The sequence below is a fragment of the Streptomyces tubbatahanensis genome (assembly GCF_022699385.1).
GTDB lineage: Bacteria > Actinomycetota > Actinomycetes > Streptomycetales > Streptomycetaceae > Streptomyces > Streptomyces diacarni.
Window position 1 is genome coordinate 6,453,447 of sequence record NZ_CP093846.1, and the last position, 115,343, is coordinate 6,568,789.

The 115,343-nt window shown below is 71.5% G+C and carries 96 protein-coding genes (2 of these 96 cut by a window edge); 54 read left to right on the forward strand and 42 right to left on the reverse strand.

Annotated elements, in window-relative coordinates; genetic code table 11:
• From MMF93_RS27665 to MMF93_RS27700, 8 genes are all read left to right on the forward strand, one after another.
• On the forward strand, positions 1-130 hold the 3' end of the coding sequence (locus tag MMF93_RS27665) for an amino acid adenylation domain-containing protein (protein ID WP_242755708.1). The gene continues 1,469 nt to the left of window position 1, outside the view; 130 of the gene's 1,599 nt are visible here — the last part of the coding sequence; its start codon lies off the left edge, out of view; its stop codon occupies positions 128-130.
• A gap of 15 nt (positions 131-145) precedes the next feature.
• On the forward strand, positions 146-6,946 hold the full coding sequence (locus MMF93_RS27670; protein WP_242755709.1) for a type I polyketide synthase: 6,801 nt from the start codon (positions 146-148) through the stop codon (positions 6,944-6,946).
• Between the two features lie 2 nt (positions 6,947-6,948).
• Complete coding sequence (locus MMF93_RS27675; RefSeq protein ID WP_242755711.1) at positions 6,949-8,022, forward strand: NAD-dependent epimerase/dehydratase family protein; 1,074 nt, start codon at positions 6,949-6,951, stop codon at positions 8,020-8,022.
• On the forward strand, positions 8,009-8,854 hold the full coding sequence (locus MMF93_RS27680) for a thioesterase II family protein (RefSeq protein WP_242755713.1): 846 nt from the start codon (positions 8,009-8,011) through the stop codon (positions 8,852-8,854). The genes MMF93_RS27675 and MMF93_RS27680 overlap by 14 nt, the downstream gene beginning before the upstream one ends.
• Positions 8,842-9,930, forward strand: coding sequence for an SAM-dependent methyltransferase (locus MMF93_RS27685; protein ID WP_242755715.1), 1,089 nt, complete (start codon positions 8,842-8,844; stop codon positions 9,928-9,930). The genes MMF93_RS27680 and MMF93_RS27685 overlap by 13 nt, the downstream gene beginning before the upstream one ends.
• Before the next feature lie 19 nt (positions 9,931-9,949).
• Positions 9,950-12,658, forward strand: coding sequence for an undecylprodigiosin ligase RedH (redH, locus tag MMF93_RS27690; RefSeq protein ID WP_242755717.1), 2,709 nt, complete (start codon positions 9,950-9,952; stop codon positions 12,656-12,658).
• Between the two features lie 93 nt (positions 12,659-12,751).
• Positions 12,752-14,104, forward strand: a complete 1,353-nt coding sequence (locus MMF93_RS27695; protein ID WP_242755719.1) for an aromatic ring-hydroxylating oxygenase subunit alpha — start codon at positions 12,752-12,754, stop codon at positions 14,102-14,104.
• A 148-nt stretch (positions 14,105-14,252) separates the two neighbouring features.
• Positions 14,253-15,212 carry a lysophospholipid acyltransferase family protein gene (locus tag MMF93_RS27700; RefSeq protein ID WP_242755721.1) on the forward strand — a complete coding sequence of 320 codons (960 nt, stop codon included), beginning with the start codon at positions 14,253-14,255 and terminating at the stop codon, positions 15,210-15,212.
• A 26-nt stretch (positions 15,213-15,238) separates the two neighbouring features.
• On the opposite strand, the gene MMF93_RS27705 is transcribed toward MMF93_RS27700, so the two are convergent.
• Positions 15,239-15,892, reverse strand: a complete 654-nt coding sequence (locus MMF93_RS27705) for a TetR/AcrR family transcriptional regulator (RefSeq protein WP_242755723.1) — start codon at positions 15,890-15,892, stop codon at positions 15,239-15,241.
• A gap of 133 nt (positions 15,893-16,025) precedes the next feature.
• Here MMF93_RS27705 and MMF93_RS27710 point away from each other — a divergent pair, with 133 nt between their 5' ends.
• Positions 16,026-16,490 (forward strand): hotdog family protein, encoded by a 465-nt coding sequence (locus MMF93_RS27710; RefSeq protein ID WP_242755725.1) that lies wholly within the window; start codon positions 16,026-16,028, stop codon positions 16,488-16,490.
• A 79-nt stretch (positions 16,491-16,569) separates the two neighbouring features.
• Here the strand turns inward: MMF93_RS27710 and MMF93_RS27715 are convergent, their stop codons facing one another.
• Genes MMF93_RS27715 through MMF93_RS27725 form a run of 3 tightly spaced genes read right to left on the reverse strand, consistent with a single transcriptional unit; the run spans position 16,570 to position 19,646 of the window.
• Entirely contained in the window at positions 16,570-17,052 is a 483-nt protein-coding gene (locus MMF93_RS27715; RefSeq protein WP_242755727.1) for a nitroreductase family deazaflavin-dependent oxidoreductase, read from the reverse strand.
• Between the two features lie 12 nt (positions 17,053-17,064).
• The gene (locus MMF93_RS27720) at positions 17,065-18,693 is read right to left on the reverse strand and encodes an ABC transporter permease (RefSeq protein WP_242755729.1); all 1,629 of its coding nucleotides are present in this window, start codon (positions 18,691-18,693) and stop codon (positions 17,065-17,067) included.
• Positions 18,690-19,646: an ABC transporter ATP-binding protein gene (locus MMF93_RS27725; protein ID WP_242755731.1), complete on the reverse strand. Its 957-nt coding sequence runs from the start codon at positions 19,644-19,646 to the stop codon at positions 18,690-18,692. The genes MMF93_RS27720 and MMF93_RS27725 overlap by 4 nt, the downstream gene beginning before the upstream one ends.
• Before the next feature lie 84 nt (positions 19,647-19,730).
• Between MMF93_RS27725 and MMF93_RS27730 the strand changes: the two genes are divergently transcribed.
• From MMF93_RS27730 to MMF93_RS27745, 4 genes are all read left to right on the forward strand, one after another.
• On the forward strand, positions 19,731-20,441 hold the full coding sequence (locus tag MMF93_RS27730; RefSeq protein ID WP_242755733.1) for a TetR family transcriptional regulator: 711 nt from the start codon (positions 19,731-19,733) through the stop codon (positions 20,439-20,441).
• Between the two features lie 420 nt (positions 20,442-20,861).
• A complete protein-coding gene (locus tag MMF93_RS27735) occupies positions 20,862-21,467 on the forward strand; it encodes a class I SAM-dependent methyltransferase (RefSeq protein ID WP_242755735.1) in 606 nt (201 codons plus the stop codon).
• A 141-nt stretch (positions 21,468-21,608) separates the two neighbouring features.
• Positions 21,609-23,126, forward strand: coding sequence for an MFS transporter (locus MMF93_RS27740; protein WP_242755737.1), 1,518 nt, complete (start codon positions 21,609-21,611; stop codon positions 23,124-23,126).
• Positions 23,127-23,445: 319 nt separating this feature from the next.
• Entirely contained in the window at positions 23,446-23,928 is a 483-nt protein-coding gene (locus MMF93_RS27745) for a DedA family protein (RefSeq protein WP_242755739.1), read from the forward strand.
• Positions 23,929-24,167: 239 nt separating this feature from the next.
• Here the strand turns inward: MMF93_RS27745 and aztD are convergent, their stop codons facing one another.
• The 4 genes from aztD to aztB all read right to left on the reverse strand — a co-directional run bounded on the left by aztD (position 24,168) and on the right by aztB (position 28,554).
• Positions 24,168-25,358 (reverse strand): zinc metallochaperone AztD, encoded by a 1,191-nt coding sequence (gene aztD, locus MMF93_RS27750; RefSeq protein ID WP_242755741.1) that lies wholly within the window; start codon positions 25,356-25,358, stop codon positions 24,168-24,170.
• 138 nt (positions 25,359-25,496) lie between these two features.
• Positions 25,497-26,447, reverse strand: coding sequence for a zinc ABC transporter substrate-binding protein AztC (gene aztC / locus MMF93_RS27755; RefSeq protein WP_423835539.1), 951 nt, complete (start codon positions 26,445-26,447; stop codon positions 25,497-25,499).
• Positions 26,444-27,679 (reverse strand): hypothetical protein, encoded by a 1,236-nt coding sequence (locus MMF93_RS27760; RefSeq protein WP_242755743.1) that lies wholly within the window; start codon positions 27,677-27,679, stop codon positions 26,444-26,446. The genes aztC and MMF93_RS27760 overlap by 4 nt, the downstream gene beginning before the upstream one ends.
• Before the next feature lie 20 nt (positions 27,680-27,699).
• Positions 27,700-28,554, reverse strand: a complete 855-nt coding sequence (aztB, locus tag MMF93_RS27765; RefSeq protein WP_242755744.1) for a zinc ABC transporter permease AztB — start codon at positions 28,552-28,554, stop codon at positions 27,700-27,702.
• Positions 28,555-28,614: 60 nt separating this feature from the next.
• On the opposite strand from aztB, the gene aztA reads away from it, so the two are divergent.
• The 7 genes from aztA to MMF93_RS27800 all read left to right on the forward strand — a co-directional run bounded on the left by aztA (position 28,615) and on the right by MMF93_RS27800 (position 36,373).
• The gene (aztA, locus tag MMF93_RS27770) at positions 28,615-29,310 is read left to right on the forward strand and encodes a zinc ABC transporter ATP-binding protein AztA (protein WP_242755745.1); all 696 of its coding nucleotides are present in this window, start codon (positions 28,615-28,617) and stop codon (positions 29,308-29,310) included.
• 235 nt (positions 29,311-29,545) lie between these two features.
• Positions 29,546-30,469: an alpha/beta fold hydrolase gene (locus tag MMF93_RS27775; protein ID WP_242755746.1), complete on the forward strand. Its 924-nt coding sequence runs from the start codon at positions 29,546-29,548 to the stop codon at positions 30,467-30,469.
• Between the two features lie 248 nt (positions 30,470-30,717).
• Positions 30,718-31,653, forward strand: coding sequence for a CPBP family intramembrane glutamic endopeptidase (locus tag MMF93_RS27780; RefSeq protein WP_242755747.1), 936 nt, complete (start codon positions 30,718-30,720; stop codon positions 31,651-31,653).
• Positions 31,650-32,828 (forward strand): sensor histidine kinase, encoded by a 1,179-nt coding sequence (locus MMF93_RS27785; RefSeq protein ID WP_242755748.1) that lies wholly within the window; start codon positions 31,650-31,652, stop codon positions 32,826-32,828. The genes MMF93_RS27780 and MMF93_RS27785 overlap by 4 nt, the downstream gene beginning before the upstream one ends.
• Positions 32,825-33,484, forward strand: coding sequence for a response regulator (locus MMF93_RS27790; RefSeq protein ID WP_242755750.1), 660 nt, complete (start codon positions 32,825-32,827; stop codon positions 33,482-33,484). The genes MMF93_RS27785 and MMF93_RS27790 overlap by 4 nt, the downstream gene beginning before the upstream one ends.
• A gap of 186 nt (positions 33,485-33,670) precedes the next feature.
• Positions 33,671-34,081: a PGPGW domain-containing protein gene (locus MMF93_RS27795; RefSeq protein ID WP_242755751.1), complete on the forward strand. Its 411-nt coding sequence runs from the start codon at positions 33,671-33,673 to the stop codon at positions 34,079-34,081.
• A gap of 231 nt (positions 34,082-34,312) precedes the next feature.
• Positions 34,313-36,373 (forward strand): phosphocholine-specific phospholipase C, encoded by a 2,061-nt coding sequence (locus MMF93_RS27800; protein WP_242755752.1) that lies wholly within the window; start codon positions 34,313-34,315, stop codon positions 36,371-36,373.
• On the opposite strand, the gene MMF93_RS27805 is transcribed toward MMF93_RS27800, so the two are convergent.
• The 8 genes from MMF93_RS27805 to MMF93_RS27840 all read right to left on the reverse strand — a co-directional run bounded on the left by MMF93_RS27805 (position 36,363) and on the right by MMF93_RS27840 (position 47,167).
• Positions 36,363-38,045, reverse strand: a complete 1,683-nt coding sequence (locus MMF93_RS27805; RefSeq protein WP_242755753.1) for a class I adenylate-forming enzyme family protein — start codon at positions 38,043-38,045, stop codon at positions 36,363-36,365. The genes MMF93_RS27800 and MMF93_RS27805 overlap by 11 nt on opposite strands.
• Positions 38,042-39,799, reverse strand: a complete 1,758-nt coding sequence (locus MMF93_RS27810) for a CoA transferase (RefSeq protein WP_242755754.1) — start codon at positions 39,797-39,799, stop codon at positions 38,042-38,044. The genes MMF93_RS27805 and MMF93_RS27810 overlap by 4 nt, the downstream gene beginning before the upstream one ends.
• Entirely contained in the window at positions 39,796-40,620 is an 825-nt protein-coding gene (locus MMF93_RS27815) for a class I SAM-dependent methyltransferase (protein ID WP_242755755.1), read from the reverse strand. The genes MMF93_RS27810 and MMF93_RS27815 overlap by 4 nt, the downstream gene beginning before the upstream one ends.
• A 73-nt stretch (positions 40,621-40,693) precedes the next feature.
• Entirely contained in the window at positions 40,694-42,256 is a 1,563-nt protein-coding gene (locus tag MMF93_RS27820) for an AMP-binding protein (RefSeq protein ID WP_423835637.1), read from the reverse strand.
• Between the two features lie 11 nt (positions 42,257-42,267).
• Entirely contained in the window at positions 42,268-43,704 is a 1,437-nt protein-coding gene (locus MMF93_RS27825; RefSeq protein WP_242755758.1) for a protoporphyrinogen/coproporphyrinogen oxidase, read from the reverse strand.
• The gene (locus MMF93_RS27830; protein ID WP_242755759.1) at positions 43,701-44,681 is read right to left on the reverse strand and encodes a UbiA family prenyltransferase; all 981 of its coding nucleotides are present in this window, start codon (positions 44,679-44,681) and stop codon (positions 43,701-43,703) included. The genes MMF93_RS27825 and MMF93_RS27830 overlap by 4 nt, the downstream gene beginning before the upstream one ends.
• Positions 44,682-44,768: 87 nt before the next feature.
• Positions 44,769-45,863, reverse strand: a complete 1,095-nt coding sequence (locus MMF93_RS27835) for a DegT/DnrJ/EryC1/StrS family aminotransferase (protein ID WP_242757814.1) — start codon at positions 45,861-45,863, stop codon at positions 44,769-44,771.
• 86 nt (positions 45,864-45,949) lie between these two features.
• Positions 45,950-47,167, reverse strand: coding sequence for a DegT/DnrJ/EryC1/StrS family aminotransferase (locus MMF93_RS27840; RefSeq protein ID WP_242755760.1), 1,218 nt, complete (start codon positions 47,165-47,167; stop codon positions 45,950-45,952).
• A gap of 223 nt (positions 47,168-47,390) precedes the next feature.
• Here MMF93_RS27840 and MMF93_RS27845 point away from each other — a divergent pair, with 223 nt between their 5' ends.
• From MMF93_RS27845 to MMF93_RS27870, 6 genes are read left to right on the forward strand one after another with little or no spacing between them, the layout of a single operon-like run.
• Positions 47,391-48,464: a Gfo/Idh/MocA family oxidoreductase gene (locus tag MMF93_RS27845; RefSeq protein ID WP_242755761.1), complete on the forward strand. Its 1,074-nt coding sequence runs from the start codon at positions 47,391-47,393 to the stop codon at positions 48,462-48,464.
• Positions 48,454-49,353: a sugar phosphate isomerase/epimerase family protein gene (locus MMF93_RS27850; RefSeq protein WP_242755762.1), complete on the forward strand. Its 900-nt coding sequence runs from the start codon at positions 48,454-48,456 to the stop codon at positions 49,351-49,353. The genes MMF93_RS27845 and MMF93_RS27850 overlap by 11 nt, the downstream gene beginning before the upstream one ends.
• On the forward strand, positions 49,350-50,744 hold the full coding sequence (locus MMF93_RS27855; RefSeq protein ID WP_242755763.1) for a M20/M25/M40 family metallo-hydrolase: 1,395 nt from the start codon (positions 49,350-49,352) through the stop codon (positions 50,742-50,744). The genes MMF93_RS27850 and MMF93_RS27855 overlap by 4 nt, the downstream gene beginning before the upstream one ends.
• Before the next feature lie 30 nt (positions 50,745-50,774).
• Positions 50,775-51,995, forward strand: a complete 1,221-nt coding sequence (locus MMF93_RS27860) for an Ldh family oxidoreductase (protein WP_242755764.1) — start codon at positions 50,775-50,777, stop codon at positions 51,993-51,995.
• Positions 51,995-52,933, forward strand: coding sequence for a Gfo/Idh/MocA family protein (locus MMF93_RS27865; RefSeq protein WP_242755766.1), 939 nt, complete (start codon positions 51,995-51,997; stop codon positions 52,931-52,933). Before MMF93_RS27860 ends, MMF93_RS27865 begins: the two co-directional genes overlap by 1 nt.
• Positions 52,934-52,980: 47 nt before the next feature.
• Complete coding sequence (locus tag MMF93_RS27870; protein ID WP_423835638.1) at positions 52,981-53,418, forward strand: DUF6917 domain-containing protein; 438 nt, start codon at positions 52,981-52,983, stop codon at positions 53,416-53,418.
• Positions 53,419-53,524: 106 nt separating this feature from the next.
• Here the strand turns inward: MMF93_RS27870 and MMF93_RS27875 are convergent, their stop codons facing one another.
• The 3 genes from MMF93_RS27875 to MMF93_RS27885 all read right to left on the reverse strand — a co-directional run bounded on the left by MMF93_RS27875 (position 53,525) and on the right by MMF93_RS27885 (position 55,738).
• Complete coding sequence (locus tag MMF93_RS27875) at positions 53,525-54,058, reverse strand: EF-hand domain-containing protein (RefSeq protein ID WP_114022979.1); 534 nt, start codon at positions 54,056-54,058, stop codon at positions 53,525-53,527.
• Positions 54,059-54,210: 152 nt separating this feature from the next.
• The gene (locus MMF93_RS27880; RefSeq protein WP_242755770.1) at positions 54,211-55,470 is read right to left on the reverse strand and encodes a nucleotide sugar dehydrogenase; all 1,260 of its coding nucleotides are present in this window, start codon (positions 55,468-55,470) and stop codon (positions 54,211-54,213) included.
• Positions 55,471-55,531: 61 nt separating this feature from the next.
• On the reverse strand, positions 55,532-55,738 hold the full coding sequence (locus MMF93_RS27885) for a hypothetical protein (RefSeq protein ID WP_242755772.1): 207 nt from the start codon (positions 55,736-55,738) through the stop codon (positions 55,532-55,534).
• 352 nt (positions 55,739-56,090) lie between these two features.
• On the opposite strand from MMF93_RS27885, the gene MMF93_RS27890 reads away from it, so the two are divergent.
• On the forward strand, positions 56,091-57,002 hold the full coding sequence (locus MMF93_RS27890; RefSeq protein ID WP_242755774.1) for a coiled-coil domain-containing protein: 912 nt from the start codon (positions 56,091-56,093) through the stop codon (positions 57,000-57,002).
• A gap of 123 nt (positions 57,003-57,125) precedes the next feature.
• Here the strand turns inward: MMF93_RS27890 and MMF93_RS27895 are convergent, their stop codons facing one another.
• The 4 genes from MMF93_RS27895 to MMF93_RS27910 all read right to left on the reverse strand — a co-directional run bounded on the left by MMF93_RS27895 (position 57,126) and on the right by MMF93_RS27910 (position 62,119).
• A complete protein-coding gene (locus MMF93_RS27895; RefSeq protein WP_242755776.1) occupies positions 57,126-57,296 on the reverse strand; it encodes a hypothetical protein in 171 nt (56 codons plus the stop codon).
• Positions 57,297-57,491: 195 nt separating this feature from the next.
• Entirely contained in the window at positions 57,492-60,152 is a 2,661-nt protein-coding gene (gene alaS, locus MMF93_RS27900; protein WP_242755778.1) for an alanine--tRNA ligase, read from the reverse strand.
• A gap of 74 nt (positions 60,153-60,226) precedes the next feature.
• Positions 60,227-61,291, reverse strand: a complete 1,065-nt coding sequence (gene tsaD / locus MMF93_RS27905; protein WP_242755780.1) for a tRNA (adenosine(37)-N6)-threonylcarbamoyltransferase complex transferase subunit TsaD — start codon at positions 61,289-61,291, stop codon at positions 60,227-60,229.
• Positions 61,292-61,450: 159 nt separating this feature from the next.
• A complete protein-coding gene (locus MMF93_RS27910) occupies positions 61,451-62,119 on the reverse strand; it encodes an MBL fold metallo-hydrolase (protein ID WP_242755782.1) in 669 nt (222 codons plus the stop codon).
• Between the two features lie 447 nt (positions 62,120-62,566).
• On the opposite strand from MMF93_RS27910, the gene MMF93_RS27915 reads away from it, so the two are divergent.
• Positions 62,567-63,325 (forward strand): hypothetical protein, encoded by a 759-nt coding sequence (locus MMF93_RS27915; RefSeq protein WP_242755784.1) that lies wholly within the window; start codon positions 62,567-62,569, stop codon positions 63,323-63,325.
• A gap of 265 nt (positions 63,326-63,590) precedes the next feature.
• Here the strand turns inward: MMF93_RS27915 and MMF93_RS27920 are convergent, their stop codons facing one another.
• Positions 63,591-64,592, reverse strand: coding sequence for a substrate-binding domain-containing protein (locus MMF93_RS27920; protein WP_242755786.1), 1,002 nt, complete (start codon positions 64,590-64,592; stop codon positions 63,591-63,593).
• A 119-nt stretch (positions 64,593-64,711) separates the two neighbouring features.
• Between MMF93_RS27920 and MMF93_RS27925 the strand changes: the two genes are divergently transcribed.
• Positions 64,712-65,353 (forward strand): TetR/AcrR family transcriptional regulator, encoded by a 642-nt coding sequence (locus MMF93_RS27925; RefSeq protein WP_242755787.1) that lies wholly within the window; start codon positions 64,712-64,714, stop codon positions 65,351-65,353.
• Between the two features lie 911 nt (positions 65,354-66,264).
• Here the strand turns inward: MMF93_RS27925 and MMF93_RS27935 are convergent.
• Positions 66,265-68,892: a polysaccharide lyase family 8 super-sandwich domain-containing protein gene (locus MMF93_RS27935; RefSeq protein WP_242755788.1), complete on the reverse strand. Its 2,628-nt coding sequence runs from the start codon at positions 68,890-68,892 to the stop codon at positions 66,265-66,267.
• Between the two features lie 122 nt (positions 68,893-69,014).
• Between MMF93_RS27935 and MMF93_RS27940 the strand changes: the two genes are divergently transcribed.
• The 4 genes from MMF93_RS27940 to MMF93_RS27955 all read left to right on the forward strand — a co-directional run bounded on the left by MMF93_RS27940 (position 69,015) and on the right by MMF93_RS27955 (position 72,327).
• Complete coding sequence (locus MMF93_RS27940; protein ID WP_242755789.1) at positions 69,015-69,665, forward strand: metallophosphoesterase family protein; 651 nt, start codon at positions 69,015-69,017, stop codon at positions 69,663-69,665.
• A gap of 139 nt (positions 69,666-69,804) precedes the next feature.
• Complete coding sequence (locus MMF93_RS27945; RefSeq protein WP_242755790.1) at positions 69,805-71,085, forward strand: cytochrome P450; 1,281 nt, start codon at positions 69,805-69,807, stop codon at positions 71,083-71,085.
• Positions 71,086-71,273: 188 nt separating this feature from the next.
• The gene (locus MMF93_RS27950; RefSeq protein ID WP_242755791.1) at positions 71,274-71,684 is read left to right on the forward strand and encodes a (R)-mandelonitrile lyase; all 411 of its coding nucleotides are present in this window, start codon (positions 71,274-71,276) and stop codon (positions 71,682-71,684) included.
• A 28-nt stretch (positions 71,685-71,712) separates the two neighbouring features.
• Positions 71,713-72,327 carry a DUF4865 family protein gene (locus MMF93_RS27955; RefSeq protein WP_242755792.1) on the forward strand — a complete coding sequence of 205 codons (615 nt, stop codon included), beginning with the start codon at positions 71,713-71,715 and terminating at the stop codon, positions 72,325-72,327.
• A 197-nt stretch (positions 72,328-72,524) separates the two neighbouring features.
• On the opposite strand, the gene MMF93_RS27960 is transcribed toward MMF93_RS27955, so the two are convergent.
• The 5 genes from MMF93_RS27960 to MMF93_RS27980 all read right to left on the reverse strand — a co-directional run bounded on the left by MMF93_RS27960 (position 72,525) and on the right by MMF93_RS27980 (position 74,544).
• Positions 72,525-72,794, reverse strand: a complete 270-nt coding sequence (locus MMF93_RS27960) for a hypothetical protein (protein ID WP_242755794.1) — start codon at positions 72,792-72,794, stop codon at positions 72,525-72,527.
• A gap of 245 nt (positions 72,795-73,039) precedes the next feature.
• Positions 73,040-73,252 carry a DUF397 domain-containing protein gene (locus MMF93_RS27965; protein ID WP_242755796.1) on the reverse strand — a complete coding sequence of 71 codons (213 nt, stop codon included), beginning with the start codon at positions 73,250-73,252 and terminating at the stop codon, positions 73,040-73,042.
• A 24-nt stretch (positions 73,253-73,276) separates the two neighbouring features.
• A complete protein-coding gene (locus MMF93_RS27970; protein ID WP_242755798.1) occupies positions 73,277-73,489 on the reverse strand; it encodes a DUF397 domain-containing protein in 213 nt (70 codons plus the stop codon).
• Between the two features lie 24 nt (positions 73,490-73,513).
• Positions 73,514-73,717, reverse strand: coding sequence for a DUF397 domain-containing protein (locus MMF93_RS27975; protein ID WP_242755800.1), 204 nt, complete (start codon positions 73,715-73,717; stop codon positions 73,514-73,516).
• Positions 73,714-74,544, reverse strand: coding sequence for a helix-turn-helix domain-containing protein (locus tag MMF93_RS27980; RefSeq protein ID WP_242755802.1), 831 nt, complete (start codon positions 74,542-74,544; stop codon positions 73,714-73,716). Before MMF93_RS27980 ends, MMF93_RS27975 begins: the two co-directional genes overlap by 4 nt.
• A 116-nt stretch (positions 74,545-74,660) precedes the next feature.
• Here MMF93_RS27980 and MMF93_RS27985 point away from each other — a divergent pair, with 116 nt between their 5' ends.
• A complete protein-coding gene (locus tag MMF93_RS27985; RefSeq protein WP_242755803.1) occupies positions 74,661-74,885 on the forward strand; it encodes a hypothetical protein in 225 nt (74 codons plus the stop codon).
• A 31-nt stretch (positions 74,886-74,916) separates the two neighbouring features.
• Here the strand turns inward: MMF93_RS27985 and MMF93_RS27990 are convergent, their stop codons facing one another.
• Positions 74,917-75,276: a hypothetical protein gene (locus tag MMF93_RS27990; RefSeq protein ID WP_242755805.1), complete on the reverse strand. Its 360-nt coding sequence runs from the start codon at positions 75,274-75,276 to the stop codon at positions 74,917-74,919.
• Positions 75,277-75,467: 191 nt separating this feature from the next.
• A complete protein-coding gene (locus MMF93_RS27995; RefSeq protein ID WP_242755807.1) occupies positions 75,468-77,273 on the reverse strand; it encodes a thiamine pyrophosphate-requiring protein in 1,806 nt (601 codons plus the stop codon).
• Between the two features lie 382 nt (positions 77,274-77,655).
• Between MMF93_RS27995 and MMF93_RS28000 the strand changes: the two genes are divergently transcribed.
• Positions 77,656-78,849, forward strand: coding sequence for an enolase C-terminal domain-like protein (locus tag MMF93_RS28000; RefSeq protein WP_423835639.1), 1,194 nt, complete (start codon positions 77,656-77,658; stop codon positions 78,847-78,849).
• A 90-nt stretch (positions 78,850-78,939) separates the two neighbouring features.
• The gene (locus MMF93_RS28005) at positions 78,940-82,092 is read left to right on the forward strand and encodes an FAD-binding and (Fe-S)-binding domain-containing protein (RefSeq protein WP_242755809.1); all 3,153 of its coding nucleotides are present in this window, start codon (positions 78,940-78,942) and stop codon (positions 82,090-82,092) included.
• Positions 82,093-82,258: 166 nt separating this feature from the next.
• On the opposite strand, the gene MMF93_RS28010 is transcribed toward MMF93_RS28005, so the two are convergent.
• The gene (locus tag MMF93_RS28010; RefSeq protein ID WP_242755810.1) at positions 82,259-82,675 is read right to left on the reverse strand and encodes a CBS domain-containing protein; all 417 of its coding nucleotides are present in this window, start codon (positions 82,673-82,675) and stop codon (positions 82,259-82,261) included.
• A gap of 157 nt (positions 82,676-82,832) precedes the next feature.
• Between MMF93_RS28010 and MMF93_RS28015 the strand changes: the two genes are divergently transcribed.
• The 3 genes from MMF93_RS28015 (at position 82,833) to MMF93_RS28025 (ending at position 87,245) form a co-directional block, all read left to right on the forward strand.
• Complete coding sequence (locus tag MMF93_RS28015; protein WP_242755811.1) at positions 82,833-83,792, forward strand: Rieske (2Fe-2S) protein; 960 nt, start codon at positions 82,833-82,835, stop codon at positions 83,790-83,792.
• Positions 83,793-83,923: 131 nt separating this feature from the next.
• The gene (locus MMF93_RS28020; protein ID WP_242755812.1) at positions 83,924-86,173 is read left to right on the forward strand and encodes a catalase; all 2,250 of its coding nucleotides are present in this window, start codon (positions 83,924-83,926) and stop codon (positions 86,171-86,173) included.
• A gap of 154 nt (positions 86,174-86,327) precedes the next feature.
• Positions 86,328-87,245, forward strand: a complete 918-nt coding sequence (locus MMF93_RS28025; protein WP_242755814.1) for an SDR family oxidoreductase — start codon at positions 86,328-86,330, stop codon at positions 87,243-87,245.
• A gap of 37 nt (positions 87,246-87,282) precedes the next feature.
• On the opposite strand, the gene MMF93_RS28030 is transcribed toward MMF93_RS28025, so the two are convergent.
• Complete coding sequence (locus MMF93_RS28030; RefSeq protein WP_242755816.1) at positions 87,283-87,531, reverse strand: CDGSH iron-sulfur domain-containing protein; 249 nt, start codon at positions 87,529-87,531, stop codon at positions 87,283-87,285.
• Positions 87,532-87,550: 19 nt separating this feature from the next.
• Positions 87,551-88,228: a HemK2/MTQ2 family protein methyltransferase gene (locus tag MMF93_RS28035; RefSeq protein ID WP_242755818.1), complete on the reverse strand. Its 678-nt coding sequence runs from the start codon at positions 88,226-88,228 to the stop codon at positions 87,551-87,553.
• A gap of 177 nt (positions 88,229-88,405) precedes the next feature.
• On the opposite strand from MMF93_RS28035, the gene MMF93_RS28040 reads away from it, so the two are divergent.
• The 10 genes from MMF93_RS28040 (at position 88,406) to MMF93_RS28085 (ending at position 97,075) form a co-directional block, all read left to right on the forward strand.
• Positions 88,406-90,070: a hypothetical protein gene (locus MMF93_RS28040; RefSeq protein ID WP_423835640.1), complete on the forward strand. Its 1,665-nt coding sequence runs from the start codon at positions 88,406-88,408 to the stop codon at positions 90,068-90,070.
• A complete protein-coding gene (locus tag MMF93_RS28045; RefSeq protein WP_242755822.1) occupies positions 90,042-90,644 on the forward strand; it encodes a hemerythrin domain-containing protein in 603 nt (200 codons plus the stop codon). Before MMF93_RS28040 ends, MMF93_RS28045 begins: the two co-directional genes overlap by 29 nt.
• Positions 90,641-91,732: an NADH-quinone oxidoreductase subunit B family protein gene (locus tag MMF93_RS28050; protein WP_242755824.1), complete on the forward strand. Its 1,092-nt coding sequence runs from the start codon at positions 90,641-90,643 to the stop codon at positions 91,730-91,732. Before MMF93_RS28045 ends, MMF93_RS28050 begins: the two co-directional genes overlap by 4 nt.
• Positions 91,733-91,808: 76 nt before the next feature.
• Positions 91,809-93,620 carry a nickel-dependent hydrogenase large subunit gene (locus tag MMF93_RS28055; RefSeq protein WP_242755826.1) on the forward strand — a complete coding sequence of 604 codons (1,812 nt, stop codon included), beginning with the start codon at positions 91,809-91,811 and terminating at the stop codon, positions 93,618-93,620.
• Entirely contained in the window at positions 93,613-94,176 is a 564-nt protein-coding gene (locus MMF93_RS28060) for a NifU family protein (RefSeq protein ID WP_242755828.1), read from the forward strand. The genes MMF93_RS28055 and MMF93_RS28060 overlap by 8 nt, the downstream gene beginning before the upstream one ends.
• Positions 94,173-94,844, forward strand: a complete 672-nt coding sequence (locus tag MMF93_RS28065) for a DUF5947 family protein (protein WP_242755830.1) — start codon at positions 94,173-94,175, stop codon at positions 94,842-94,844. Before MMF93_RS28060 ends, MMF93_RS28065 begins: the two co-directional genes overlap by 4 nt.
• 30 nt (positions 94,845-94,874) lie before the next feature.
• The gene (locus tag MMF93_RS28070) at positions 94,875-95,081 is read left to right on the forward strand and encodes a hypothetical protein (protein WP_114023014.1); all 207 of its coding nucleotides are present in this window, start codon (positions 94,875-94,877) and stop codon (positions 95,079-95,081) included.
• An 11-nt stretch (positions 95,082-95,092) separates the two neighbouring features.
• Complete coding sequence (locus MMF93_RS28075; protein WP_242755832.1) at positions 95,093-95,317, forward strand: hypothetical protein; 225 nt, start codon at positions 95,093-95,095, stop codon at positions 95,315-95,317.
• Positions 95,318-95,548: 231 nt separating this feature from the next.
• A complete protein-coding gene (locus tag MMF93_RS28080) occupies positions 95,549-96,640 on the forward strand; it encodes a hypothetical protein (protein ID WP_242755834.1) in 1,092 nt (363 codons plus the stop codon).
• Between the two features lie 48 nt (positions 96,641-96,688).
• On the forward strand, positions 96,689-97,075 hold the full coding sequence (locus MMF93_RS28085; protein WP_242755836.1) for a hypothetical protein: 387 nt from the start codon (positions 96,689-96,691) through the stop codon (positions 97,073-97,075).
• On the opposite strand, the gene MMF93_RS28090 is transcribed toward MMF93_RS28085, so the two are convergent.
• The 5 genes from MMF93_RS28090 to MMF93_RS28110 all read right to left on the reverse strand — a co-directional run bounded on the left by MMF93_RS28090 (position 97,047) and on the right by MMF93_RS28110 (position 101,348).
• A complete protein-coding gene (locus tag MMF93_RS28090; RefSeq protein WP_242755838.1) occupies positions 97,047-97,466 on the reverse strand; it encodes a hypothetical protein in 420 nt (139 codons plus the stop codon). The genes MMF93_RS28085 and MMF93_RS28090 overlap by 29 nt on opposite strands.
• Positions 97,466-98,956, reverse strand: a complete 1,491-nt coding sequence (locus tag MMF93_RS28095; protein WP_242755840.1) for a molybdopterin-dependent oxidoreductase — start codon at positions 98,954-98,956, stop codon at positions 97,466-97,468. The genes MMF93_RS28090 and MMF93_RS28095 overlap by 1 nt, the downstream gene beginning before the upstream one ends.
• 69 nt (positions 98,957-99,025) lie before the next feature.
• On the reverse strand, positions 99,026-99,553 hold the full coding sequence (locus tag MMF93_RS28100) for a hypothetical protein (protein ID WP_242755842.1): 528 nt from the start codon (positions 99,551-99,553) through the stop codon (positions 99,026-99,028).
• A 131-nt stretch (positions 99,554-99,684) separates the two neighbouring features.
• On the reverse strand, positions 99,685-100,707 hold the full coding sequence (locus tag MMF93_RS28105; RefSeq protein ID WP_242755844.1) for a YihY/virulence factor BrkB family protein: 1,023 nt from the start codon (positions 100,705-100,707) through the stop codon (positions 99,685-99,687).
• A 203-nt stretch (positions 100,708-100,910) separates the two neighbouring features.
• Positions 100,911-101,348: an SPW repeat protein gene (locus MMF93_RS28110; RefSeq protein WP_114023020.1), complete on the reverse strand. Its 438-nt coding sequence runs from the start codon at positions 101,346-101,348 to the stop codon at positions 100,911-100,913.
• Between the two features lie 339 nt (positions 101,349-101,687).
• Between MMF93_RS28110 and MMF93_RS28115 the strand changes: the two genes are divergently transcribed.
• The 4 genes from MMF93_RS28115 to MMF93_RS28130 all read left to right on the forward strand — a co-directional run bounded on the left by MMF93_RS28115 (position 101,688) and on the right by MMF93_RS28130 (position 110,997).
• Complete coding sequence (locus MMF93_RS28115) at positions 101,688-104,309, forward strand: outer membrane protein assembly factor BamB family protein (protein ID WP_242755846.1); 2,622 nt, start codon at positions 101,688-101,690, stop codon at positions 104,307-104,309.
• 36 nt (positions 104,310-104,345) lie between these two features.
• Entirely contained in the window at positions 104,346-106,625 is a 2,280-nt protein-coding gene (locus MMF93_RS28120; RefSeq protein WP_242755847.1) for an outer membrane protein assembly factor BamB family protein, read from the forward strand.
• A 5-nt stretch (positions 106,626-106,630) separates the two neighbouring features.
• The gene (locus MMF93_RS28125) at positions 106,631-108,772 is read left to right on the forward strand and encodes a protein kinase domain-containing protein (protein ID WP_242755849.1); all 2,142 of its coding nucleotides are present in this window, start codon (positions 106,631-106,633) and stop codon (positions 108,770-108,772) included.
• Positions 108,773-108,930: 158 nt separating this feature from the next.
• Complete coding sequence (locus MMF93_RS28130; RefSeq protein WP_242755850.1) at positions 108,931-110,997, forward strand: protein kinase domain-containing protein; 2,067 nt, start codon at positions 108,931-108,933, stop codon at positions 110,995-110,997.
• A gap of 62 nt (positions 110,998-111,059) precedes the next feature.
• On the opposite strand, the gene MMF93_RS28135 is transcribed toward MMF93_RS28130, so the two are convergent.
• Positions 111,060-111,878 (reverse strand): SAM-dependent methyltransferase, encoded by an 819-nt coding sequence (locus tag MMF93_RS28135; protein WP_242755852.1) that lies wholly within the window; start codon positions 111,876-111,878, stop codon positions 111,060-111,062.
• A 200-nt stretch (positions 111,879-112,078) separates the two neighbouring features.
• Here MMF93_RS28135 and MMF93_RS28140 point away from each other — a divergent pair, with 200 nt between their 5' ends.
• A complete protein-coding gene (locus tag MMF93_RS28140) occupies positions 112,079-112,345 on the forward strand; it encodes a WXG100 family type VII secretion target (RefSeq protein ID WP_114017810.1) in 267 nt (88 codons plus the stop codon).
• 453 nt (positions 112,346-112,798) lie between these two features.
• On the opposite strand, the gene MMF93_RS28145 is transcribed toward MMF93_RS28140, so the two are convergent.
• Positions 112,799-115,343, reverse strand: the 3' portion of a protein-coding gene (locus MMF93_RS28145) for an FtsK/SpoIIIE domain-containing protein (RefSeq protein WP_242755853.1). 1,853 nt of this gene lie beyond the right edge of the window; the window shows 2,545 of its 4,398 coding nt (coding positions 1,854-4,398); its start codon lies beyond the right edge, outside the window; its stop codon occupies positions 112,799-112,801.

Below are 115,343 nucleotides of genomic sequence, written 5' to 3' on the forward strand. Positions count from 1 at the left end.
CATGCTGCCTCACACGGCGACGTGTCTGGACCAGTTGCCCCGCAACGCAAACGGCAAAGCTGACTACCGCCGGCTGGCGAACGGAACGGCACGTCCCATCGCGGCGCCGACCGGCGCGGCTCGACAGTGACGGAGACGAACGGCAGTGACTCCAGAACCGATCGAGACGCATTGGCAGGGAGCGGAGCCGGCCACTGTCGCCGGTCTGCTGCGCCGGCGTCTCGAACTGACGCCACACGCGGTCGCCTACCGGTTTCTCACCGACACCGGTGGTGGGAGCGAGTCCTGGGACTACGCCGGACTGGACCGCCGTGCGCGTGCGGTCGCGGCGTATCTCCAGCGGGAGCGCTTGGAAGGCAGCCCGGTGCTGCTGCTCCACCCACCGGGGCTCGACTACGTCGCCTCGTTCTTCGGATGCCTGTACGCGGGTGCCGTGGCCGTGCCCGCATACCCGCCGCAGAGTGCCGGGTCGGGGCAGACCATGCAGCGGCTGGCCGGCATCGCGCGTGACTCGGGCGCCACTCACGCCCTCACCACCCGCGCGGTCAGGGACGCCGCGCACGGTACCCCGGAGAAGGCGGCAGGGCTGGGGCTGGACCGGCTGTGCTGGGTGACCGAGGACGAGTTGCGCGAGTCCGATGGAGACCAGTGGGTCGAACCGTCCACCACCAGCGAGTCGCTGGCCTTCCTGCAGTACACATCCGGCTCGACCGCCACGCCCAAAGGCGTCATGGTCAGCAACGGGAACCTCGTCCGCAACCTGCGCTCCTCCCACCTGCGACTGGAGTTGGATTCCGGAGCGGGCATGGTCTCCTGGCTGCCGCCATACCATGACATGGGACTCATCGGGGGCCTGCTCACCCCGATGTACGGGGGGTTCAGCTCGCACCTGATGGCCCCCATGACCTTCGTGCAGCGGCCTCTTCTGTGGCTGGAGACCCTCTCCGAAACCCGCGCGTCGATGAGCGTGGCGCCCAACTTCGGATTCGAGCAGTGCCTTCGACGGATCACCGAACAACAGCGTGACGCCCTGGACCTGAGCGACTGGCGGCTGGCACTGAACGGAGCGGAACCGGTCCGCGCCGAGACGCTGGAGCGTTTCGCCGACTACTTCGGCCCCGCCGGATTCGACCGCCGAGCCCTTCTGCCCTGCTACGGGCTCGCGGAAGCAACCCTGATGGCGACGGGGATCGGGCCGGGGGAGCCACCCACCGACCGGTCCGTCGACGCCCGGGCGTTGGCGAGGGGCGCGGTGCGGGACGCCGAACCGGGGTGTGAACACGTCACCCGCGTCGTCGGTTGCGGCCCGGCTGTCCCCGACGCCCGGGTCGCCGTCGTCGACTCCGCAGGGAAGCACGCCGGCGCCGAGCGAATCGGCGAAGTCTGGCTCGCCGGGCCCAGCGTGGCCCTCGGCTACTGGAACCGTCCCGAGCTGACAGCCGAGACGTTCGGGGCAAAGCTGGCGGACGAGCCGGGAAGGAGCTGGCTGCGCACCGGTGACCTGGGCTTCCAGCGGGACGGCCAGCTCTACCTCGTCGGCCGCATCAAGGACGTGGTCATCGTCCAGGGGCGCAACGTGTACCCGCACGACGTCGAACTCACCGTGGAGCAGACGAGCGAAGCCCTGCGCGCCGACTGTGGTGCCGCCTTCGGACTGCCCACCCCCGGCGGTGAACAGCTCGCCCTGGTCTACGAGGTCGGCAGGGGCACCGAGGACCTCACCTCGGTCCTGGCGCGGCTGCGCACCGCGCTTGCCGAGGAGCACGAGATCACCCCGCACACCCTCGCGCTGGTGCGGCACTCGTCGGTGTCCAAGACCACCAGCGGCAAGGTACAGCGCCAGGCGACGCGGCAGAACTTCCTGGACCTGCGGATGCCGGTGGTGGCCGCGAGCGTCGTCCGCGACACCGGCACACCCGCGCCCACCGGGGAAGGCGGCGTGACGTCGCCGAGCTGGGACCTGCCCGGGCTGTCCGTCACGGCCCGCCGCTCCCGGGTGACCGAAATCATTGAGGAAGCGGTCGAGGAAGCCGCGGGCTCAACGACGGAGGAAGGGCGGGGGCCCCGCACTCTCGCCTCCCTCGGCTTCGACTACCCACGCCTCCTGGAGCTGGTGGCGGTCCTCGAGCAGCGCCTCGGTGTCCGGATCGCCGTCGGCGAGCTCCTGGTCGCCCCCGAGGTGGACTCGTTGGTCGAGCTGTGCTTGGACGAGTTGCGCGGTGCCCGGCACCGGCCCGCACCCGGCGGCCCTGCCCGGCAGGCCTCGCCGCCGGGTCCGGGTGCCGGCCACGAGAAGAACGGAGAGGAACTCGAAGCCTGGCTGCATGAGCGGGTGGCCCACCGCCTCGGCCTCCCGGCCTCGGTGGTCGACCCCACCCGGACACTCTCCTCGCTCGGTCTCGACTCCAAGCAGGCGGTGGCCGTCGCGGCGGAGCTCGGTGAGCGGCTCGGCCGCAGACTGCCGACCGGCACCGTTTTCGACCACCCCACCATCAGGGACCTGGCCGCGCACTTCGGTGCCGAACATCCCCCGCACGCGGTCGCCGTTCCCCACGCCGGCGGGCCGACCGACCCGGACGAGCCCATCGCGATCGTCGGCATCGGGTGTCGCTTTCCCGGCGCCCCGGACCTGGACAGCTACTGGCGACTGCTGCTCGACGGCCGGGACGCGGTCGGTGAGATGCCGCACGGGCGGTGGAACGCGCGGGAGGCGGGCACCACGGACCAGGGGGGCTTCCTCGACGCGGTGGACGAGTTCGATGCCCGGTTCTTCGGCATCTCGGCCCGCGAAGCGCTCCGCATGGACCCCCAACAGCGCATGCTGTTGGAGGTCGCCTGGCAGACGTTCGAGGACGCGGGCATCGCGCCCGACCGGCTGGCTGGCAGCGACACCGCCGTCGTCGTCGGGGTGAGCAGCCAGGACTACGGGCAGCTGCAACTCGGCTCTCCCCGGGAGACGGACGTCTACGCCGCGACGGGCAACGCCCCCGCGATGGCGGCGAACCGGCTCTCCTATTTCTTCGACCTGCGCGGCCCCAGCTTCGTCGTGGACACCGCCTGTTCGGCCTCCCTCGCGTCAGTGCACATGGCCTGTCAGAGCCTGTGGCGGGGGGAGAGCCGGATCGCTCTGGCCGGGGGAGCCAATCTGCTGCTCGCTCCCGGCCTGTCGGCCGCACTCCTCGACGGGGAGATGCTCTCGCCCGGCGGGCGCTGCCGTACCTTCGACGACGCGGCGGACGGCTATGTGCGCGGTGAGGGAGTCGGTCTGCTCTGCCTCAAGCCGCTCTCGGACGCGCTGGCCGACGGCGACCGCGTCCATGCGACTGTCCTCGGTTCTGCCCTGGCACACGGCGGCCGCGGCAACGGCCTCACCGCGCCTCGCAGTGCGGCCCAGCGCGACGTCATTCTCGGAGCACTCGCCCAGGCCGGGGTGGAGGCCGACCGGATCGACTACGTCGAGGCGCACGGCACCGGCACCCCGCTGGGTGACCCTGTCGAGTGGGAAGCACTCGCCGAGGTCTACGGCGGAGCCGAGCGCGAAGAGCCGTGTCTCGTCGGCTCGGTCAAGACCAATATCGGACATCTGGAGGCGGCCGCCGGTGTCGCCGGACTGATCAAGGCGGCGCTGATCGTCGGCCACCGCGAGGTCCCGCCGTTGCTGCACCTGGACAAGCCGAACCGGCTGCTGGACTGGGAGGGCTCGGGGCTGTCCGTGCCCACGGAGCGCCGGTCCCTGCCGCCGGGCGAGACCGCCCGGGCCGGCGTGAGCTCGTTCGGCTTCGGTGGCACCAACGTGCATCTGATCGTCGAGGAGCCGCCCGCTGCCCCGTCCGGGGCAGCGGAGGAGGAGAAGCCGGTGACCGTTTCCCGTCCCGCACACACGCTGTGCCTGTCCGGGCACACCCCCTCGGCTCTCGCCACCCTCGCACACCGGTACCGCACCCACGTGGCGGCGCGTCCGGACGAGTCCCTCGCGGGCCTGTGCCGTACGGCGAACACCGGGCGCACGCACCTTGCGTACCGCGCCGCCGTGACCTTCGGCACGAGCGCCGAACTCGACGCGGGTCTTACGGCGCTGGCGCACGGGGAGGCTTCGACGGCGGTGGCCAGGGGCGGCCCAGGGGACCAGGTGCCCACGGTGGCGTTCCTCTTCAGCGGCCAGGGCACCCAGCATCCGGGCATGGGGCGCGAACTGTACGAGTGCCACGGAGCCTTCGCGGACGCGCTGGACCATGCCGACGGAATCGCGCGACCACTGCTCGGCCTCTCGCTGCGCGACCTCCTCTTCGACGAGGAGGGGGGAGAGCGGCTCCGGCGCACCGAATACTGCCAGCCCGCCCTGGTGGCGTTCTCCGTGGCGCTCGCCCGCGTCTGGGCAGCCGCTGGGGTGCAGCCCACCGCGGTGCTGGGCCACAGCGTCGGCGCCATCGGCGCGGCCTGTGTGTCCGGCGTACTGTCTTTCGAGGACGCGCTCACCCTCGCAGTCGAGCGCGGCAGACTCATGGGGGCGCAGCCCGGCCACGGGCGCATGATCGCATGCCAGGGCGAGAGCGAGGCTGTCCTCACCGTGGCCGCGGACTTCCCTTCGGTCTCGGTCGCGGCTGTCAACGCCGACCGGTATCTCGTCCTTTCCGGCCCCACCGACGACATCGGGGCTGTTCGCGACCGGCTCGCGGAGCAGCAGACCGACGTGCGTGCGCTGGACGTCTCGCACGCCTTCCACTCCCGGCTGATGGACGGAGCCGCGGCACCGCTGCGGGAGGCGCTCACAGGTTTCACTTTCGGCCGGCCGACCATTCCCTGGGTGTCGGACGCCACCGGCGAACTCGTCGACCGGGTGGACGCCGACTACTGGGCCCGGCACATGGTGGGCACCGTCCGTTTCGCCGATGCCTTCACCACGCTGCGCGGTCTGGGGTGCGACGCGTTCGTCGAGGTGGGGCCGCATCCTGCGCTGCTCTCCTCCGGCAGGTCCCTGATGCAGGACCGGGCGACGGCTGCGGAACAACTCCTGTGGCTGCCGTCCGCGCGCCGGGCCACAGGAGAGTGGGCGACACTCCTCGGATCGCTCGGCCGGCTGCACTGCGCGGGCCGCGACGTCGACTGGCGAGGGCTCGAACCGGAAGACACACAGCCGCGGGTATCCGCCCCGCACACCGTCTTCGAGCGTGACTCGTACTGGTTCACGCCGTCGGACGAGGGGTCGGCAGCCGGCGGCGGCCTGGACGGCCCGGAGCGCCCCGGCCGCGACGGGGCGGGACGGCCTGAGGCAAGGGAGTACCCCCACGGCCCCGGCCGGACGCCTTCCCCGCCGGTCGTCTCGTCCGTGCCGTCGCCCCAAGGCGCCGCCGCACCTCGTACGACGCTCGACGGGGCGCCCGCTGACGAGACGCGGCCGGCGCAGGGTCCCACCTCGGGTGTCGCCGAAGCCGTACTCGACAGTGTTGCCCGGGTCTGCGGATTTCCCGCCACGCAGATACCCCTGCATGCCAGGCTCGTCCTGGATCTGGGTCTCGACTCCCTGATGCGCACCGATCTGCAGCGCAGGATCTCCGCGTGTTTCCCGCTCGAGGCGGAGCGACTGCGGCACAGCCTGCCGGAGGAACCCACGGTGCGGGACGTGATCGACCTGCTTTTGTCGGCGGGCGCTGGACAAGGCGGCGCGGCAGAGCACCCGGCGAGTCCGTCCGCGGTCCCCACAGGCGGTGCCGCGGGCCCGAGCGACCGTCCGCCGTACCCGGCCGTGCCGCCGCAGCTTCCGGTGCGGCAGGAGCACGCCATCGAGGAGTGGCAGGAATACGCGGAGCTCCAGAGCCGACTTCGGCAGACCGTCGCGCACGGTGACAATCCCTACGGGCGCACGCACGAGGGGTTCAACTCCGGCATCGTCACCGTCGACGGCCGCGAAGCGGTGAACTTCGCCGCTTTCAACTACCTCGCCCTCTCGCACCATCCTCGGGTGCGCCAGGCGGCCAAGGAGGCCATCGACACCTACGGGACGTCCAGCTCGGCGACACCGCTGCTGTTCGGCGAGACCCCCTTGCACCACGAGCTCGACGCCGAGATCGCCTCGTTCCTGGGCACCGACGACGCCATCGTCTTCGCCGGAGGACATGCCACCAACGTGGCCACGGTCGGCCATCTGTTCGGGCCGGAGGATCTGATCGTCCACGACGAGTGGAGCCACGACAGCACGGTGCGGGGGTGCATCCTCTCCGGGGCACAGCGCAGGCCGTTCCCGCACAACGACTGGGAAGCCCTGGACCGCATCCTCGCAGCGAGCCGCAGCCGGTACCGCCGTGCACTGGTCGTCATCGAGGGTGCCTACAGCCAGGACGGGGACATCCCCGAGCTCCCTCGCTTCATCGAGGTCAAACAGCGGCACCACGCGATGCTGATGATCGACGAGGCGCACTCCCTCGGCGTGCTCGGCGCCACCGGCCGCGGTGTCGGCGAGCACTTCGGCGTCCGCCGGACCGACGTCGAGCTGTGGATGGGCACTCTCAGCAAGGCCATCGGGAGTCTCGGCGGCTACATCGCAGCGCGCCGTCCGCTGATCGAGTACCTCAAGTACACGGCTCCGCTCCATATCTTCAGCACCGGGATCGCGCCGGCCAACACGGCGGCCGCTCTGGAGGCGTTGCGGGTCATCCGCGACGAGCCCGAGCGCGTGGCGCGGGTGCGGCAGCTCGCCGAGTACTTCCGGACCGGAGCCCGGGATCGCGGTCTGGACATCGGAGTCTCGCGGGCGTCCGCGGTGATCCCGGTCATCGTGGGCGACTGGAACAAGACGATGGCGCTCTCCAACTCGCTCCTGGAGCAAGGCGTCAACGTCATGCCCATCGGCTATCCCGCGGTGGCCGCGGACGCGTGCCGTCTCCGCTTCTTCATCAACGCCGACCACAGCGAAGCCGACCTCGAACGTTCCCTCGACCTTCTGGTGTGATCATGGGTACCCACAACACTGACCTCTCCGCGGCCGAAACGGCGCACGCCCCCTCCGAAGCAGCGGCCGACGTGCTGGTCACCGGTGCCAGCGGCTTCATCGGCGGCCACCTCACCCGACGCCTGGTCGCACGCGGCCACCGCGTGCGGGTCCTGGTGCGATCCGGCAGCGACCCATCGGGCTTCGCCGACGTCGCCGAGGAGATCGAGACCGAGATCGGCGACCTGGAGGACCGAGACAGCCTCTGCCGCGCCGCCAAAGGGGTCACCACGGTCTACAACTGCGCGGGAGTCTCCGCCGACTGGGGGCCCTGGGAGGACTTCCACCGCGTCAACGTCGAAGGCGCGAAGCGGGTCGTCGAGGCCGCTCACCAGGCGGGCACGGTATCCCGGGTTCTGCACGTGAGCACCACCGACGTGTACGGATATCCGAAGCAGCCGTGCGACGAGTCGGCCGGAGGCAAGGACATCGGCCTGCCGTACAACCGCAGCAAGCTCATGGGCGAACGGGCTGTGCGCAAGGCGGCGGGTGAGACCGGGATGCGGGTGACCATCGTGCGTCCGGTGTCCGTCTACGGGCCACGCAGCAAGGATTTCGTCATCGAGATCGGCAATCTGCTGCTGCAGAAGCAGATGCTCTACATCCGCGGCGGGAACGTTCCCGCCGGCCTGCTCTACGTCGACAACGCGGTCGACGCCATGATCGCCGCGGCCACCTCGGGCGAGACGGTCGGCAAGGTCTACAACCTCCGCGACCCGGAGCGGACGACGTGGCGCCAGTACGTGGAGGCGCTGGCAGTGGGACTGGGCGTCAAGCCTCCGTGGCTCAACCTGCCGGCCCCCGTGGCCACGGGGGCCGCCCTCCTCTCCGAGAAGCTCTACGGCGCGCTGCGGATCACCTCCCGGCCTGTCCTGACCCGTCACACGGTCCACCTGTTCGAGCGCGACCAGTCCTATGGCATCCAGCAGGCGCAGCGGGACTTCGGGTTCGAGAGCCCGGTCGGCTTCACCGAGGGCATGCGCCGCACTCTGGCATGGCTCGACTCCACCGAGGGACGCGAACATGTCGCCCGTTGAGGCCGGTTCCCGAACGGCGGCCTGGTTCCCCGGCCCCGCCCCCCACGACGGTCCCGCACCGGCACGGCTGGTGTGCATCCCGTACGCGGGCGGCACGGCCTCGCTCTTCCGGGAGTGGCAGCGGCGCCTGGGGCCGGAGGTCGAGGTCGTCTCCGTGCAGTTGCCGGGACGCGGCCTGCGCCTGCGTGAGCAGCCCTACACGGCGTCGGCCGCGCTGGTGTCGGACCTGGCCTCCGCGCTCGTGGAAGCCGGCATCTGCCGGGACTACGCGCTGTTCGGCCACAGTATGGGTGCCCTCCTCGCCTACGAGGTGGCGTGCGAGTTGCGGGAGCGGGGCGAACAGGAGCCGTTCCACCTCTACGTCTCCGGTAGCCGGGCGCCCCACCTGTACGGAACGCGTGCGGACCACCTGCTGTCCGACGGGGAACTGCGTGCCCTCGTGAGCGATCTGGGCGGTCTCGAGCGGGACCGAGCCGTCGACGCGGCGTACTTCGAACGCAGACTGCCCGTCCTGCGAGCGGACCTGCGGGTGTGCGAGACGTACCGGTGGCGGCCCCGCCGCCCGCTGCGGTGTCCGATGACCGCCTTCTCCGCCTCCCGGGACGTCCTCGCCTCCGCTGCCCAGACGGAGGCATGGCGCGACTACACCTCGGGCTCCTTCCTGCGCCGCCACTTCCAAGGCGACCACTTCTTCCTGAACGACGGGCCCACCCGGGAACGGCTGCTGCGGAGCCTGTCCGACGAGCTCGCCGGAGCCGCCGCCGACCTGCCCGCTCGGGCCGCCGGATTCCAGTCCGCCCCTGCGCGAAGGGAAGCACCATGGATCTCCTGAACCTCGCCACAGCTGCTCGCAACCGTGTCCAGGAGCCGGTCACCGGGCTCGTGCAGATACTGAAAGTCCTGGCCAATCCGCGGTTGCCGGTGCTCCTCGCCCTGTCCAAGGGCCTCATCGAGCCCACCTACCGGCTGGCGTTCCTGGCCTCCGCGTCCAACACCGGCGTGCTGCGCTGTCTCGCGTCACGGCCGTGCGATCTGGAGACGCTGGCCGAAAGGCTCGCCGTGGGCCCCGACGAGAAACACCGGCTGCGTGCCTGGCTCGACATGGGAGTCAAGCTCGGTGACCTCGACACGGGCGAGGGCTGTTACCAGCTCTCGAGCCTCCCCGCGAAGTTCCTCGCCCAGCCGCAGAACGACGCTGTGGCCGCGGCGCTGGAGGAGGTGATCCGCTTCCACGTGCCGGCTCTGCTGCACGGGCCGCAGATGCTGCGTGAAGGCCGGCGCTTCTCGCTGGACGACCAGGACGGCGCGGTCATCGCCCGGTCGACCCGGGTGGTGGAGTCCTTCGTCGAGGCGGCCGTGGACCAGAACCTGGAGCGATCGCTTCCCGTGCGGCTGCTGGAGGTCGGTTGTGGCAGTGGGACGTACGTCCGCCACGCCGCCCGGCTCAATCCCAGGCTCACGGCGCTCGCCATCGACATGCAAAAGAGCGTCGCCGATCAGGCGGCCGCCAACATGAGCGCATGGGGGCTGGCAGACCAGGTCGAGACCCGGCAGGGGGATCTGCGCGAACTGCGTATGGAACCGCAGTTCGACCTGGTCACGATGCACAACAACATCTACTACTTCCCGCCGGACGAGCGTGTCGAAACGCTGCGCCGGGCCCGTCGGCTGCTCGCACCGGGCGGCAAGCTCCTGCTGACCACGTCCTGTCAGGGCGGCAACGCCGGCTTGGAAGCGCTCAACCTCTGGTTCCACTTCTCCGACTTCGGGGGTCCGCTCCCGCGGGAGGACGAACTCACGGCGCAGTTCGAGGAAGCCGGATTCACCGATGTCGCGGTGACCCAGGTCATTCCGGGTGAGCAGTTCCGCGCCTGCACGGGCACCAACGCGCAGCTTGCGCTGAACTGAGCAGTCAGGAGACCTCAGGATGACAACACAGGCGAAGACCGACGCACCGGTGTCCGGCCCGTACGCGGAACATGTCGTGGTACTCGGCGAGGGGCCCCGGCCCGATCCCGCCGTCCTCGGCGGGAAGGCCGCCAGGCTCGGCGAGATGCTGGCCGACGGCTTGCCGGTGCCTCCCGCCCTCTGCCTCTCCACGGGGCTGTACACCGCGTTCCTCGAAGAGAGCGGTCTGGCCGATGAGCTGCACGCGCTCGATGGCCGCTCGGCGCGGGAGCGCGTACTGGCCACCGAGATCCCCTCTCCGGTCGCCGAGGCGATCCTCGCCGGTTATGAGCGGTTGGGGCGTTGCCGGGTGGCCGTCCGTTCCTCGGCGCCTCGAGAGGACTCCGCGGAGCAGTCGTTCGCGGGACAGCACGACACGGTGCTGGACGTGGCCGACGACGCCGCACTGCTGGACGCGGTCCGCACCTGCTGGGCGTCGCTGTGGTCCGAACGGGCGACGGCCTACCGTGCGGTCGACGGCGGGCCCGGGGCCATCGCGGTGGTCGTGCAGGAGATGGTCCACTCCGACGTCAGTGGTGTCGCTTTCACCGTGGACCCGGTCAGCGCCCGCCCGCACCGGATCGTCGTCGAGGCATGTCAGGGGCTGGGGGAGGGACTGGTGTCCGGCCGGGTCTCCAGCGACTTCTTCGTGGTGGATGACCGAACCCTGGAGGTGGTCGAGGAGCGCGTCCGCCACAAGGTGACCAAGTGCGCCCCGCTCGGGTCGGGGAAGATCGGGATGACCAGGGTCGAGGCGGCGGCCCGCAATGTCCCGTGCCTGAACGCGGAACAGCTGGCCGAACTCTGCGAGCACGCCCTGTTCCTGCGCCGCAGGTACGGCTCCGAACAGGACATCGAGTGGGGCATGCGCGACGGGACGCTCTGGTTCTTCCAGACCCGGCCGATCACCACCGGTCCCGAGGCGGGCAACGCAGCCGCGCACACCGGCCCCGTAACCCCCTATGTGACCCCGCAGAAAGAGAAGATCGAGCAGGACACCCTCTGGTCCCGGATGGACATCGGGGAGATCTTCGTCGGGCTGATGACCCCACTGGGGGAGAGTTTCGCACGCTACTACCAGCAGCATGTCCACCTGGACTGCACCTCGGCGCTCGGGGCGCGTGTCACCGGAGATCCGGACCTGCCCATGGGCTACGTGCAGGGACATGTGTACCTCAACATCTCCTACAGCGCTTACGTGATGGCCCAGTGCCTGCCCACCCGTGACCAGTGGCGATTCACCAGCAGGTTCGTGAGTGAGGAGGTGGATCTCACCGGTTACGAGAACCCCTTCGGCGCATTCCCCGGAGGGATCGCGGACGCGCTGTCGATCGCCTTCTGGCTGCGGACCACCGCCAACGAGGCCACCGACATGAAGGCCCGAGCCGAGCGGATGTCTTCCTCGCGCGCCTACGAGTTCGACCGCGACCGGGCTGTGGACCTGACCCGGATGAGCCGCCGCGAACTCGATGCAGAACTGCGGCGCCGCCTGGCGTACTTCCACGACATGCATGTGGGATACATGCCGTACTACATTCACGCCTTCGGGTTCTACGCGGTCTTGGCCGAGCTGTGCAAGCAGTGGCTCGGCAACGAGGGCGACAACCTGCAGAACCGCGTGAAGACCGATATGTCGAATCTGCGGACCGTGGAGTCGGCGAAAGAGATCTGGAGGGTGGCCCAGGCGGCCAAGGACCGCCCGCGGGTGCTGCGGATCATCGACGAAACACCCTTGGAGAGCGTGGCGGCGACGCTGCGTGCCGATGAGGAGGGGGCGCTGTTCTGGAAGGAGTGGATGGACCCCTTCCTCCGTGACCACGGCACTCGTGGGCCGCAGGAAATGGAGATCACTCACGCCCGGTGGATCGACGATCCGTCATATGTCTTCCAGATGATCAGGCGTTATGCCGCCGACGGCTACTCCAGCGAGGACATCCTCCGACGCAGCGGCAGCCACCAGGACACCACCTCACACACGGCGCTGGAGCGGCTGTCGCTGCCCAAGCGGAAAGCCGTGGAGACGGCGATCGCGATGTACCGGACCTACAGCGAACTGCGTGAGATCGCCCGGATGTCGATGATCACCTCGATCTGGCTGGTACGAAACGTGGTCTACGAGGTGGGCAGGCGGCTGCTGGAGGCGGGCGTGCTGCACTCCACGAGCGAGGTGGCCTATCTCGACTTCGAGGACATCCGGGGATACCTGGCCGGCACTGCTTCGGAGGCCGAAGCTTTCGACCGGTCCGGCATCGAGCGGGCCCGCCGGCTGCACGAATATCACAAGCGGCTGCCGGAGCCCCCGCTCACCTTCGTGGGCACGTGCGATCCCACCGCCGCCGTTCGGCCTGTCCCCGACGGAGAACGCCTCGAAGGACTCGGCTCCAGTCCCGGGCGGGTGGTGGGCCGGGCACGCGTCATCGAGGAACTCGTCTGGCAAGCTGACGAATTTCAGGCCGGGGAGATCCTGATCACCCGTTACACCGACGCGACGTGGACTCCGCTGTTCGCCATCGCGGGAGGTGTCGTCACCGACATCGGGTCGATGCTCTCGCACAGTTCGATCGTCTCGCGGGAATTCAACGTGCCTTCGGTCGTGAACACCAAACACGCGACCCAGGTCATCCGCACCGGTGACCTGATCGTGGTCGACGGGGACGCCGGCACGGTCGAGGTCGTCGAGAACCCCTGACCAAAAGGCGGTGGCTCCGCCGCGAGCGGGCCCGGTGCCGAGGTCAGGACGCCCACCGGTCCTCGGTGGGAAATCGTAGGAGAGAGGGACTGCATGATTCCCGATCTGTGGTATCCCGTAGCGATATCCGGGGATGTCACTGACAAAAAGCCGAAGGGCATCCGCCGGCTCGGTGAGGAGATCGTCCTCTGGCGCGACATCGACGGGAAAGTGGTGTGTCAGGGAGCCCGGTGTCCGCACAAGGGGGCCTGGCTCGGCGACGGCCGCATGAAGGGCAACGCGATCGAGTGCCCGTATCACGGCTTCCTGTTCAATCCCGAGGGCAAGTGCACGCTGACCCCGGCGATGGGCAGGGACGCCCGCATACCGGGCTCGCTGAAGGTGCCGGTCTATCCGGTCCGCGAGAAGCACGGTCTCATCTGGGTGTGGTGGGGCGATGACCGTCCGGAGAGCGAGCTGCCGGAGATCATCGCTCCCCGGGAGATCAAAGAGAACGACCGGGTCTACGACACGATCTCCTGGAACAAGCCGGTGCACTACACCCGGTACATCGAAAGCGTCCAGGAGTTCTACCACGTGACCTACGTGCACCGGGATCACTGGTTGAACTGGCTGGACTTCATGTTCCTCTACGGGACGAAGAAGAAGTTCGGGCTGGACGGCAAGGAGAACTACCTCAAGGCCACCATGATCCACAACCACCACGTGGAGACGGACGACGACGGAATGACCTTCCGGTATTCGTTCGACCACGGAGAGGAGGACAACCCCGAGCGGAGCATCCACTACGTCATCACCTTCTCTTTCCCGTGCATGGTGCACGTGGAGACCGAGGCCTTCGCGACGACGTCGTGGTTCTCGCCGATCGACGAGGAGAACACCGAACACATCTTCCGTGTCTACGAGTTCCCCCAGCTCAAGCCGATCCTGCGGCACGAGAAGCTGCGGCGGGCGATGTCCACGCTCCAGTGCTACCTGGAGAAGTTCGTCCAGGACCCGCAGGACTTCAAGATCATGGCTCGGCAGGAGCCCCGGATCAGCGGTGGCGGCGTGAACAAGTTCATTCCGGTGGACGAGATGAACGCCAAGTTCATCAAGACCCGCGCCAGGCTGCTCCGGGAGGCCAGGGAGCGCCGTGAGGGGACCCCTGCCGCCGCGGACGTGTCCGACGGCATGGTCGGTGAGCTGGACATGGCGACCGACGAGACACGGACCGGGCAGCCGTCCACCGCGGCCGAGACCAAGGGCCGTACCTCTGCGCGCGCGAACGGCCGGACGCGCAACGGCGCGTCCAGCGGCAGGAACGGCAGTTCCCCGCGAACCGGAGGCGCCCCTGGGAACGGCCACGTCGCCGGTAACGGAAACGGCAGCAACAACGGGCAGGCAGCACCGGAGTCAGAGGAGGTGAGGAACTGGTCCGAGGACCGCGCGGCAGCGCGGTCCTGAGCAGGTAGTTCTGGACGGAGGCGGCGCGGTGCGGCCCTGTTCGACACGGGGCCGCACCCCTGCGGCGCGGCGGCAGCGCCGTCGTGTCGTGGGCCGTCGCCCAGTACGACAGTTCGCAGCGTCAGCAAACACCCAATGAGGAGAGCGCATGGCACCGGATGAGGAGCTGCCCGCGCCGTCGAGCAGCCGGAGCGGCGGCCCCCGGAGCGACCGCGAGAGCAACGGGGAGTACACCTCCGGTGCCGGCGATCGAAGTTCTCTGATGGCGGACGTGCTGAAGGAACTCGTGGCCGGCGGCATGGAACTCTACGGCCGGCTGACGTCGGACGAGGGTGCCGTGGACGACTTCGGCTTCGATCCGGCCCTGGTCGACGAGGCGCTCATGCCGGCCCTGCGCCCGCTGTACGAGAAGTATTTCCGAGTCGAGGTCTCGGGGCTGGAGCACATACCGGCCGACGGGGCCGCCCTGGTGGTGGCGAACCACAGCGGGACGCTCCCTCTGGACGCGCTCATGCTTCAGATGGCCATCCGTGAGCACCACGGCGCGCACCGGAATCTGCGGCTGCTCGCGGCTGATCTTGCCTTTTCCTACCCCCTCCTGCGGGACGTCACACGAAAGCTCGGCCATGTCCGTGCCTGCCCACAGAACGCACAACGGCTACTCGAGGCGGAAGAACTCGTGGGGGTCATGCCGGAGGGATATCGGGGACTGGGCAAGCCCTTCGAGGAGCGCTACCGGCTTCAGCGCTTCGGACGCGGAGGCTTCGCCGCCGCCGCGTTGCGCGCGCGGGCTCCGATGATCCCGTGCTCGATCGTGGGGGCAGAGGAGATCTACCCCATGATCGGCGAGTCCCGCACTCTGGCCCGAATGCTGCGGCTTCCCTATTTTCCCATCACGCCGACCTTCCCCCTGCTCGGCGTGCTGGGACTTGTTCCGATGCCGACGAAATGGACCATCCGCTTGCACCCGCCTGTGCACACGGACACGTTTCCGGAGAATTCGGCGCAGGATGTGCGGCTCGTGGAGAAACTCGCAGGAGAGGTGAAGGACACGGTGCAGCACGCCCTCAACGAGACCGTCGGGCGCCGGAGTTCGCTCTTCTCCTGAGGGCGCTTCCGCTGGGCAGGCAGAGGTCACCTGCTTGACGGGGACGGTGGGTCGGTCCGCGGCGCAGCAGTGGACCGACCCACCCCTTCCCGTGATCCGGTCCGCTCTTGCGTACGGGGCTTCGTCATGCGAAGAAGCACTTCTTCAAGCTTCATCTCCCGCACCACGGGGTCGATCAAGCGATACAGCAACAGACTGTTCATCGTGGCACCGAGGATCGCCGACGTACTCGCCGCGTTCGGCAGGCGGTCGTCCCCTTCCAGCCCGTACATGATGGCAGCGTGCCGCCGGTGCAGGATCTCGGTGAGTCCGGCGCGCAGTCTCGGCACCCGCGTCGCGGCCCGCAAGGCCTCGGTCATCAGCACTGCCGTGCACGCGCCGGCGCCATCCGGAGCGAGCTTTGTGTCCGAGGCGGACGAGCGTCCGGCCGCGGCCGCGTCCAGAAGCCTCTTCTCCGCGAGCGCTTCGCTGTGGCTTGCCAGCCTGCCCAGCGTGGCCTCGACCAGCAGATCGGTGAGCGTGGAGAAGTGATAGTGCACCGATCCCGCTTTCACCCCCGCGCGCTCGGCCACTTTCCGGGTGCTCACTCGGCCCCAACCCTCTTCGACGATGAGTTCCACTGCGGCGTCCCGCAGCAGCGTCCGGGTCCTTATGCCGCGGTCGGCGGAAGCAGCAGCCATACGTCGAATTCTATCGAGACACCCTCCCTTCCACTGACGTTCTGCTGAAATTCCGCTGACCGGGCATTGAGGGGCTGTTGGGCAGCAGTGGCGGGCTCTTGTCCGGTCACGCTGCGGTGCACAGAATCGGAGCATGCGCATATTTTCCGAGCTGGACGAATTGGTGTCAGCAAAAGGGGAGCATCTCGGTCACAGCGACTGGCTGGAACTCACCCCCCGCCGAGTGTGCGATTTCGCGGCGGCATCAAGTGGCGACCCGGCCCGTCGTGCGGCGGTCGAGGAGGGCACCGGCGCCTGGGGCGGTTGTGCTGCGGGCCAGGGGATCGGCGGCCCCCTGCTGCTGGGTCTGCTGCCCGCGATGATGCGGGAGATCTTCACGGTTGAACGGTGTAAGAGCGCGCTGAACTTCGGACTGGAACGGGCCCGCTTCGGCCCCCCGGTTCCGATCGGCTCCCGGGTCCGGGGAGAAGGCGAACTCTCGGGGGCCTACGGAGTACCCGGTGGTTGGTTGGTCTCGGTCCGGATGACGGTGGAGATCGAGGGTGGGCGCCTGCACCCGGCCTGCGAGGCGGACACCGTCTCCCTCTTTCTCGTCTGAGTGCCCGGCTGCCCCGTGGGGAGAGGAGGCGAGGAGTGCGGCCCGCCCGTCGGGGGCCGGGCGGGCCGCACGGTTCGGGTTACCTGACCGGTACCAGCCTCAGCACCGGTACGCGCTCGGCCACCGCGTAGAAGTCGGTCATCGAGCCGTCGACCGCATAGCCGTAGAGCCTGGGCAGCAGATGTTTCGCCGCCCGCCGGTTCCGCCAGTAGTAATCCGCCATGATCTCCGTGGCTTCCTCGGAAGGCAGCGGTTCCGCTCGTACCTGCCTCGTCCGACCACCGATGTGGACGGTCGCGTGCGGGCGGTGCAGCAGATTGCGGTACCAGTCGGCTTTCGGCCCCCACCCGGAGGCGATCAGGTAGCTCCTGCCTCCCCCTTCGTGCCGGATCACTTCCACGACGGTGCGGCGCTGCTTGCCTGTCACCCGGCCGACATGATTGATCATGAGCATGCGACCCCCCAGCAGCCCGCCGAGACCGATCCTGTACAGGTGGACCGGCAGCTTGAGCACCATAAGGGTCATGCCCGTGGGGCGGTTCACCTCTTTGACGATTTCCATCGGCCTCTCCTCTCAGCCACCGAGCGCGAGGCTGCGTCGGCGGAAGCCGGCCACGCCCACCGCGGCGAGTGCCGTGGCCAGCACCGACATGACCAGTACCGGAGCGGCGGTGAGTGACTCGGCCGGAAGGTCGGGCAGGTGAGTGAAGGGCGAGACATCGATGAGCGCGTCCGGCAGGTCCAGCAGGGTCCCGAACTGGCCGATCACCAGGCAGACTGCGAACGCTGCCCAGGTCACGGCAGCCGCGCCCCGCGGCAGCATGCCGAACACCGCCAACGCGAAGCCGGCCAGGACGGCGGTCGGGGCGAGCTGCGCGAGCGTCGTCTCGAGCAGGTCACCCAAGGCGCCTGTCAGGTCGTCCGAGACGGCGCCGTACGCCAGCCCGGCACTCAGCCCAAGCGCGGCCAGGACCAGTGCCGTACCCAGCAGGGCGATGACAGCGTGCGCCAGCACCCAGTGCGTCCGGCTCACGGCCGTGGCGAGAACGGCCTCGGTCGGTCCGTTCTCCTCGTCGGAGCGCAGCCGGATCAGCGCCTGGACGGTGAAACCGGCCACCACCACCGAGAGCAGCCCCATCATCCCGGCGAAGTACGCGTCCACCAGGTCACCCCCGCCCCCCAGGTCCCGGACGAACTGTGCGCTCTCCTCGCTGCTGAAGAGGTCTTCGACCTGGTCGCCGATGCCGCCGAAGACCGCACCGAACACGGCGATGCCCACGATCCAGCCGAGCAGCAGGCCGCGCTGCAGGCGCCAGACCAGCCCGAGTGGCTTGAGAAGCGAGGAACGGGCCCGGGCCGCGCCGCGCCGTGCGGGAAGCATCCCGGTGCCGACATCCCGGTGGACGCTCAGCTGTACCGCGACCAGCACGCTGACGGCGAAGCAGAGCAGCAGCAGGGCCACAGGCCACAGCCGGCTCTCTCCGTAGGGACGCAGCTGCTGACCCCAGCCGAGGGGGGAGATCCAACTCGGCCAGGCGGGGTTGACCGTCACATCGTCCGATGCCGTGTCTCCGAAGGCGTCACCTGCCGCTCGCAGCAAGAAGGTGGCGGCCAGGACGAGCCCGCCCAGTCCGGTCGCGGCGCGGGCACTCTCGGTCAACTGGGCGCCGATCGAGGTGAGTCCCGCGAAGGCCATGCCGACGGTGCCGAGCGCCACCCCGACCAGCACGGACCCTCCTGCCGGCATACCCATGCCGAGCAGGGCGAGGGTGCTGAGCACGATGAGCGCGGCGTTTGCCAGCGCCGCGAGCAGCAGGGCGGCGGTCAGACCTGCGTGTCTCCCCACAGACGCGGATCCCACCAGCTCGGCCCGCCCGAGTTCTTCGTTCTGACGTGTGTGCCGCACCACCAGCAGAATGTTCATCAGGGCGACGAGCACACAGGTGAAGACCAGGCCCTCCGAGACGGTCAACGCCCCGGAGGAGCTGCCGGGGGCCGGGCCGGTGAAGGCGCGGGTGACCACGTTGTCCGCGCGGACCTGGGCGTTCTCCAGCCGTGCGGCGTCGGAGTCGTAAAGGTCGGAGATGCTGTTGCCGATGGAGGCGAACAGCGCGGCGAGGCCCACCACCCACAGCGGCAGTCGGAGACGGTCACGCCGCAGCGCCAGCCGGGTCAGTACGCCGGTACCCGCGAGCGCGCTCATCGGGCACCGACCACCGTCTCGGCGGGCTCCGTGACCGACTGGTCGCCGTAGTGCCGCAAGAACAGTTCTTCGAGTGTCGGTGGGGCGCTCGTCAGTGAACGGACTCCGAGCGAGGCCAGATGGCGGTGGATCTCAGCGAGTCGGGCGGTGTCCGCCTCGAACTCCGCCTGGTGGCCCTCCACGACGAGCTTGTGCACCCCGGACAGCGACTGGAGGTCCGCAGGAGGGGTCTCGGTTTCGACTTTGAGTGAGGTCCGGGTGAGGTGGCGCAGCTCGGAAAGGGTGCCCGACTCGACCGTCCGGCCCTCCCGGATGATGCTCACCCGGTCGCACAGCTTCTCGACCTCGGCCAGGATGTGGCTGGAGAGCAGGATGGTCTTGCCGGCTTGCCGGAGTTCCTGGACGCACTCCTGGAAGACGGCTTCCATCAGCGGGTCCAGTCCGGACGTCGGCTCATCCAGGATGTAGAGGTCCACATCGGAGGAGAACGCGGCCACCAGGGCGACCTTCTGCCGGTTTCCCTTGGAGTAGGTCCGCATCTTCTTGCTCGGGTCGAGGGAGAACTTCTCCAGGAGTTCCCGCCTGCGGGTGTCGTTCAGCCCGCCGCGCAGGGAGCCCAGCAGGTCGATCGCCTCTCCACCGGTCAGATTGGGCCACAGGTTCACGTCGCCGGGCACGTACGCCAGTCGCCGGTGCAGTTCGACCGCGTCGTTCCACGGGTCGCCGCCGAGCAGAGTGGCCTGGCCGGAGTCCTTGCGCAGCAGCCCCAGCAGAACCCTGATGGTGGTGGACTTGCCGGCGCCGTTGGGCCCGAGGAAGCCGTGGACCTCTCCGGAGCGGGCCGTCAACTGGAGACTGTCGAGCGCCGTCGTGTCTCCGAAGGTCTTCACCAGGTCGCGGATACTGATCGCGACACCAGGATCACCACCGGGCGACGGGACGTTGGTCAGCATTGCAAAGCTCCTTGCCGTTCTGCCTACCTCTGGTAAGTGGAGCGTAGCGTACAACTGACCAGAGGTAAGTAAGGGAATGGAAAAATGAACCAGCAGACGACCACGCGCGAGCGGATCCTGCGCGAGGCGGAACGACTGTTCGTCGAGCGCGGCTACCACGCGACCGCGCTGCAGGAGGTCGCCGACCGCGTGGGCATCACCAAGGCGGCGCTGTACTACCACTTCTCCTCGAAGGCGCAGATCCTCGGCGACCTGCTGGACCCGATGACGAACGAACTGGAACAGGTGCTGACCGACGCGCTGGACCAGCAGGGAAGCGGGGGGGTCGCAGCGGTGCGGGGCACCCTGGTGACGGGATGGCTCGACGTTTTCCTGCGCTATCGGAACACTCTGGTCACGCTGCTGAGGGAGCTGCCCGCCACACCTTCGGACTCTTTCAGCCGTCTGCTGCGGACGATGGAGTACGGCATCGAGGTGGGGGCCGGCGAGGGCGCGGGCATCTCCGAGCGCATTGCCGTCGCGCAGGCTGTCTCAGCTGTCACGGACCCGGTCGCGCTCATGCCGCAACTCTCCAACGAGGTGCTTAGGGACCACCTGCTCGCCGGAGTGTGGCGGCTGCTCCCGGAATCCGCGCCCGGCGCCCGACGGGCGCGCGGCGGGCGCCCCAGGACGGTGACCGAGGAGGCTGCGGGCTTGGCTCGCGAGCTGTACGCGTCCGGGGAGCACACGGTCGACTCCATCGCCGCACGGTTGGGTGTGTCCCGTGCCACGGTGTACCGGCATCTCAAAAAGTGAAGCCTCATTTATGAGACGGTTTTGAGTATGGGTGGCGACCCAGCACAGCTGCTGGTCCGAAGCGGAGCCCGGCATCGGGAAGCGGACAACTCTGCCGAGCCTCGGCAATGAGGTGGAGCGGCGCGCGTGGCAGACTCCGGGGACATGGGGAGGAGTTTCACGCTGCACGGGGGAATCGCGGCCGGGGCGAGTGCCGTGTTGCTGCTGCTCGCCGCGCTCACATGGCTGCCAGGGACCTTGCCGCCGGTGGGATCGAAGTGGCTGATGGTGGCGATCGTGGTGCTTCTCTTCCCCCTCTTCACAGCTGCCTTGGTGCGCGTCTTCGCGAGTGGGGCAGACCGGCACTCGATGTGGCTCGTCGGCGATGGCACCACTGCCCGACGACGAGGGGTCCGGCACGGTCGACCTATTGTTGGTCTCATGAGCCGTTGGAATGAGCTGACCGGGGAGACGTCCGGAAGTGAGTACGCCGCACGGTTCGCGGCGCTGAGCCGTAGCGGGAAGGACGTGCACGGTGAGGCGCGGTTCTGCGCGGCTCTGGTGCCTGCCGGGGCGCGGGTGCTGGACGCCGGGTGCGGTACCGGGCGGGTCATGATCCGGCTGACGGAGCTCGGGTACGACTGTGTCGGAGTGGACCGCGACGCGTCGATGCTGGCGATGGCGAGGAAGCAGGCGCCGAGCCTGCCCTGGTTCCAGCACGACTTGGCCGAGTTCCAGCCGGACCGGCTCGGCGTCGCGGCGGACTTCGACCTGGTGGTCGCCGCAGGCAACATCTTCCCGTTGCTCGCCGCCGGCACCGAGGCCACGGTGGTCGAGCGCCTGGCCACGGCACTGCGGCCGGGCGGCCTCCTGGTCGCCGGCTTCGGCTTGGACGCGGCGCACCTGCCTGTGCCGCCCAGCATCACGCTTCCCGAGTACGACGACTACTGCGCCGCGGCCGGTCTCGCCCTCGTCGACCGCTGCGCCACCTGGGACGCCGACCCGTACGAGGGTGGCGGCTACGCCGTCAGCGTCCACCGCCGGTGAGACCTGTACGGGGCGTGTGACCGGGCACGGCGGGCTCGGCTGAGCCGGGGGCCGGTCGGCGGGCGCCGCCCTTCGAGCGCCGGCCCGACAGGCCCCGGCGTGCGCGTGCGAGCTGGGGAAATTCGTGGTGTTCTGAGATGTATGTCCCATTCGCGGGTGCAGACGAGTGAAGACGAGGCACGCGGCGTCGCCGACCCGCACCGGTGGTGGGCGCTTCTCGTCATCGGGCTCGCGCAGCTCATGGTCGTGCTCGACGCGACGATCGTGAACGTCGCGCTGCCCTCCGCGCAGCGGGCGCTGGGCATGTCCGACAACAACCGCCAGTGGGTCATCACCGCCTACACGCTGGCCTTCGGCGGGCTCCTGCTGCTCGGCGGGCGCGTGGCGGACCTGGTGGGGCGCAAACGCACCTTCATCATCGGCCTGATCGGCTTCGCCGTCGCCTCCGGGGTCGGCGGCGCCGCGGGCAGCTCCGGGATGCTCTTCGCAGCCCGCGCCGCGCAGGGTGTTTTCGCCGCGCTGCTGGCACCGTCCGCGCTGTCCCTGCTCTCGACGACGTTCACCGACCCCAAGGAGCGGAGCAAGGCGTTCGGTGTGTACGGCGCCATCGCCGGTGCGGGCGCGGCCATCGGACTGCTGCTGGGCGGAGTGCTGACCGAGTACCTGGACTGGCGCTGGTGCCTGTACGTCAACGTGCTCTTCGCGGGGCTCACGCTCCTGGGCGCCCTCAGGCTCCTCCACGACCGGCCGGGGCACGAGGAGGCGCGCCTCGACATCCCCGGGGCCGTTCTGGGCTGCGGAGGTCTGATCGCCCTCGTCTACGGTGTGAGTGAGGCCGAACCGCGCGGATGGGACGACGCGGTCGTACTCGGATTGCTGTGCGGCAGCGCACTGCTGCTGGTGCTGTTCGTGCTGTGGCAGCGCCGCGCCCGCACTCCGCTGCTGCCGCTCCACATCGTCAAGAACCGCAACCGCGCGGGCAGCTTCCTCACGATGGGGCTCGCCACCCTCGGCATGTTCGGGGTGTTCCTCTTCCTGACCTACTACATGCAGGGCATCCTGGGGTACTCACCGCTGCGCACCGGGCTTGCCTACCTGCCGATCAGCGGAGCGATCATCCTCGGCTCCACGCAGGTCTCGGCGCGGCTGCTGCCCCACGTACCGCCGCGGCTGCTGATGGCGCCCGGCATGCTGCTGGCGGCGGCCGGCATGGCAGTGCTCACCCAGCTCGAGACCGACTCGTCGTACGTGAGCCACCTGCTGCCCGCGGAGCTGCTGTTCGGCTTCGGGCTCGGCTGCGCCTTCATGCCGGTCATCTCGACGGCGACCCAGGGTGTGGCCGCGCACGACTCGGGGGTCACCTCGGCCACCGTCAACACCGCGCAGCAGGTGGGCGGGTCGATCGGCACCGCACTGCTCAACACCGTGGCGACCAGCATCACCAACACCTACGTGCACGACCATCTGCGCGACCCGAAGATGCGCCGGGCGGTGGTCCGCGAAGGGGTGGTGCACGGTTTCACCGCCGCGACGTGGGTGGCGATGGCCGTGATGTTGCTCGGTGCGGTGCTGGCAGCGGTCCTCGTCACCGCAAAACCGATCAAGCCCGAGACGGCCGATGCCGGTGCGCCGGCGCCGGGGGCGGGAAGCGGCGGGTGACGGGCGAGAGGGTCACTGCCGGGAGGCCCAGAGCTGCTCAGCGCGGTGGGCCGAGGCAGGGAGCGTTCGGTTAGTCTGGCTGTGCCGGGCAGTCCTGGGCAGGACACCGAGCCTGGAGGTACCAGGCGCGACGGCACTCCGCGTCGGTATCGGTCACACCGGTACCGCCCCGGCGCGGACGTGGGAGCGGGGCCGTGCGGCAGAGCGGACATGGAGGCCGGACTCGTGACCCTCGCGGGGCCGCTGAGGCGGGAATCGCGGAACCGGGCGGCGGTGGCGCGGGAGGCAGACCACGGCCCGGTGTCGAGGGCGAGGCACCGTGGATGAGATCGCGCTCACGGCCGCCGGGCTCTACGCCATCGTGCTGTTGCGGGCAGGCGGGACGTTCGCCGTCGGATGGCTCGCCGCTGCCGGCGGCAGGCGCAGCAGGTTCGCCGAGCGTATGTCCTCGGCCAGGTTCCGTCGCGTCGAACGGGCGGTCCAGCGGTGGGGTGCGCCGGTGGTGGCCGTCTCCTTCCTGACCGTGGGGTTCCAGACCGCTGCCAACTTCTTCGCGGGAAGCATGCGCATGCCCTTGCCGCGCTACCTTCCCGCGCTGTTCCTCGGCGGAGCGGGCTGGGCGCTGCTGTACGCGACCGTGGGGCTCGGCGCGCTCGAAGTGCTGACACGCTTGTCCGCCCAGCGGACGGCGTTCGGTGTGGCCGCGGTCGCCGTCCTTCTTCTCGCGGTCTGCGGCGCGGTGGTGTTCCGCCGCAGGCGGGCCGCTGCGGCGCCCCGCGACACCCCGGCAGCGAAATCGTGACGAGGGGGTCTGCCGCCCTGCCGTGCTCCGGGCCGCTGCCCCCGCCCCCAGCCCGCGCATCCGTTCCTCCGCCGGCCCGCCAGCCCTCCAGCCCTTGCGGACCGGGGAGCGGGGGGCCGACGCCAGGGCGACCACGCGTCGTGCGCTGACCCCCGGCCCTCACCGTCGCGGGCCGGGGGAGCGCTGCCGCGCCGGGTGGGGGCGGGGAGCCGCTGGGAGACGGGGCAGGGAGCTGCCCGTCAGTGTGTCGCGGTTACTCCCGCGAGCTCGTTCGGCTTCTTGGGGAACGTGCCGGTCGCCTTCTTCTTCCCGGACTTGAGGTCCACCGCGTAGATCTTCTTGTTCTCGGGGTCCGTGACGAACGCCGTACCGCCGCGTACGAAGATCTCGGGGCGCGCCTGCTGCCAGTCCATGGGCTCGCTCCACTTTTGCAGAACCGGGATGGACCTGGTCACCTTGCCGGCCTCGGGGGCGATGACATGGATCTTCCCGTCCGTGCCCAGTACGAGAGCCTCGCCCTGCGGGCCGCGCGCCAGCGACTTGAAGGTGTAGCTGGTTTTCAGGTCCACGAGCTTCATCTTGCCCGTCGCGGTGTTGATCAGAGAGACCTTCTCGGGGCGTTCGAGTTCGGCTTCGGGGTCCTGCTTGTAGTCGCCGAGGACGACGTCGGAGTCCTCGTGCCCCTTCTGGTTGCCGATCCGTCCGTACTCGGTGGGGCTGTCGACCTTGGTGATCTTGTGGTCCTTGTAGACGAGGACGCCGTCCTCGCAGCCGACGACCACCGCCTCGTCCTTCGCGGTCGCCTCGCCGTGCACCTCGGGGCACTTCTCGTTCCGCGTGATCTCCTTGCCGTTCTTGTCGGCGACGACGATGCCTTTGCGCTCCTTCGCGGTGCCGAGGGTGGAGACGAACTCGCCGTTCTCCAGCTTGATCGCGACCCCGTGGTGGGGGTGGGGCGAGGTGTGGGTCTCGGTCTCGGGTTTCGTCTCGCCGAGGTCGGCCGGATCGAGCACGGTCGCTTTCCCCGTGCCGTCGGTGAACAGGACCGTGTGTCCGGCGTGCAGGACGACGTGACCGGGCTCCGCACCCTTGAACAGGGTGTCGGTCATCTTCTGGCGGCTCGCGTCGAGAACCCGGAACCCTCGGGAGGTCGACACCATGATGTGCTTGTCGTCCCCGGCCGGGTTCACCCGGTTGTAGCCCGGAAGCGGAACGTCCCCGGCTATCTTCAGGGTCTGGCCGTCCAGTACGTAGATCCCGCCGTCGTGGGTGGCGACGAGCGGCTGCCGGACGGTTGCGGCAGCGGGCTTCTCGGAGGTTTTCGCAGCAGCCTCGTCCGTATCCTCTGAGCCGCACGCGGTGACGACGGCTGAGAGGGCGAGGAGAGCGGAAACGGCTGCGGCTCTCTTCGTGCGGGACGTGGTGGTCATGGGTGATTTCCCTTCTTCGTGCCCGGCATCCGGTGTCGGGTCTTGTGGTGTCCCGGTGTCCGGTCTTGTGGTGTCCCGGTGTCGGGCGTCCGGTGTCCGGGGTCGCGGTAGGGGGCCGGTGCGGCGCCGGAGCGGTGGTCAGGACCGGGTGAGTCCGCTCTCGATGGCCTTGCTGTTGGCGCGCATCATCTGGAGGTAGGTGGCGGCGCCCTTGCCTTCTTCCGTCAGCGATTCGGAGAACAGCGGAACCACGGCGACGTCGATGTGGCTCTCCCGTTTGAGGACGCGCGCCAGGCGGTCGGGCTGCGAGGAGTCGACGAAGATCGCCTTGACGCCCGCCTTGTCGATCGTCGTGGCCAGGGACTTCATGTCAGCCGCACTGGGTGAGGCCAAGGTGGTGCCACTCGGAATCACCGCGCCCACGACCTGGAAACGGAACCGGTGGGCCAGGTATCCGAAGACGTGGTGGTTGGTCACCAGCTTGCGTCGTTCCTTCGGTATGGCGGCGAAGCGCTCCCTCATCTGTGCGCTCAGGCGCCGTACCTTCTCCCCGTAGGCGGTGGTCTGCGCGGCGATGGCCTTCTCGTCGACGCCGTCGACCTCCCCGGCCACCTTCTCGCCGATGAGCCGGACGGCTTTCCGCACCCTGTACGGGTCGGTCCAGAAGTGCGGGTCGCGCCGGCCCGCTGTCTCGTCGGACTTGTACGTGAGAGGACCGACCGCCTTGCCGACACCGAGCGTGGGCACACCCGAGTCCCGGGCGGCCGAGACGTGGCGCAGCACGTTCTCCTCCAGGCCCAGGCCGTTGTAGACGACCAGGTCCGCGCTCTCGATCTCGGCGGCCTCGGCTGCCGAGACGCCGAAGGAATGGGGGTCGGCGTTCGGCTTCATGAGCACTTTCACCTCGGCCTCGTCGCCGACGATCTGCCGGGTGATGTCGCCCAGGATGTTGGTGGTGACCACCACGGTGGGCCGTTCGTCCGCCCGCCCGGAGCAGCCCGTCACGCCGGCGAGCACGGCGCAGACCAGCAGAACGAGAAGCGGCACCGCACAGCGGCGGGACAGCGCGGGGTGGGCGCCGGCGCTCACCGTCCCGTCTCCACCATGACGGACGGTGCGACGTCCAGGGAGAAGGAGCGGGCCTTGCGGAGGTCGTCGTTGTAGTCGATCTCGTAGACCTTCTTCGCGGCCACGTCGTTGACGTAGGCGCGGTTCGAGTCGACCTCGATCACCGGCCGGCGAGCGTCGTCTTCCGCGCTCTTGGAGAGGAGCTTCCTGTCGGCGATCTGTTCGCCGCTGGATATGTCGTACGACGTGAGTGTGCCGGAGTCGTCCAGGGCCAGGAGCGGCGTTCCCTCACCGGCGCTGTTCACGGCTGTCACCGGACCGGTTTCGACCAGTTTCCACTCACGGTCGGGAACATCGAGCACCCATACGCCCTTCTCGCCCGCCTTGGCGGTCAGCGTGGAGCCGAGGGATCTGTGCCGGAAGGACGTGGGGCGTTCCGCGTCGGGAACGCTCCGGCCGAAGGGAATCTTCTCGCCGTGGGGCTCTCCCTTCTTCTCGGAGACGAACAGCGCACCGTCGGCACATCCGAAGACGGCCCCGGTGCGGGTCACCGCCGCACCGCGGAGGTCCGGGCATGTCTCGCGCAGCACGGTCTTCTTCTTGCCGTGCCGGTCACGTACCTCCACCACGGTTTCGCCGCCGGGCCCGGCGGCGGGAACGAGTGCTGTGTCCTCGAGGGGGACGACGGGGCCGGCGGCGGGCTTGCCGAGGGTCGCGGTCGCCTTGACGCGTCCCTTCTCCAGTTGTGCGTGGTCCAGCAGTTCGGTGCTGCCGCCGGCGAAGGTGACCGCCGTGAGTGAGGGGCTGCTGTGCACGTGTTCCGGCTTCTTTCCCCGCAGGGTGCCGATCTCGCGCGTCTTGGCGCGGTAGTAGTGCACGTGGTCGCCGTGGTCGACCATCCAGGCCCCGCTGTCGAAGATCTTCGTGCCGCTGCCGGAGGCGGCGTAGGCGAACCGGCCGTCGGTGAGCAGGCGGGCACCCTCGGGCATGCGGCCCAGCGGCTTGGTCTTCTCCTCGATGAGGTCGAGCATCTCGAGGGTGCCGCTCGTGCTGTCGCCGAGTACGAGACGGGACTGCTGTTCCGCGGCCTCCTGTGCTCCCGGGATGTAGCCGTGCGGTGCCGAGGAGGACGAGGGCTTACTGGCGCTCTTTCCGCCTGTCCCTTCGTCGCTGTCGGCACAGCCCAGGAGCAGGAGTCCCAGCGTCAGGGACGCCGCGGAAGCAGTCGCGGCCTTCTTGTGGTTCCAGGTCATGACCGGTGTTCGTGTTCCCTTCACGTTTCGAGTACGGGAAGAGGCCGCGCGTCCTTGGCCCGGCGGCGTCTCAGCCCCGCGGTGGATGCGGAGAGGAAGAAGAGCACAACCGCGACGGCGGCGATCGTCGCCCCTGCCGCGGTGCGCAGATGCCAGGACAGCAGCAGACCGACGAAGGTCGCCGCCATGCCGAACAGCGCGGCACCGCACATGACCACCGGCACCCGGCGCGCCCACGGCAACGCCGCCGCCGGCGGGGCGATCAGCAGCCCGAACACCAGCAGGGTGCCCACCACGTGGAAGGACGTGACGATGGCGAGAGTCACGAGCCCCAGCAGCGCCGCGTGGGCCAGGCGGGGACGCAGCCCGAGGGTGTGGGCCTTCCGCTCGTCGAAGACGAGGGCCAGGAAGGACCGGTAGCCCAGCGCGGAGATGAGCGTGGCCGCGCACAGCGCGACGGTGAGGTTCACCAAGTCCTGTTCGCGCACCGCCAGAACGTCTCCGAAGAGGAACCCGGTCAGGTCGACGGCGAAGGACTGGGATCGCGAGACGATGATCACGCCGAGCGACAGCATCCCCACGAAGAGCAAACCGATGCCCGTGTCCTGCGAGAGCCGACGCGAACGTCCCAGGGCCGTCACGCCGCAGGCCATCACACCGGCGCTGACGGCGGCGCCGACCAGCAGGCTGCCGCCGTGAAGCGAGGCGATGGCCACCCCCGGCAGCATGCCGTGCGACATCGCGTCGCCGAGAAAGGTCATGCCTCGCAGCACGACCCATGTGCCCGTGGTGGCGCAGATCAAGGAGACCAGGATGCCGCTCCACAGGGCCCGCTGGACAAAGGCCACTTCGTACGGGTCGGTCAACCACTCCATGGCTCGGCAGACTATATTGAAAACGATTTTCATCGCAACTTGAGTGAAGGGCATGCTTCCGTGACCACCTGCGAGGTCTCGCTCCGCACCGTCGCCGCCGGGTACGCCCGCCGGCCGGTCCTGCGCCAACTCACCGCATCGATACCGACGTCGGCGATCACAGCTGTCGTGGGACCGAACGGCTCGGGAAAGTCGACCCTGCTGAGCGTGCTGGCCGGCGTGCACCCGCCCACCGCCGGCACCATCGAGCGGCGCCGCTCGTCCCGCCCGTGCTTCGTCGTCCAGCGCAGCGCCGTATCCGACACGCTGCCGCTCACCGTCCGCGAGACGGTGTCGATGGGCCGCTGGGCCCACCGGGGCCCCTGGCGACGGCTCACCGCCGAGGACCGCGGTGTCGTCGACCACAGCATGGGCCGACTCGGCGTGCGCGAACTGGCCTCCCGGCAGCTCGGCGAGCTGTCGGGAGGCCAGCGGCAACGGGTCCTCGTAGCCCAGGGGCTGGCGCAGGAGGCAGACCTGATCCTGCTGGACGAGCCCACCACGGGCCTGGACGTGGCCGCCCGGGAGAGCATCGCGACCGTGATGCGCGACGTCGCGGCCGACGGGACGACGGTGGTCCACGCGACACATGACCTGGCCGCGGCCAAGGAGTCCGATCACTGCCTGCTGCTTGTGGATGGCAGGCTGATCGGGGAAGGGAAACCACGCGACGTACTCACCGACAGCGCACTGCGCGCGTTCTGGGGACCGCGCTGAATGCTTCGCCGCCGGCCCGCCGCTTCGGCACGCAGCGGTACGCGGCCGCACCTGCGCTGGAGAGCAGCCGGTCCTCGACGGGGGCGTCCCCCGTGCGAGCCACACGCAGGTGTCCACCGTGGGGGGACGATTCCGGGGGGCCGGATTCGTAGCGTTCGGGGGGCCGCGGCGTTCCGGTCGCGGACGGGCGCGTGGCCTCGGGGGCCCGCCCGCTTCGTATTTCGGGAGCGATCTTATGAGCCGCAAGGGCAGGGCTTCTGCCGTCATCGCACTGTGCTGCGCCGTGGGCGGCGTCGGGCTGGTCGGCTGCGAGGAGCCGTCGGAGGACGGCTCCTCGAAGGCGGCCTCGGGGCCGTCCGCTTCGCAGCGGCCGGCCGACGACGGCGTGCTCACCGCCAACGGAACCAGGAAGATCGAGGTCGGCGGCCGGTCGGTGAACGTGTCCTGCGCCGGTACCGTCGCGGACGGCAAGCCGGTCATCGTCCTCCTGCACGGTGGCGGCGACGGGCTGAAGAAGATGGCAGGGCTCCAGAAGAAGCTGAGCGGCAAGAACCGCGTCTGTTCCTACGACCGGCTCGGTGCGGGTGCCAGCGACAAGCCGGACGGGCCGCAGACGCTCGACAGCACCGGCGAGGTGCTGACCGGCGTGATCGAGCGGGTCTCGGGGGACGCGCAGGTCGTCCTCGGCGGGCACTCGCTGGGAGGGCTGATCGCCGCCCGGTACGCGGGCGACAACCGGGACAGGGTGGCGGGGCTGGTGCTGATGGACGCCACCTCACCGACGCAGAACGCGGATCTCGCCGAGGCGGTACCCGAGTCCGCCACAGGGCCGGGTGCCGAGTTGCGCGACCAGACGCTCGCGGTCATGGGCGGGAAGAACCCCGAACAACTCACGGTCCGCGACGGGAAGGTCCGCTCAGCCGGTGACATCCCCGTGGAGGTGATCAAACACGGGAAGCGGTACCTGGCGAAGGTGCCCGAGTACGGCGCTGCCATGGAGCGGGCGTGGTCCGAGGGGCAGCGCAAGTGGCTCGCGGTCTCCAGCCGCAGCAAGCTGAGCACCGCCGAGAACAGCGAGCACTACATCTACCTCGACCAGCCGGACGTCGCGGTCGGGGCGTTGCAGCGCGTCACCTCGCAGGCCGCGGACCGCGCGTAGGCCCCGGGCGGGCGGTCACTGATGCGCACGGACGGGCACTGATGTGCGCTGACGCGCACGGGCCGGCGCAGCGCTGACCGTCCCGAACGCGGCCGCTCTTCCCGCGCGTTCGGCGCGCGTTGTCCCCCGTGCGAGCTACACGCAGGTCCCGCAAGTGTCCACCGCGTGGTGACGCCCGCGGAGCGCCGGGTCCGTAGCGTTCCGGAGCAGCGTGCTGCTTCGGGCGCGGTTTCGGAGAAGGGGTTTTCATGAGAGTGGTATGGCAGCTTCTGGTCGTCGCGGCGGTCGCGTTGGCCGGCGGACAGGTGATCGCCGCGGTACAGGAGGACAACCCCTGGCTCATGTGCGCGGTCGGCCTCTCGTCGGCCGCGCTGGCACTCCTCGGGTACGCGTGGGTGGTGCGCAGGACCGAGCACCGCGCGGTGGCGGAGGTGGCCGTGAAGGGGGCCGCGCCCGCGCTCGGGCTGGGGACGCTGGTCGGCGCCGCGGTGTTCGGGCTCGTCGTCCTGCAACTGGCCACCAACGGGTACTACGAGATCGAGGGGCGGGGTTCGGCGACAGGTGCGGTGGGGCTCGTCGGCTTCATGGCCGCCGCTGCCGTGACGGAGGAACTGCTCTTCCGCGGCGTCCTGTTCCGGGTCATCGAGGAGCGCACCGGGACCTGGATCGCGATGGCCGCGACGGCCGTGCTGTTCGGCGCCTACCACCTGGCCAACCCGGACGCGACCCTGTGGGGTGCGCTCGCCGTCGCCATCGAGGCCGGGGGCATGCTCACCGCCGCGTACATCGCCACGCGCACGCTGTGGGTGCCGATCGGTGTGCACTTCGGCTGGAACTTCGCCGCGGCCGGCATCTTCAGCAGCGTGGTCTCCGGAAACGGCGCCAACCAGGGCCTGTTGGAGACCACGGCGTCCGGCCCCGAGCTCGTCACCGGCGGCGGCTTCGGTCCTGAGGGCAGCGTGTTCTCGGTGCTGTTCTGCGCGCTGGCGACGCTCGCGTTCCTCCTGCTGGCCCGCCGCCGCGGTCACCTGGTCTCCCGCCGCCGGTGCGCGGAGGAGCGCGCGAAGCGGCGTGCGGGCGAGCGCACGGAGCGGCGCTCGGAAGGGCCCGCGCCGGAGCGCGCGGAGGGGCGTGCCGACTCGCGCGCGGGGCAGCCCGAGGCCACCAGTACACTTCCCCGGTGATCAGTTCTCGGCTGGTCCCTCAGCCGTGGCGCCGTCTCGACGTCGTGGTGCGGGACCTCCCGCTCGCGCTGCTGCTTCTCGTCCCGTCGTTCGTGCCGGCGTTCCACAGTCACGGGACGCAGCTGGGTGGCCTGCCGACCCGCCCCTTCGAGGCGCTGACCGTCGTGGCGATCTGCCTGCAGTGTCTTCCGCTCGCGGTGCGGCGGCGGTGGCCTGTCACCTGTCTCGCCGTGGCCTTCGCCGGCTTCGCCCTCGACCAGCTTCTCGGATACCACACGCTCGCCGGTACGGGGCTGTCCTTCGCGCTGCTGAGCGCGGCGGCCCGTCTGGAGCGGCACCGGCGTGCCACCGTGCTGGTCTTCTCCATGGCGTACGTGCCGCTGGCCCTCGCCCTCTTCCGGCTGGGCACGGAGGGGCTGGAGGAGTTCGTGGCGTTCTATCTGGCGTGTGCCCTGGTGTGGGGGATGGGTACCTGGTGGCGCTCCACCCGGAAAGCGGAGGCCGAACGCCGTCTCCGGGTGGCGGAGGAGACGCGTACCGCCGAACGGGCGCGTATCGCCCGCGAGTTGCACGACGTGGTGACGCACCACGTGACGGCGATGGTGGTGCAGGCCGAGGCGGCACGCTATCTGACGGCCGCGCCCGACCGCCTCGACCAGGCGCTCACCGCCACCACCGACACCGGCCGCCGCGCCCTCACCGACCTGCGGCACCTCCTCGACCTGCTCAACCCCGACCACGGCGCCGACACCGAAGGGTCTGCCGACCGTGCCGGCGCCAGAACACCTCCCGTGGGCAGGCTGCTCACGCTCGTCGAGCAGACGCGCCGGGCCGGCCAACCGGTGGAGTTCTGCGAGGAGGGCACGCCGGCGGAGTCGACCGGCAGCGCCGATCTGGTGGCCTACCGGGTCGTCCAGGAGGCGTTGACGAACGCCCTCAAGCACGCCCGCGGGGGCCGCACCTCGGTCCGGGTGCGGCACGGTGCGCGGGAGATCGTCGTGGAGGTCGGCACGGACGGATCCGGTGTGCGGGGCGGCTCTCCCGGCGGGAGCGGCCGGGGCCTGGCCGGGCTCAGGGAGCGGGTCGACGTCCTGGGCGGCGATTTCAGCGCCGGCCGGCAGCGCGGCGGCCGTTTCGTCGTACGGGCACGCATACCCGCGCGGAGCCTGTCGTGACGGCGCCGGTCCGGGTCCTCGTCTGCGACGACCAGGTGCTGGTCCGTACCGGGCTGGTGACGATCATCGACGCCCAGCCCGACCTGGAGGTGGCGGGTGAGTGCGGCGACGGGCGGACCGCGGTCGACCTCGTGCGCCGGCTGCGCCCCGACGTCGTCGTGATGGACGTACGCATGCCGGTGCTCGACGGCATAGAGGCGACCCGCCTGCTGGCCGGCGCCGGGGTGGAGCACCCCGTCAAGGTGCTCGTGGTGACGACGTTCAATCTCGACGCGTACGTGTACGAGGCACTGCGCGCGGGGGCGAGCGGGTTCCTGCTCAAGGAGGCGCCGCCCGCCCAGCTGCTGCACGGGATCCGCACCGTGGCGACGGGTGCGGCGCTGCTGGATCCCGAGGTGACGCGTCAGCTCGTGGGCAGGTACGCCGCCCGCATCCGGCCCGCCGAGGGAGCCGGGGACGACACCCCGCTGACCCCGCGCGAGCTCCAGGTCCTCCGGCTCATCGCGGACGGCCTCTCCAACAGCGAGATCGCCGCGGCGCTGCTGCTGAGCCAGGAGACCGTCAAGACCTTCGTCTCCCGGATCCTCACCAAGCTCGATCTCCGCGACCGCGTCCAGGCGGTCGTCTACGCCTACCGGCGGGGCCTGGTGACCTGAGGCGCCCCGCGGCCCCCGTCAGCGGGCCGCCGTCCCCGTCGGCGGGCCGGTGAGCGAGGGCCTGCCCGGTGCGTCGCGCGCGCCGTGACCCCGTGTCAGGGGCCGACAGCCTCCGGGTTCTCTGGTCTGCTGGTCTCCTGGTTTCGAAGAGGCCCGCGAAGGGCGCGCGGCGGCGAAGGGAGCGGTATGGCGGCCGGCAGACATGTCAGACGCGTCGGGACACTCGTGGGCGGGGGGCTGCTGCTGCTCGTCGGGGTGGCGCTCCTCGTCCTGCCGGGCCCCGGACTGCTGCTCGTCTTCGCCGGTCTGGTGGTCCTCGCCCGGGAGTTTCCGGGGCTGAACCGGTACGTCGAGCCCGTGCGGGACAGGGCGCTCCAGGCCGCGGAGGAGAGCGTCTCCTCACCGCTGCGGCTGACGGGGTCCGCCCTCGCCGCGCTGGCCCTGATGGCGGCGGGGGTGGCCTGGGGGCTCGTGCCCGACCTCCCCTTCAGCGGCTGGAGCACGGGGTCCGGTCTGATCCTCGCGAGCTTCATCCTGGTGGGGCTGCTGGTCTGGAGCCGCCGCCGGGTCACCGCGCAACGGGCGTCGCGCCGGTGAGCGGCGCGCTCGCCCCTCCCGGCTGAGGCCGCACGGCGGCGCGCACCGCACGCCCGTGCGGCTGCGACGGGAAACGTCGTGATTGTGCAGGTAGAGACGGGTGGGAGGGTGGCGTATCGTCCTCGGATGTTGCCAACTTGTTCATACAGGTGACTTCCCTGGACGGGGTTCTTCTTGACAGACTCCGTTGACTCGCACGTTTTCGCACACCCTTGTGAGGTCAGCAGACAGATGCCAGCACTCAACCGCCGCAGGTTCCTCCAGATCGCCGGTGCCACCGCGGGCTTCTCCACCCTGTCCGGCAGCATCCAGCGCGCCGCCGCGATCCCCGCGGCCCGCCGGTCGGGCAGCATCGACGACGTCGAGCACATCGTCGTGCTGATGCAGGAGAACCGGTCCTTCGACCACTACTTCGGCTCCCTGCGCGGTGTGCGCGGCTTCGGCGACCCCCGGCCCATGGCGCCCGCCGGTAAGAAGTCGGTGTGGCACCAGTCGGACGGCTCCAAGGACGTGCTGCCGTACCACCCGGACGCCGAGAACCTGGGCATGCAGTTCATCGCCGGCCTCAACCACGACTGGGCGGGCGGGCACCAGGCCTGGAACGAGGGCAAGTACGACCAGTGGATTCCGGCCAAGGGGCCCGGCACCATGGCCTACCTGACCCGCGAGGACATCCCCTTCCACTACGCACTCGCCGACGCCTTCACCGTCTGCGACTCCTACCACTGCTCGATGATCGGGGCGACCGACCCGAACCGCTACTACATGTGGACGGGGCACGCGGGCAACGACGGCGAGGGCGGCGGCCCGGTCCTCGGCAACGAGGAGGCCGGCTACGGCTGGACGACCTACCCCGAGCGGCTGGAGCAGGCGGGCATCTCCTGGAAGATCTACCAGGACATCGGCGACGGCCTGAACGAGGACGGCGGCTGGGGCTGGATCGAGGACGCCTACCGCGGCAACTACGGGGACAACTCGCTGCTGTGGTTCACCAAGTACCAGGACGCCAAGCCGGGCGACCCCCTCTACGACAAGGCCCGCACCGGGACCGAAGCCAAGAAGGGCGACGGCTTCTTCGACATCCTCAGGGCCGACGTGCAGTCCGGCAAGCTGCCGCAGATCTCCTGGATCGCCTCGCCCGAGGCGTTCACCGAGCACCCGAACTTCCCCGCCAACTACGGCGCCTGGTACATCTCGCAGGTCCTCGACGCGCTCACCTCCAACCCGGACGTGTGGGCGAAGACCGCGCTGTTCATCACCTACGACGAGAACGACGGCTACTTCGACCACGTCGTCCCCGCCTACCCGCCGGCCTCGAACGCGCAGGGCCGCTCCACCGTCACCACCGAACTCGACACCTACACCGGTGGCCTCGCCGGCTACGAACCCGGCCCCTACGGCCTCGGCCAGCGCGTGCCCATGCTCGTCGTCTCCCCGTGGAGCACCGGCGGCTACGCCTGCTCCGAACTGTTCGACCACACCTCGATCATCCGCTTCATGGAGCGCCGCTTCGGTGTGCACGAGCCGCACATCTCGCCCTGGCGCCGTGCCCTGTGCGGCGACCTGACCTCGGCGTTCGACTTCGGCCTCAAGGAGACAGAACCGGCGTCGCTGCCCGGCACCGACGCCTACGAGCCGCCGGACAACGAGCGGCACGACTCGTACGTGCCCAAGCCCCCGTCCGAGCCGGTGCTGCCCAAGCAGGAGCCGGGCTCCCGCCCGACCAGGCCGCTGCCCTACGCGCCGCTGGTGGACGGCTCGGCGCAGGTCGCCGACGGGAAGTTCACGCTCACCTTCAGCGGCGGCGCGCAGGCCGGTGCCTTCTTCCTGGTCACCTCCGCCAACCGCACCGACGGCCCCTGGACCTACACCACCGAAGCGGGCAAGAAGCTGTCCGACACGTGGAACGCGGCCTACTCCGAGGGCGCCTACGACCTGACGGTGCACGGTCCCGGCGGTTTCCTGCGCACCTTCACGGGGCCCGCAGACAAGGCCGGGCCCGAGGTCGCCGCCCGCCACCTGGGAGACAGCGGCGACATCGAGCTGACCCTGACCAACGACGGCGCCGAGGACTGCGACCTGACGGTCGCCAACGCCTACGGCGGCGCGAAGGAGACGCACAGGGTGCGGGCCGGCGCGCGGGTCGTCCGGACGGTGAGCCTGCGCGCCACCAAGCGCTGGTACGACCTGTCGGTCACCACCGACACCGACGACGCGTGGCTGCGCCGGCTCGCCGGACACGTCGAGACGGGGAAGCCCGGCGTCAGCGACCCGGCCACCCTCACGGACTGACCGGCGCGCAAGCGGCCGGCTCGGCCCTGCCGGTGGAGGACGCCGCGGCCATCCCGGCGAGGGTGGTGCGGCAGACCTTGCCGGTGGGGCCGAGCGGCATGTGCTCCACCAGGAGGAGCCGTTCGGGGAGCTTCCGGCGCTCCAGGCCGCGCTCGTCCTCCAGATAGGAGGTGAGCGCGGCCAGTGTCAGGGGAGCGGGCCGGGCGCCGGGCGCCTGCCGCACGCAGGCGCACAGGCGTTCGCCCAGTTCCGGGTCCGGCACACCGACACACGCCACCTCGGCCACCGCGGGATGGCCGCCGAGCTCCCGCTCCACCTCGGCGGGGCTGATGTTGTATCCGCCGCGCACGACGATTTGCTTGAGACGCCCGAGAACGTGCAACCGCCCTTCGGCGTCCAGCCGGCCCAGATCGCCGGTGCGCACCCAGCCGTCGTCCGTGCGGTAGCGGGCGTCCTGGCCGGGCCCCGCCACATGGCTCAGCGGGGTCATCGGGCCGCGGGCCAGGATCTCGCCCGACCTCCCGGCGGGCAGGGGCAGCGCGCTGCCGTCGGGTTCGGCGACGCGGATCTCGGCGACGGCCGGGTCGGGCAACCCGGCGCAGGTGGGCCCGCCGCCGTCGCCGCAGGACGTGTGGCAGTTCACCCCGTCGGAGGAGCCGTAGACCGCCAGGACGCGGCGGCCGAAGCGGGCGCGGCACGCCTCGGCGGTCGCCCCGGGCAGCGCGGCCCCGCTGGAGACGAGAGCCCGCAGCCCGGCGACGTCCTCCCCGGGCATCTGGGGAAGGTCGGCCAGCCGCCGCAGCATCGCCGGCACCCCGAACACGTGGGTGGGGCGGTGCGCGACCAGCATGCGGAGGGCCGCCGCCGCGTCGAAGCCGTCTTGGAGCAGCAGCGTGCCGCCGAGCGCGGCGAGCGTGACGTAGCTGCCGAGCGAACCGAACGACGAGGCCAGCGAGACGAGCAGCAGGTTGCGCATCGGCTCCGTACCGTCGTGCAGGGCCCGCACGTAGGAGGCGCGCCCGCCCGCCATCGCGTTGTGCGAGTAGGCCACCATCTTCGGTTCGGCTTCCGAGCCCGAGGAGACGAGGAGGCGGACGGGCGCCTCGGGATCGTGCGCACAGGGCCGGAAGCCAGTGCGGGCCGGGGCCGTCAGCGACTCCGCGCAACGCGGCCCTTCGCCGGCGTCGCCGCAGGTGAAGAGCGTCTCCAGATGCGGCAGCCCGGCGCTCGGCACCGCGTCCCGCTCCCGCGCCACGACCAGGGCGCGGGCCCGCGAGCGCGCCAGCAGACCGGCCGGGCCCAGGCTGCCGTGCCCCGGCGGGTAGGGCAGAGCGACCGCGCCGACGGCCGCCACGGCCAGCTCCGCCGCCACCGCGGCCCGCCCGTTGGGCAGCCGCAGGGCGATGATGTCGCCCGGACCCAGCCCGTGCTCGGCCAGGCGGGAGGCGAAGTGCCGGACGGTGGCGTCCAGCCCGGCGTAGTCGACGGTGCCCGACGCGTCGACGACCGCCGCCCTGCGGGGGTGGGCGCGTGCGTGTGCGGAGAAGAGCGCGTACACGTCGCGGTCCGGGCACCACCCGCGCTCCACCCACGCGCGGCGGAGCGAGGCGGGGACCAGATCCCGCACGGTCACGCCCGCGTTCGACGTCCATACGCCGGGATCGGTGGTCACAGGAACTCCCACGGGGTGAGCGGACGCGCGTACGCGTCGTGGCGGACGGCGGCGGAGAAGCGTGGGCCGGCGGCCAGCCGCGCGAGGTCGGTGCCGACCGGCAGAGCCGTCAGACCCGCCGCGGCGAAGCGCGCCGCCCACGCGGTGCTCGTCGCCGTCCGCAGCCGGGCCGCGGCCGCGTCGGGGCAGCGTGCCGCGTCCGCGCCGATGACGCGGCCCAACTGCTCCGGATGCGCGCGGGCGCTCTCGCCCAGCCACAGATGGCCGTCGGCGGTCGCGGGCGGTGTCTCCCACGGGCCCCACCGGACGCGCTGCCGCGGCCGTGGCACCAGGGCGGCGGCGGACAGCAGCGAGGAGTCGGCGCGCTGCCCCCGCCCGGTGCGGTCGCGCGCGAGCAGCCCCGCCAGTACGGCCTGCGCGCTCAGCAGCCCGCCGAGCACATCGGTGAGCGTCATCAGCGAGGGCGCGGGCGGCAGGTGCGCCGGACGTACGGCGGCGGCCAGTCCGCTGTGCGCCTGCACCAGGAAGTCGGTGCCCACGGGCGGGGCCTGGCCCAGCGCGTCGCCCCATCCCGAGGCCCAGGCGTGGACGAGACCGGGCCGCAGGGCGGACAGGTCCGCGGCGTCCAGACCGAGCCGCGCCGCCTTGCCAGGGGCCCAGTTGTGCAGGAAGACGTCGGCGCCCGCCACCAGCTCCCGCACGGTGTGCCGCCCCTGGCCCGTCGTGAGGTCCGCCTCGACGACCTGCTTGCCGTCGTTGAGGGCGCGAAAGCGCGCCGAGGTGGGCCCCGCCATGGGCGGCATGCCCCGCATCGGGTCGCCGCCAGGTGGCTCGATCCGCACCACCTCGGCGCCGAGCAACCGCAGCACGTGCCCCGCCAACGGCCCCTGCACGCGCCGGGTGGACTCCACGACGCGCAGCCCCGCGAGCAGAGGGTGTCCGCTTCCCTGCGGGGTCCTGACCGCTTCCCGTGCGGCGCCGGCCGTGGCGTGGCCCAGCTCGGTCAGGCGCCAGGCCGGTGGCGCCGCACCGCCGCGCGGGTCGGCACAGAGGGAAAGGACATCGGCGCCCGCCTGCGCGGCGGCCGAGCGGATCGCCGCGTAGGGCGCGGCGCCCGCGGCCCGGTGCAGGGCGTGCGGCAGCAGGCAGGTGGCCGTCGCGAAGCGCTGCTGGAAGGGGCGCCAGCCCGCGCGGAGGGCGTCGGCGGGCGCCCCCAGGCGCTGCCAGAACCCCAGCCATCGCTCGGCGTCGAGCGCTTCCAGCTCGAAGGCCACGCCGTCGGCGGAGACGAAGGGCCGGTGGCCCACCTCCGTGGGCGCCTCCCGCCGCGCTGTAGCGGGCGGGGGTTCGTCCTCGTCGCCTTCGGCGGTGGCCGCGGCCAGGTACTGGCTGACGCTGAACAGCGCGGCCTGGCTCACCGAGGTGCGCACCCGCGCGACGTCCGCCCCCGCGGCACGGCCGAGCAGGGCGGCGCAGACGCCCTGCGCCGCCAGCACCCCGGCCACCGTGCCGGCGTAGTCGACGGCGAGCGGCGTGGGCCGTCCGGCGGCGCGGCCGTGCACCTCCATGATTCCGCACGCCGCCTGCACGGCCTGCTCGCTGTGCAGGGGGAGGTCGACCGGGCCCGCCCAGTCGATGCGGTAGGGCACGGTGGCGGTGCCCGGGTCGCCCACCAGGGCCAGCAGCCGGTCGGCGACCCGGTGGGCGACGGCGGGAGCGGGAGCCACCCGGGTGCGCGGCGGGCTCGTCGTCACGCCGCCGCCCCCTCGCCGCCGTCGGGCCTGCGGGCCTGGACGGCGTACAAAACGCTGGAGGCCGCACGGAACGCCGGGTCCCGCATCAGCGCCCTGGCCCCCTCCAGCTCGTCGCGCGTCATGCCCGCGGCCAGCAGCTGGTCCTGGAGGTGGTAGGTGTGGTGCAGCTGCAGTTGGAGGCCGGGCGAGTCGGGGGTGCGCAGCTCGATGCGGGGCCGCACGTCGAGGTCCACGAGCCCGGCCGCGCGCAGCGCCGTGGGCACCTGGCGCCCCCAGTGCGGGTCGCCGCCGCCCGCGCGGAAGACGGCGCACTTGGCGTCCAGGAACCGTTGGTAGAGCCGGGCCGACTCCTCGTCGGGCGTCAGCAGCGGCGGCTCGTAGGAGGTGTCGAACTCCTCGATGTGCAGCACCCCGCCGGGGGCCAGCGACCGCACCAGCTTGCCCAGCACAGCGGTGCGTTCGGGCAGGTGCTGGAGCACCAGCCGGGCGACGACCAGGTCGTAGGAGGCCTCGGGGAGCGGATCGGTGGCCGCGTCGTGCGCGAGCGTCGTCAGCCCCGGCCTGGCGGCGATGTGGTGCGGCTTGACGTCGGTGGCCGTGACATGGCCTCCGGGCAGCACCCGTGCGGCGAGCCAGTGCGCGACGGTGCCGCCTCCCGCCCCGATCTCCAGGCACTGCCAGCCTGGTGCCACCCCCGCCGACGCCAGGTGCGCGAACGTGGCGGTGTCGTAGGCGGCGGCCAGACAGCGGTGCTGTTCGCGGCTGTGCTCGGTGTCGTTGTCGAACGCGTAACGCGCCGTCTGCGTCAGTGTGTCGGCCACGGTGTGCCGTCCTCCCTCGTCTCGCTCCCCGTCTCGCCCCTCGTCTCGGCGGGGCAGCCCGGTGCGCGGCGCGTCACGTCCACCGTCCCGAGCCGACCGTCGCGCCGCTCCCGGTCAGTTGCCGCAGCAGCGCCGTGCGGCGCACCTTTCCTGTGCCGGTGCGGGGCACCTGCTCCCACGTCAGCGCCACGGGCTCGCCCAGCGGCGGCAGGTCCCGCACCGCCCGGTCCCATGCGGCGCGGTCCAGCAGGCCGTCCTGGGTGACGACGACCGGCAGCGGAGGGCGCCCCGAGGGGCTCAGCAGCACGCACTCGGCGGCCTCGGGAAGCCGGTTCTCCAGCAGGTCCTCGGTGCGCAGGCAGCTCAGGCCCGGGGTGTGGTCGACCTCGCGGTCCAGCAGCTCCACGCTGCCGTCGCCGCGCAGGCGCCCCAGGTCGCCGGTGTTCCACCAGGCGCCGTGCCGCTTGGCCGCCCAGCGTTCGCTCTCGCCGACGTACCCGGCGGCGCAGGCGGACGTGCGGGCCAGCACCAGTCCGGCCCGCCCGCGGCCCAGCGTGCGGAACGTGTCCGGGTCGACGACGCGCAGCCGGGTCTTGCCCGGCACCGGACGGCCCACGCCCCGCGCCTCGGAGGCGTGCGCGACGGACCGCCGGGTGTGGAAGCGGAACGTCAGCGGGCCCGTCTCCGTCTGCCCCCAGCCCTGCATCCACAGCGGCGCACGGTGTGCGCTGGCCCGCAGGTAGGCGCGGAGGGTGGGCGGGTGCATCGCGTCGTAGGTGCTGATGAACAGCCGCACCCGGCGGAAGGGGTTGTCGAGGCGGGCGGTCAGCGGCTGGAAGCGGACGTAGGCGGAGGGGAGCGCCTCGACGAGCGTCGGCGGGTGGGCGCGCAGGAGGGGGTCGGCCACGTCGGGGTCCTGGGTGGTGAGAATGGCGATCTCGGCCGGGTCCAGGCACAGCGCGCTCGCCGTCCAGCAGAACGTCCTGCCGTGGGCGAACGCGTTGGCGTTGAGGAGGGTGTCGTCGCGCCGCACACCGATCCGCGGGTACCGCACGGTCTCGAACCTGGCCAGCTTCCCGATGATGGTGCGGGTCGAGTGCGCCACCAGCTTCGGCACCCCGGTGGTGCCCGAGGTGTGGTTGATGACCAGCGGCTCGTCGTCGTGCCGCAGGTACGGGGCCGGCGCCGGGATGCCGGCCACGTCGGCCAGGCCGAGGGCGCCGGGCGCGGAGCCGTCCAGCAGGAGGACGGCGTGTGCCAGGCCCGGGGGTTCGGCCGCGCGCAGCGCCTCCCAGAGCGCGGCGGTGGTGACCAGCAGCGCGGGCCGCAGCCGCCGCAGCAGCGTGACCAGGGACTGGTGCGGCAGGTCCGCGGACAGCTGCGCGGGGACGGCGCCGACGCGCACGGCCGCGCACGCCAGCACGTCGTAGTCCCAGTGGTTGGGTTTGACGATCGCCACCCGGTCCGAGGGGCCCGCACCCGCCGCGGCGAACCAGCCCGCGGCCCGCCGTACCAGCGTGGCGAGTTCGGGCACGGTGTAGCTGGTCGCCTCCTCCGTACCGATGTCGAAGGGCCGGTCGAGGTGGAAGCGGGTGGCGACTCCCCGGGTGGCGCACTCGTCGAAGAGGACACCCATGTCGTGCGGTTTCACTCGGTCTCCTTCCCGCCGCCCACCAGGGCGCCGGAGGCGGAACGGCGGTGCGAGGGACCCGGCCCTGGCCGCGGCGGGCGGGGCCGCACCGTGGCCAGGACCCGGGAGGCCGCCAGCGCGCCCGCGCGCACGGCACCCTCGCTGGCGGGCCGCAGGGTCAGCCAGTCGCCGGCGTACTCCACGGGCCGCACCGGACGCCGGGCGAACGCCCCACGGTGGTGCAGCGCCTGCGGGGTGGCCTCGGGCAGCCCGTGGGCGAAACCGTGCACGAAGGTTTCGGTGCAGGCGCGGTGCAGGCCCGGCACGTACCGTTCGGCCGCGGCCACGAGCTGGTCGGCGACCTCCTTGTCCGGGGCGCGCAGCAGCGCGGGCAGCTGTCCTGGCGCGGCCATCAGCGTCAGCAGCCCCTTGCCCGCGGGCGCACGGGACGGGTGCTTGGCATGGTCGACGATGATGCCGGACAGCACGCTCTCCTCGGCGGCGGGCGTCAGCAGCACGTACAGCGGCCGCGGCGACGGCGGTGCCAGCGGCCGGTCGAGCAGACAACTCACCTTCAGTACGGGCGTGAAGGTGCACGCCGTCAGGAACGGCAGCTCGTCCGCGGGCGCGTTGGCGTGCAGGCGCGCCGCGACCGGTGCGGGGACGGCCAGCACGACCGCGCGTGCCGTCATCTCGCTGTCGGCACCGCCGGTACCGCCGGCACCGCCGGCCAGTCGCACCCGGGCGAAGCCGGGCTCGGAGACGACCTCGCGCACCGGGGTGCCGGTGACGACGTCGAGGTCCTCGGCGAGCCGCCGCGTCAACGCATCCATGCCGTCCCGGTAGGTGCGCCAGCGCTCGGTGGTGCCGACCGACGCCAGCAGGCTCAGCAACGGCGCGGCCGCCGAGTGCTCCGTACGCCACCCGAAGAAGTTGCCCGCGACGGGCTGGAGCAGGTAATCGTGCAGGTCAGGGTGGTAGCGGTGGGCGAACTCCGCCACCGTCGCGGCGCCCGTGGGCGTGCGCTCGGGGCGGTCGCCGTCGAACGCGGAGCCGTGCCGGGCCAGCCACGCCGTCATCCGCAGCAGATCGAGGCGGGCGCGGGGGGTGAGCCCGGCGCCTGCGACGGGGGCGTTCCTGGCGGCCACCCCGGGGTGGGCACGGCCGGAGCGCCACACCCCGATCGGCTTACCGATCAGCGGCACCTCCTCGTCCGGCACGCCGAGGCGCCGCAGCAGCTCCCAGGTGGCGCGGTAGCCGTGCTCGGAGATCTGCTCGGCCCCCTCGTCGACCGTCCAGCCGCCGTGGCGGAAGCTGTGCATCCGCCCGCCCACCTCGGCGCGCTCCTCCAGCACCCGCACCCGCAGCCCCGCGCGCCGCAGCTCGTGCGCGGCGGTCAGCCCCGCGACGCCCGCGCCGACGACCACGGCGTCCAGCTCGGGGCGCCCGCTCACGCGGCCGCCTCCGCGCCGTGCAGCAGCCCCGCCGCGATGAGCAGCACGGTGCTGACCCGGTGCACCACGAAGCCCTGCCTGCGGGCCCGCATGATGTCACCCTCCCCGCGGAAGCCCGTCACGTACTGGCGGACCCGCAGCGCGGTCACCGGCAGCATCAGCAGCACGAACCACCAGGGCGCGATCCCCGTCGCGCTGGCGACCGCGCCCAGCAGGAACTCGGCGGCCGACAGCGCGCCGATGAAGACGGCGTTGCCCCGCGGGCCCACCAGGCACGCCACGGTGGGGCGGCCCACCGCGCGGTCGCCGGGGATGTCGTTGGTGTTGGAGTAGACGCCGAACAGCAGCGGCCCAGCCCCGAACAGCACGCCCGCGACGAGCGCGAACCCGGAGAAGTGCCCGGCCACCAGCCCGTAGGGGGCCAGCACCAAAGCGGCGCCCAGGCCGACCAGGAAGACCTCCTGGAAGCCGTGGTAGCTGATCTTGAGCCCGTAGGAGTACTGGAGCGCGACCACGAACACCACGGGCACGAGCACCAGCGTCCAGCCGGGACGGTGCGGGGCGAGCGCCACGGCGCCCGCCCACAGCGCGGCGCCCACCGCGGCGGTGCACCACGCGAAGCCCAGCGCCTCGCGCTGCGTCAGCGTCCCGGCGATCAGCGGTTTGCGCAGCTTCCTGCGCAGGGGATCGTTCGGCCCGTAGTTGGCCGCGTCGCTGCCGTCCCGGTAGCCGGTCACGTCGTCCAGCGCGACCATCGACATGACGACGAAGACCTCGCCGAGCAGGAACAGCGCCAGCGTCCAGCCGGCCGCCGCCTCGAACCGCGCCAAGGGCAGCAGCACCGCGGCCAGGGCCACCAGGATGCTGGGGTAGTAGTCGTAGACGTCGAGTTTGCCGAGCCGCACGAAGCTGCGCGCCTTGGGCTCCACGCGCGGCTCGGCGACGGTGAGCGGCCCGGAATGGGCGTGACTGGTCATCTGCTGCGCTTCTCCTCGTATCTCCCGGCGGGGCCGGGTCGGGCGTCCGGTCGGCCGGTCGGATCTCAGGGACCGGGCGGGACCGGGTCAGTGGTGGTGGCGGCCGGCCGTGGTGCCGCGCCGCGCGAAGTCGCACACCGCGTCGGCGACGTACTCGACCTGCGCGTCCGTCAGATGCGGATAGACGGGCAGCGCCAGGATCCGCCTGCTCGCCAGCTCGGCGTGCGGCCAGTGCTCGCCGGGCGAGGCGAAGGGGGCGAACGCCGACTGCCTCGGCAACGGCAGCGGGTAGTACACGTGGGAGTCGACGCCGCGCTCCGTCAGGTGGGCCCGCAGCGCGTCGCGTCGCTCGGCCAGCAGCGAGTAGACGTAGTAGCAGCGGCCCTCCCGCCCCCTCGGGGGCGGAACCACGCCCTTCTCGGCGAGCGCCTCGAACCGTTCGGTGTAGTAGTCGGCGATGGCCGCGCGCCGCTCCAGCCGCGCGGGCAGCCCCGGCATCCTGCGCAGTTGGAAGGCGGCCTGGATCTCGTCGAACCGGCTGTTGTGCCCGATCACGTGGTGCACGAACCGGTGCGCCCCGTCCTGGCCGTGGTTGCGCAGCATCCGCACCCGCTGCCCGAGGGCCGCGTCGCGGGTGACCACCACGCCGCCCTCGCCCGGCATGCCGAACGACTTGACCTGCACGAAGGAGAAGACGCCCGCCTCGCCCCACAGCCCGGCAGGGGTGCCGCGCAGCACCGCGCCCTGAGCGACGGCGGAGTCCTCCAGCAGCCGCACCCCGTACTCCCGCGCCAGCGCCGTGAAGACGGGCATGTCGGCCATCACGGAGAACATGTGCGCGGGCATCAGCGCCTTGGTGCGCGGGGTGATGCGCCGCCGCACGTCGGCCGGGTCGGCGACCATCGTCCACGGGTCGATGTCGGCGAAGACGGGCCTGGCGCCCACGTGCACCACGGAGGCGGCCAGCGGGGCGCAGCCGAACGCCGGCACCACCACCTCGTCTCCCGCGCCCACCCCCATCGCCGTCAGCGCCAGCCCCAGCGCGGAGGTGCCGCTGCCGCAGGCGACCACGTCGGCGGCGCCCAGCGAGCGGGCCAGCTCCCGTTCGAGGGCGCGGGTGTGCTCGCCGAGGATGAACCGCTGCTCGGGCGCGGTGCCGACCCGGCGGATGATGTCGAGCATGGCGGTGCGGTCGTCGTCGAAGACGTCGGGCTGGAAGAAGGAGATGGCGCTGGTGCGCTGGGCGGTCACGTCGGTATCCCCGTCGGTCACGTCGGCTTCCCCGTGTAGAACTCACGAATGGTCTCGCTGACCCGGTCGACCTGCTCCACGTCCAGGTCCGGGTAGAGGGGCAGGGCGAGCGCGCGGGCGCTGGCGGCCTCGGCGCGGGGGAAGTCGCCGCGCGAGTGGCCGAGGTGGGCGAAGCACGGCTGCAGGTGGAGCGGCGTCGGGTAGTAGATCTCCGTGCCCACCCCGTGGCGGGTCAGGTGCTCGGCCAGCCGGTCGCGGTCGTCGGCCTCGATCAGGTAGACGTAGAAGACGGGCCGCGACTCGCCGCCGCGCTGCGGGTGTTCGGCGCCGCGCGGGGGGCGCTCGACGACGTGCGGGAGCCGGGTGATGCCGGGAATGTCGCGTAACCGCTCGTGGTAGGCGGCCGCGAGTTCGGCGCGGCGGGCGATGTCGTTGTCCAGGCAGGTGAGTTTCGCGGAGAGGACGGCCGCCTGGATGTCGTCCATCTTGCTGTTGTAGCCGGGCACGTCGGTCTCGGTGGAGATGGTGGCGAAGTCCCCGAGGGTCGGCCCGAGCCGTCCGTGGTGGCGTAACGCGCGCACCATCTCGGCGACTTCCGGGTCGTCGGTCAGGACGGCCCCCGCGTCGCCGAGCGCTCCGAGAGTCTTGCTCGGGAAGAAGGACAGCACACCGCCCTTGCCGTGCAGGCCCGCGTGGCGCCCGTGCTGGCGCATCCCGATGCCCTCGGCGCTGTCCTCGACGAGGGTGAGCCCGCAGCGTGCGGCGACGGCGCCCAGGGCTGCCATGTCGGCCATCTGGTGGAACAGGTGCGCGGGCATCACGAAGCGGCTCGCGGGGGAGACGGCGGACTCCAGGGCGGCCGCGTCCATCGCGTAGGTGACCGGGTCGATGTCGACGAACTCGGGACGGCCGCCGGCCAGCACCACGGCCGAGGCCGTGGCGACGAACGAGTACGCCGGCACCAGCACCCCCTCGGAGCGGCGGAGGCCGCACGCGCGCAATAACAGGACGAGGGCGTCCGTGCCGCTGTTCACCCCGACGGCGAACCCGGCTCCCGTGTAGGCGGCGAGTTCCCGCTCCCACTCCGCGACATGTCGGCCGTGTGAAAACTTCCCTGTCGCGAATACCTCGTTGACCCTCTCCTCCACGAGAGGCCACAGCACACCGAAAGTCGTTGCCTGGGAGAAGAACGGAACCTCGTCGGTTCCGGCCCGGGGCCCGGAACGTCGCCCCACCCCTCCGGAGATTCCTCCGAAAGACACTGCCACCCCAATTACTTGACGCGAACGGCGGATTGCCAGCGACCCGAGGCATACCCCCGGCCCCTGGGGCCAATCGCACGTCCCCGCACGTTCACCCGTGCCGGTATGAGTTCCCGGGTTCCGCTTGACCGCTCTTCATACCGGGGGTCACAGTCGGTCGCTGAACTGACAGAGCCGTCACACTTGCAAGGACATCATGCTGCGACCGCTGATCGTCGGGTTAGGCCGCTCCGGAGCCGGCCTCCACCTGGCGGCCCTGAAGAAGCTCCGCGCGCCGACCGGCGCAGCCCGCGACGCCGAAGAGGACCCGCTGTTCCACTGGCCGCCGCTGGCCTGGGATCCCCGCCCCACCGCCGCGTCCGGCCTCGACGACGTCACCGTCCTGGCATCCCTGGCCGAGGCCGCCCGCCGCACGCCTCCCGAGGAGACCGTCGTCCACCTGTGCACCCCTCCCGCCGCGCGGGCCGGAGTGCTGGGGAGGCTCGCCGGGCTCGGCTACACCCGCGTCCTGGTGGAGAAGCCGCTGGCCTGCGAGCCCGGCCAGCTCCAGAGCGTCACCAGACTCCGCTCCGAGTACCGGCTCGATGTGACCGTCGTCGCCCACTGGCTGGCCGCCGGGCTCACACAGCGGCTCCGCGACCTGATCGCCGACCGCGGTCTCGGACGACTGCTGAGCGTCGAGGTGGCCCAGCACAAGCCCCGCTTCGACCGCACCCTGGCCACGCACGGCCACCCGACCGCCTTCGACGTGGAGATACCCCACTCGCTCGGCGTCGTGCTGGACCTGGCCGGAGCCGCCGAACTGGAGACGGCCCACTGCACGGACATGCGCTGCGGCGCCACCGTCGTCCCGCGCATGGGCAGTGCGGCGCTCACGCTGCGGCACGCGGGAGGCGTGCGCACCGACATCGTCTCCGACCTGACGTCACCGGTGCAGCAGCGCAGCGTCACCCTCCGCTTCACCGAAGGGACGGCGACCGCGCACTACCCGATCAGCGAGCGCGACGACCACGCCCAGCTGATTCTCTCCGGCGCCGTACGCGCCCACCACACCTTCCGCGACGAGGCGCTGAGCCCCTTCCTGCGCCGCACCTACCAGCGCTACGCCCAAGCGCGGAGCGACGACTTCGCCCTGCACCACGCCGTCGCGCGGCTGCTCTGCCAGGCGAAGGCACACTGCCGCGCGGGTGAGGAACCCACCGCCGACGCCGCACCGCCCGCCCGGGCCGACGCTGCGCTCACCGTCGAAGGGGACGCCCGTGCCCGCTGAACGAGACCACCCGCAGGGCCCGTTCGCCGACCGGTGCGCGGGCATCGGCGACGAGGCGGCCCCCGACCTCGCAGGCCAGATCGAAGCGGTACGCGCCCTGGGCTGGCGCCGCGTCGAACTGCGCACCGTCGGGCGGACCGCACTCGCCGACCTGGCGCCCGAAGCGGTACGCGACCTCGCACACCGGCTCCGCGACGCGGACCTGGGGGCGGTGTGCCTCGCCTCCCGGATCGGCAACTGGGCGCGGCCCGTCACCACACCCTTCGAGACCGACCTGGCCGAACTGGAGACGCTGCTCGACCAGTGCGCCGTACTGGAGTGCCGGTTCGTGCGCGTCATGTCGTACCCCAACGACGGCCTGCAACCGCGCGAGTGGGCGCGGGAGGCCATCGACCGGCTGGGCCGTCTCGCCCGCCGCGCCCAGGCCGTGGGCGTCACCCTCCTGCACGAGAACTGCGCCGGCTGGGCGGGGGAGAGCGCCACCCGCATGCTGCGGCTGCTGCGGGAGACCGACAGCCCGGCGCTGCGCCTGCTCTTCGACACCGGCAACGGCGTCCCCCACGGCTACGACGCGGCGGCGCTGCTGCGGCAGATCCTGCCCTACGTGGAACACGTCCACATCAAGGACGCCCGCAGAACCGCCCAGGGCGCCACCGAGTACGTACTCCCCGGTGACGGCGAGGCACAGGTGGCCGACTGCCTGCGGACCCTGCTGGAGTCCGGCTACCGCGGCGCCTTCTCCCTCGAACCCCACCTGTCGGCGCAGCCGCACGCCGGGGTGGACGCCGGCACCGGCGCGGCGCGCCCCTTCGTGGCGGCGGGACGACGGCTCGAACGGCTCCTCGCACCGCACCACGGCACCGCCGCCCGTGCGGCGGGAACGCCGTGAGGCCCGGCGACGACGCCGCGCGGCCCGGAGATGACGCCGCACGGCCCGGCAGCGGGGGACCGTCCGCCGCGCTGCTGACCGCGGCCGACCACGACCTGCTCCTCGCCCTGCTGCGCACCCCCACCGTCAGCCCGATGGAGACGGGCGAGCCGGACACCCGGGACCGGCTGCGGCAGGCCCAGCGCGCCTACGCCGAGGCGGCCGGCAGGGCGGGCCTGGGCGTCGTACGGCACGCGGCACCCGAGCAGGCCGCCCTGCACCGCGACGACGTACCCGCCGCGGTACGCGCCGCCGCCCGCGACCCGGCCTTCCTGTCCGGGCAGCCCAGCCTGGTGCTGCGCCTGGGGCCCGCGCGACCGCGCCGGCAGACCGTCATGTTCAACGTGCACCTCGACACCGTCGCCGGGAGCCAGCCGGTCGCTTTCGACGGGGAGCGCTTCACCGGACGCGGCGCCGTCGACGCCAAGGGCCCCGCTGTCGCGCTGCTGGCCGGGGTGCGCGCCGCGGCCGCCGCCGAACCGGCCCTGGGCCGCGAGGTGTCCGTGCTCGTGCAGGCGGTGAGCGGCGAAGAGGGCGGTGCCATGGGCACGTTCGGTACCCGGCCGCTGGTCGAGGCCGGGTACGTCGGCAGGCTGAACGTCTTCTGCGAACCGACCGGGTTGCGTCACCTGCCCAGGGCGACGGCGTCCATGACGGCACGCCTGCGGGTGGCCGGCGAGGACGCCGTCGACGACCGCCCCGGGGCGGGCCACAACGCCACTGTGCTCCTGGGCTTCCTCGCCCAGTACCTGGCCGCCGAGTTCGGCTCCCACCCGGCCCGGGCCGACGCCACCGGCGCCGCGTGCGTCGCCGGACTGCACACCGGACACGCGCACAACCGCGTCTACGGTACGGGCAGCCTCCTGGTCAACGTCGCCTACGCCGACGCCGCCGAGGGCGCGGCCGCCGAGCAGGCGCTCAGCGACACCGTCGCCGACGGCCTGCGCGCGTTCATCGCCCGCTTCGCCGGAACCCGCGACTTCGCCCGCACCGCCGCCGAGGCCGCCGCGCTCACCCGCCTGGAGTGGGACAAGCGGGGACTGCCCGCCCTCCGCGCCGACCTCCTGGGCGACCTGTGGGCCGAGGAGGTGCTCGCCGCCGCGGCGGTGCCCCGGCAGACCGCCGCCGAGCCCGCGTTCACCTGCGACGCCATCTGGATGCACGGCGTCCCCGGCACCTACACCACCGTTCTCGGGCCCGGCCGTCTGGAGGCCAACAACGCACACGCGGCGGGCGAGTTCGTCGCCCTCGCCGATCTGGAGGCGTTCGCCGCGCAGGTACGGGCGCTCCTCCTCTCCTTCACCGACAGGCTGCGTGCCCGTACGCCGCCCAGCGAGCACACCGACCACTGAGCCCGGCAAGTCCAGCAAAGGAAACCTCGCATGACACCGCCGCACCAGCGCACCGCGCCCCGGCCCCCCACCCCCGCTTCCGCCGGCAGTGGCACCGGCCATGAAGCCGGCACCGGCACCAGCACTCCCGCCGGCTCCGGCACCGTGACCGTCGAGCACCACCAGTTGCTGGCGGCGGCGCGTGAGGCGTTCACCGCGCGGGGCGTGCCCGAGGCCAGGGCCGCCACCGCGGCGGACGCCCTGTGCTACGGCGACCTGGCCGGACTCGGCTCCCACGGGCTGTTCAACCTGGCCCGCCTCTACCTTCCGCTGCTGGAGTCGGGGCGCGCCGACCCCGCCGCCGAACCCCGCACGGTGACGGACCTGGGCGCCTGCGTCCTGATCGACTCCGAGCGGTCCCTCGGACTGTGGAGCGCGGCACAGGCCATGGACCTGGCGGCGGAACGCGCGGGGCGGCACGGGGTCGGCCTGGTGTCCGTACGGAACGCCACGCACTTCGGCTGCGCGGGCTACCACACGGCCCGCGCGGCCCGGCAGGGCATGATCGGTGTCCTGGCGGGCAACTGCGGAAGCCAGCGCATCGCCCGTCCGCCCCACGGCACGCTCGCCATGCTCGGCACCAACCCGCTCAGCGTCGCCGCGCCGGCGCTGGACGACGACCACCCGTTCGTGCTGGACATGAGCACCACGGCCGTCCCGACGGGCCGCATCCGCACCGCTGCCCGCCGGGGCGAGCCGATCCCCGCCGGGTGGCTGGAGGACGCGGCCGGTGCCCCGGTGACCGACCCGGCCGCCTTCGACCGCGGCGAGGCGTACCTGCGGTGGCTGGGGGGCGAGGTGGAGACCGGCGCGTACAAGGGCTACGGGCTGGGGCTGGCCGTCGAGATGCTGGCGGCACTGCTGCCCGGCGCCGGGGTCGGGCCCGCCCCCGACGCGCTGGACGGTGACGGGCGTCCGCACGGACGTGACGAGGACATCGGCTTCCTGGCCCTGGCCGTGGCGCCCGGCGCGCTCCGTGCCGAGGAGGACTTCCGCGCCGAGGCCCGCTCCCTGTTCTCCACGCTGACCCAGTGCCCGCCGGCCGACGGACACACCCGGGTGCGCTACCCGGGCTGGTGGGAGGCCGAACGCGTCCGCGTCCGCCGCGCCGAGGGCGTCCCGCTGCCCGCGCACCTGTACGACGAACTCGTCGCGCTCGGCCTCCTTCCGCGCGCCCCGCGGACCGCCTTCGATGCAGGGGGCGGTGTGTGATGATCCCCCGCCGTATCGGACTCGTCGGCCTCGGCGCCATCTCGCGGTACTACCTCGCCGCGATCGACGCCGCGCCGGGATGGGACCTGGCCGCGCTGTGCGACGTGCGGACGCCGGCCCTGCGACCGCACCACGGGCACGTGCCCTGCCATACCGACCACCGCAGGATGCTGGCGGAGTGCGACCTCGACGCCGTCGTCGTCGCCGTCCCCAACCACGCGCACGCCACCGTGTGCGGTGACGCGCTGCGCGCGGGCGTGGCCGTGTGCGTGGAGAAGCCGCTCGCTCTGACCGTCACCGAGGGGCGGGCGCTCGGCACGCTCGCGGCCGAGACGGACACGCCGCTGTTCACCGCCTTCCACCGCCGCTACAACGACGCCGTGGCCCGCCTGCGCGGGCAGCTGTCCGCCGGCGGCGGGATCGCCTCCGTGCGCGTGCGGTATCTGGAGCGCATCGAGGAGCACATCCAGGGCGACACCTGGTATCTCGACCCGGAGCGCTGCGGCGGCGGCTGCGTCGCCGACAACGGCCCCAACGCCTTCGACCTCGTACGGCTGCTGCTCGGCGAGGTCACCGTCGAGCGTGCCACCGTCGCCCGCGACGCGCACGGAGTCGACCGCCAGGCAGTCGTCGACCTGAGCGGCGCGGGGGGCAGGACGGCACGCGTGGAACTGGACTGGAGTTGGCCGGGCGAGGCGAAGGATCTCCAGGTACGGAGGGCGGACGGCACCGTCCTGCACGCCGACATGCTCGCGCTGCACCCCGGGTTCAAGGCGTCGCTGTGGCACGAGTACGCCGGCATCCTCGACGACTTCGCACACGCCGTGCACACGGGGACGCGGGCGGACGGCGGACTCGCGGCGCTGGAACTGGTGTCGGACACCTACGACTGCGAGGAGCCGCCTGCCCGCGCGGCGGAAGAGGAGCAGACCCGATGACGGCACGGACACCGGCACCGACGACACCGGCACCGGCCCCGAGGACAATAGCACCGACGACACCGGCACCGGCAGCGGAGCCCCCGCGGGAGAACGGGGCCAAGCGCTCCGTGCACGGCGCGCTCGTCAAGGTGCTGCTGCACCGCAGGACCGAACGCGGCATGAGCCTGGAACCGTACGCCAGCCGCTGCGTGCGCCGCGGGGAGGTGCACGAACTGGTCACCACGGACCACCGGGAGACCGCACCGGGAACCCGTATCGACCGGGTGGGCTTCCTCGGATTCGTCGAGCTGTCGTGCGCGGGCGTCCTGGACCGGGGCGACGACGTGTGGATCGGCGGCGTACACGTGGGAACGGTGCTCGGATTCGACGCCTGCCACTTCCCCAACCACTACAACATCCTCATCGACGCCGGCCGGCTGCTCACGGGCGAGGACCTGAAGCTGGGCCCCGAGCTGTCGGTCTCCTTCACCCAGGCCGGGTAAGGCCGGCCCATGGGAACCGCGGCCGCCCCGGCGGCTCGTGCGGCAACGCAAAGGCCGGTGGCCCCGCTCAGCGGGGCCACCGGCTTGTGAGGCGCCGCGGCCGGTCTCAGCCCAGCAGCTCGACGTCGAGCCGCCCGAAGTGGTACTCGCGGACCGCCGCGAGCAGCTCCTCGAGCGAGAGCTCGCCGTCACCGTTGGTGTCCACCTGCTGGAAGGCCTCCTTCGCCTCGGCGCGGTTGACCCCGACGCCCGCCAGCCAGGCCTGGAACTCCTCGGCGTTGATCTGCCCGTCGGCGTTCTTGTCGCAGATGCCGATGATGCCCTTGACCACCGGGCCCAGGACGCGGTTGAAGCTGGCCTCGCCGGCCCGGAAGATCAGGTCCCCGGTCACCTGGAGGAACTGCTCCCTGGTGACGGCACCGACGGGGCCGACCCCGGCCTCCCGGGCGAGGTAGTCGAAGAGCCCGTCGAAGGCGTCCCTGAGCGCCTGCACCTCACGGGAGTCCGGGGACTTGCCGAAAGCGTGCGCGATCTTGGCGGCCTCCTCGTGGAAGTCCTCCCTCTCCAGGACACCGTTGGCGTCAGCGTCCCACTTGTCGAAGCGCCTCTGCAGACGGTCGTTCGCGATGGCAGTGGTCATGCCGGTTTCCTTTCGGGTTGTGCGGTGGCAAGACGGCGTCGGGTCGTTCGTGCCCGCGCCGCCCTCGCGTGCTTCTCCCCTGGGGGCACGCAAGTCTGTGGGGGACCGGGGCCCGAACGGGCCCCGGCCATGGGGGAGGGGAGCGGGGAACGTCACAGACGGGTGACGCGTACCCCCGCGGTTCTGCCGCGCGTGTCCAGCACGGGGCACTGCGCCCGTGCCAGCAGCGTCGGGTCGTAGCAGGCGTGGTCCTGCAACAGGAGCGCGAGGTCGCTGTCGGCCAGCGCCCCCGCCAGATCGGCTCTCCGACTCAGCGGCGTGCCCTCGCAGTCGAAGGAGGGGACGTACGGGTCGTGGTAGGAGACGTGGGCGCCCCCGGCGCGCAACAGCGCGGCCACCGCGAAGGCGGGGGACTCACGCGTGTCGGCGATGTCCGGCTTGTAGGTGACCCCCAGCAGCAGCACCCGGGCTCCGCGCAACGGTCTCCCTTGCGCCTCCAGCAGCCCCGCCACCCGCTGGACGACGTGCCGGGGCATACGGCCCAGCACCTGCCTGGCCGCCGAGAGCATGTCGAAGGAGAAACCCTCGGACTCCGCCTTCACCGCCAGATAGCGCGGATCGACCGGAATACAGTGCCCGCCGACGCCCGCGCCGGGGCTGAACGCGGTGAAACCGAAGGGTTTCGTGGCCGCGCAGTGGAGCACGTCCCAGATGTCGATGCCCATCTTGTCGCAGAACAGCGCGACTTCGTCGACCAGCGCGATATTGACGTACCGGTAGGTGTTCTCCAGCAGCTTCGCCATCTCGGCTTCCCGCGTGCCTCTGGCCACCACCACGGTGTCCACCAGCCGACCGTAGAAAGCGACGGCGTGTTTCGCGCATAAGGGAGTGCAGCCGCTCACCACGCGGGGGGTGTTGCTCATCGTGAACGAGGAATTCCCCGGGTCGATTCTCTCCGGTGAGTAGGCCAGGTGGAAGTCCTCACCCACCGTCAGGCCGCTGCCCCGCTCCAACGCAGGCCGCACGATCTCCTCTGTGGTGCCCGGATGGCTGGTGGACTCGACGACCACCAGGGTGCCGGGGCGCAACTGCGCGGCCACGTCGGCAATGGCCGCCCTGAGAGAGTCCAGGTCGGGATCGCCTGCCGCGCTCAGCCCTGTGGGCACGCAGACGACGATCGTGCCGGCGCCCGCGAGCACCGACGGATCGGTGGTGGCGCGGAAGCCGGCCGCGCCCATGGCGGCCACCTCCCCGTCGCTGACGTCGTCGACGTGCGAGCTTCCCGTCGCCAGCCCGTCGACCACCGGCGCGGAGACGTCGTAGCCGACCGTCGACAACCCCACCGCACAGGCCCGTTGGGCCAGTGGTAATCCGATGTACCCCAGGCCGACGACGGCCAGGTCACATGCCATGCGTACCTCTCTGCCCGTATACCGTTCTTCCTACGGAATGCGTACGCGAGATGGAGCGGTCTCAGGCGGAGAAGCTGCCGCTGCCCGGGGCGACGTGCGAGCCGTGGCCGGGCTGCACCGTCAGGCCGGGCGTCACGCAGAAGGGATCGCCGTACACCTTCACCGGCTGGTCCGTGTTGTTGTTGAGCACATGTGCGTCGAGCGGCAGTTTGTGGCAGCCCTCGGGGTTCTCGTAGTGGGTGAGCGGCTGGAATTCGGTCGAGAACACGGTTACGTCACCGGTCGCCGCGCTGGCGGTTCCACTGCCCAGTGCGAGAGCCGTAAGAGCGGTTGCCGCGGCGACGAGAACGGGACGGAACGTGCGCATTTGAGCTGCCTTTCTCCCTGACAAGGTGGTCACTCACAGCATGTCCCGCCATGGGCCGTTTGAATGACGCAACCGCCGCATTCCGCCGAAAGGGTGACGGGCTTCCGCAGGGTGGTGCCACGGCGCCGCGGAGTGCTTTTCCGCCAACCCCGCGAGGGCCGGGGACCGTGCGGGGTACCGCTGGTGAAACACCCGCACATCGCCGCGGACGAGGCGCCTCCGCCGCGGCGCCTCGGACCGCTCGGGAGAACAGGTGGACCTGGACGCCGTCACCGACGAGCTGTACGGGCTGTCGCCCGACGACTTCACCGCCACCCGCGAGCAGCGGGCACAGCAGGCACGCCAGGAGGGAGCACGGGAGCTGGCCGAAGAGATTCACCGTCTGCGGCGCCCCACCCTGGCGGCCTGGTCGGCCAACCTGCTGGCCCGCGAGCAGCCCGACCAGGCCCGCCTGCTCCTTCAGCTGGGTGAGGCGCTACGACAGGCGCACCGCGACCTGGACGGCGCGCAGCTGCGGGAGCTGTCGGCCCGCCAGCACCAGGTGACCGCCCGGCTGGCGAAGGAGGCGGCTGAGCTGGCGGGCCAGTACGGACACCGCATCAGCGAGGCCGCCCGGCGCGAGGTGACGGACACGCTGCACGCGGCGCTGGCCGACCCGCAGGCCGGGCGCGACTGGGCTGCGGGCCGCCTCGACCGCCCGCTCGCCGCGCCGGTCGGCTTCACCCCGGGTGAAACCGGGACGGGCGGCGCCGGTGGGAGGCCCAGCGGCCGGGCCTCGTCGAAGAGCGACCGGAGCCGGGGCCGGGGCCGGGACCGGAGCCGGGGCCGGGAGACCGGGCGGGACACGGCCCGCCACCGCGAGCAGCTCACCCGCGCCCGCGAGCGTGCCCGCGAGGCCGAGCGCGCGCTGGAGACGCGCGAGGGCGAGCACCGCGCCACGCGCGAAACGGCTGATCAGGCCGCGGAGCGACAGGAGCAGGCGGAGCAGCGCCTCACCGACCTACGGGAGCAGCTGCGCGAGGCGGAGGACACTCAGCAGCAGGCCCGCTCCGAGGCCCGCACCGCACAGGACCGGCTGCGCCGGGCCGAGCGCTCGGAGGAGAAGGCCCGCCGCAAGGCCGACGAGGCCAGGGCCCGTGCGGACCAGCTCGCCGACGGGCCGTGAGGGGCACGGAAGCCGCGTAAGCGGTGTGCCGAGGGGCGTCGGGCGGAGGGGGAGGGGCCGAGCGCGGCCCGAAGCCGGGTCGGGCGCCTCTCGCCCCTGGCCTGGGCGGCCGGTCCGCGCCCCTCAGCGCTTGCCGGACTCCTCGTCGCGTTCGCCCTCCGCCTGTGAGGGCGTGGTGCGCGGGCAGTCCGGGTGCTGTGCCGCCTTGCGGCGTTCGGCGGGCGCACCGGAGCGGACCTCCTGGACGTCGTCGTCACGCTCGCCCTCGGCCTGCGAAGGAGTCTGGTCACTCATAGTGATCTCCCCTCGGAGACGACCTTGCCACTCGCCCCGGGTACCCCGCGTCGGGCCCTGTCTCCCGTTCCGCGCGAAGGTTTCCTTCGACGGCGGCACGGACACGGGCCGCAGGTGGCGCGCGGGGCCGCTCCCGCCCCGTTCCCGCGCACGGGGCCGCTCACGCTCCGGTGCGGTGACCGTGTGCGGGGCCGCTCACGCTCCGGTGACCAGCCCGGGTACCGATGCCAGCAGCGACGGCAGTCGCGTGGCGGGGACGCCGCCGCCCTGGGCCAGACGTGCGGTACCGCCGCCCCGGCCCTGGAGGAGCCTGCCGACCAGGTGGGAGGCGCTGTGTCCCTGTGCCTCGGCGGTGGCGTTGACGGCCGTCACCAGCGTCGCGGTACCGTCCTTCGCCTTTCCGACGGCGACGACACCGGGCCGGTGCGCCGGGAGCCGGTCCCGTACGGCGGTGGCGAGCGCGCGGGCTTCACCGGTCTCGTCCGTGGCGGTCGCGACCGCCACCAGGACGCCCCCCGCGTCCACGGCCGCCTCCGCGACCTCCGCCGCCCGCGCGGCGGTGGCCCGCTGCCGCAGCCGCTTGTTCTCCCGCTCGGCGGTCTTGAGGCGGTCGAGCAGGGCACCGACACGGTCGGGGATCTCGGCACGCGGGGCCTGGAGCTGCTCGGCCAGGCGGGAGACGAGGTCGCGCTCGCGGGCGAGGTAGCCGAACCCCTCGATGCCGACCGCCGCCTCCAGGCGGCGCAGCCCGGCGCCGACCGATGTCTCGGCGGTGAGCGCGAGGGTGCCGACCTGTGCGGCGTGCTCGACGTGGGTGCCGCCGCACAGTTCCCGGGACCAGGCCCCGCCGATCTCGACGACCCGTACCCGCTCCCCGTACGTCTCGTCGAACAGGGCGAGGGCGCCGAGCTGTTCGGCCTCCGGCAGCGTCATCCACCGTGCGGTCACCGGCAGGTCGCGGCGCAGCGCCCGGTTGGCGGCCTCCTCGATCTCGCTGCGCTGCGCGGGCGAGAGGCCGCCGCGCAGGGGGAAGTCGAGCCGCAGGTAGCCGGGCCGGTTGTAGGAGCCGGACTGCAGGGCGCTGGGCCCGAGGACCTCGCGCAGCGCCGCGTGCAGGACGTGGGTGCCCGAGTGTGCCTGCCGTGCCCCGAGCCGCCACTCGGGGTCGACGGCCGCCTTCACGACGCTGTCGCGGGCGAGTTCGCCCGCGGTCACGCGGACCTGGTGCGTGACCAGTCCTGGCAGCGGACGCTGCACGTCGACGACCTCGGCCGCCACGGAAGGACCCGTCAGGTGTCCGACGTCGCTCTCCTGGCCGCCGGACTCGGCGTAGAAGGGGGTGCGGTCGAGGACGACGGTGACGAGGTCGCCCTCGCGCGCCACCGGGAGAGGTCCGCCGGGGCCGAGGAGAGCCAGCACGCGGGAGGTGGTCTCCAGGGTCTCCCAGGCCAGCCACGTGGTCGGGCCGTGCGCCTCCAGCACGGGCCGCAGCGCGGAACCGCCGTGGGCGGTGCCGGCTTTCCTGGCGCGTGCGTCCTCGCGGGCGCGTTCGCGCTGGTCGCGCATGAGGGCGGCGAAACCGTCGCGGTCGACCTCGACGCCCTGCTCGGCCGCCATCTCCAGGGTCAGATCGATGGGGAAGCCGTAGGTGTCGTGCAGCCGGAACGCCTGGGCGCCCGCCAAGGTGCGGCCGCCGTGCGCCTTGAGGTCGGCGACGGCGGTGTCGAGGACGGTCGTCCCCTGTCTGAGGGTGGCGCGGAAGGCTTCCTCCTCGCCGTGTGCCTGGTCGGCGATCCGGTCGTAGGTGAGGTCCCGTGCGAGTTCCGGATAGCCCTCGGCCATGCGTTCCCGGGCCACCGGCAGCAGTGCGGGCAGCGCGGGTTCTGCGTACCCGAGTTGCCGCATCGCGCGGACGGCGCGCCGCAGGATGCGGCGCAGCACGTAACCGCGGCCCTCGTTGCCCGGGGTGGTGCCGTCCGCCAGCAGCATCAACGCGGTCCGCACGTGGTCGGCGACGACGCGCAGCGAGACGTCGGCCTCGCGGTCGGCGCCGTAGCGGACACCCGCGAGGGCGGCGGCGCGGTCCAGGACAGGACGCAGCTCGTCGGTCTCGTACAGGTTGTCGACGCCCTGCAGGAGGGTCGCCATGCGCTCCAGGCCCATGCCGGTGTCGATGTTGGGCCGTGGCAGCTCACCCAGGATCGGGTAGCCGGACTTGCCCCCGCCCTCCCCGCGTTCGTGACTCATGAAGACGAGGTTCCAGAACTCCGTGTACCGGTCCTCGTCGACCGCGGGGCCGCCGGCGCGGCCCAGGTGCGGGCCGCGGTCGTAGTACAGCTCAGAGCACGGGCCGCACGGTCCCGGCACGCCCATGGACCAGAAGTTGTCCTCGTCGCCGCGTGCCACGATCCGCTCCTCGGGCAGCCCCGCGATCCGCCGCCACAGCTCGCGCGTCTCCGCGTCCGTGTGGTGCACCGTCACCCAGATCCGGTCGGGGTCCAGGCCGAGGCCGCCGCCGGCGACGGCGCTGGTGGACAGCTCCCAGGCGAGGGCGACGGCTTCCTTTTTGAAGTAGTCGCCGAAGGAGAAGTTGCCGTTCATCTGGAAGAAGGAGCCGTGCCGGGTGGTGCGGCCGACCTCCTCGATGTCCAGGGTGCGCACGCACTTCTGCACGCTCGTCGCACGCGGCCAGGGCGGGGCGCTCTCGCCGGTCAGGTACGGCTTGAAGGGCACCATGCCCGCGTTGACGAACAGCAGGGTCGGATCGGGCGTCGGCAGCGGGGCGCTGGGGACGACGGTGTGGCCGCGCTCGGCGAAGAAGTCGAGGAAGCGGCTGCGGATCTCGGCGGTACGCAAGGTGGACTCCGATGGGGTGACGCGGGCCGCCCGTTGGCGGGCGGTGAAGGCCGTCAGGGGCCCGGGGGCTCCGGTCAGGGGACGAGGGTGGCGTCGGCGGTGGGCTGGAGGGCGGCTCGCTCCAGCGGCGCGGAGGGATCGATGGCCAGCGTGGGCGGCGCGGGCTCGGCCCCCGCCCGCACGAGCAGATCCCCGACGGCGGCGATCATGGCGCCGTTGTCGGTGCACAGCCTCAGCGGCGGTACGCGCAGCGTGATGCCCGCCGCCGCGCAGCGCTCCTCGGCCAGGGCGCGGACCCGGGAGTTGGCGGCGACGCCGCCCACGACCACCAGGGTGCGCACCTGGTGATCCGCGCAGGCGGTCACGGCTTTGCGGGTCAGCACGTCGGCGACGGCTTCCTGGAGCGCGGCGGCACCGTCGGCCACCGGCGGCGGCGCTGAGGAGGTGTGGCGCTCGGCCCAGCGCGCCGCGGCGGTCTTCAGGCCGGAGAAGGAGAAGGCGTACGGATCGTGCCCCGGCCCGGTCAGCGGCCGGGGGAAGGCGACGGCGTGCGGGTCGCCCTCGCGTGCCGCCCGGTCGATGGCGGGACCGCCCGGGTAGGGCAGGCCGAAGACCCGTGCGACCTTGTCGAAGCATTCGCCCGCCGCGTCGTCAACGGTGTCGCCGAGGTGGACGATCGGCTCCGTGGCCAGGTCCCGGACCAGCACCAGCGAGGTGTGTCCGCCCGAGACGATCAGCACCATGCAGGGGTCGGGCAGCGGCCCGTGCTCCAGGGTGTCGGCGGCGACATGTCCTGCCAGGTGGTGCACGCCGTGCAGCGGCACGCCCAGCGCGTGGGCGAGGGCCTTGGCGCCGGCCACCCCGACCTGGAGCGCGCCGGAGAGGCCTGGCCCCGCCGTCACGGCGACGGCTCCGACATCGGACAGGCGCAGCCCGGCGTCCGCCAGGGCTTGCGCGATCACCGGCTGGAGGGCGTGGATGTGGGCGCGGGCCGCGATCTCGGGCACGACTCCGCCGTAGCGGGCGTGCTCGGCCATGCTCGACGCGACCGCGTGGCCCAGCAGCCGGCCGTCGCGCACCAGCCCCGCGCCGGTCTCGTCGCAGGACGTCTCGATCCCCAGGACGATCGGAGAGCTCACCACACACCTTCTTGCGCGTCTACTGCTGATGCAATCTCTATGCAATAAGCTTACGCCGGCTCTGCGGGCGCGGTCGCGCACCGGCCGCGGCAGTTCGGACGACGAGCCTGTTCGGTCTCTGAGACCAAACCGCCCGGCCTACCGAAAAGCTGACCTCCGTCACACTGCTGAGGCTGCTGCTTGCAGGGCGGCCGTCGCACCGTGCGAGATGGGGTCACCGTGCCCGAAGACCACCGTGTCGACATCCAGCTCGGCAAGCCGGTGCAGCGACTCGATGGCCCGAGCGCGGTCAGTGTTGAAGACACCCAGCATGATCCGGCCGACGTTGGCGACCGCGTCCCCGGTGAACAGCGTCCTTGCCCTGGGCAGATGGAGCGCGATCGACCCGTCCGTGTGCCCTGGTACCGCGACCACTGCCGCTCCGCCGCCGAAATCCAGCACATCGCCGTCCTCCACCTCACGATCCACCCGGCACGGCGGAGCCGGAGGCAGCGGCGGAAGGGCCGCCCGGATCGGCATCTCGAATTCCTCGAGTACCGGGGGCGCCCCGGCCGCCTCGCCCCGGATCACCGGTGCCTCCAGCCGGTGAGCCACCACCTCCGCGCCGTGCCGGGCGGCCAGTTCGGCGGCCGAGCCCATGTGGTCCTCATGCCAGTGCGTCAGCACGATCCGCCGCAACTCGCCGTCCAGAACTTTCTCGATCTCCGTGGCGCGGTCCGCCGTCCCGGTGTCGATCAAGGTCAACTCGTCGTCGTCCCGCCACAGACAGGCCACCCCCACCGGGAAGCGGAGCATGCGCAGCCTCGGCAGTACCTCGATCACATCCATGTCTTCAGCCTGCACGGATGCTCCCGGCGGCGTGTTTGCGTTCGCTGACGGCTCACCAGGTGCGCTGGATGCGGTCATGCGGGCATGCGGTCGTGCCCGCCGGCTTCTGCTCGGACCCGATGTGTTGGCGCTGAAAGGACCCCTGAGCTACGGAACTACCTGGACCAGCACGGAATCACCCGGCCGAGGTCTTGGCGGTCCGCCAGAGGCCGACCAGACCACCCAGGTCCCCGACAGCGTCAGCTTCTGAGGCCTCGGGGGGATCGCCCTTCCGCCTCAACTCCGTTACGGGCCCCCGGGTGCGGTCTGTACCGCCGCGCGCCGACCTAGTGTGCCGTCATGACTCCCTCCGCCGACGCGACTCCACAGCCGTCCGAGTCCGGGAACAACATTTCTTCCGGGTCCGGGTCCGGGTCCGGGTCCGGGTCTCCGTCCGGGTCCCGGAACGTGTCCTCCTCGCTGTCGCGGCGGCGCGAACGGCGACGGCGGTATACCGCGATCGCGAGTGCTGCCCTCGCCCTGATCGGCGTGGTCGGTTGGCAGCTGTCGGTCATGGGGCCCGAGCCCGGCAGTCACGCGCCGATGGAGATATGCGCGCTGAACAACACCACCCTGCGCGCCGACGTGGACGCCGACGGGCATCAGGACGAGATCTACGACAAGACCCGTGAGGGCGACCCCTTGGTGACCTTCGCGGGCGGCGACACCGTCCGGGTCGAAAAGGCGCGCGGGCGCTGGCAGAAGTTCCGAGGCGTGTGGTCCGACGACATGGAGACGCGCGGGACCTTCGGGGACTTCGACGGTGACGGGTACATCGATCTGGCCCTGTTCTACAGCCAGCACGACACGGGAGACTCACCGGAGGACAACATGATCACACACGAGGTGCACTACGGACCGCTCGCGACCGACTTGAGCAGTGCCAGGACCGGCACCATCCGCATGCCGTACGGGTCGTTCGTGTCAGGGGTGCGGGCCACGGACCTGAATCACGACGGCCGCGCGGAACTCCAGATCTTCCAGTCGTCCGGAGACGGTACAGAGCGCCACTACGTCGGTCGTCAGGACGGGGACGGCATATCGGCAGCGGTTTTCGACCAGGAGAGCGGTGGCTACACGACGGGGGAATGGCGCCGGCTGAAGCTCGGATGGCTCGATCTGGGAAAGTGCCACGACGCTCCGAAACCGAAGGCCACCGGCCGGTAGCCGGAGGCCCACCCTCCGGACACCCCCGCCCCCGCTGCGGCCGGGGCCGAGTGTTTCGTACAGAGACCCGGGAACATCCGCCCGGCGCCCGTCAGAGGACGAGAGCGGCCTGGGCCCAGGTGTGGACCCTTTGCAGATGGCGAGGGCGAGAAGTGCCTGTGTGGTGTCGTAGGGCTGGTGCCCACGCGCAATGCCGGTGCGCTCATTCGCCGGCACTGTTGTAGTGCGGCTGTAGTGCGGCATAGGGGGAGAGGTACGGCAGGGTTCAGCGGGTGCCGAGGAAGGCGGGCACGAAGATGTCCTCGGAGGTGAGCAGCCGCTTGGACAGTCCCTGCTCGTGGTGGTAGCGCAAGAAGGTGTCGACGGCCTTGTGGTTGGCGTCGACTCCGTAGGGCCACCAGTCCTCGCCGAGCAGTGCGCGGTTTTCCGCAAACAGCTCACTGAACCAGGGGGTGATCACAGCCATGTGCTGCTTGGCCGCATTGGCCCGGTAGTGCTCCTGCACGATGTCCTTGGCCTGGCAAAACGCCCGGTAGACCGACTCCGCTAGGCCGGGCGCCTCGGCCAGCTCCCGGCGGATCGCGACGACGTGCATCATCGGAAAGATGCCGGTGCGGCGGTAGTAGGCCCGCTCGACCGTCTCGTAGTCGACGAACAGCCGCCGGATCTTCTTCGTTGAGCCGTTGAGCAGGCTCTGCGGCACGTCGACCGACAGCAGGGCATCGATCTCTCCCGCTTCGAGCAGGCCGGCCAAGGTCTGATCCCCGTCTGTGTGGCGGACGCGCACGCCGTCCGGAACGGGCTGAGGGATCCAGTCGAATGAGGGAATGGGGTGGTCGGTGCCGCCGATCACCCAGCCCACCTGATCAGGCGTCACACCGAATTCGTCAGCCAAGACGCCTTTCATCCAGACACCCGGGTCGCTGCCGTACAGTGCGAACTCACCGACCGTCTTGCCTGCGAGGTCCTCCGGCCGCTCGATCCCGCTGTCGACGTTCACGAACAGCGCGGAGTGACGAAAGTTGCGGTTCGGGAAGATCGGCAGAGCCAAAAAGGGCGAATCGTCCAGGTCGAAGCTGCGCAGGAAGTAGGTCAGCCCGTACTCGGCGATGTCCAGTTCGCCCTTGGTCATGCGGTGGAACACGTCGGAGATCAGCGGCGAGGTGTCCAGGGTGGCGTTGACGCCGTCGATCGCGACTCGCCCGTCGAACAGCGGCTCGGTGTGCTCGTACCGGTAGACGCCCATCTTGAGCTTCAGATCGGCCATGACAGGTCTCCTTCGCCTCGCGGACCGCTTCCGTGAACAACCTTTCACTTTTATGGTGGGCCCGGCTCCCTGCTACCGTCAAGGTGAATACTCGTTCATTTATAGAAGAGGGGTGGCCCGTGCCACGCATCACCGCCGAACGTCGGGCGGCGAACCGGTCGCAGATCGTGGCGGCGGCCCGTCGTTGCTTCTCGCGCGCCGGCTTCCACCAGACCTCGATGCCCGACATCGCAGCCGAAGCGGGTGTGTCGGTCGGCGCCCCCTACCGTTACTTCGCGAGCAAGGAAGAGATCATCGTCGAGATCGCAGGCGATGCCTTCCGGCTGATGTTCGATCCTCTCGAGAAGTTCGTCGACGCGGCCGACGACGTGACGGTTGCCGACTTGGTCGCGGCGGCGATCGACCCGGTGAGCGGTGAGGTCGCCGCCGACGGGGCGGGCCAGGCCACCCCTGTTGATGAGCTGCTGCGCTGTGCCGTCCAGGCGTGGGGCGAGCTACTCCGACACGATGGGCTGCGACAGCAGGCCATGGCGGGCTTCGAGGGCGTACGCCAACGCATCGCGGACGCGCTCCGCAACGGCCGGCGGGCGGGCACAGTGCGGCCCGAACTCGACCCGGATCGTGGAGCACGAATCGTGATGGCATTGCTACACGGATTCGTGCTGCAATACACGGCGTTCGGACTCGACGACACCGCCGGCTTCAAGCACGACGTCCGCGTCGCACTCAGCGGTACCGGACCGCTCCACGGTCGTCCCTGAACACGCGCTCTTCGGGCGGCAGGGAAACGCCGCATCGCATTCTCTTGCGCCTTGGGCGTGAGCTGGCCGTTTGGTGCGACGAGTTGCCGCGGCGAGCTATCGGTGCGGGCGGCGGGGGTGGGCATCTGTTCGGCGAGTGAGATCAGCGCCGCGCTGCGCGCTGATCCGACATGGAAGCCGTGCCGACGCATCATCAGGCTGCAGCCAGCGGCGGACAGTGAGACTTTTCCAACCTGTGGAGGGAGAGGGAAAGTTGGGCTGACGACGTGGTGAAGCCCCTGGTAGATGAGTTTTCGACCAAGAGAACCGTCTCCACTAGAGGCTTCACGTGCTTGTCCACCCATCGGGCGTCGACGTGTCCGGCTCTGTTCTCCGCTTCCTCACGCAGCAGTCGCGGCGCCACCACCGTGCGATCGGCTCCCGGTGGCGACGCCGGTCCCACACGCAGACCCGGGCCCTGGTCGAGCAGGCCGTCGCCCCCTTCAAGTCCTGGCGGCTCCTCCGCGCTCAGAGTGAGGTTGGAAAAGGCTCCATGCCTGCGTATCTTCTCGGCGGCTTCGGTAGGTGGTGTTGGTGGCGGCAGTGCCGGAGTTGTCCCGCCCGGCGCAGTCCCCGTACGCGCCACCAGACGACACGGCGGACATCGGCCTCCGGCTCCAGGCCGGGCTTCTCCAGCCCCCGATAGCGGGCCTGGCTGAGCGCTGCCTGACGCATGGTCGGGTACGTCAGGTCGGCTTCCTCATCTGCTGCGAGGCTTTCCTGCATTCTCGGCAGTATCCCGGTTTCACCACACCCGGTACAGCACAGGCGCCCAGCCTATCGGGCCGGCCACCACCCGCGACCCCGTCGTCGTCACGAGCGACCTCGGCATCTGCCGTGCCTCATCTGAACAGGATTTCTGACTCAGAGAACTAGCGGAGGGTGACGGTGAAGCTGTGGCCGTAGGCGTGGCGGGTGCGGACGCGTACGAGCGTGCCGCCGCGCGCGTGGCTGACGTGGACGCCCTTCCCGGCCTCGACAGGGCGCAGCCGGCGGCCGTGCAGGAGCAGACTCACTTCGTCCCGACGCATGGTGGGGTCGGAGGCGGCGATGGTCACGGCGCGCCCCTCGCGCCGTACCAGCACGGAGGCGGGCCCGTCGAGGTGGAGGCCCGCGACGGCCTGACGGCCCCGCGCGAACGCATTGACCGCGAGCAGACCCAGGCCGGAGTGCCGGATCGCCTGGAGACGGGTGGTGTTGGTGAGCACCCGAGGGCCGCGGTGGCGACCATGGTGCTCGCCGTACGCGTCCAGCGCGCGCCGCGTGGCGTGCGGGACGAGCGCATACGCGTAGGAGCGCGGCTCTGCGCCTGCTTCCTGGCGGAACGCGGCGCTGAAGACCTGGCGCGTGACGGGCGTGTCGGGGTTCGCCGTACGGACCGCGCGGCGGCTGCGGGTCACCGTCTCCAGGCCCACGGTCAGCGGGCGCGGCCGCTCGTCCAGCATGAGGTAGCCCACCGCGCCGCCGCGGGTCTCGTTGGCGTAGCGCAGCCAGCGCAGTCGTGCCGTGCCCTCCCCGGACTCCCCGGAGTCCGGGGACTGGCCGGACTCCCCGGACCAGGTGCCGCCCTGGGCCCGCCGGCCGGTGACGGCGAGTACGTCGTCCGGGTCCGCGATGCGGGCGTCCACCGTGGTCCGCACCGGGCGGCCGCCGCGGTCGCCGACACCGGCCGCGAGGACCACGATCTCCTCGTCCAGCAGGAACCACGACTTGGTCGCCGTCGCGTTCCGGTAGACGGTGAAGTCGTCCGGCAGCCGGTCGCGTTCGGCGTACCCGACATCGTCCGACTGCACCATGCCCGCCGCGCCGTAGGCGCCGAGCACCGCACCGCCCGAGTGCCGGTTGGTGCCGCGCGGAAAGTACACGTACGTGTTCTGCGACTCGGAGGAGGGGGTGAAGTGCAGCGGGTGGTCGGGGTTGTCGTAGTACGCCTTCCCGTACAGCTCGGGCACCGTCTCGCGCCGCTCCTCGGGTGCCGTCACCCCCGCGAGCCCGTACGGGGAGACGGTGGTGAAGTAGTCGGCGCCGAACGAGCGCGCCTGGTCGCGGCCCGCGAGGTACAGATAGTGAGCGCCGTCGCCCTGGAACCAGGGCATCAGGTTTTCCCCGCTCATGTACTCGTACTTGCTGACGCGGTCCGAGCTGCGCGCGAGCGCGAAGGCGAAACCGGGGCGGCGGTGCACGGTCTTGTCCATGGCGTTGAACGCGGTGCTGCGCGCGGCCGGGTTGAGGTCCTTCGCCGGTACCGAGGTGTCGCCCAGGATCTCCGCGTACCGCACGACCGTCGGCGGCGAGGCGAAGCGGGCCGGATCGGGGGCGTCGGCCGAGGAGCGGGCCACGTGTTTGACGTAGCTCTTGAGGGCGGCGGAGCGCTCGCCGTCCGCGTACGCCGACAGCGCGGTGACGGCCTCCACGACAGCGGCGCTGTCCGCGTATCCGCCACCCGTGCGCGAGACGGCGCGCCCCTTGACGATCTCCATCATCCAGCCCTCGAAGACGAGCGGCGCGAAGCCGTCGGCGACCCACCGGTACACGACCGGCACGAGCGCCGCGGTGTCCGCGAAACCGGTGCCGTCGAGGAGCCCCAGCGCCTGCACGGCCCGCGTCAGCAGCCCCTTTCCGTACGACCCTGTGTAGGCGACGGAACCGTGCTGGATGAACGAGCCGTCCGCGTAGTGCCCGTCGGTCACACCGTGCCGCAGCCGGTAGGGATCGACGGTCGCGTAGACGGTGAGCTGGTCCTCCAACGCCTTGCGGATGCGTTTCTCGTCGCCGAGGAGGGCGCCTTGGAGGAGGCGATTGGTGGTGATGTCGGCGAGGTTCGCGCCGGTGTGGAAGCGGGAGTCCAGATCGACGTCGCCGTCCTCGCCGTTGCGCAGGTAGGCGTCCATCGAGGTGATGTAGGTGCGCGTCAGCTCTGGACGCTGCTCGGCGATCTCGTCCGCGAGCAGGACGAGCGTCGCCGTCACGCTGGTGGAGATGCCGATTTCCCAGGTGAACCAGTTGCCGTAGTAGCCGCGCGACTGGTCGCCGTAGTAGTCCTCGTGGAGCCGGACCAGTCCTTCCACGACACGGCGGCGTGCCGCGGCGCCACCGGTGCCGACCCCGGGCGCACGCGACGCCAGCGCGATCTCGTACAGCATCCGGAAGGACGTGTTGAGGTGGGCGTCGCTCGTGCCCAGCGGCAGCCCCTCGAACAGTTCCCCCTCGCCTGCCGCGTCCAGCTTGGCGAGGTGTGCGGTGGCCTTCTCGGCGAGGGCCGCCAGCTTGGCGGACGTCTCCGCGCGTGCGTTGGACTCCGGCGTCCCGGCGAAGACGGCGACGGCGTTCGCCAGCAGCCGCCCGGCGCCGGCCCCGGCGGCCGGCTGGGTCCCGGCCGCTGCCCCGGCGCCTGTGCCGTCGGCGCCGAGCGGTGCGCCGGCGGCGTCGGTCGCGGGGATCACCGCCGCCAGCCCGGCGGCGGACAGGAGGGACAGGACATGTCTGCGCGCGATCTCCATGGGTCTCCCCCCGGAAGCCGGACTGACGTGGCGCAGTCAAGCAGCGGGGGAGGGCGGCGGCAAGCGGGCGCGCGCACTCGATTGCCCCGTAGATGTCGGACAGGACCGCCACACTCTTCAGCATGGCCTCAGACCTCGCGTCCGGGCCGCAGCCCGTCGAGGTCCTCGACCTGCTCACCGGACTCGGCGACCGTGCCGTCCGGCTCAGGGGCAACGCGGACCGCGAGCTGCTGGAGTACCGCCGCTACGGGCGCCGTCAGATGCCCGACACCGTCTCGCCGTGGGCCGCCGAACAGCTGCGCACCGACCACCTGGACCTTCTGGAGAGCCTGCCGCTCACCCGCGAACTGGCCGTCGCGGGACTGGGCCGGGTGCTGTTCTGCCACGCCGTCCAGGGGGACGACGAGGAGGTCGTCCTGGTCGACTCCGCCCTCGACCGCTGGCAGCAGGCCCTCGGCGGCGTGCCCGACGAGATCCGCACCGTGGTCTGCGGCCACACCCACATGCCGTTCGTCCGCCTCGCCCACGGGCGTCTGGTGGTCAACCCGGGCAGTGTCGGCATGCCCTACGGCAGGCCGGGCGCCCACTGGGCGCTCCTCGGCCCCGGCGTCACGCTGCGGCGCACGGAGTACGACATCGAAGCGGCGATCGCGCGGATCACCGAGGACTCGGCCTTCGCCGAGGCCGCCGCATGGGCCGACTACTTCCTGCGCGCCCGCGCCACGGACGCGGAGGCACTGGCCACCTTCGGGCCCCAGGATCCGAACAGGTAAGTGCACGACGCCCAACCGGCGGCCCTGGCTGACTCGTTCCGGACTCCTTCGCCACCTCCCTGTCGCATAGTGTCCGAACACGTGCACGCTCACGTGCCGGTGCGACGGCGCGCCGGTGCGCCGTCGGGAGGAAACGCGAGTGGAGTCAGCCGGGGAGAGAAGCGGACGCAAGACCGCCCCCGTCGAGAAGGGGACCGGACGGTGCCCCGTGCGGCACGACGCCGACGGGGTGTGGCGCGTGGCCACCTACGACACGGGAAGGGCCGCACTGCGCGCCGGCGGAACGCTGCAGGCGGGCCTCGGTATCGAGACCGTCGAGAAACTGCCCGCCTCCGTACGGCGCCCCGTCCTCTACCGCGACGGGCCCGAACACCGCGAACACCGCCGCCAGACCGCACGGTACTTCACCCCGCGCCGGGTCTCCGAGCACTACCGCGACCTGATGATCCGCGTCGCCGACCAGCAGCTCGCCCGGCTGCGGCAGGCGGGCAGCGCCCAACTGTCCGACCTCTCCTTCGCCCTCGCGGCCGAGGTGACCGCCGGCGTCATCGGCCTGACCGAGAGCAGACCCGGGCTGCTGCGCCGGCTGGAGCGCTTCTTTCCGGACACGTTCGAAGAGCCCAGCTACACCAGTCTGCGCGGGCTCCGCTTCATGCTGCTGCGCAACACGGCATGGCTGGGGCTCTACTTCGGCGACGTGCGCCCCGCCGTACGCGCCCGCCGTCGCACCCGGCGCGACGACCTCCTCTCCCACCTGCTGGACGAGGGCTGCACGGCGGGCGAGATCCTCGGCGAGTGCGTCACCTTCGCGGCGGCCGGCATGATCACCACTCGCGAGTTCGTGAACGTCGCCGCGTGGCACCTCTTCGGCGACGACGCGCTCCGCGAGGAGTACCTGTCCGCGGACGAGGCAGGACGGCACGCCGTCCTGCACGAGATTTTGCGCCTGGAGCCCGTCGTCTCCGCCCTGCACCGCCGGACGACCGCCGCGCTCGACCTGCCCGACGGTGACGGCGCCACCGTCACCGTTCCATCGGGCTCACTCGTCGAGATACGGGTCGACGACGCCAACCTCGACACCGACGCGTTCGGAGCCGCGCCCGAACGCGTGTGTCCCGCCCGCGGTGCCGATGGCCACGTCCCCGGCCCCGGCCTCTCCTTCGGTGACGGCCCCCACAAGTGCCCCGGGGCCGCCGTCGCCATCCAGGAGACCGACATCTTCCTCACCCGCCTCTTCGCCCTGCCGGGCCTGCGGACGCGCGGTGAGCCCACCGTGCGCGTCAAGGAGAGCCTGGGCAGCTACGAGGTGCGCGGCCTCGTCGTCACCGTGGACCCGGACCAGGGCCCGGACGACCAGGGCCCGGACGACCAGGGCCCGGACGACCGGGGCCCGGACGGCCGGGTCCAGGCCGAGGCCTGAGTCCGGCCTGTGCCGGCTCGGTCGGCACAGGCTCCCGACCGGCGTCACCGCCCCGGTGCGTGTCCCCGCCGGGAGCGGTGCCGGTCCGCCGTACGGCTCCCCGGTACCTGCTGATCCTTCTGTACCTACTGGTATGTACACTGCTGGCGTTGAGCACTTCTGGCATGAGCACTGGGGAAAGGTCTTCCATGCGTGTCTCCCGTACACCGCAGCCCACCGCCGTCGCACCGTCCGAGTTGGTGCACGGCGCTGCATGGCTCGACGAGATCGCCGCGCCCGAGGGGCCGTCACACTTCCGGGCCGACAGCGTGCACTTCGCGCCGGGCTCCCGTACCGCTTGGCATCGCCATCCCTTCGGCCAGGTCCTGCACGTCACCGAAGGGGCGGGGCTCGTCCAGTGCCGGGGCGGAGAGGTGCACACCCTCCGCGCCGGCGACCGCGTGCGCATCGCGCCGGGGGAGTGGCACTGGCACGGCGCCTCTCCCACCACCTTCATGACGCATCTGGCCATCCAGGAAGTCGCCGAGGACGGCACCGAAGCCGAACGCGGCCCCCACGTCACCGAGGCCGAATACCTCGCCGGTCCGTCGGCCCACTGACCAGCCACGAAGAGAGGCGGCATCGTTCGTGTATGCCAAGCAGTACGAGATCACCCTGCCCGCCGACTACGACATGGAGACCATCCGCAAGCGGGTGTCCGAGGGCGGCCACGCCCTCGACGACCGGGCCGGACTGGGGCTGAAGGCGTACGTCATCCGCGAACGCGGCATCGACGGCTCGCCGGTCAACCAGTACGCCCCCTTTTACCTGTGGAACGACAGCGGCGCGATGGCTCACTTCCTCGTCGGTGGCGGAGGGTTCCAGAACATCGTCCGGGACTTCGGCCGTCCTGCCGCCCGGCATTGCACCGGCATCGCCTGCCACGCCGGCCCCGCCCGCACGGCACTTCCCCGAGCAGCCTCACGCCGCCTCACCTCGATACCTTCCGACGCCGACCCGGACGGCACCGGGCTCGGCCTGTCGGCGCTGATCGAGCACGAGACCGAACAGCTGCGACGGCTCTGCGGCCATGAGGGCGTGCACACCGCTGCGCTGGCCGTCGACCCCCACCATTGGCAACTGCTGCGGTTCGTGCTGTGGGCGGACTCCTGCGCACCGGACGAGGAAGCGACCGAGCGCTACGAAGTGCTGCACCTGTCCGCTCCCGGACTGGACGACCTGCCCGAGGGGCGGGGCTGGTAGCACCCCTGCGCCCGTGCCCTTCCCCGTGCCCCAGCCGCTGCCCGTGCTCGTCGCGGCGCGCTGCGCCGAGGGCCGGGGGCATCGCGCGCCTGAGAGGGCCGGCACCCGGGGGTGCCGGCCCTCACCCTGCAAGCGGGTGCGTCATCGCCCCGCACGAGGCTCGAAGAACCGACCGAACCCGTCCGGGTTCCGGAGATTCACCGGAGCACGTAGAGATGCCAGAGATGCTCGGCCTTCTCCTCGCAGCGGAACGCCTTGATGCCCTGCATGTTGCCACCCGCCACGGAACAGTTGTTGAAACTGAAGTACCAGTTCTCGTACTCCCAGCCGTCGAACTGCGCGCGAGGAGCGGTCTGGGCAGCGTCGACACCGGCCGACTGCCCCGCAGCCTGGGCCGAGCCGGCCCCTGCCAACAGCGCGGTGCCCACCGCCACAGCTGAGATCCCAGCCTTGATCGCTTTACGCATCCCGTTTCTCCCGTCTCACGTTGCGTGCTGCGGATGATGTGCGGCACGGGTTCGCGCCGCGTCCGTGCAGCAGGCCGGCGTCACGCCGTCGCATTTCCTGGCCTCCGGCGGCCTGCCCTTGATGAGTGCAGCACTGAGAAACGTTGTTCAGCAGCACCCTCAGCCGGTGCGAACAACGGCCGTCGCGGACACGCGCTTCATGTCCGCCCGGCCTTGACCGTCCGCCGCTCAGAGAGTGACCGGAGTCAGCGGATGTCCGACTGCCCGTCGCGTACGTGTGTGAGGAAGGCCGTCCATGCTTGGTCGGTGAAGAGCAGGGTGGGGCCGTGGGGGTTCTTGGAGTCCCGGACGGGCAGGCCCGCGCCGGTGTGGTCGTCGGCGACCTCCAGGCAGTCACCGCCGTTCTGGCCGCTGAAGCTGCTCTTGCGCCACGCCTGGCGTGGTGAACTGCCGATCATCGTGCCCACCTCATGGCTTGACTGTCAGAGGGTGTCGCTTCGCTTGTCGCGTACGTGTGAAAGGAAGGCCGTCCAGGCTCGATTGGTGAAGAGCAGGGTGGGGCCGTGGGGGTTCTTGGAGTCCCGGACGGGCAGGCCCGCGCCGGTGTGGTCGTCGGCGACCTCCAGGCAGTTACCGCCGTTGTTGGCGCTATAGCTGCTTCGCCGCCACGTCTGGTATGGCCTACTGCTGGTCATCGCGCGTACCTCTCCATTCGGGGGTCAGCGGACGGCCGACTGCCTGTCGCGTACGTGTGCGAGGAAGGCCGTCCACGCTTGGTCGGTGAAGAGCAGGGTGGGACCGTGGGGATTCTTGGAGTCCCGGACGGGGAGGCCCGCGCCGGCGTGGTCGTCGGCGACCTCCAGGCAGTCACCGCCGTTCTGGCCGCTGTAGCTGCTCTTGCGCCACGCAGTCGCGGGGGTCATGAAAGTTCCTTAGCTCTGGCGGCGATCAGCTCGATCGACGCCTTCGGGGGCAGGGCATCGGCTCGCAGCAGATCATATGCATAGCGGTAATCGGCGACCTGTTGCGGAGCAGCGCTGACGTGGCCTCGGGCTCGGCCATCGATGTACACCACGTCTGCTCCCTCGCTCATGGTCAGGCCGACGAAGGGCCCGTCCATGCTTGCGTGAGCCCCGACCTCGTAGGGGATGACCTGCACGACAGTGCGCGGGTCCTCGGCCGCTTCCACGAGTGCATGCAACTGTCGCGCCATCACAGCGCGCCCGCCGACGACCCTGCGAAGCACGTTCTCGTCAAGGACAACCCACATACGAGCACGGTCGTCCCGTTCCAGAATCTGCTGGCGGGTCATTCGTGCCGCCACCAAGTCCTCGGCATTCAGCAACCGAGCTGCCGAGAACAATGCCCGGGCGTACTCCTCTGTCTGCAACAGTCCGGGGGCCACCTGGTTCTGGAAGTTCCATACCTCGGTGGCGTCCTTTTCCAGGTCCACGAAGGGGCGGAACCAGTCGGGGTAGGCGTGCTCGATCACGACGGGCCACAGGCGGGCGAACAGTCCGCCTGTGCACAGGGCGTCGTCACAGCGCTGGGCGAACTCCTCGCTGGGCACGCGGCTTCCGGACTCGATCCGTGACACGTACGAGTGGGTGCAGAAGGTGCGCCGTCCCAGCGTGGTCTGGCTCAGGCCGGCTTCCTCTCTGCGGATGCGTAGTTCGGTGCCGAAGTAGGCGAGGGTCGACACCTTGGGGTCGGCCTTGGGGTTGCCGTCGACATGCTGTTCTGCCGTCATCTCGTTCTCCGCGTCTTGACAAGCGCAGGTGCACAGCTCGTGCTCTCCCGGAATTATGTCCGCAGCGCCACGCTGGGGTCACGGAAAGTGAGAAACCCGGGAGAGAGGCGCTGTTGATGCACGCAGAGAACCGTCGGTCGGACTCCGCACTGGTCAGGCTCCGCGAGGCGGAGGAGACGTACGAGCGGCTGCGCGGGGCGCTCGCGGAGGACGGCATGGTGCGGCTCGTACGGCCCGGCGGTCCCGCGTGGTGGGCGGAGTCCGGTGACCTCAGGGCGGCGACGCGTGCGGAGGTCATATCGGTGAAGGTCGCGACGGCCAATCACCGTTGGGGTCTGTAGGGGGAGCCCCCGGCGTGGCGGGAGGGGGGGCTCAGAGCCGGTCGACGACGCTCGGTGGGGCGAACAGATGGCGTGCGCGGTGTTCGAGGATGAAACGTTCGGGAAGCTGGAACATCTCGGGGGACGTGCACTTGGCGCACGTCGGGTCCTCTTCGGGGAGTTGTTCGGAGTGCTGGACGGCGAGGTGTTCGGCGAGCCGGATCTGGGTGGTGACGACCGTGTCGAAGGGGTCGCAGTCCACGGCGGGGCCCAGCTCATCCAGCGCGGCGCTGAACACCTCGCCGGCCCGTTTCATCGCCCCGTACAGGTCCGCGCACGTCTCGCACCCCCACATCCACGCCGGGGGCAGCGGCCACGTGTCCGCCGGGTCGGTGTCCCAGTCATCGTCCATGCGGCTCACGGTAGTCAGCCGGGAGACGGAACGTCAGCGAGACGGGAGAAATGCGCTCGGCGGGGGCCGTCTTCTGGGCCCGGGGTGGCGGGCCCGCAGGCGAAGACGCGGGGCCCGCCCCGGGGCGCGGGTGCGCCTCGGGGCGGGCCCTGGCGGGACACCGGGTGCTGAGCCGCGGCCCGCGCCGCGGCTCAGTCGTGCTTGCGGCCCGGCAGGTTCTCGTACATCTCGGTGAGCTTCTGCCGGAAGCCGCGGGCGGCGATGCCCGTGCGCTCGGGGTCGCGGATGCCCGCCTTCACGGCCTTCTTGGCCTGTTCCTTCATGATGTGCGGCGGAATGGGGGCGATCTCGTTGTCGACGACGAACTCCAGGACGACGGGGCGGTCGCTGGCGAGGGCCTCCTCCCAGGCGGAGGTGACCTTCTTCGGGTCGTCGCAGCGGATGCCCTTGAGGCCGGCGAGTTCGGCGTACTCGGCGTAGGGGAAGTCCGGCAGGTACTGCGATCCCTCGTACTTGGGGTCGCCCCCCATGGCGCGCTGCTCCCAGGTGACCTGGTTGAGGTCCTGGTTGTTGAGGACGCAGAAGATCAGCGGCGGGGATCCGGCCATGCGGTCGGTGTACCGCTTGACGGTGATCATCTCGTTCATGCCGTTCATCTGGAACGCGCCGTCACCGACGAAGGCGATCACCGGGCGGTCGGGGTAGGCGAAGCGCGCGGCGATGGCGTACGGGACGCCGGGGCCCATGGTGGCCAGGGTGCCGGAGAGGGTGGCCTGCATGCCCTTGCGGAGCTTGATGTGGCGGGCCCACCAGTTGGTGGCGGAGCCCGAATCGGCGGTCAGGAGGGCGTTGTCCGGCAGCAGCGGGGAGACCTCGTGGGCGACGGCCTGCGGGTTGATCTTGCCGCCGAAGGCCTGTCCTGCCCGCTTCTCCAGCACATCGTCCCAGGTGCGGACGTTCTCCTCGATCTGCTCGCGCCAGGAGCGGTCCTCCTTGCGGTTGAGCAGGGGGAGCAGCTCCTTGAGCGTCTCCTTGGCGTCCCCGACGAGGTGGGCGTCCATCGGGTAGCGAATGCCGATCATGCGGCCGTCGATGTCGATCTCGACGCCCTTGCAACTGCCCTCGTCGGGCAGCCACTCGGCGTAGGGGAAGCTGGTGCCGACCATGAGCAGCGTGTCGCAGTTCATGATCATCTCGTCGCTGGCCTTGGAGCCGAGCAGCCCGATCGGGCCCGTGACGAACGGCAGGTCGTCCGAGACGACCTGCCGGCCCAGCAGCGCCTTGGCGATGCCCGCGCCGAGCACCTCCGCGGTTTCGACGACCTCCGCCTCGGCGTTCGCCGCGCCCTGCCCGATGAGCATGGCGACCTTCTTGCCCTCGTTGAGGACGTCGGCCGCCTTGCGCAGCTCGTCCTTGTTGGGCAGCACCCGCGGCTGGCTCCAGCCGACGCTGGAGTAGACCGACCCGTGCGACTTGGGCGGGGAGGGTACGGCCTCGGACTCCTGGATGTCCTCGGGGACGATGATCGTGGCGACGCTGCGCATTGTCAGCGCCGTCTTGAACGCCCGGTCGATGACGTGCCGCATCTGGCCCGGGTCCATGACGATCTGACAGAACTCCGAGACGTCCGCGAAGAGGTGTTCGAGGGCGACTTCCTGCTGGTAGTGGGTGCCCTGGGCGAGCCGCTTCTGCTGCCCGACGAGCGCCACGACCGGCTGGTGGTCCAGTTTCGCGTCGTACAGGCCGTTGAGCAGGTGGATGGCGCCGGGCCCCGACGTGGCGGCGCAGACACCGACCTCGCCGGTGAACTTGGCGTGTCCGCACGCCATGAACGCGGCCATCTCCTCGTGCCGGCTCTGGATGAACTCCGGATCACCCTTGGCACGGTCGAAGGCGCCGAGCATGCCGTTGATGCCGTCGCCCGGGTACCCGTAGACCCGGTGGACCCCCCACTCGCGAAGGCGTGCCAGAACGTAGTCGGCTACTTGCTGCGCCATTGGTGCTCCCATTCACGTGGTTGACGCGACGGTCCAGGCCCGAGTCCCACGCCGCGGACGCCCGCAAACCGGTCGATGCCGCCGACGCCCCGGCCGTGCCCTGTGGTGCCTTTGGCGGTGGTGTGCGTGCGGGGGCGGTGTGCGGCGGTGGTGTGCGTGCCGGTCCGTCGGACCGGCGGGTCGCCGGACCGTGACATGTCACCCGTTGTGGTGTGTGCGCTCCTGCCGTCAGGTCGCGTCGTGCGTCCGCCCGTGCCGGTGGCCGTTTCGTCGCCTCCGTGCGAGGTACCCATGGGCGGTCGGCGCAGCGAGACGGTAGGCCCCGCGCGGTCGGGTGAGGGACTGCCGGGCGGTCGAGAGGAGACGGCTGAGGGTGACCAGAATGGGCGCGTCGCGGCAGACGTCTGGAACGGAGCCTGAACGTCCGGGCGGCGGCGCCGGTGTGGCGGACGGCGTGGACGGGGTGAGCGTCGAAGGCGTGCGGGTCCACGCCTTCTCCGTGCCGACCGACGGCCCGGACGGCGCCGAGGAGGACGGCACGCTGCGCTGGGAGGCGACGACCGCGATCGTCGTCGAGGTGCTGGCCGGCGGCCGCACCGGAGTGGGCTACACCTACGGAGACGTCTCGACCGCCGGGTTCGTCGCCTCGCAGCTCGCCCCGCTGGTGACCGGCGGCGACGCGCTGGCGCCCGCCGCCCTGTGGCACCGGATGTTCGCCGCCGTCCGCAACGCGGGGCGGCCAGGGGTGGGCGCCATGGCGGTCTCGGCCGTCGACATCGCCCTGTGGGACCTCAAGGCCAGGCTGCTCGGCCTGCCCCTCTACCGCCTGCTGCCCGCCGTGCACGACCAGGTCCCCGTCTACGGCAGCGGCGGTTTCACCAACTATCCGCACAGCCGGCTGGCCGGCCAGCTCGCGGGCTGGGTCGAGCAGGGCATTCCACGCGTGAAGATCAAGACGTCCCGTCACCCCGGGCAGGACGCCGCGCGGCTGTCGGCGGCCCGCGAGGCCATCGGGCCAGACACCGAGCTGTTCGCCGACGCCAACGGTGCCCTCAGCCGTAAGGAAGCGCTCTACTGGGCGCGCCGGATGGCCGGGGAGTGGGACGTGCGGTGGCTGGAGGAGCCGGTCTCCTCGGACGACACCGCGGGGCTGCGGCTGCTGCGCGACCAGGGCCCAGGGCGGCTGGAGATCGCCGCGGGGGAGTACGGCTTCGTCCTGGGGGACTTCGCCGCCCTGCTTGAGGCGGGTGCGGTGGACTGCCTCCAGGCGGACGTGACGCGCTGCGGCGGGATCACCGGGCTGCTCCAGGTCGCGGGGCTGGCCGCCGCGCACCGCGTGGATTTGTCGGCGCACTGCGCGCCCGCTGCCTCCGCGCACGCCTTCTGCGCCGTGGAGAGGCTGCGCCATCTGGAGTACTTCCACGACCACGTACGAGTCGAAGAGCGCCTGTTCGATGGCGTGCTGAGGCCGGTCGGCGGAGCGCTGCGGCCCGCACACGACCGTCCAGGGCTGGGCCTCCAGGTGCGGTGGGCGGACGCCGAGCCCTACCGGGTGCACGGTCACCGCCCCGGCTGACGGCACCGCTGCGTCCCGTCGCGCCGCAGCGGTGCACCGGCACACACCCGTAGCAGTACCGACGATTTTCACGATGGAAGGCGACCCGACATGGCCAAGACCTCCTCCGACCGCAGCGAGCAGATCCCCGCCAAGACCTCACCCACGGTCCCGGGGCCGCCGCGTGCCCGGCAGGTGATCGCCGTCGGGAAGCTGGCCAAGGCGCTCAAAGACGCCGTCGAGGGCGAGGTGCGCTTCGACACCGCCTCCAAGGCGCTCTACGCGCACGACGCCTCGAACTTCCGTCAGGTCCCCATCGGAGTCGTCGTCCCCAAGACCCTCGACGACGTGGTCGCCGTCCACCGGATCTGCCACGAGTACCAGGCGCCCGTCCTCAACCGCGGGGGCGGCACCAGCCTGTCGGGTGAGACCGTCAACTACGCCGTCGTCATCGACCACTCCAAGTACCTCACCCACATCGGGGAGGTCGACGGCGACAACCGGCGCGTCACCGTGCAGACCGGCGTCATCAACGAAGAGCTCAACCGCCACACCGGCGCCTCGCACAACCTCGTCTTCGGCCCCGACCCCTCCACCCACTCCCGCTGCGCCATCGGCGGCAACCTCGGCAACAACTCCTGCGGCACCCACTCGGTGCAGGCCCAGCTGTACGGGCCGGGACCGCGCACCTCCGACAACGTGCACGCGCTGGAGATCGTCACCCCCAAGGGCGACCGCTTCTGGGTCGGCGTCGACGAGGAGAAGGACCTGGAGGCGATCATCGCCGAGGGCGGTCCGAAGGGGGAGATCTACGCGCGCCTGCGCGACCTGCGCGACCGCTGGGCCGACGCCATCAGGTCCGGCTACCCCTCGATCGCCGAGATGCCGCGCCGCGTGTCCGGCTACAACCTGGACGAACTGCTGCCCGAGAACGGCTTCAACGTCGCCCGCGCGTTCGTGGGCACCGAGTCCACCTGCGCGACCGTTCTCCAGGCGCAGGTGCTGCTCACCCCGGCGCTGCTGGAGCGCACGCTGGTCGTCGTCGAGTACGACCACCTGGTCGACGCCGCCAGGGACGCCGACATCTGCTGCCGCACCTTCCGGCCCATCGGCCTCGAGGCCCTGGACGAACAGCTCATCCAGGACCAGAAGCTCCAGCACATGAACCTCGCCTCCATCGAGCAGCTGCCCCGGCAGGGCGGCGCGGCGTGGCTGCTCGTCCAGTTCGGCGCCGACACCAAGGACGAGGCCAGGGAGCAGTCCGAGCGCTTCGCGCAGTGGCTGACCCAGGAGCGCGGCTACTCACCAGACCGCATCACCACCAGCGACCAGGACGCCGAGACGGCGAAGGAACTGTGGACCGTCCGGGAGGGCGGCCTCGGCGCCACCGCCTTCCCGCCCGACGGCGACCACTGGCCCGGCTGGGAGGACTCCGCCGTACCCCCCGACAAGCTGGCCGACTACCTGCCCGCACTGCGTGAGCTGATGGACAAACACGGGCTGCGCGGCGCCATGTACGGGCACTTCGCGCAGGGCTGCGTCCACTCGCGCATCAGCTTCGACCTGCGTACCGCCGACGGGCTGGCCACCTACCGCGCCTTCATGGAGGAGGCCGCCGACCTGGTCAGCTCCTTCGGCGGCTGCCTCTCCGGAGAGCACGGCGACGGCCAGCAGCGCGGCGAGCTGCTGGAGCGCCAGTACGGCAGCGACCTCGTCCAGGCCATGCGCGAGTTCAAACAGATCTGGGACCCCGAGGCCAGGATGAACCCCGGCAAGGTCGTCGACCCCTACCGGCTGGACGAGGACCTGAAACTCGGCGCCGACTTCAACCCGCCGCACCCCGACGTGAAGTTCGCCTACGCCGAGGACAACGGAAACTTCGTCCACGCCAGCATGCGCTGCGTGGGCATCGGCGTCTGCCGTGTCCCCGAGCCGGACCAGACGATGTGCCCCAGCTACCAGGTCACCCGGGAGGAGAAGCACACCACGCGCGGCCGCGCGCGGCTGCTGCACGAGATGCTGCGCGGCGAGACCGTCAAGGACGGCTGGCAGTCCAAGGAGGTCGCCGACGCGCTCGACCTCTGCCTGGCCTGCAAGGGCTGCACCAACGACTGCCCCGTCAACGTGGACATGCCCACCTACAAGGCCGAGTTCCTCCACCACCACTACAAGTCGGTCCGCAGGTGGCGGCCCCGCAGCGCCTACGCCTTCGGCTTCATCGACCAGGCGGCGCGCCTCGCCTCCCGCATGCCGGAACTGGCCAACCTTCTCACCCAGGTACCGGGGCTCGCGCACCTGGCCAAGTTCGCCGCGGGCATCGACCGGCGCAGGCCGCTGCCCGCCTTCGCGCCGATGACCCTCCAGCAGTGGTTCCGCGAACGCGGCGGCACCGCCAACCCCGGCGGCCGTCCCGTCGTCCTCTTCCCCGACACCTTCAACAACTACTTCGACACCGACGTCGGCGTCGCCTGCGTCGAAGCCATCGAGGCCGCGGGCTGGGCCGTCATCATGCCCGAAGCGCACGTGTGCTGCGGGCGCCCGCTCTACGACTTCGGCTTCCTGGACACCGCCGAGCGCTACCTGCGCACCGTATTGGACGTACTGCGGCCCCACGTGCGCGCCGACACCCCCGTCGTCGGCATGGAACCCAGCTGCCTGGCCGTCTTCAAGGACGAGCTGACCAAGCTCCTCCCGCACGACAACGACGCCCGGCGCCTGAGGCGCAACGTGCACCACTTCGCCGAGTTCTTCGACACCTACGACATCACCCCGCCCCGGCTGGACGGCGCCGGCGACGCGCTGCTGTGGGGCCACTGCCACCAGCGTGCCACCGGCGGCACCGAGGCCGACCAGAAGCTGCTGGACAAGCTCGGCGTGAGCGCCGAGAACCTGACCGGAGGCTGCTGCGGCCTGGCCGGCTCCTGGGGCTTCGAACAGGGCAGGTACGACATCTCCATGGACTGCGGCGAACAGGCCCTGCTGCCCGCCGTCCGCGACGCCGCCCCCGCGACCGACATCGTGGCCAACGGCTTCTCCTGCAAGACCCAGATGGACCACGCGGGCACCGGCAAGCGCTCGGTGCACCTGGCCGAACTGGTCCGCCGCGCGTACCAGGGCTCCCGCGACGACGACGGGGATCACCCGCGCAAGCCCGTACCGGCGTGGCACCGGCGCGCCGCCCGGCTGGCCGCACCGGCCGCCGCCGTGGCCACAGCGGTGGCCGCCGCTGTGACCGTAGCGCGCGGCGCGCGCAGCGCGTCATGAGGAGGCAGTGCGCGTCATGAGGCAGCTCGTCAGAGGCAGCTCGTCATGAGGCAGCGCTCGTCATGAGGAGAGAGCGCTCGTCATGAGGAGGCAGCCATGAAAGGGCGGCCGGGCCAGGGCAGGGGAGCCGGGGCCCGGCCGCGACGTGGGACCGCCGGGTGCGGGGTCAGTCGGAGGAGAGGACCTCCACCAGCCGGCCCACCTCCGGGTGCGGCAGGGAGCGGGCGACGTCGGCCACCGCGACCATGCCGACGAGCTGGTCGCCGTCGATCACCGGCAGGCGCCGCACCTGGTGCCGCGACATGGTCTCCAGCACCTCCTCGGCACTGTCGTCGGCGCCGATGGTCACGGCCTCCTGCTGGTTGAGGCTTCCGGCGGGGAAGGCGGCCGGGTCCCGGCCAGGGCCGAGCACCTTGACCACCAGATCGCGGTCGGTGACGACGCCTTTGAGCTTGTCGTCCTTCCCGCAGATGGGCAGCGCGCCCACACCCAGTTCGGTCATCAGTGTGGCCGCGTCCGCCGCCGTCTGGTCGCTGTGCACACAGTCGGCGCCCGGGCTCATGATCTCGCGTGCGGTCGTCATCTCGACTCCTTACCGTTCACCGTCTTGCAGACTGCCAGGTGGGCCCCTGCCGGGTTGCCGACGCGGTGGACGCCGAAACGAGGTGCCCACCAGAGCTGACGGAGTGGTGCGGGCCCCGGACCGTTTGTGTCCGGGCAGGCGTGGCAACCGGAGCGGTATGTCGTCTGATGCGCCCTCGTCCGAAACCGAGAGCTACGAGACTCTCGAACGCCCCCGCGCCGTCCGTGCCGCCGAGAGCGGACTGGCGAAGCTGCCGCTCGCCGGACCGCTCGACCGGCTCGGCACACTGCGCGCCCTCGACACGGCGGTCAGCCCGCTGCAGAACGCCGTGCGGAAGCTTCCCCTCGGCGGCCTGCGCGACGTGCTACACGGCCGGTGGCTGGGCCACCCCCTCCACCCGGCACTCGTGCAGCTGCCCATCGGCGCCTGGATGTCCGCCGGGGTGCTGGACATGCTGCCCGGCACCCGGCGGGCCAGCCGGGTGCTGATCGGCACCGGCATCCTGGCCTCGATCCCGGCCGCGCTCAGCGGTTCCGTGGACTGGGCCGAGCTGCACAAACCGCAGCTGCGCACCGGCCTCGTCCACGGCGCCGCCAACACCGTGGCGCTGGGCCTGTACACGGCCTCGCTGGCCGCCCGCGCCCGCGGCCGGGAGTACCGGGGACGGATGCTCGGGTTCGCCGGGCTGACGGTCGCCGGGGCGGGCGCGATGGTCGGCGGCCACCTGGCCTACCGTCAGGCCGTGGGGCCGAACAAGGCCGAACCGGTCCAGCACCTGGTCGGCAAGGGCTGGCACCCGGTGGGCAAGGCCGACAGCTTCCCGGTGGGCCAGGCCTCGAACGCCACGCTGGGCGAGGTGGCGCTGCTGGTCTACCGCGAACCCTCCGGGGAGACGCGGGTGCTGGCCGACAGGTGCAGCCACCAGTCCGGGCCGCTGTCCCAGGGGACGGTCGCCGACGGGTGCGTGACGTGCCCGTGGCACGGCAGCACCTTCCGGCTGACGGACGGCTGGAACGTCGGCGGCCCGGCGACCGCACCCCAGCCGTGCTTCGAGTCGCGGGTGCGGGAGGGCTTCTTGGAGGTCCGCCTCCCGGACGCGGCGCCCGACGAGGACTGAAACGGGCCGCGCCCGCCCGCCCCGGGCCGTTGCCATGAGGCATCGGCGGTTACTTCGCGAACCTCCCGTTTGGGCAAAAGGCGCTCCGGTTACCCCTGCGGTGGCCCGTCCACTCGCTCCAGGAGGTCCCCATGCCCGGCCCGACGCACGACGACCAGCACGACGGGGAGCCCTTCATCCCCGGCCGCCCCGGGCCGAAGCCGCCCCCGCTGGAGGAGCCGACCGAGCCGCGCGAGCCGCTGCCGCCCAAGAAGGACCAGTCGGGCCCCGAGGTCTACACCGCCACCGGCGAGCACCTCGACGCCGACCCCACGGTGCGGGCGCAGAAGGGCAGCAGGCTCACCAACGCGCAGGGCATCCGGCTCTACGACACCGACCACTCCCTTAAGGCGGGGGAGCGGGGCCCCGTCCTGCTCCAGGACCACCACCTGCGGGAGAAGATTACCCATTTCGACCACGAGCGCATCCCCGAACGCGTCGTGCACGCGCGGGGCGCCGCGGCCCACGGTGTCTTCCGCGGCTACGGCACCGCCTCGCAGGTCTGCAAGGCGGCCTTTCTCGGCAAGGACGTCGAGACGCCCGTCTTCGTACGCTTCTCCACGGTGCTGGGGAACCGGGGCTCGGCCGACACGGTGCGCGACACCCGGGGCTTCGCCACGAAGTTCTACACCTCTGAGGGCGTCTTCGACCTGGTCGGCAACAACATCCCGGTCTTCTTCATCCAGGACGCCATCAAGTTCCCCGACGTGGTGCACGCCGCCAAACCGCACCCCGACCGGGAGATCCCGCAGGCCCAGAGCGCCCACGACACCTTCTGGGACTTCGTCTCCCTGCACACGGAGGCCACCCACCACACCCTGTGGAACATGTCCGACCGGGGTATTCCGCGCTCCTACCGGACGATGGAGGGTTTCGGCGTCCACACCTTCCGGCTGGTCGACGCGGAGGGCGGCACCACGCTGGTGAAGTTCCACTGGAAGCCCAAGCTCGGGGTGCACTCGATGATGTGGGAGGAGGCCCAGATCACCAACGGTGTGGACCCCGACTTCCACCGCCGTGACCTGGCCGACGCCATCGAGGCGGGCGCCTTCCCCGAGTGGGAGCTGGGCATCCAGACCTTCCCCGACACCCCCGAGCAGACCTTCCAGGGCATCGACCTGCTCGACCCGACAAAGATCGTGCCGGAGGAGTGGGCACCCGTGCAGCCGATCGGGCTGCTGGCCCTCACCGCGAACCCGTCGAACTTCTTCGCGGAGACCGAGCAGGTCGCCTTCCACCCGGGACACCTGGTGCCGGGCGTCGACATCACCGACGACCCGCTGCTGGCAGGGCGCCTCTTCTCCTACATCGACACCCAGATCACCCGGCTTGGCGGCCCCAACTTCGCGCAGATCCCCGTCAACAGGACACACGCCCCCGTCAACGACATGCTGCGGGACGGTCTGCACCAGAGCGCCGTGCACAGCGGGGTGGCGCCCTACCAGCCCAATTCCCTCGACGGCGGCTGCCCGTTCTTCGCGGGCGCCGGTGAGGGCGCGTACGTGGAGACGCCGGTCACCGTGGAGCGGGCCTCGAAGGTGAGGGAGTCGCCCGCCTCCTTCGCCGACCACACCAGTCACCCGCGGCGCTTCTACCTCAGCCTCAGCGCGGTGGAGCGCGAACACGTCATCGCCGCCTACACGTTCGAACTGAGCAAGTGCTACGAGGACGCCGTCAAGCAGCGCAACCTGCGCGTACTGGCCGACATCGACCCCGGCCTGTGCGCCGGCGTCGCTGCGGGGCTCGGCCTTCCCGCGCCCGAGCCCTCGGCGCCCCTCGCCGACGTCGAGCCCAGCCCGGCGCTCTCCCAGCTCGGCCACACCTGGCCGACGGACGGCCGGATCATCGGCATCATCGCCGACGAGAACAGCGATCTGGCGGCCCTGAGCAGCCTCCGCTCCACCGTGCTCGACAGTGGCATGGTGCCGCTCGTCATCGCTCCGCACGGCGGCGAACTGACGGGCAGCGGTGGCCCCATCGTCGCCCAGCGGACCTTCGCCAACGCCCGCTCCATCGAGTTCGACGCGGTGCTGATCGCCGGGGCGCCCGGCATGGGCGCCGACGCCTACGGCGCGCGGGACGTGAAGGCCGCGCAGAGCACGGGCGGCGGCAACGTCGACCCCCGCGTCCTGCTGCTGGTCTCCGAGGCCTACCGGCACGCCAAGGCGCTCGGCGCCTGGGGCGGCGGCGCGGACGTGCTGGCCGCCGCCGGATGTCCGCAAAGCGGAGCGGGCATCGTGGTGGCCGACGATCCGCAGGCCGTGCTCGCGCAGGTGACCGAGTTGCTGGGAGCGCACCGCGTCTGGGACCGCTTCCCGCCCGGCAACACGGTCGGCTCCTGACCCTGCGCCCCTCCCCGGTGCGTCACCGGCCTGGCCGGTGACGCCCCGACGACGGTGACCCCACCGTCCACGGCCCGTGGCGGGCGGCGCCGACGACCGCGTCGGTGCCGCCCGCCACGTGCCGTCACCCACCCGCCGCATCTGGAGGAACACCATGAGCCCCGAGGCCACCGGCAGTGAACCGACCGGCAACGAACCGACCGGCGGGCACCCCGCGGACAAGCACCCCAAGCCGGAGTATCCGCAGCAGGACCAGCGGCATCCCGGTGACACGGAGGAGATGGAGCCCCGCCCCGACCACGGCGAGCGCACCTACCGGGGCAGCGGTCGGCTGGCCGGCCGGCGTGCCCTGATCACCGGTGGCGACTCCGGCATCGGGCGCGCCGTCGCCCTCGCGTTCGCCCGCGAGGGCGCCGACGTGGCCTTCAGCCACCTGCCCGAGGAGGAGAACGAGGCGCGGGAGACCACGCGGCTGGTGGAGGACGCGGGCCGCCGCGCGGTCGCCGTCGCCTGCGACATCCGGGAGGAGGCCGAGTGCCGCCGCCTCGTGGAGCGGGCGGCGGCCGACCTCGGGCGGATCGACGTGCTCGTCAACAACGCGGCCTTCCAGATGGCACAGTCCGAGGGCATCGACGGCATCTCCACCGAGCAGTTCGACCGGGTGATGCGCACCAACCTCTACGGAATGTTCTTCATCACGAAGCTGGCGCTCGCGCACATCCCGCAGGGCGGCTGCATCATCAACACCACCTCGGTCCAGGCCTACCAGCCCAAGCCGCACCTGCTCGACTACGCCATGACCAAGGGTGCCATCGTCACCTTCACCCAGGGCCTGGCCCAGAACCTCGCCGAGCGCGGCATCCGCGTCAACGCCGTCGCGCCGGGGCCCGTGTGGACGCCGCTGATCCCCTCGACGCTCCCGGACACCAGCCAGTTCGGCGCCAAGAGCCTGCTCCAGCGGCCCGCCCAGCCGGCCGAGATGGCGCCGGGCTACGTCTACCTCGCCTCAGAGGACGCCAGCTACGTGACCGCCGAGATCCTCAACGCCACCGGCGGCACCCCGCTGCCCTGAGCCGGCGAGGACCGCTCCGTGCGCGGACCGGGCGGGCTCACTCGTGCGGTGAGCGACGCCGCCCAGCCGCGTCGCAGCCGGCGGAGGCGTCCGTGTCCGCGGGCGTCCTCTCCGCCCCTGGACGGGAGCGGCGGCGGTGGCTGGTGTCGCACCAGGGGTAGGTGCGGCTGCGGCGGCAGGTGCACAGCGCCACCATGAAACGGTCGGATGTGACCGTGCGCCCGTCGTCGAGGGTCACCTCGAGCGGGCCCTCGACCAGGACGGGGCCGCCCTGTTCGAGGGTCACGCGTCGTACGGGCCGCGCCTCACGGCTGTCGGGAGGCGGACCGCTCTTCCGGTTCGGGGCGTTCTCGTGCGGGGACGAGGTCGGCACGGATGACCACCAGTTCCTCGTGTCGCTGTCCGGGGGAGATCAGTTCCTGCTGTTCCAGCCACCGCGCGCGGGCGCGCAGTACCGGGCCGAAGGGCTGGGTGCGGCGCGCGGTCACCGCCGCGTCGAGACCGGAGCCGCGCAGCATCTCCAGCGTCCGGTCGGGCCCGCACAGTTGCGAGTGGACCATCAGCAGCACGCCGTTGTCCGCGAGCAGCCGCGGTGCCGCCTCGCACAGGCGGTCCACGAACCTGCGCCCGTCGCGTCCCGCGTTCCAGGCGCGCGCACGTCGCCCGGAGTCCTGGCCCGACCCCGCGTACGGCACGTACGGCGGGTTCGCCGTCACGATGTCGAAGCGTCCTGTGGCGCGGTCCAGGAAGTCACCGCGGTGCGCGCGGACGGGCAGGCCCCGCAGCCGGGCGTTCCAGGCGGCGGCCAGGGCGGCGCGCGCCGAGATGTCCACGGCGTGCACCTCGCGGACGCCCAGGCGCGCGCCCGCGAGCGCGACCACGCCCGTGCCCGTGCACACGTCCAGCATCCGCGCGCCCCGGGGGAGGGGCACCCCCGCAAGGGCTTCGAGCAACAGTTCGGAATCGCCCTGCGGGGCATACACCCCAGGCGGTCTCAGGAGCCACACGCATCACCAAGTACCAGGAAGAATCCTCTTCAAACGTCGGCCGCACTCGACGAACTCGCCCGTCTCCGCGGCGCGCCACACCTGTGACAACAGAGCGCGCAAATCTGAAAAAACGGTGCAAATATGGACGCCGGTGTGCGCGCACGCGCACCGATGCGGCGACCGGGAGGCACGGCAGTGGACGGTCCGGCTCGGGCGGAGCCCGACAGGCGGTCGGCGGGAGCGGCGTTCGCACAGGTCCGCGCGGTCGCGGACGCCATCTGTTACGAGGGCTACCTGCTCTACCCCTACCGCCGCTCCTCGCCCAAGAACCGGGTGCGCTGGCAGTTCGGCATCCTCGCGCCGCGCGCCTGGGTGGAGGCCGACGGGCCCGTGCCGCCGAGCGTCGCCGGAGCCGCCGAGTCCTGGCGCCAGCACACCGCATGCCTGGTGGAGGCCGACCCCGGCGCGCTGCTGCGCGTCCGGGTGCGGTACCTCCAGGTACAGGGCAAGCGCGTCGAGCGCCGGGTCAGGACGCGGGGCGGGGGTGGGGAGGACGCCTGGGAGGCCGTCGAGTCAGCCGACCTCGGCGGGGAGCTCCACCTGTCCTTCGACGAGGCGGTGGAGCACGAGACCGACATCGAGGTCGAGCTGGCCGACCTCATCGCGGGAGAGCGGACGTTCCCCGTCGGCGCGCCCGGCGGTACAAAGACCACCGAACCGGCAGGCGCGGGCGCCCTGGCAGGTGCGGACGGCGAAGCGCTCCGCGTCGTGAGGTACCGCCGCCCGCTCGCGGCCCGCACCACGCTGTCGGCGCACCCACTGGCCGACCGCCCCGGAGCGCACCGCCTGAGCGTCCGCACGGAGAACACCGACGACACCGTCCCCGCCGGCACGCCCCGCGACGAGGCGCTGCGGCACTCCCTGATCGCGACCCACACCCTGCTGGGCGGGGAGGGCGTCGCGTACGTCTCCCTCATCGACCCGCCCGCCTGGGCCGCGGCGCACACGGACACGTGCCGCAACCTGCACACCTTCCCCGTCCTGGCCGGAGAGGAGGGCACGCGGCGGATGATGCTCTCCTCGCCCATCCTCCTCTCCGACCACCCGCAGGTCGCTCCGGAGAGCCCCGGCGACCTGCACGACGCCGCCGAGATCGACGAGATCCTCTCCCTGCGCACGTTCCTGCTGACCGACGAGGAGAAGCGGGAGGCCCGGGCCACCGACGCGCGCGCGGCCGCCATCCTCGACCAGGTCGAGAACATGCCCCGGGAGGTCTTCGCGCGTCTGCACGGCGCGATCCGCTCGCTGGAGCCCGCGGGGGACTCCTCCGCCCGGACCTCGGCAGCGACGACGCCGGCCGCCGCCGAGCCGCCGCCAGACGGCAACGGACCGGGGCCGGCGCGCGCGACCACGCCCTGGTGGCAGGAGGGCGGCGACGAGGGGATCTCACCGTCGACGGACAGCGTGCTGGTCGCGGGCGTACCGGTGCGGCGCGGGCACCGGGTGGTGCTGCGGCCGCGGGCCCGGGGCGCGGACGCGCACGACATCTTCCTCGCCGGCCGCACCGCGCAGATCGCGGGCGTCTTCCACGACGTGGACGGCAGCGTGCACCTGGCCGTCACCCTCGACGACGACCCGGCGGCCGAGGTGAACGCCTGGTACGGCCGCTACTTCTACTTCCGTACCGACGAGGTCCATCCGCTGGACGCCGACGCCTCCGCGCCCGACGCCGACGCCTCCGCGTCCGACGCCGACGCCTCCGCGCCCGACGCCGGTGCTCGTCGCGGCCCCGACGAGAAGAGGTCCGATGGACGCCATCGAACTGTTGAAGCATGACCATCGGATGGTCGAGCAGCTCTTCCGCGACTACCGCGCGGCCGCCTCGGCCCGCCAACGCCGCGCCGTGGTCGAGACACTCGTCCGCGAGCTGTCCAAGCACGCCGCACTCGAGGAGCTGATGGTCTATCCGCTGGCCAAGAAGGTGCTGGCGGACGGGCAGCAGGAGATCGACGAGCACCTGGCCGAGCACATGGGCGTCAAGAAGACGCTTCTCGCGCTGGACAAGCTCCCCTCCGGAGGGAGCGGCAGCACCTACCCGGACGGGTTCGAGGGCGGCGAGGGCGACGCGCAGGTCATGGAGCGGACGACCGCGCTGATGACCGAGCTCCAGCAGGAGATCGAGGAGCACGTGGCCGAGGAGGAGGGCCGCATGTTGCCCAGGCTGCGCGCGGCCCTCGACCAGCAGGCCCTCGACGAGTTGGGCCGCGAGCTGGAGAAGGCCAAGCAGACCGCCCCCACCAGGCCGCATCCCGGCGCCCCTGACCAGCCACCGGGGCTGGCGATGGCGGCTCCGGTCGCGGCTGTCTACGACCGACTGCGTGACCGGCTGCAAGGGAGGCCCAGAACATGACGATCGACAGCGGCACGGCCCGCAGGAGCGAGCACCCGACCGGGGCCGACCGGCGGCAGGGCATCGAGGAGATCGACATCCTGTGGATCTCCGAGGGCATGAGCTGCGACGGGGACACCGTCTCGATGACGGCCTCGGGGCAGCCCGCCATCGAGGACGTCGTACTGGGCCTCGTCCCCGGCCTGCCGAAGGTCAATCTGTACAACAAGGTGCTCTCGCCCACCCTCGGCGGCGAGGACTTCCTCGCTCCGTTCCGGGCGGCGGCCAAGGGCGAGTCGCCGCGCCCGTTCATCCTGGTCATCGAGGGCTCGGTCCCCAACCAGAACATCATCGAGGGCGACGGCTACTGGACCTCCTTCGGCAACGACGAGGAGACCGGCGAGCCCCTCACCCTCAACTGGTGGCTCGACCGCCTCGCGCCGCGGGCCTGGGCGGTGGTCGCGGCGGGCACCTGCGCCACGTACGGCGGTATCCACGCGATGGCGGGCAACCCGACCGGGTGCATGGGGCTCGCGGACTACCTCGGCTGGGACTTCAGGTCCGAGGGTGCGCTGCCGATCGTGAACGTGCCCGGCTGCCCGATCCAGCCGGAGAACTTCATGGAGACCCTCACCTGGGTGCTCTATCACGCGGCCGGCGCTGCCCCGCCCCCGCCGCTGGACCACATGCTGCGGCCCCAGTGGCTGTTCGGGAAGACCGTGCACGAGGGCTGCGACCGTGCGGCGTACTACGAGCAGGGCGACTTCTCCAAGGACTACAACTCGCCCAAGTGCCAGGTGAAGATCGGCTGCTGGGGCCCGGTCGTCAACTGCAACGTGCCCAAGCGCGGCTGGATGTCGGCGGTGGGCGGCTGCCCGAACGTGGGCGGCATCTGCATCGGGTGCACCATGCCGGGCTTTCCCGACGCGTTCATGCCGTTCATGGACGAGCCGACAGGCGGCAGCCTCTCCTCGATCCTCATCAAGCCGTACGGAGCCTTCATCCGCCGGATGCGCGGCCTGACCAACATCGCGGTCAACCAGGAGCCCAAGTGGCACCACAACGGCCCCGAGCTGACCAGCGGCTACGACCCGCACTGGCGCGCCTGAGCGATCACCACCGCGTGACCCCCCCTCACGACCAGCACCGCCCATCCCCACCACGAGCGACGAGGTAAGGACTGACATGACGGCAACCGCGGCCCGGCCCCAGGCGGGGCGCAAGACACCGGACGTGGTGGACATGTCCTGGGATCCGATCACCCGGATCATCGGCAATCTCGGGATCTACACGAAGATCGACTTTGCCAACCGCGAGGTGACCGAGTGCCGCAGCACCTCGTCGCTGTTCCGGGGCTACTCGGTCTTCATGAAGGGGAAGGACCCGCGGGACGCCGGTTTCATCACGAGCCGGATCTGCGGCATCTGCGGTGACAACCACACCACCTGCTCCAACTACGCGCAGCAGATGGCGTACGGGGTCAAGCCGCCGCCGCTGGCCGAGCACATCACCAACCTCGGCGAGGCGGCCGAGTACATGTTCGACCACACCATCTTCCAGGACAACATGGTGTTCGTCGACTTCTGCGAGGCGATGGTCAAGCTCACCAACCCCGGTGTGCTGGCCAAGGCGGAGCAGACCGCCTCTCCCCGCGGGCACATCCACGGCTACCGCACCATCGCGGACATCATGCGGGCCTTCAACCCCTTCGAGGGCGCGGTCTACAAGGAGGCGCTGCACGTCAGCCGCGTCACCCGGGAGATGTTCTGCAAGATGGAGGGCCGCCACGTCCACCCCTCCACGCTGTATCCGGGCGGTGTGGGCACCATGCCGGAGCCGACGACCTTCACCGACTACCTCACCCGGCTGATGAAGATCCTCGACTTCGTCAAGAAGTCCGTCGCCATGAACGACGACGTCTTCGACTTCTTCTACGAGGCGCTGCCCGGCTACGAGGAAGTGGGCCGCCGCCGCACCATGCTCGGCTGCTGGGGCGCCTGGCAGCACTACCAGACGTGCGACTACCGGTACGAGAACATGAACACCTGGGGCAAGGCGATGTATGTCACCCCGGGCATCATCGTCGACGGCGAACTGGTCACCAACAACCTCGTCGACATCAACCTCGGCATGCGCATCCTGCTCGGCTCCTCGTACTACGAGGACTGGGTGAACGAGGAGCCGTTCGTCACCCACGACCCCCTCGGCAACCCCGTCGACATGCGCCACCCCTGGAACCAGACGACGGTCCCGGCGCCGCAGAAACGCGACTTCGACGACAAGTACAGCTGGGTGATGAGTCCCCGCTGGTTCGACAAGAAGAGCGGCGAACACCTCGCGCTGGACACCGGCGGCGGCCCACTGGCCAGGCTGTGGTCCACCGCGCTCAACGGTCTGGTGGACACCACCTACGTCAAGGCGACGGGACACAGCGTGAAGATCACGCTGCCCAAGAGCAGCCAACTGCCGGAGATGACGCTGGAGTGGAAGATCCCCAAGTGGTCCAACACCATCGAGCGCGACCGGGCGCGCCCCTACTTCGTCGCCTACTCGGCCGCCATGGCCTTCGAGTTCCTCGACCGGGCCATGGAACTGGTCAGGGCAGGCGACACGAAGATCTTCAACGACTTCGAGCTGCCCGAGGAAGGCATCGGCTGCGGCTTCCACGAGGCGGTCCGCGGTGTGCTCTCCCACCACCTGGTGATCAAGGACAAGAAGATCGCCAACTACCACCCGTACCCGCCCACCCCCTGGAACGCCAGCCCGCAGGACCACTACGGCACACCTGGCCCCTACGAGGACGCCGTCACCGGGCAGCCGATCTTCGAGGAGAACGGCCAGGACGACTTCAAGGGCATCGACATCATGCGCACCGTCCGCAGCTTCGACCCCTGCCTGCCGTGCGGCGTGCACATGTACCTGGGCAAGGGCAAGGAGCTGCGGCAGATCCACTCGCCGGCCTTCGGGGCGGCGGCCACCGGAGCCGGCCATGGCTGAGGACCAGGTGACCGCGCCAGGGCACCGGCTGGCGGACGCGGACGTCGAAGCGCGCCTGGCACGCCTCGACGAGTTGCTCGAACGGGTCGAGAGCGTGGCGGGCCCCACCGCGGAGGCCGCCCTGGAGGCCGTACGGGGACTGACGCAGGTCTACGGCGAGGCCCTGGCCCGCGTCCGCGACCTGGCAGGACCCCGGCTGACCGGCGCGCTCACCGACGACCGGCTGCTGTCCCACCTGCTGGTGCTGCACCAACTGCACCCGGACCCGGTGGAGCAGCGCGTCGCCGACGCCGTCGAAGGCGTGCGGGCCGTGCTCGCCCAGCGCGGCGCCGACGTGGAACTCGTGGGCGTCGAGGCGGGCGTGGCCTCGGTCCGGGTGACGGCCAAGGGGTGCGGGACCTCCGCGACCACCGCCCTGGAGGCCGTACGCGAGACGCTGCTGGCGGCCGCCCCGGAGCTGACCGCCGTCCGGCGGGTGGCGAGCGAACCGGCACCCGCGTTCGTCCCCCTGGCGGACATGCTGCCCACCGTCGCACCGGCCGCGGGGACGCCGTGACCTCCGGCGCGCTCGCCCGGATGATCCGTACGGCCCAGCGCGGTGGCCCGGCGCCCGACACCGAAGCCTGCGACCTGTGCGGCGCCCCGGTCCCGGCCGACCACAGACACCTGCTGAACACCGGCACCGACGGTGGGGCGGAGGACCTGCCGGCCGGTGAGGAGGGCACCGGGGCGCGCACGGGCGGGGAAGGGCCCGCGGGCGGGCGCATGCTGTGCGCCTGCCGGCCGTGCTCGGTGCTGTTCGCACGGGAGGCGGCCAGCGAGGGCCACTACCGGCTGATCCCGCAGCGGCGCGCGCGTCTGGAACCGGTATCGACGGCCGCGTTGGGGGTGCCGGTCGGGCTCGCCTTCTTCGTCCCGCACGCCGACGGCGGGGTCCACGCCCACTACCCGAGCCCGGCGGGGCCGACGCGGTGGGAGCCGGACCCCGAGGCGTGGCAGGGCGCCGTACGGGAGTGCCCGCCGCTGGCGACACTCGCCGCCGACGTCGAGGCCCTGCTCGTCAACACCGTGCAGGACAGGCGGCAGCACTGGATCGTCCCCATCGACGACTGTTTCCGCATGGTCGCCGTCGTCCGCAGGGAGTGGCGCGGCCTCACCGGCGGCAGCCGCGTGTGGCCGGAGATCGACAGGTTCTTCGCCGAGTTGACCGAACGGCCGGGGTGACGCCCGGAAGCAACAGCCAAGGAGGATCCCATGGGCCGCATCAGAGTCGGAAAGCCCCAGGTGAAACCGGACACTTCCACGCACGTCTTCGGCATCCACCAGGGCAACAAGGGGCCTTACCGCCACCAGCCCGGCCACCACAAGGACGGCACAGCGGACGCCAGGCGCTCGACGGGCATCCACTGGAAGAAGCACAACGCCATCATGAAGATCATGCCGAACATCTCGCCCGGCTGAGGAGCAGCACCATGCGCACCATGCAGCAGCGACGACGTACGCGACCGACGGACGCCATGGCCGCCACGGCGTCACCCCACCGGCCCTGCTGGGCACGACGCGTGCTGTTCGCCCAGGTCGCGGTGGTCGCAACCCTCGTCGCCGGCATTCTCGTGCGGGAACTTCCCGGTGCGGTGCGGGAGGTGCGGATCTGGCGGATGATCGGATTCGGCGCCGGATCCCGTCACCCCCGCTGACCCGCCCGGCCTCCCCGGCTCAGCCTGGTTTCCCCGACCCGGCGTGTCTCCCCGACTCGCCCGGTCTTCCCGACCCGCCCTGCCCGCGACCCGGGTTGGTGGGCGTCGGGAGGACACGAGGGGGTACTCCGTCGTCGTCACAGCCGTCGTGGCGGTGGCCGCGGTCGCGCCCGTGTCCGTGGCCGGACCGGGGCGGCGCGGGACTCCCGACACGAGTGAGGGGGCAGGGGCGTGAGGGCGAGGGTCGACCACCGCAGGACACCGGCACTGCTGGTGACGAGCCTGCTGCTCGTCGCCGGATGCGGCGCGCACGCAAGCTCCGAGCAGTCGGCGCCCGAGGTCGCCGTCCTGCGCACCGGCACGCCCGTGCACGAACCGGTGTGGTCCGGCGAGGAGAAGGCACTGGTCGCGCTCGCCGACGGGTCCCGGCAGGTCGTCAGGATCGATCCGCCGCGCGAGTTGGCCGGCAACGCGCCGCGTACCGCACACACCACGCGCTCGCGGACCTTCTCCCAGCTGGGGCGGAACCTGGCGCTGCCCCCCGGTGACGACGCGTCGGGCGAGGCCTACGTGGCACTGCCCGACCGCGACCGGATCGCCGCACTGAACGTCTCCGACATGCGCACCGTGGAAACCCGCGAGGCCGGTGACGCGCCCTCCTACCTCGCCACCGACACCGGCCCCGACCTGGCACTCGCGCTCTCCGCCGACGGCAGCACCGTCAGCGGCACCGCTCTGGGCGGCAAGCCGGGCGGAGCCGAGGACGTGGTGACCTCCCGGCGCGTCGGTCTCGGGCCCACGGGGGAGATCGACGGTCCGGACAGGGGGCAGCAGGTCGAGTACTACGCCGCCGCACCGGACCGTCTCACCCACTACAAGGGCTCGCGTTCGGACGTACGGGAGACGGGCAGCCTGCCGCTGCGGGCCGAGAAGACCACGGGGGACAAGACGAAGGTCTCGCGGCTCTACGTCGCGGAGAGGGGCAGCGACCGGCTGCTGGCCGTGGACGAGAAGCGCTCCGGCAAGGGCCTGCACGTCGTGGCGAGCCGCCACATGGGACAGCCGGTGCGTCACGTGGACGCGGACGAGAGGCGGCTCTACGCGGTGACCGACTCCCGCCTCGTCGTCCTCGCGACGCACAGCTTCACCGGCTTCCAGGACGGTACGTTCGACGTCGTCGACACGGTCGACTACCGGTCGGCGCTGGACCGCCCGGAGGTGCGGAAGGCGCCCGTCTCCGGCATCGCGGTGGGCGGCGACCGGGTCTACCTCACCCTCGAAGGAGCGCCGTACACCCTCAGCATCGCCAAGCCGAGTCTGTGACGGACACGACGACAACCACGCTCACGGCCACGAGGGAGGCACCTCGCCATGGACAACGACCGGCACGCCGAGGCCGAGGCCGACGTCGACGCAGTTCCCGCGCCGTACCCCCGGCCGGTCAGCGGCATCGCGGCCGACCTGGACCAGGCCTTCGCCCTCCTGCGGCAGTTGCGCGAGCTGGCCGGGGACCCGGCGGCCGCCCGGGACGACGAGAGGGTGTACGACTTCAGCATCCGCTGGGGGACGCTGCTGAGCGGACGGCTGGAGCGCCTCGCCCACTACGCGGCACGCGGGGAACTCACCCGCCGGCAGGCGAAGCGCTACCAGGAACTGCGCACCCGGCTGCGGGACGCCGCCTCGTCGGCCGCGCGACTCGACCTGGCCGACCCCGGCGTCGTCCCGCGGCTCACCCTTCCGGGTGCCCCGCGCTCATGAACTCCTCCTGTCCGAGCGTCACCCCGGTGCGCGGCAGCGGGCACGCGCGGTTGGTGCAGCGCAGCGCGACCAGGTAGGCGTCCGTGGCCTCGTCGAGGAAGAGGAAACCGAGGTAGAGCGCCTCGCCCACCTCGAAGCGGTCGCGGCGGCAGTGCGGGCACCGCAGCTTCCTGTCCCGCAGTGCCCGTCGCACGCGTTGGCGCTGCCCGGCGTCCAGGACGGTCAGCTCCGGCCGGATGTCCTGCACCACACGCTTGCCCTCGGCCCCGTACCGGCCGGCCTCCCGCCGTCGGCCCTCGCTCCCGTGCCGGCCGGCCTCCGGCTGCCGGCCGGACTGCTGCTGCCGAGCGGTCTCTCGCCGTCGTCCTGCGGCTCGCCGTGCGGTGGTCATCACACCTCCACGTCCTTGTCGTAGAAAACGTTGTCCTCACGCCAGCCGCCCATGCCCTTGCCGATGCACGCGTAGCCGGAGACGAACTCGATGCGTTCGATCCACTTGGCCATCTTGAAGCCGACCTGCGTCTCCACCCGCAGCCGCAGCGGTGCCCCGTGCTTGATGGGCAGGGGACCGCCGTTCATCTCGTACGCCAGCAGTGTCTGCGGCTCTCGGGCCAACTCGAGGTCGACGACCTCGTAGAACTGTCCCGCCCCCTCGGCGCTGGGCTCGTCGCGTCCGGTGTCCTGCATGGTCAAGAAGCACAGGTGCCGTGTCTGGGGCAGCGGGCGGACCATCTCGACGACCTCGCGCAGCGGCACGCCGCCCCACTCACCGATGCTCGACCAGCCCTGCACGCAGTTGTGCAGCACCCGCTGGCTGTGCGGCTCACGCAGCGCGCGCAGATCGTCCAGCGTCAGCGTCATCGGGCGCTCGACCAGACCGCCGATCTCCAGCCTCCAGTCGGCGAAGTTGTGCACGGCCATCAGCTTGTACTCGGTGCTGCACGGCGGCTTCCCGTTGACCCGGTGCTCGACGGAGAGCTTGGAGCGCGCGTAGTCCTGGCGGGAGATGAGCCGCCGCAGCACCAGGCGCCGGAAGCTGTTCACGATCCAGCCCAGCCCCTGCTGCACCCTGCGCGGGCTGCGGAGGCTGACGACGGTCGCGCCGACGTGGACCAGGACGACGGCCGCCAGAATGCCCAGCGACAGCCACAGCGCCGCGTTCAGGTCGCGGACCTCACCGAAGATCATCAGCGCGTTGAGCTCGGGCCACCCCCAAGAGATGATCATGGCCAGGTGGACGGCGAGGAAGACCAGGAACGCCACCAGGCCGAGGAAGTGCAGGCTGCGCGCCGCCTGCCGGCCCCCGAACAGCCGCACGTAGCGCGGGAAGCGGGCCTCGACCGCCGGTGACTGCGCGGCGCCGGTGAGGATCTGGAACGGCGCCAGCAAGAAGATCACCCCCGCGTACGCGAGCTTCTGCAGAGCGTCCAGCGGCTGGCCGGGCAGCAGCGGCGGCAGATCGAAACTCAGATACGTCATCAGGTCGTCCCAGGCCGTCGGGAAGATCGACCACGAGGTGGGGACGTAGCGCAGCCACTGTCCCGTGGCGAACAGCAGTACGACGTACACCAGCCCCGTCAGTATCCAGCCGATCACGCTGACGAAGTGCCAGTGCCGCCCCATCCCCAGCTGCTTGTGCCCCGGCAGCGCGACGACCGACGAGTAGCTCTCCTCCTCGTCCAGCGTGTCGTAGAGCTTGTCCTTCGGCATCCGCTTGCGGGTGAAGCGGGCCCACTCCGTGCCCGGCCGGCTGTCGTTGCGCCAGTAGAGCTTGGGATGCGTCGCGATGATCTCGATGCCGCTGCGGATCAGCAGGGTCAGGAACAGGACGTTCAGCCAGTGCTCCACACGCAGCCACACCGGGAAGTCGAGCTGTTGCACGGGCCTCTCCTTGGCGATCGACGGCGGGGGCGAAGCTGGCGGTGGCGGTGGCGGTGGCGTGGTGGTGCCTCAGTGGTGCCAGTGCCTCGTGTCCGGGACGGCCACGTTCATGCCCGTGAGGACGGAGACGTGGAGGGCGAGAAAACCGCCCGCCAGGATGAGCGAGGCGGTGCCCAGGGGGTAGTCCCAGCGCCCCTGCAACTCCGGCAGCCCGGGCAGTCCCGCCACGCGGCCGACCAGATACCCGGCGGCCGACACCGCCGAGACCAGGCTGCCCAGCACCCACCCCGCCCGGGTCAGTACCCGGCGGGCGCCCGCCACCACGCCCACCGCGGCCAGGAACGCGCCGGACGCCAGCACCACCAGGCAGGCCGCCACGTAGCCGGGACGGTCGGCCGGATGGCCGGTGACCGCCTGGTGGAGGCGGGCGGCCGCCGTGCCGAGGAGCAGCAGGGCCCCGGCGCCGCTGGTCAGCCGGGGCAGATCGAAGGCGAAGTACCGGTAGAGCCGGAGCAGCTTGCCCACCCCGGAGTACCGGAGCGCGGCGTGCAGCCGCTCCCGCCCGCCTGACGTCTCGGCACGGCCCGTCTCCACCATGGGCGGCGGGTCACCGGGCGGCGGCGAACCAAACGGAGAAGTACCGCGCCTTCTCTCCGGGACTCATGACCGTACGGGACTCGTGGCCGTACGGGACTCGTGGCCGTACGGGACTCATGGCCGTACGGGACTCATGACCGTTCGGGGCCGTCCGGCGGTGGGTCCCCGGGGGGCGGGCGCTGGTCGAACTCGACGGTGACGGTCTCGAAGTCCTTGAAGGTCTCCGTGGTCGCGTAAGAGGTGTACGCCTTCCGGTCGGCCCAGTTGAGCCACACCCGGTCCGTGAACGGAGTCAGCAGGCTGCGCGGCCACAGCCGGTGCGTGCGCACCACGCTCACCTCCGCCGCCAGGACGAAGATGAGAGCGCCGAGATAGATCCAGCCGAGCAGGCCGAGCACGATTCCGAACATGCCGTAGGTCGCGCTGGCACCCCGCAGCACGCTGGTGGCGTAGTAGCCGCCTCCCCACTGGAGCGCCTGCCAGGCGCAGGCCGCCCCCAGGGACTCGACCCACAGCCGCCGCAGCGGCACCTGATGGTGGGTGAGGAAGGTGTAGGTGGCCAGCAGCAACGCCGTGTTCACGGCGACGGCGACCGCGGTGATCGCCGTCCGCAGCCCCGTCCCCAGCTCCGTGCCGAACGTCTGCGACTTCGAGGCCGCCACCGACAACAGCAGCGTCACGCACAGCCCGGCCGCGACCGTGGTCAGGAACAACACGCCCTTCAGCCGCGACCGGAACGGGTTGTGTCTCAGGTGCCGGGGCACCGCCCATATCTTGTTGAGGCTGTACTGCGCGGCCTGCGCCGCGCCCAGGCTGCCGTACAGGCTCCCCGTCACACCGATCGCGAGGGCGATCCCGTTGCTGCGGAACGGGTGGATACGCCCTCGCAACTGGTCCCCGAGCACCGGGAACTCGCCGAGGACCGAGTTGATCAGTCTCTGCTGGAGGTCCGGATTGTCCTCCAGGAACGCCCCCAGGCCCGAGACGAACAGCAGCAGCACGGGAAAGATCGACAAGAAGGTGTAGTACGTCAGCAGCGCGACCAGGTAGAGGGCCTGGTCGTCGAAGACCTTGTAGACGACGGCGAGGGGCCCTCCGACCCAGCGGTGCCGCTGCTGGAAGGCGTCGATCCGCTGTGCCGTACCACTGCCCATGGGGCGTCAGCCGCCTCCTCCCAGACCGTCCGCGGTATCCGCGGCCGAACCGCCGACGTCGCTCACTCCAGCCAAGCCCAGTCGGCCCGGCTGCGCACGCGTTGCGGCGCCATCCGGCGGGTGGGCCACGAGAGCCAGCGGCATACGCGAGGGGCGGAGCGGTGGTTACCGCTCCGCCCGTCACCGGTTACGCAGGGTGGCCGTCACCCCTTCCGTTTCTTGCCCATCGCCAGGCCCATGACCGCAAGGCCGCACAGTGCCGCGACACCACCCGCGATCACGTTGTTGACCACGATCGACGTCGTGTCCGGCGCACCGTTGATCACCCACTGCGAGATGATCACCCAGGCTCCGAGCAGCGGCGCCGTCCACCCCAGCAGGTGCGTCCGCTCGTAGGCGGATCCGAAACCGAAGGCGAGCACCGCGAACGCCAAGCCGACGATGAGGTTGCTGACCGCCAGACTCGTCGACGTGTTGAAACCGACGACCCACGGTGAGATCGCTATGTAGAGGCCCGCGAGGAAGCTCAGACCTTCCACGAGCTGTGCGGTCGGAGTGGATCCGGCCTTCTCGTACCGCGCACGCATCTCCACCAGATCGGGGTGGTGTTCAATGCTGCTGCCGGTAGTAGGCACTGCCATGGTTGTCCTCCTCCTTCCGGAGAGTGCCTGTGGTGGGCGAACGGAACTCACCCGCCAGCCACCGGGTGAACAGTGGGCGGGCCACATTCACGGCCATGTGCCCGAATTTTTGTGATGTGGGTCACATTGCGGGAGGTGGCCTCGCGGTCACCCGCGCCACTCCGCTCCGCAAGGTGAGGGCACGAGTGCACCATGTGGCTGCCACGACACCGGTTGGCGTAGGCTCGCTCCCCTCCGTCACCACGAGGCCGTCACGCACACGGCCGCCATCAGCGGCGACGCGTCCACCGCGCTGTCGCCTACAGCGTTGTCATCCAGGGGGAGGGGCGACAGGGGGGAATGGAAGCGCTACGTCAGGACGATCCACGACGACTCGGGCCCTACACCCTCGTCGGCAGACTCGACGCGGACGCGAGTGAGATACGCGCGGCCTCGCGCCGCTTCGTGGGCCTGGCGCCCGGCGGGGAGCGCACCGTCCTCATCAGCACGGTGCCGCTGGAGGCCGAGGAAGACCCCGGCCACGCCCGCCGCTTCCACGCGGAAGCCCTGGCAGCACAGCGCACCGGCCAGGACGGGACGCCCCGCAGCCCCTGGCTGCTGCCGGTCGGTGAAGTCAGCGGCCCCGCGGGTGGACGGGTCTGGTACACCTCCCCGTACCGTCCCGCGCTGCCGCTCCCGGCCGCGGTGGAAGCGCACGGCCCCCTTCCGGCCCGCACCCTGCTCGCCGTCGGCACGGCGCTCGGCGAGGCCCTCGCCCGCCTCCACGCCGACGGCACCGCGCACGCGGGTGTCCGGGCCGACGCCGTCCTCCTCACCGGTGAGGGGCCCCGGCTGACCGGCTACGGAGCAGCACGCGTCACCGCCCCGGACGGCACGCCCCGCCCACCCCACCCCTTCCTCGCCCCGGAACAGATCACGGGCGGACGCCCCCGCCCCCTCGGCGACATCTACGGCCTCGGAGCCGTCCTCGTCTACGCGGCGACCGGGCAGCCGGGAAGCGCCGCCTCCCGCTCCGCGGAGCGGGCCGCCCCGGCCGGACCGCTCGAAGGGCCGCTCGGCGAGCTGCTCGCCTCCTGCCTGGCCGAGGACCCATCGGCCCGTCCGGCGGCGACGGACTTCCTGGCGGCACTGGAGGCCTGCGGCCCGCTGCTTCCGGGGTGCGTGCCATCGGCCCCGCACGTTCCCCCGCCGCCCCCCGAACAGCCGCCGACGCCCCTTCCGGCGTCCCGACCGGAACCGGCGTCCCGACCGGAACCGGCGTCCCGACCGGAACCGGCATCCCGACCGGAACCGGCGTCCCCACCGGCACCGGCATCCCGACCGGCACCGGCGTCCATACCGTCACCTCCGACGACACCGCCTTCGGAGCCGTCGGCGGTCCCCGCTCCCGAGGCCACGCTGTGGGACGGCGGGCCGCCGGCCCGGACCGACGATCCGCACGGCGGCACCATGACGGGTGGCACCGTGCTGGACGGTGCGGGAGGCGGCCGGGCCGCGAGCCTGATCGTCCCGGGCTGGCTCCCGCGGCGCGTCAGCGCCTCCCTCGCGGTTCAAGCCGCCGCGGTCCTGGCGGCGGAAGCCGACGACGAGGTGGCGCCGGCGGCGGAACCGGCCCCGGAGCCGACGGCCCTCGACGGCGCCGCGGTACCGGTGCCCGGCCCCGCGCCCTCCGCACCACGCCCCGCCCCCGCCCGGGGCCGCCGCGCGCTCACCCCCTCGCGGCGCTCTCTCCTCACAGCCGTCGGGACCGGCGCCGCCGGCGTCGCCGTGGGCGGTTCCGTGGCCTGGGCCGTGACGTCCGACCCCGCCCCGAAACTCACCCCGGCCCAGAAGCTGGCCGCGGGACGCAAGACCCGCAAACGTCTCAAGGGCGCCCCGCCGACCCCGGCATGGCGCTACGACCTCGCCGACCCCGTGCGTGACTTCGCCCCTCTCCTGTGGAAGGACGAGGTCGTCGTCCTCGCCGACGGGAAGGCCGCGGTCGGCGTCGCCGTACGCACCGGCGACGAGCTCTGGCGCCGCGCGGACACCAAACCCTCGGGCCACGCCTGGCCGTTGAGCAACGGCCTGGTCCTGCTCGCCGGCTCCGACCTGTTCGCACTCGGCGCCCGCGACGGGGAGACCCGGTGGCACTCCGAGCGCTACCGCAAGGGAGGCCGCCGGCCGTACACGGCGGTGCTCGCCGCCCACGGCCACGTCGTCTGGCTCGTCGTGGAGAACGCCCGCGCGTCCGCCACCTCCCGCACCGTCGTCGCGTACGACATCACCGACGACCGCGAACTGTGGAGCACACCGCTGCCCGCCGACTACCGGGAAAGCCATCTGCTCGCCGACACCCTCGTGGTGGTCACGGCGAAGAAGGGCGAGCCCCCACGCCTGACGGCCTACGACCGCGAGACGGGCCGGGAACGGTGGACACGCACCTACGAGCCCGCCGAGTCGGCCCACCTGACCACGGTGGCCGACCCGGCGACACTGGTGGCGGCCAAGGGGGCTTCCCTTCGGGCGTTTGGGTTGGGAGAGAAGAAGTCCGAAGACGGCCACGAGGAGCACAGGTGGCAGGTCGAGGCGAAGAGCGAAACGAAGGACACCCCTGCCTTCTTCGGCGCGCCCGTGTCCCGCGAGGGAACCGTCTACGTCACCGACAGCACCTACACGGCGTACCGTGTGGACGCGCAGTCCGGTGACGTCGTGTGGAAGGCCCAGCCGTCCAGCTCCTTCCGTCCGACCTCCCGGTCCGCCACTCCCGACGTGTCCGTCACGCCGGACGGCCGGGCCCTGATCACCGCGAACGACTTCGAAGTCGACGCGTTCGACACCGACCGGGGCCGACGCCTGTGGCGTTTCACCGACCTGCCCTCCGGCCCCGCAGCGGTACGCGGGCGCCGCGCAGTCGCAACGGGCGACCACCACGTAGTGGTCGTCAGCGGCCGCGGCGCCTACGCACTGTCCGTGGACTGACCGAACCGGGACGACATGCCGATACCGAGTGAACCCATGCCAGCCGTCAGCGGGTCGACCGCGGCACACGGTCACGCCGCGCAGCCGGTGCGCCCGAGCGAGTGGAGCGCCGAGGTGCTGGACGGATACCGCCTGGTCGAGAGGCTGGACACCCGGTCGTCCGGCGTCAGCTGGTGGCTGGCGACCGGGCCCGACGCGGCGCCGTGCGTGCTGTTGGCGCCGAATCCCGCGTACGCCGCCGACGCGGGCTACCGCCTTCGCTTCTGGTCCGAGTCGAACAACTCCCTTCGGCTCAACGGCCGTCAGGCGGCGCCCGTCAAAGAGGTCTCCCCGACACGTGCGGCGACACCCTGGATCGCTTACGACTGCTTTCCTGCGCTGCCGTTGACCGCAGCGATGAAGGAACACGGCGGCCCCTTCGATGAGTCCGTGGTGCGCGCCTGGGGCAGGGCACTGGCCGAGACCGCCCTACGGGCCCACGCCCAGGGCCTGGTACACGGCGGCATCTCGCCCGACTCCGTGCTCCTCACGCGGCGCGGCCCCCTGCTCACCGGTTACGGCCTCGTGCGAGCGGGACAGGCCGAAGAGCGCGGGCGGCCCCAGGACGGACGTCGGGCGGTTCCCGGGCTCGACGAGCAGAGCCTGCCGCCCGAGCAGACCGCCGGGCGCAGACCGCAACCCGCGGGGGACGTCTACGCGCTGGCGACCTGCCTCCAGCGTGCGCTCGCGGCCGGGGGAGAGACCGACGGAGCCGGAGAGACCGACGGAGCGGGGGAAGAGGCGGTCGGACTGTCGGCCGGGACGCGGGAGCTGATTCGGCGTTGCCTGGCCGTCGAGCCTGCGGACCGGCCGCGCGCCGAGGACCTCGTGCGCGCGCTGGACGCGCCCTCGGACCCTCCCGGCAACGCGCTTCCGGCAGCGGTGGGCGCGGCATTGGAGGCGCAGGAGGCACGTCTGGCCGCTCTGCCTGCCGTCACGACCGCGTACACCCCCGAAGGCGCGGGGCAGCCCACGGCGCGCACCACTTCGGCGCGCTCCTCCGTGGCCGGGGAGCCGACGGCTTCCCGGCCGTCCCCGACGCGCCGCACGCTCCTCAGCGCGGCGCTGCCGGCTGCGGTCGGCCTGGCGACAGGAGCCGGTGGTGTCGCCCTGTGGCGGGGTCTCGCCGACTCTCCGCCCGGGCCCCGGTCCCTGAGGGGACTGGCGCCCGCGCCGCTGTGGCGTCACTCTGCGCCGACCGAAGGGCTGAGCAAGATCACCCTGGTGGATGGCAGGACATGCGTCGCCGCGGCCGAGTCGGGTGGCACGTTCGCCATTGACGCACGCACCGGCAAGAAGCTGTGGTCGCGGAACGACGTGCTCACCTCTCAGTTGGTCGATGTGGGCCAAGGCCACCTGCTGGTCCCGTCCGACGGCGACCAGGGCGCGTTCAGCCTGATCTCGGCGCGCACCGGAAAGGTCAAGTGGACCGAACGGACGTATATGGGCAGCGTTGAGGGCGGCACGCTGACGATGACCGTCGTCATCGGTCACCGGAAGGGCGTGGTGTTCTTCACGGCGGAAGACGTCACCACCATCGAGGACGAGAAGAGAAAGACAGCGCTCATCGCCTACAGACTCCGTGACCGGAAGGAACTGTGGCGCAGCCCGCTGCCGGGCGGCCTGACGGACACGTTCGAACCCCCCAGCCGGGGAATGGTCGGCCCCGCGCTGGTGAAGTCCACCGTGCTGCTCCCCAACACCGGGCTCTCGCTGGGGGAGGACGACCTCACCTACCGTGCGTTCGACGTGCGCACGGGTGAGAAGAAGTCGACGAGAAAGTACGACGGCATACCGAGAGGCGGCAACGGGCTGGTCCTCCCGATGCGAGGCGGTCTGCTGGTCGCCAGTGGCGAGGACTGCCTGCGTGGCCTGAACCTGTCGGACGGGAAGGAGCGCTGGCGGTTGCCCGTCGAAGGATCGGTGAGCATTGGCGCAGCGCTGCGCGGCAGCATCCTTTATGTGAGCGACTCCTCGCTGACCACCTACGCCGTGGACCTCCGAAGGGGGAAAGTCCGTTGGCGTCATCGGCAGGTGGGCCCGGCCGACGCGGCGATTTCCGACTCGGGCCTGGCACTCAGCGCGTCCGGCCGCACGCTCTTCCAGTCGAACGACGCGGAGATCGACGCGTTCGACGCCCGCGACGGGTCCTTGCGGTGGCGGCTCGCGCTGACGGGGAAACTGGACGAGAAAGCCGACGTCGTCCCGGCGGCCGCGGAAGGGATCGCTGTCATCGTGAACGGCAGCGGCGACATCTACGCCTACCCGGTGGACTGATGGCCATGGCGCACCCTCTCACCCACGACGATCCCGCACACCTCGGCCCTTACCGGCTCGTCGCCCGACTCGGCGGCGGGGGCATGGGCACCGTGTACCTGGGGCGGTCCCCGCGCGGGCGGACCCTCGCGCTCAAGACGATGCACCGCGACATCGCCCAACTGGCCGATTTCCGCACCAGGTTCCAACTGGAGGCCGACGCGGCGCGGGTCATCGGCGAGCACCACGGCGCTCTCGTCGTCGACGCGGACCCCTTGGCGGAGACTCCGTGGCTGGCCACCGAGTACGTACTCGGCCCCCCGCTCGACGAGGCGGTTTCCCTGTGCGGGCCGCTGCCCGAGGCGACGACCCGTGTGCTGGGCTCCAGGCTGTGCCAGGCGCTCTCCCAACTGCACTCCTCCGACGTGGTGCACCGCGACCTCAAGCCCTCCAACATCCTCCTGACGGCCACCGGGCCCAAGGTGATCGACTTCGGTATCGCACGAGCCGCCGGTGACGACCGGCTCACGCGCACCGGGGCGGCTGCGGGGACCCCCGCCTTCATGTCGCCCGAGCAGGCGACAGGACAGGAGCACAGCCCCGCGGGTGACGTCTTCGCGCTCGCCGGCGTGCTCGTCTTCTCCTGCACGGGACACGGCCCCTTCGGCACTGGCCAGACCGCTGACCTGCTCTACCGCGTCCGCTACGGCGAACCCGACCTCACGGGGGTACCGCAGGAACTGGCCCGGCTGCTCCAACGATGCCTGGCGAAGGACCCGCAGAGCCGACCGGGGGCCGGTCAGCTCGCGGCCCTGCTGCACGACGGTGACGACGCGGAGTTCGCCGATCACCTGCCGGATGCCGTGCACGCCGAAATCCTGCGGCGCAGCGTCGCCGTCTGGGATGTCAGGCCCGCGCGGTCGGCGCCGCCGCCCGAGGAACCGGCAGAGACGCACGGGAGGCCCTCTCCCGCCATGACCTCCCGGCGCCGCCTCCTCGCTCTGGCCGGTGGCGGGCTCGTCGCCGCTGCCGGAGCCGGGGGCATCTGGGCTTGGACGCGACCGTCCGGATCGGACGAGCCTCCCTCCGCCTCGACGCCGCCACCGGCCGCGCCCGCGTCCGCCCCCGAGCCCAACTGGCAGTTCAAGTCGTCGGACAGCGGTGCGCCCACTCCCTTGCTGACCGAGCGACGCGTGGGTGTGGTCGTCGCAGGCGGCAAGCTCACCCTGCTGTCGGCGGGCGGCGAGGTCGTCGGCACCGAGGCGGACGTGTGGTCCGCCGCCGCCGACGAGGGACGTATTCACGGGCTCCAGGGAGACGCGTGCGAACTTGCGGTGCTCGAGGAGAAGACCGGCAGGTTCGCGGCCCCGGTCGCGGACGTGCGGGACCTGTTGGGAAGTGACGTAACAGGCCCGCAGGTCGCCAAGATTCTCGCCGTCCACAAGGGCACCGTGCTCGTGCGCGAGGAGGAGGGCGGGCTCCGGCGGACGTGCATGGCGCTGGACGCCGAGAGCGGAAAGAAGCTGTGGCGGGGGAAGATCTCCCACGAAGCCGTCGTCGTGGCCAAAGCCGGCGAACTGCTCGTGCTCGCCAGTGCTTCCGACGGCGAGGTGTGGGCGATCGATGTCGAAACCGGCAAGGAAGCCTGGAGCAGGAAGTTCTCCCTCGGCTACGGACGTGAGATCCGCACCTCGGGCGCCGACACGGAGGGAAACCTCTACCTCAACCTCGACGAGATCATCGCAGTGCGTGCCAAGGACGGAAAGACCCGCTGGCGCTTCGGCAAGGGCAGAGCGCACAAGGCGGAGTCGTCGGACCTGGCCGAGTACGGAGCCCCCGTGGCCCACGACGGCACCGTGTACGCCCTGGAGTCGGGCAACGGTGTGGTGGCGCTCGACCTCGCGAGCGGAAAACTGCGGTGGGAGCTGAAGCTCGACGTGGCGTCGCGCATCCCACTCGACGCCGTCCCCGTGGTCGGCGACCGCTACGTGTACTTCCCCTCCGGCGGCACCTCCCTGGTCACCGCCGTCGACGTGAAGAAGCGGCGGGCGGCGTGGACCTCCGTCGGAGCCGACAAAGAGGCGATTCCCGAACTGGCCTGGCACCGCGAGACCAGTCAACTCGTCGTCGCCACCGACAAGCGCGTCTTCGGTCTGCCCTTGAAGTGATCCGCTGCCTTTCGAGCGGTCCGCCGAAGTGGCCCGCCTCCGCCGCACCAGCACTGTCCGCCCTGCTCGTTGTCGGAAGTCGCCGGAGCAGTCGCCGGAAAAGTCGTTGGAATAGTTGTCGAGACAGTCGTCGGTAACCACCCCAGGAGCTACTCCCCATGAAACCTCTCGGCGTCGGCGACCCGCTGCGTCTGGGTCCCTTTCGGCTGGTCGGTGTGCTGGGCGCCGGAGGAATGGGGAAGGTGTACCTGGGGCGGGACGGGCGGGGGAAGGCGGCCGCGCTGAAGGTGCTGCGGCCCGAGTTGGCACACGACCCGGACATGGCACGGCGCTTCGTACGGGAGGCCGAGGCCGCCGGCGCGGTGCGCGGCAAAGGGGTCGCGCGGGTGCTCGGGGCGCAGACCGAGGGCGGTCGACCCTGGATCGCCAGTGAGTTCCTGGCGGGCCCCACGTTGCAGGAGGCCGTCGAGCGGCACGGCCGGTTCCAGGACGCGGCGGTGCGCGCGCTCGCCGCGGCGCTGGGCCGTACGCTGGCCGAGATCCACTCCGCGGGCCTGGTGCACCGGGACCTCAAGCCCGCGAACATCGTGCTGACCTCACGGGGGCCGCGGGTCATCGACTTCGGGATCGCCAGACCCGAGCACGGGCTGACGCTCACCACCACGGGGCAGGTGCCCGTCACGCCCGGATACGGGCCGCCCGAGCAGGTGCTCGGGCAGCGCGTCGGCCCGGCGGCGGACGTGTTCGCGCTCGGGGCCGTCCTCACGTTCGCTGCGACGGGCGCGAGGGCCTTCACCGGCGAGCACGTGGCGGCGGTGAGTTACGAGGTGGTGCACGGGCAGCCACGGCTGGACGGGCTCTCGCCCGAACTGCTCGCGCTCGTCGCGCCCTGCCTGGACAAGGACGCCGCGCGGCGCCCCACGCCGGAGGACGTGGCGCGGGCCTTCGCGCCGCCCAAGGGCGCGGACCTGGTGTGGCGGCGCGGCCCCCTCGCCGGGGAGATAGCCGAGCGCGAGCAGACCGCCGAGCGGATGACCACACTGCCCGCCGCGGGGGACACCGAGGATGCCGTGCGCCCGTCTCGGCGGCGTCTCCTCGCGGGCCTGGCCGGCGGCGGTGTCGTCGTGGCCGTCGGCGGTGGCGCCGGCGCCTGGTACCTGCTCGGCCGCGACGAGGACGACCCTCACGACCGGGACGCCGAACCGCTGGCGACGTACGAGGCCGGAAAGCCCCCGTCGCCCTTGTGGGGCCCCTTCGAGGTGACCCGCGACGAGGCCCCGGCGCCGGTGCCGCTGCGTGACGTCGTGGTCGTCGCGGCGAAGGGCGGCGGCCTGCACGCGTTCGACGTGCGCAACGGCGGGCGGCGGTGGAAGGCCCGCCTGTCCGTGGGGAGCGGGCCGCTGCTCGTCACCGGCGCCGAGGAACCGGTGCTGCTCGCCGCCGACCGGTCCGGCGAGATCCTCGGCCTCGGCGCGGACGGCAAGCGCCGCTGGTCCGCGTCCGCCGACGCCGCCGTCCTGCTCGCCGCCGACTCCGAGGCGGTGTACCTGACGACGAAGAGCAACAAGCTGCGCGCTGTCGGCCTCACCACGCACAAGCCGCGGTGGACCGCGAAACTGCCCGTCGAGTCCTCGGCCGAACACCCCGCACGTGCCGTGGTGACGAACGGCCGGCTGGTCGTCCACGGGGCCGACGGGAAGGTGGCGTGCGTGGACACCGGGAGCGGCCGTGCCGTCTGGGGGCCCCGGAAACAGAGCGCCGAGGGCACCGCGCTCACCCCCGCGGCGGGGCGGGGCGCGGACGGCCTGGTCTACCTGGGAGGCCGCCGCCTGACGGCACTGTCCCTGGCCGACGGCTCGCTCAAGTGGGCGCAGCCGGCCGCCGAGGACAGCGGCTGGGGCGCGCCCGCCGTCCGCGGAAAGGTGCTGTACGCCGCGAACGCCGCCGACGTGGAGGCCCGCCGCACCGCGGACGGCACCGGCACGTGGACGGTCACACTCCAGACGACCACGCTGCCCCTCGACGCGCCGACGCTCCAGCGGAACACCGCGTGGGTCGCCATGTACGACGACGGCTCCCGCGGTGTGACCGCCGTGGACACCCGCAAGGGCGCCCAGGCGTGGACGTACATCCAGGGTGCGTCGGGACCCTGGCGCATCGGCGCCGACGGAAACCGCGTCTTCCTCTGCCAGGGCAACCTGCTGACAGCCATGCCCGTCGCCTGAACACGACGAGTCGCCCACGGCGCCGGCCGCTGCCCTCGACAGCACCGGCCGGCGCCCGGCGGCTACGGTTTGATACCCAGGCCCGCCCACACACCGGCCTCGGCCGGGCTGACCATGCCGGGGAGTTGTGGCACGTCGTCGGTGTCGAGGTCGAGCCGCCAGTCGCAGGTGGCGGACAGGCCCGGCTCGACCAGTTCCAGGCCGTCGAAGAACTCGGCGACCTCCTTGTGGCTGCGCAGCCGCACGCGCATGTTCGCCTGCCGGTATCTGTCGGCGATCAGCCGCATGCCTTCCGGGTCGAAGTCCTCGGTGGCGTGCGAGAGGGCGAGCGCGCTGCCCGAGGGCAACTCCTCCAGCAGCCGGCGGACCAGAGCCTGCGGCTCGTCGGTGTCCTCGATGAAGTGGAAGAGGGCGATCACGGTCAGGGCGACCGGCTCGGAGAAGTCCAGGGTCTCGCGGGCGCGTTCCAGGATGGCCTCGGGCCTGCGGACGTCCGCCTCCACGTACTCGGTGACCCCCTCGGGGGTGCTGGTCATCAGGGCGCGTGCGTGGGCGAGCACGATCGGGTCGTTGTCGGAGTAGACGACCCGGGCGGTGGGCTGCTCCTGTTGCGCCACCTGGTGCAGGTTGGGGACTGTGGGGATGCCGGTGCCGATGTCGAGGAACTGCCGGATGCCGCGCTCCCGCGCCAGGTGGCGCACCACGCGGTGCATGAAGGCCCGGTTCTGGCGGGCGGCGATCATCGCGTTGGGGAAGAGCTTCAGTCCCTCGACGGCCACTTCCCGGTCCGGGCTGTAGTTGGTCTTGCCTCCCAGATAGAAGTCGTACAGCCGCGCGGTGTGCGGCCGTGTCGCGGTGCCCGGGGGGATCTGCTGGCTCATGCGTCACTCCTGTGAGACCTCACGTGGTCAACCACTGTGACGTACGGCGCTGTTGAGCACCAGATCACCGTCCCGCCCGGCTCGGGGGCGAGCGGTGACGGTGCTGTAGACGCGCTGTGACACGAACGGGGCCCGGACCGACGTGATGTGCGTTACCGTCGGCAAGACGTGTCATAACCGGATAACGGGGAGGGTTCCCGATGGGAATGAACGGTGCCGACCTGGCGCGGCTGCGTGAACTGGCGGGGAAGTTCGACGGTGACGCGAACCAGCTTCAGGGGCTGATCACCAGCCTGCAGAACGCGTGCGACGAGAGCGGGGGCTACTGGACCGGCGGCAAGGCCCAGCAGTTCCGCTCCGAGTGGCAGAGCCTCAAGCCGACCTTCGACCGCTTCGTGGAGACACTGCGGGACGCCGGCCGGGCCGCGCGTACCAACGCGGACAACATCGACCACGCCACCAACTGACCCCCTGGGTCACGGCTCACCGGCTACGGGCCGCTGCCCGCCGCGCCGACCTCGCACGGGCCGCAGCCAACTCGGCTGCGGCCCGCTGCTGTGTCGAGCCGTACTGCTGCGTGGGGCCGTGCTGCTGTGTTGAGCTGCGCTGCTGTGTCGAGCCGTGCTGCTGCGTGGGGCCGTGCTGCTGTGTTGAGCTGCGCTGTCGTGTGGGGCCGCGCTGTTGTGTCGCGCCGTGCCGTCGTGTGGTGGCCCGCTGTTGTGTGGGGCCGCGCCGTCGTGCGGGATCCGACATCCCACGTCGGTCTGCCGCTGTGCGGGACGGGACACCCGATGGCGGCCCGCCGCACGGCGGCGGTGTGGGGCCGCGCCGCCCGGTGGCGGCCGGCCACGCGGTGGCGGGGCCCCGTCGCGGAGGGGCGCGGCACCGCCCCGTGAGCGGGCCCCCGCGAACGGGCCCGCTCAGGCGTCCGTGACCGCCTGGACCGGCATCATGTCGCCGCTGAGCACCAGCAGTCCGCGGCCCGCCACGCCGGAGGCCGCCGCACGGGGCAGCCGGATGTTGAAGAGTTCGCCCTCCGCGTTGTTCTGCGGCGACAGCAGCAGCCCGCTGCGCGCCCGCCGCGCTTCCTTGACGAAGCCCCGGTACTGCGAGGTCAGTGAGTCCGTCGTGCCGGCGGCCACGAGCCCGTGTCCGCCGTCGACGCCGCCGCGCACGACCGTCTCCAGGACGGCGTCCACGGGCGTGTCGAACACCAGCTCGGCGTCGTCGACGAGTACCGCGTACCGCCCGCGCTCCCGAGCCCGGACCAGCAGTTCCTGCAACTGCGCCGACTCCGCCATCTCCCGTACCCCGCCGACCACACCGGGTTCGCCCTCCAGGTCGCGCAGCGGAGAGCGTTTCGGGGTGACGAGAACGAGGGGCACCCCGGCGCGCAGCAGCGAGCGGGCCGCCGCGCACACCGACGTCGAACGCCCCGACTTGGGCGGTCCCGCGATGACGAAGCCGGGGCCGTGCTGTGCCAGGTCGGCTCCGACCGGAGCGAGTTCGTCCCCGCCGACGCCCACCAGGGCCCACAGCCCGCCCGGCAGTCCGGACTCCGCCGCCAGTGCCAGCGCCTCGGCCGTCGTGGCGCGGCCCGGGAGCGGGTCCACCCGCATCGGGCGGAGGGCGGGCGAGGGCCTGCCGTACGCGGCAACGGCCCGTTCGGCGATGTGGCGCACCGCGCCGACCTGGGCCTGCCCGGCGGGATCGGGATCCAGCAGCGCGATCTGGCTCTCCAGCACCCCGTCGTCACCCGGCCGCAGGGCGCGGCCGGGCGGCAGGTGTGAGGGAATGTCCCGCGGCGTCATTCCGGCCGTGGTGTAGTCGTTGGGGTCGGCGAGGCGCAGGATGAGCCGGTCGCCGAACGACGAGGAGACGGTGCCGGACAGGCCGCCGCGCCCCGCGGTCATCACGACGCGCAGCCCCACCGAGGGGCCTTCGCGGAAGAGCTGCGTCATGGCGTCGATGAGCTTGCCGTAGTCGTACGACTCGTAGGTGGCGGTGTAGCTCTCCCAGCCGTCCAGCAGCAGCACCATCCACGGCAGGCGCTCCTCGGGCGAGGCCGCCGCGGCCCGCTGCTCGGCGACGTCGGCCGCGCCCGCCTGCGCCAGCAGCTGCTGGCGGCGCACGATCTCCGCCTGGAGCCTGCCCAGCAGCCGGGTGAGCCGGTCGGCCTGGTCCCTGGTGACGATCGCTCCGCAGTGCGGCAGTACCGACAGCGGAACGAGCGCGTTGGAGCCGCAGTCCACGCCGTAGAGGTGGACGTCGGCGGGGGAGGAGACGGCGGCGAGGGCGGCGGCGACGGTGCGCAGCGCCGTCGACCGGCCCGAGCGCGGCCCGCCGACCAGCAGGAGGTGATCCCCGTCTACCAGGTCGAGCGTCAGCGGCGAGCGGTCCTGCCGTGCCGGTACGTCGGTGACGCCGAAGGCGACGGGCGGCACGTCGCCCTGGCGGCCGCCCGCCGGACGCGGCACGTCGGCGACCGTCACCAGGTCGGCCAGGGGTTCGAGCCAGGGACGGTAGGGCGGGGCGAACCGCATGGAGGCGGCGCTCTCGCCGATCGCGGCGACCAGCACCGCCAGGTCGGTCAGGGGGTCGTCGTCCTCCTGCCCGGGCGGCGCGGGGCGGGTCGGCAGTGGGTGCCCGAGACCGGCCCACTCCACCGGCACGGCCCACGGCTCTGCCGCGGTGGAGGCCTCCGTCTGCGGCCTGCGCCCGCCGACGCGTCCTGACTGGAACGGCAGGAGGGAGGAGGCGCTGAGCCGGACCAGGGCGCGCCCCGGTGTGGTGCGGGCGATGGTGGCCGAGTCCGGCGCTTCGATCACGTCCTGGCTCTCGGCGCTGTCGGTGGTCCGCAGGGCGATGCGCAGGTTGGTGTTGGCGCGGATCTCCGGGGAGACCACGCCGCTGGGCCGCTGCGTGGCCAGGATCAGGTGGACGCCCAGGGAACGGCCGCGCTGGGCGACGTTGACCAGACCGGTCACGAAGTCCGGCAGCTCCCTGGCCATCGAGGCGAACTCGTCGACGACGATGAGCAGCCGGGGGAGCGGGGCCAGTGAGGGGTCCCGGCGGGTCGCCAGTTCGTAGGCCTCGATGTCCTTGGCGTCGGCCGATTCCAGGATGCGTTCGCGGCGGCGCACCTCGGCGTTGAGCGAGACCAGTGCCCGTTCGACCAGGTGGGAGTCCAGGTCGGTCACCATGCCGACGGTGTGCGGCAGCTGCTCGCACCCCTTGAAGGCCGCACCGCCCTTGTAGTCGACGAGGACGAAGTTCATCGCGTCCGGCCTGTTGGCCACCGCCAAGGACGTCACGAGCGTCTGGAGCAGCTCCGACTTGCCCGATCCGGTGGTGCCCGCGACGAGCCCGTGCGGCCCGTCCCGCACCAGGTCGATGGTGAAGGGTCCGTCGAAGGAGACGCCGACCACCGCCGCGGTCGAGCGCCCGCCCACCGTCCAGCGTGCC

What these genes read in the sequence shown, in the direction of transcription:
- MMF93_RS27675 (WP_242755711.1), top strand. Translation starts at nt 6,949, where the DNA reads ATGGGTACCCACAACACTGACCTCTCCGCGGCCGAAACGGCGCACGCC.
- MMF93_RS27680 (WP_242755713.1), top strand. Translation starts at nt 8,009, where the DNA reads ATGTCGCCCGTTGAGGCCGGTTCCCGAACGGCGGCCTGGTTCCCCGGC.
- MMF93_RS27685 (WP_242755715.1), top strand. Translation starts at nt 8,842, where the DNA reads ATGGATCTCCTGAACCTCGCCACAGCTGCTCGCAACCGTGTCCAGGAG.
- redH (WP_242755717.1), top strand. Translation starts at nt 9,950, where the DNA reads ATGACAACACAGGCGAAGACCGACGCACCGGTGTCCGGCCCGTACGCG.
- MMF93_RS27695 (WP_242755719.1), top strand. Translation starts at nt 12,752, where the DNA reads ATGATTCCCGATCTGTGGTATCCCGTAGCGATATCCGGGGATGTCACT.
- MMF93_RS27700 (WP_242755721.1), top strand. Translation starts at nt 14,253, where the DNA reads ATGGCACCGGATGAGGAGCTGCCCGCGCCGTCGAGCAGCCGGAGCGGC.
- MMF93_RS27705 (WP_242755723.1), bottom strand. Translation starts at nt 15,892, where the DNA reads ATGGCTGCTGCTTCCGCCGACCGCGGCATAAGGACCCGGACGCTGCTG.
- MMF93_RS27710 (WP_242755725.1), top strand. Translation starts at nt 16,026, where the DNA reads ATGCGCATATTTTCCGAGCTGGACGAATTGGTGTCAGCAAAAGGGGAG.
- MMF93_RS27715 (WP_242755727.1), bottom strand. Translation starts at nt 17,052, where the DNA reads ATGGAAATCGTCAAAGAGGTGAACCGCCCCACGGGCATGACCCTTATG.
- MMF93_RS27720 (WP_242755729.1), bottom strand. Translation starts at nt 18,693, where the DNA reads ATGAGCGCGCTCGCGGGTACCGGCGTACTGACCCGGCTGGCGCTGCGG.
- MMF93_RS27725 (WP_242755731.1), bottom strand. Translation starts at nt 19,646, where the DNA reads ATGCTGACCAACGTCCCGTCGCCCGGTGGTGATCCTGGTGTCGCGATC.
- MMF93_RS27730 (WP_242755733.1), top strand. Translation starts at nt 19,731, where the DNA reads ATGAACCAGCAGACGACCACGCGCGAGCGGATCCTGCGCGAGGCGGAA.
- MMF93_RS27735 (WP_242755735.1), top strand. Translation starts at nt 20,862, where the DNA reads ATGAGCCGTTGGAATGAGCTGACCGGGGAGACGTCCGGAAGTGAGTAC.
- MMF93_RS27740 (WP_242755737.1), top strand. Translation starts at nt 21,609, where the DNA reads ATGTCCCATTCGCGGGTGCAGACGAGTGAAGACGAGGCACGCGGCGTC.
- aztD (WP_242755741.1), bottom strand. Translation starts at nt 25,358, where the DNA reads ATGACCACCACGTCCCGCACGAAGAGAGCCGCAGCCGTTTCCGCTCTC.
- MMF93_RS27760 (WP_242755743.1), bottom strand. Translation starts at nt 27,679, where the DNA reads ATGACCTGGAACCACAAGAAGGCCGCGACTGCTTCCGCGGCGTCCCTG.
- aztB (WP_242755744.1), bottom strand. Translation starts at nt 28,554, where the DNA reads ATGGAGTGGTTGACCGACCCGTACGAAGTGGCCTTTGTCCAGCGGGCC.
- MMF93_RS27775 (WP_242755746.1), top strand. Translation starts at nt 29,546, where the DNA reads ATGAGCCGCAAGGGCAGGGCTTCTGCCGTCATCGCACTGTGCTGCGCC.
- MMF93_RS27780 (WP_242755747.1), top strand. Translation starts at nt 30,718, where the DNA reads ATGAGAGTGGTATGGCAGCTTCTGGTCGTCGCGGCGGTCGCGTTGGCC.
- MMF93_RS27795 (WP_242755751.1), top strand. Translation starts at nt 33,671, where the DNA reads ATGGCGGCCGGCAGACATGTCAGACGCGTCGGGACACTCGTGGGCGGG.
- MMF93_RS27800 (WP_242755752.1), top strand. Translation starts at nt 34,313, where the DNA reads ATGCCAGCACTCAACCGCCGCAGGTTCCTCCAGATCGCCGGTGCCACC.
- MMF93_RS27820 (WP_423835637.1), bottom strand. Translation starts at nt 42,256, where the DNA reads ATGGGTGTCCTCTTCGACGAGTGCGCCACCCGGGGAGTCGCCACCCGC.
- MMF93_RS27830 (WP_242755759.1), bottom strand. Translation starts at nt 44,681, where the DNA reads ATGACCAGTCACGCCCATTCCGGGCCGCTCACCGTCGCCGAGCCGCGC.
- MMF93_RS27835 (WP_242757814.1), bottom strand. Translation starts at nt 45,863, where the DNA reads ATGCTCGACATCATCCGCCGGGTCGGCACCGCGCCCGAGCAGCGGTTC.
- MMF93_RS27845 (WP_242755761.1), top strand. Translation starts at nt 47,391, where the DNA reads ATGCTGCGACCGCTGATCGTCGGGTTAGGCCGCTCCGGAGCCGGCCTC.
- MMF93_RS27860 (WP_242755764.1), top strand. Translation starts at nt 50,775, where the DNA reads ATGACACCGCCGCACCAGCGCACCGCGCCCCGGCCCCCCACCCCCGCT.
- MMF93_RS27865 (WP_242755766.1), top strand. Translation starts at nt 51,995, where the DNA reads ATGATCCCCCGCCGTATCGGACTCGTCGGCCTCGGCGCCATCTCGCGG.
- MMF93_RS27875 (WP_114022979.1), bottom strand. Translation starts at nt 54,058, where the DNA reads ATGACCACTGCCATCGCGAACGACCGTCTGCAGAGGCGCTTCGACAAG.
- MMF93_RS27880 (WP_242755770.1), bottom strand. Translation starts at nt 55,470, where the DNA reads ATGGCATGTGACCTGGCCGTCGTCGGCCTGGGGTACATCGGATTACCA.
- MMF93_RS27895 (WP_242755776.1), bottom strand. Translation starts at nt 57,296, where the DNA reads ATGAGTGACCAGACTCCTTCGCAGGCCGAGGGCGAGCGTGACGACGAC.
- MMF93_RS27910 (WP_242755782.1), bottom strand. Translation starts at nt 62,119, where the DNA reads ATGGATGTGATCGAGGTACTGCCGAGGCTGCGCATGCTCCGCTTCCCG.
- MMF93_RS27920 (WP_242755786.1), bottom strand. Translation starts at nt 64,592, where the DNA reads ATGGCCGATCTGAAGCTCAAGATGGGCGTCTACCGGTACGAGCACACC.
- MMF93_RS27935 (WP_242755788.1), bottom strand. Translation starts at nt 68,892, where the DNA reads ATGGAGATCGCGCGCAGACATGTCCTGTCCCTCCTGTCCGCCGCCGGG.
- MMF93_RS27940 (WP_242755789.1), top strand. Translation starts at nt 69,015, where the DNA reads ATGGCCTCAGACCTCGCGTCCGGGCCGCAGCCCGTCGAGGTCCTCGAC.
- MMF93_RS27950 (WP_242755791.1), top strand. Translation starts at nt 71,274, where the DNA reads ATGCGTGTCTCCCGTACACCGCAGCCCACCGCCGTCGCACCGTCCGAG.
- MMF93_RS27960 (WP_242755794.1), bottom strand. Translation starts at nt 72,794, where the DNA reads ATGCGTAAAGCGATCAAGGCTGGGATCTCAGCTGTGGCGGTGGGCACC.
- MMF93_RS27965 (WP_242755796.1), bottom strand. Translation starts at nt 73,252, where the DNA reads ATGATCGGCAGTTCACCACGCCAGGCGTGGCGCAAGAGCAGCTTCAGC.
- MMF93_RS27970 (WP_242755798.1), bottom strand. Translation starts at nt 73,489, where the DNA reads ATGACCAGCAGTAGGCCATACCAGACGTGGCGGCGAAGCAGCTATAGC.
- MMF93_RS27975 (WP_242755800.1), bottom strand. Translation starts at nt 73,717, where the DNA reads ATGACCCCCGCGACTGCGTGGCGCAAGAGCAGCTACAGCGGCCAGAAC.
- MMF93_RS27980 (WP_242755802.1), bottom strand. Translation starts at nt 74,544, where the DNA reads ATGACGGCAGAACAGCATGTCGACGGCAACCCCAAGGCCGACCCCAAG.
- MMF93_RS27985 (WP_242755803.1), top strand. Translation starts at nt 74,661, where the DNA reads ATGCACGCAGAGAACCGTCGGTCGGACTCCGCACTGGTCAGGCTCCGC.
- MMF93_RS27990 (WP_242755805.1), bottom strand. Translation starts at nt 75,276, where the DNA reads ATGGACGATGACTGGGACACCGACCCGGCGGACACGTGGCCGCTGCCC.
- MMF93_RS27995 (WP_242755807.1), bottom strand. Translation starts at nt 77,273, where the DNA reads ATGGCGCAGCAAGTAGCCGACTACGTTCTGGCACGCCTTCGCGAGTGG.
- MMF93_RS28000 (WP_423835639.1), top strand. Translation starts at nt 77,656, where the DNA reads ATGGGCGCGTCGCGGCAGACGTCTGGAACGGAGCCTGAACGTCCGGGC.
- MMF93_RS28005 (WP_242755809.1), top strand. Translation starts at nt 78,940, where the DNA reads ATGGCCAAGACCTCCTCCGACCGCAGCGAGCAGATCCCCGCCAAGACC.
- MMF93_RS28010 (WP_242755810.1), bottom strand. Translation starts at nt 82,675, where the DNA reads ATGACGACCGCACGCGAGATCATGAGCCCGGGCGCCGACTGTGTGCAC.
- MMF93_RS28015 (WP_242755811.1), top strand. Translation starts at nt 82,833, where the DNA reads ATGTCGTCTGATGCGCCCTCGTCCGAAACCGAGAGCTACGAGACTCTC.
- MMF93_RS28020 (WP_242755812.1), top strand. Translation starts at nt 83,924, where the DNA reads ATGCCCGGCCCGACGCACGACGACCAGCACGACGGGGAGCCCTTCATC.
- MMF93_RS28025 (WP_242755814.1), top strand. Translation starts at nt 86,328, where the DNA reads ATGAGCCCCGAGGCCACCGGCAGTGAACCGACCGGCAACGAACCGACC.
- MMF93_RS28040 (WP_423835640.1), top strand. Translation starts at nt 88,406, where the DNA reads ATGCGGCGACCGGGAGGCACGGCAGTGGACGGTCCGGCTCGGGCGGAG.
- MMF93_RS28045 (WP_242755822.1), top strand. Translation starts at nt 90,042, where the DNA reads ATGGACGCCATCGAACTGTTGAAGCATGACCATCGGATGGTCGAGCAG.
- MMF93_RS28050 (WP_242755824.1), top strand. Translation starts at nt 90,641, where the DNA reads ATGACGATCGACAGCGGCACGGCCCGCAGGAGCGAGCACCCGACCGGG.
- MMF93_RS28055 (WP_242755826.1), top strand. Translation starts at nt 91,809, where the DNA reads ATGACGGCAACCGCGGCCCGGCCCCAGGCGGGGCGCAAGACACCGGAC.
- MMF93_RS28060 (WP_242755828.1), top strand. Translation starts at nt 93,613, where the DNA reads ATGGCTGAGGACCAGGTGACCGCGCCAGGGCACCGGCTGGCGGACGCG.
- MMF93_RS28070 (WP_114023014.1), top strand. Translation starts at nt 94,875, where the DNA reads ATGGGCCGCATCAGAGTCGGAAAGCCCCAGGTGAAACCGGACACTTCC.
- MMF93_RS28075 (WP_242755832.1), top strand. Translation starts at nt 95,093, where the DNA reads ATGCGCACCATGCAGCAGCGACGACGTACGCGACCGACGGACGCCATG.
- MMF93_RS28085 (WP_242755836.1), top strand. Translation starts at nt 96,689, where the DNA reads ATGGACAACGACCGGCACGCCGAGGCCGAGGCCGACGTCGACGCAGTT.
- MMF93_RS28090 (WP_242755838.1), bottom strand. Translation starts at nt 97,466, where the DNA reads ATGACCACCGCACGGCGAGCCGCAGGACGACGGCGAGAGACCGCTCGG.
- MMF93_RS28100 (WP_242755842.1), bottom strand. Translation starts at nt 99,553, where the DNA reads ATGGTGGAGACGGGCCGTGCCGAGACGTCAGGCGGGCGGGAGCGGCTG.
- MMF93_RS28105 (WP_242755844.1), bottom strand. Translation starts at nt 100,707, where the DNA reads ATGGGCAGTGGTACGGCACAGCGGATCGACGCCTTCCAGCAGCGGCAC.
- MMF93_RS28110 (WP_114023020.1), bottom strand. Translation starts at nt 101,348, where the DNA reads ATGGCAGTGCCTACTACCGGCAGCAGCATTGAACACCACCCCGATCTG.
- MMF93_RS28115 (WP_242755846.1), top strand. Translation starts at nt 101,688, where the DNA reads ATGGAAGCGCTACGTCAGGACGATCCACGACGACTCGGGCCCTACACC.
- MMF93_RS28120 (WP_242755847.1), top strand. Translation starts at nt 104,346, where the DNA reads ATGCCAGCCGTCAGCGGGTCGACCGCGGCACACGGTCACGCCGCGCAG.
- MMF93_RS28125 (WP_242755849.1), top strand. Translation starts at nt 106,631, where the DNA reads ATGGCGCACCCTCTCACCCACGACGATCCCGCACACCTCGGCCCTTAC.
- MMF93_RS28130 (WP_242755850.1), top strand. Translation starts at nt 108,931, where the DNA reads ATGAAACCTCTCGGCGTCGGCGACCCGCTGCGTCTGGGTCCCTTTCGG.
- MMF93_RS28135 (WP_242755852.1), bottom strand. Translation starts at nt 111,878, where the DNA reads ATGAGCCAGCAGATCCCCCCGGGCACCGCGACACGGCCGCACACCGCG.
- MMF93_RS28140 (WP_114017810.1), top strand. Translation starts at nt 112,079, where the DNA reads ATGGGAATGAACGGTGCCGACCTGGCGCGGCTGCGTGAACTGGCGGGG.